The sequence below is a fragment of the Cognataquiflexum rubidum genome (genome assembly GCF_022538115.1).
GTDB classification, from domain to species: domain Bacteria; phylum Bacteroidota; class Bacteroidia; order Cytophagales; family Cyclobacteriaceae; genus Cognataquiflexum; species Cognataquiflexum rubidum.
In genome coordinates, this window is record NZ_JAKZAL010000007.1 from 115,343 (window position 1) to 230,685 (window position 115,343).

Below are 115,343 nucleotides of genomic sequence, written 5' to 3' on the forward strand. Positions count from 1 at the left end.
ATATAAATCCCGTTTTCGAGAACGCCCTCACGCATGACTCTTTGGGCCCTCTCTGAATACATGGCCCCAAGACCAAGCCCCACATAGAAATTAACAGGTTCACCGACTCCCGAAGTATTTGGGTTTAGGTATAATACCGGCATTACATCCAGAAAATAACTCATCCCTTTGAAATAATAAGCCTGTCCGTTGTCTCCCCACTTGATGATGATAGGATTGTTTAGTGGCCTAAATTCCCCGCTATTCAAAACCTGACCACCAACTGAAGCTTTAATATCGAACTTGTCTGAAATCTCCTTGCTGTACGCAACCGTAAATGCCGGTTCCATTTTGAACTCCATGAACTTATAGATTCCTGCGTTTTCGGCGTAAATCATTCCCCAACCAAATCCGCCTGAAATATGGTCTCTTGAGCCTTGGGCACTGAGAAGTCCTATAAAAGAAACGTTTAATAAAAGAGTAAAAAGAATTCTAAGCATAAATTACTTAAGGTTGATTGCGACCACGAATATACAAGATTTGGATTTCATAATCCAAAGGACTTGTCTAAGGGTAATTTTATGGCACGGTGTCCAAATTGGAATTACGGATTAACTTGCAAAAGAGTTTTTCTGAAATGCAAAAAAACACTTTTTTAAAATTTCAAAAAAAACACAGCAAAGCGTTCATATTGAGCGGATTTGGATGTTTTAGTCTGTTTTTTCAAGAGAAAATATCGCAAAGGGTGCCATCTTGGCTTTTTGGAATGAAAGCGTGCTGTCTGTCACGCTGTAATTGTCCACCTGTCTTAAAATCTCCAAAAACGCCATTTCCAGTTCCATATCAGGGCAGGCCATCATCGTAGAGGCGGTGTTACCAAAGGATATCCGACTTTCTTCCTTTAGCTCATATGGGCCAAAGATGTTGTTGCATGATCCATTGCCATGGAATGTCGCTGTTTCCATATCAAATTGAATAAATGCCTCTTTCAATCCATCTTTCTTCTCGACAGGTTTTCCTCGGAGTTCTTTTAAGACCCATTTTTTATCTTCCAGTCGTGGATCTGTCGGGTTTTTGGGAAGTGTATATTTTGCTGCCAAGCCACCTGTAATCCTGTTTCCTTCTTTGTCCAGATGAAACAATGCATTTTCTCCTACGAGGTACATCTGACTTTCTCCATGCTCACTGGATATGGTAATTTTGGATCCACTTTCATTCCACTGAAATGTCCCCTCGTCTGAGAAAAAACCATCTTCTTTACCAAGGTATTTTAAGGTTCTTGTGAACTTGCCGTCTGATTTTAGGTTAATGGTTGTTTCTATTCCTTCGCAATCAGCACAAGGTAAAACCCCTTTATAGACACCTTTCCAATCCAGGCTGTTTTGACTGTTGTCACCAATTGCAACAGAAGAAGATGAGATTTCAACTGAGTCTCCCTGTTCTAAGGATTTTTCTGAACTGCAGGAAATCGAAGTTGCCATAAAGATGGCGGCAGAAAACATAACCAAAAGCTTTTTCATAAAACATGATATTGTTTGAAGTGTATGTAAGCAATGATGCCAGTAGATAGGATATCCAATTTTAATTCTTGTCCAAGGACTTAATTGTCCGATACATCGGTCTTCCGACTTCGGTCTTCCGTCCCGAATGAAGAAGAATCGAGGGTTACTGGCAAAAAAGTGTATATCCATTTTATTTGCTTATAAATTTCCAAAAAACCAAGTTTAAAACAAACCGGTAATGTTGCCTTCTGCGTCAATATCAATACTTTCTGCGGCAGGTTTGGAAGGAAGTCCGGGCATTCTCATGATGGTTCCAGCAATTGGAATGATAAAACCAGCACCCGCCGCAATGTCAAATTCCCGTATTTTTATAGTAAACCCTGAAGGCCTGTTGGTAAGCTTGGGATCATCTGAAAGTGAATATTGTGTTTTGGCAATGCAAACCGGCAACTTGTCCAGGCCAATCTTTTTGAATAGCTTGATTTGCTGTTTGGCTTTGACACTGTATTCCACTTCTGCAGCTCCATAGATTTTTCTGGCAATAATCTCTATTTTTTGCTCGATACTCCATTCAAAACGGTAAAGCGGTGTGAAGTTGCTTTTTCCTGATTCAGCGGCTTCTTTGACAGCCATAGCAAGTTCGGTCGCACCTTCTCCTCCTTTTTCCCATGCTTCGCAAAGGGCGACTTTTACTCCTAATTTTTCACAGCGGTCAATAACTACCTGTATTTCTTCTTCAGAATCAGTTGCAAACTTATTGATTGCCACCACCGGCACCAGCATGAAATGACGCATGTTTTCGATGTGTTTTTCGAGGTTAGGCAGGCCAAAGGCGACAGCTTCTTTGTTTGGGATTTTCAAATCAGGAAATGGTATTCCCGAATGGCTCTTTAAAGCCCTGATTGTAGCCACTATGACCACAGCATCAGGTTTGAGGTTTCCGTATTGGCATTTGAGATCAAGAAACTTTTCCCCACCCAGATCGGAGGCAAATCCAGCTTCGGTAACGACATAGTCCGCAAGAGAAAGCCCCATTTTGGTGGCAATGATAGAATTCGATCCTTGTGCAATATTGGCAAATGGACCTCCATGGATGATGGCAGGATTGCCTTCAATAGTCTGGACAAGATTTGGCATAATGGCATGCTTCATCAAAGCCGTCATTGCGCCCTGTGCTTTGAGCTGATGTGCCCGGACAGGTTCATCGTCATACGTATATCCGATGATGATATTTCCCAGTTTTTCTTTTAGGTCCATCAGTCCATTGGAAAGACACATAGCAGCCATTACCTCTGAGGCGGCGGTAATATCAAAGCCTGATTCTCTTGGTATCCCCTGTGCCGACCCGCCAAGTCCGATCACAATGTCTCTTAGGGCACGTTCATTCATGTCCATAACCCTTTTCCAGATGATCTTTCGGGGATCAATGTTGAGCGAGTTTTTTTGATTGTGGATATGGTTATCTACCAAAGCAGACAATAGATTATGGGCTTTTTCTATGGCGGCAAAGTCTCCGGTGAAGTGTAGGTTGATGTATTCCATCGGCAAAACCTGGGCATAGCCCCCGCCAGCAGCCCCGCCTTTCATCCCAAATACAGGACCTAAAGATGGTTCTCTGAGAACCACCGCTGTTTTCACTCCGATCTTATTGAGACCTTCTGCCAATCCGATGCTTGCCGTAGTTTTGCCCTCGCCGGCCAGAGTAGGCGTTATGGCGGTTACAAGGATCAGTTTTTTTCCTTTAATCTTTGATTCATCGATCAGTCGGAGTGGGAGTTTTGCCACATATTTCCCATAGGGGCGAAGATCGTCTTCTTGGATGCCAAGCTTGGCGGCAATCTGGGAAATCGGACGCATCTTGGATGCGTGGGCAATTTCAAGGTCGGATTTGGTCATCATTATTCTCTTTTTGGAGTAATTTGGGTTTTAAGCAGATTCAAAATTCTAAGACTATTTTTATGTTTACTGATAGCTTGATTTTTTTCCGAACTTTTGAAAATTAAATTTTCTTAGTTAAGGCTAAAATAGTGATTTTCGGATAAGGAGCTTGAGAATGGGCTATAAAATCGATGAATAAAAAAAGTCTCTGAACAATTTTTTTTCAGAGACTTTTTTCTAAAATCGGATGGATATTTCAGAAAGCTATTTTTCAATAAAAGTTGCAAAATCATCCAAAATCAGATTTTCGATGCTTGCACTTTTGGCATATCTAAGGAGATTTTTTTCGTGTTTAGAAATGATGGAAGTGAATTTATTTTGGGACTCTTTCAGTTTTTCGTTCAGGATATTTTTGTTCTCCTCCTGAACAACGGATGGTCTGTCAAAGTTTGAGATCACCACACCATACAATTGGGATATTTTTTCCCTTAATTCAGGTTCTGCCGTATCTACATAATTGTCACCGGTGGTAATGACCAATCTTTCTTTGAGCTTATTAAGTTCATTGATAAATGCCGTCATTGATTTGTTTGATTTTGGATCTGAAGCTTTGATTTTTTCTGCATAATCCAAATACTTGTCTACCTGATATACCAAATAAGCCAGATCCTGTGTCATGCCAAACAATTCCTTCGCCATTTTTTCTTGGGCTTTTCTGCTTTCCACAGAAATCCCTGACCTTTCGTCATAAACGAGTTCTATGGTGGTTTCAAATTGTTCTTTCCCTTTTTTCATCACCACCTTGTAGGAACCTGCAGGGACTCTTGGAGCTCCAAATCCCCCAAAAGAAAAGGTTTTTCCTTTGGCTACCTTGGGGGCTTTTCCTGTAAAATTCCACCTGACGACGTTTATACCTTTTTGTTTACCGGGGTCCAGACTATTGACCTTATTATCGTTTTCATCAAAAATTTCAAGCGTCATGGCACCGAATGTATGCCGCTTCTTGAGATAATAAATGATTTTTCCGGACTTGTCAGGGTTTGGTCCCACAAAGGTGATTGCCTGACTTGATCCACCGAAATTACTTTCTTCCCACATGACAATTGGTGGGGATTTAAGAAAATAAACTTCCTCATTCAACATTTCGGGCTTGATCTGTCTTAGTGGGCTGATATCATCTATAATGATGATACCTCTTCCGTGTGTGGCAATGACCAAATCGTTGGTTTTTGGATGCATAGCCATGTAGTGCACTGATGCAGCAGGCATATTGTTGGTGAATTTCGACCAATTTTTTCCTCCATCGATACTTACAAATAGTCCCAATTCAGTTCCTAAGAAAAGGAGATTTTCATTTTCCAGATCTTCAAAGATATGTCTTGCAAACCCATGTACATCTTGACTGATGACAGAAGTCCAAGTTTGTCCAAAATCAGTAGTTTTATAGGCATATGGCTTAAAATCATTTTGGGTGTGTCCATCGAATACTGCGTAGGCAGTCCCTTTACCGAAATTTCCGGGCTGAATATGATAAGTCCATGTGTTTTTTGGCAAATCCGGAACATTGGCAACTACATTTGTCCAAGTCTTGCCACCATCTTGAGTAACCTGCACATTACCATCGTCTGTACCTACCCAAATGATATTTTCATCCAAAGGAGATTCCGCTATGGTAAAGATCGTTGTATGATTCTCTGCGCCTGAATTATCAGTAGATATGCCTCCTGAGGAGGTTTGATTTTGTTTTGCGGGATCATTGGTTGTCAGGTCAGGTGAGATTCTTTCCCAATTGTTGCCCATATCATTGGACCGCAACAAAAACTGACTGCCTACATAAATCCGATCCGGATGGTGGGGACTTATCTGTATTGGGGTATTCCAGTTGAAGCGGTACTTCTGTTCATCCTTACCGGGAAATGGACGTATGTTTTTGATGAAATTCTTTTCTACATCATAGCGCCAGATATTATCGGCACCCTGCATTTCTGAATAAACAATTTTCTTGGTTGGATGTCTGTACACCCTGAATCCATCTCCTGCACCGACTGATGTCCAATCTCCGGGTTCTATGCCTCCGGGACTTGATGATGGGCCAAACCAAGAACCATTGTCCTGAAGTCCTCCATAAATTCTGTAAGGTTCATCATTATCCACACTGACGTGGTAAAACTGTGAAACAGGTAAGCTTTCAACCATTTCCATGGTGGTCCCTCCATCCCAGGTTCTATATAATCCACCGTCGGTAGCTACATAAAATCTATCGGAATCGTTGATGTCAAACCAGATATCATGAATGTCAGCATGCATGGCACCGAGATTTCTGAAGGTTTTTCCTCCATCTCGACTGATACTTCCTGCCAATCCCGCTTTCACCAGCACATCAGGGTTTTTTGGGTCGACCACTATCCTTGAAAAATAGAATGGTCTTACTGTAAGTTCGAAATCCCCGTTCATAAAAGTCCAGGAATTGCCTGCGTCTTCTGAACGGTAAAGGCCTTTTTTATCTTTGGATTCAATCACAGAATATAGAATAGTGGGCTCAGAAGGTGCTACTGCAATAGCAATTCTTCCCAAATCCCCAGTTGGAAAACCATTATGGATCTTGTTCCAGTTTTTGCCTCCATCTGTTGTCTTGTACAAGGCACTGTGAGGTCCTCCTGAACTGAATGAATAAGCAGTCCTTCTAACCTGCCAGAAAGCTGCATATAAAGTGTTAGGGTCTTTTGGATCCATAAACAAGTCCGAACAACCGGTATCCTTCATTCCTGCAAGGACATTGGTCCAAGTCTGACCTCCATCGGTGGTTTTGTAGACACCGCGTTCATCACTATCGCCCCATAAAGCTCCCAAAACTCCTACATATACCTCATTTGAATTATTGGGATTGATGGCAATACCACTGATTCTATCTGAGTTTTCTAATCCGATTTTGTTCCAGGTATTTCCTCCGTCGACGGTCTTATAAAGACCATCACCAAAAGAAACACTGTTTCTTACCCATGTTTCACCTGTTCCAACCCATACCACATTATCCGGATTGGAAGGATCAACTTCGATGATACCAATAGATTGATTGTAATTATCGAAAATGGATTTGAAGGTGGTACCACCATTGGTTGATTTCCAGACACCGCCACCCGCTGTACCTGCATAGATGATTCTGTTATTGGTAGGGTGCCCGGCAATGTCACTGATACGTCCGCTCATCACAGCGGGTCCAATTTGCCTTGCTGACAACGATCCGAAGAGTTCGTTCCCTTTTAAAGTGATATTTTCCTGGGCAAAAGAACTGCCTGCGATCAGGAAAAAAAGTACCACTAAGAAACTGAAATTAAATTTCTTTGACATGATTAAATTATCCAGAAAGTTTTAGGAATCAATCCTTGTAAACAAATGCAGCAGGATCCAATGTTGGGTTCAATATCACCTCGGTTATGCTTATTGCTTGGCCCTGAGGAGCGCCTTTTGCTTTTTCCATGATGGCGAAAGGGAAATATAGCCCATTGACTTCCTGATAATCACTCATTAAAGTCTGACTGGTCATTCCTTTGGCAGGACCGACTTTCATTTCTTTTTCTACCATGATGGGAACGAAGTTTTCTGAGTCAAAAAAGTAAAAGGAAATATTCTCTTCTTCGGCGCCATCAACCAATAAAGGTTTTTTTGTCAATTTGACTTTGTAACATTCGGTTCCTTCTACAGTTTCTTTGCCAAGCAATTCAGCTTTATAGCCTTTGCTTTTCAAATTCAAAAATGGGTCAGGGAAATCACCCATCTCACGTTTCATGTTTTCGGTGGTTTCACCGTCACTTTTTTCGGCTTTCATAGTCATGAAATTAACCCCCCAGGCCTCAGTCCCATCAAAGGCCTGCTGAACAATTTCCTGGCCTTGGAGCTGAAATTTCATATACATTTTCCCCTCTTTGGTTTGGACAATCTCGATAGGAATTTCCATTCCCTGAACGCTTATGTTTCCTTCCATTTTGACGGAAGATAATTTCGCCCACTCTGCGGCTCCACCGGTGTTTTCCAAATACTGATCAATAATCTCTTCTACAGTTTGGGCATGAGAAACGATAGAAAAGCATAATAATGCAAGAATTAGTATTAACTTTTTCATATAGATGTGATATTTTAGAAATTTAAGTGAGTTTTTTTCTCAAAAATAAAGGTATAAAAATATAAAATTCAAGTGTTTTGTTTTTTTTGATCTTTTGATTTTACTGATGAATGAGGATTTTTATTGATGATTTTGATTTTGCTCCAAAAAGCCTTGAAAGATTGTTGTAAATGTGAATTCGAATCAGAATTCAAGCTGGGACAAAAGAAAATTGTAGCTGTATTTTTTTGAAATAATTAAGAATTTTTCTTTTTTATTCTATATTTGTAGAGTAACCTCTATACATATAGAATATGAACTTATCCAATGGTGAAGAACAATTGATGAATATAATTTGGCAGAAGGGAAAAGTATTTATGAAGGACCTTTTAGAAGGCTTCCCCGAGCCAAAACCTGCCGTAACTACCGTGGCCACTCTTCTCAAAAGACTGTCAGATAAAGGAGCAATTGGTTATATTGTTTATGGTAATTCAAGAGAATATTTCCCCCTGATTCAAAAGAAAACCTATTTTTCATCAAAAGTAAATGAGTTGGTGAAGAATTTTTTTAACGACTCACCTTCCCAGTTTGCATCCTTTTTTACAAAGGAGACTGATATGTCTCAAAAGGAGTTGGAGTCTTTGAAAAAAATCATTGAGGATCAAATTAAAACCAAATCGTTATGATTTCTTATCTTCTCAATTCCGGTATTTGCCTTTCTGTGATGTTTCTTTTTTACCATTTGGTATTGAGAAAGGAGAATATGTTTGCCTTCAACAGGTATTTTCTCTTGGTAAGTTTGGCTTTTTCTCTGCTTGTTCCATTTATTTCCTTGCCCTCTTTTTTTCCTCCTATCATTTCTTCAGGGCAAAATGCAACTGTTGAAATTCAACAAATCTTTTTTACAGATGATATTCAGTCCCCAAATGAGAAAATTTCTGTTGGGGACCCTCAAAATCCTTTGACCAAAGATGTCTTCAGTGCTATTGGCTGGTCTGAGGTTTTGGGTTTGGTTTATATGATAGGATTATTGTTTTTGTTGGTAAGGTTCATGTTTCAAATCCTTGGCTTGGCAAAATTGATCAAAAATGGTGTGGTCATCCAAAAGGAGAAGTATAAATTGGTTCTCCTTGATCAGGAAATCATGCCTTTCACTTTTCTGAATTATCTTTTTGTAAATCAAAAAACCTATTGTGGACCGGGACTTGAACTGGGGATTCTTCAACATGAATTAACCCATATTAAAGAAAAACACAGCATAGATATCCTTTTAATAGAGCTTTTGAAATCTGTCTTTTGGTTTAATCCGATATTCCTATTATATAAAAAGGCCATTCAGCTCAACCATGAGTTTTTGGCAGACCGAGAAGTTATTGCAGGTTCGAATGATATAATTCAATACCAGAAATTATTGATTTCGAAGGTCATAGGAGAGGAGTTTGTATTCAATCTCAGTAGCCCGATCAATTATTCGGTAACAAAAAACAGGCTGATTATGATGAAAAAAACAACTTCAAAACGTCGGTCCTTGTTGCTCAAAATGGGAATGATACCGGTAATGGTACTGATGGGAGCGGCATTTAGCCAATCCACAGCAAACCAAAGCAAGAAGTCAATTTTGCAGGATTTCTTGGTCAAGGATTTTGAAACATATATCAATGAAGCTTTAAGTGAGGAGTCTGATTTTATAATAGAATTGGAAAAATTGGACATCGGAGGTGCAAAGGCAGCCTATATGAAATTGACGGCCGATGAAAAGTCAAAATTTACGGAGTTTCCAATCTTGGAAGATGAGGCTTTGTCATACTTAGTGGAACTTCAAAAGGCAAAAGACAGAATCAAAGTCAGAATTAACTTTTCGAGCCCTCCAAAAAAAATGTCCATATCTGAAGACGTTTGGACTAATTGGCTGAAATCAAAAAATATTGAAGTCATTGTTGATGATAAGAAGGAAGATATATCCATTCTTAGCAATTATTCGCCCAAAGATTTTGCGCTGTATGAGGTAAGGGGAGTGGAAAAAAAGAAATTTCTAAAACCTGAACAATATAGACTGACATTGACAACCCATGATCATTTTTACGATAAATTCATCACTTCAAGGAAGAAAATACAGACAATCAGTGCAGCGTATCAAAACGGGGATATCGCCGAAATCCCGTATTTTATGAAGTATGTCTTAATGAATCCAAACGGGGAGTTGGAAGAATATTTTCCTGAAAATTATCTTCAGCGCGCACTTGAGGCGATTTTGACCCATGAATTTAAAGATTTCCCTAGCGCAAACGCAATCATGGATATCAGAAAAGGCTTTTGGATCAATGTCACCAGGAACGGACAAAAAGAAATGGTGGTGGTTTCTTACAATTGACGGCAGATAACCTGAAAATGCTAGAAAATCAGGGCGCTTTCAGGCTATCTGGATCAATCTTAATTTCATGATCAATAAGCAAAAGTCGTCAAGTGGGTGGCTGAAAATGTCTTGAAAACTTTGGCCATATATTCACATTGTTGCGCATATATGCCGGGATTGTTGCAGTCAAGACCTCCCAAAGTGGCAGTGAGAACGATAAATTCTGCAGGAATCGGAATCGTAGACACAGACATAAATGTTTTTTCACTTGACATTAACACAGTCATATATACATAGACCACATAGGTAAGACCATCCTGCCCGGTAATTCCCTCATTGGCAGCAGAAAGCACCCAGGCGATTTTCCGGTCAGGACCAAAATCCAAGGTATAGGAGTATTCTTCATCTATTGTGAATCCGCTTAGACCATACCTTTCCGCAAAATTGGTGTTGATTAGCTCTCCTACGGTTACAAGCAATTCATCAAAATCAGTTTCTGAAAAATCATTTTTAATTCCGATATGGTAGATATTCATGCCGTCATCTATATCAGAAACCACCTGAAAAGCTTCTTCTTCATTGCTGTAAATCAATTCCTGCTCAACAGGTACGGCCAATACCACTCCGTTGTTGATGTCTTCAAAAATATTGAACCGCATGCCTTCATAGTCGAGGGTTATTTTTATATCCCCTTCCAATTCATCAGCAAATTTCATCAGGTTTTCAGGGTCATCAGAGGTTTCAACCATTTCCATCAATGACCTGTTTTTGGTAGGATAAAATTCAAATTCATCTGTCTCCACAGGATCTGCATATGTTTGCTTTATCAGTTGCTCTTCTACATTTTCGGTGTTGTCAGCCGTTGTTTCAATCCTTACATCGGCAGAGAAGAGCTGTGACAAAGTCTCGAAATTTGCAGGTAGGGTAGTCACACTAGAACTTTCAAGTTCGGTAATATATTTTGCGGGAATGATCCAGCTCACATTGCTGGCACCTTTTTCCAGACCTCCATCCCCGACACCGATAAGCCTTCCCTGCGGGTCAAAAACCGGAGCTCCCGAAAAACCGGGTAACAAGCTCCCCTCAAGGTAAAGGATATTGAGATCCAAAGCAGGAAAACCAATCCTTTCTAAAGCCACTTTATCTTTGTTAGGAAGTAGACTGATCAAAGTTTCTGGTTTGACATCTCCTTTTCGAAGTATCCTTGAAGAACTTCCTGGTGCGCCACTGTTAAATCCGAATGCAAAGACATCAGACCCTAACTTTATTGGCCCAACATGAAAATTGTTGATTGGAGCAACCCCTATCGGAACAGGGTCTTGACCGGGAAGTACTTCGAGCAAAACCAAGTCAGCTTTTTGGAGCACTTTTTTAATTTTGACATTTCTCCAAGCTTGGTTCATAAATAATACTTTGATCGTCCCAGTCTTGCTCATTCCATGCAAAGAGGTTACAACTTGGTTAGGTGTTTTCCAGACAAATCCTGTCAATACCTTAGATTCTCTTGCATTAATAGTGACTACGACCCTTACGAGGGAATTTTTGATCTGATCAGGATCGAGTTGTTGGCCTTGTGAATAAAAGATGGCCGACAAAACAAATAGGAAAATAAGGACTGTTCTTTTCATCATTTAAAAACATTAATAATGGCTCCGTAGATTATTGCTCTTTCAGCTTCTGAAAACTGGCTTTGGGCATTCGAAACAAGACTTTTCCAGTTTTCGCCCGAAGCCGAAATCTGGTTTTCAATTTCCCCAATAGAACTGTTCGGGTCGATGGCTTTGATCTGTTCCGTGTTTGCAATTTTGTACGGCTCTGAGGAGGATGAATTACAGAAGCTGTCCCGTACCATCAAAAGAGACTTTCTTGTGAGTTCTTCCGGAAGGTCGCTTTGGAATGTGTCAGCAAATTTTCTCCAAATACCTTCTGTAGACTTGAAGGTATTGACCATTTCGGACACAGGGGTTTCGGCAGTCATGTAGTACAAAACATCACAATCTGATGAATTGACAACGGTGGAATACAACAAACTCGCCTCTCTTTGGGCCTTGGAAGTATCAGATTTGATAAAACCCATGATCAGATTTCTAGCTTCCTCATCTGAAAACCCAATGGATTTGTACTCTTCCATTTTGTCCTTGAGGGTAGGGGCAAAGGGGTTGTTGGCCCGCAGGTAAAGTCCGGCAATAATCCCAACTACCGTGAAAAGTCCAAAAGAACCAATCCTGAGACTTTTGACAGGGTCTAAATATTTCTCGTTTAATCCTATCAAAACAGCCAGCAGGGATGAAACGGTAGCGATAACCCCGCTGACTACCGGGGACAAGGTGGTAGACAATAATATCCCCAACAAAAGCCCGATCCCAAGCCCATTAAAAATCGCCGAAAAGGCGTTCATAAAAGTCATTTTTTTGGGCTCAGCACTTTCTCCGCCTGTGACGAGTTGTGTTCCTGACTGAAAGGTTTCGATGATTGAACCTAATTTTGAGTCATTTTCTTCCATAAATTTTTAATAGAAAAGTTTGGTGAAAAAAAACCGATTGAAGCTTTTTCGATGAAAGACTATATAGAATCTTTCATTTTTTTGAACTGATTGGAATTATTGCTTGAGTTCATAATTCTGAATAGTTGGCTATGCTATTCGAATCAGAGTTAAAGTTCCTTATTGTAAAGAGTTACTTTACTGAAAAAATCAGAATAAAATTTGATTATTCCTAGTATTTAAAAAGGTATTGTTTTGTTTAATCTTCAATAGATTATATAAAAAAGGGGATTAGCAAAATTTGTTTTGCCAATCCCCTTCTAAAAATTTGTACCTAATCTGGATTCCTCCAATAGGAGAATTGGTAACAGGCTATCAGCGAACTGACCTACTTTCTAGGATTTCCTTGATCACATCAGTTTTTTCATCATAATTTCTATCAAATGGTAATGGAAAGGCGGTTCTTCCTCTCATTGGCCAGTTGTTCAACCAACTTCCTCCATCATGGATTCCCCAAAAGGTAATCCTTGTGATTTTGTCTCTATGCTTGAAAAAAAGCGCAAACAATTCCCCATATCGTTTTGCTAATTTTTCTTGGATTTCAATAGGAAGACCTTCTTTGTAGGGATTGAATTTTTCATCCGACTCAAAGGTGGCATCTATGTCCGCTCCGTGTCTGTTGACAGGGTTTGGAAGTACATCGATGTCCAATTCGGTGAACATCACCTTAAAACCTGCTTCAGATATGGCTACAATGGAAGCTTCAATCTGTTCGATAGAAGGAGACACAAGTCCATAATGTCCCTGCATCCCAATACCGTCTATTCTGATTCCCTCGGCGCGGAGCTCTTTTGCCAATAATATAGCAGTGTTCCTTTTTTCAGGTTTCCACATGTTGTAGTCATTGTAATACAATTCTGCATCAGGATCCATTTGGTTGGCTTTAATAAAAGCCCTTTTGATAAAGTCCTTTCCCGCCGCATTGTACCATTTGGAAGTTCTCATTTTGCCATCATCAAAAATGGCCTCATTGACCACATCCCAACCATGCACTTTTCCTTTGTACCGACCCACCACCGCTTCAATATGGTCTTCCATTCTTTTTAGTAATGCATCTTTTCCTAGGAGGTTTTTATCGGCATCTTCAAAAACCCAATTAGGGGTTTGGTTGTGCCAAACCAAGGTGTGGCCCACTATGAAAGCGTCTAATTTTTCGCCTAATGCCACAAACTTGTCTACCGGGTCAAAATTATACTTATCGGGCTCGGGATGAATCGGTCCCCATTTCATCAGGTTTTCCCCTGTGATGCTGTTGAAATGCTTTTCTAAGACAGCAATGGCTTTAGGTTCCTGACCGTTGACTTGCCGGTTGTTCAAAGCAGCTCCGATTTTGAAGGAATCTTCAAAAGCATCTTTCATTCCCACTTGGGCTTGAGATGAAAGCGAGAGGAGAAATAGACAGATTGAAAATAGGAGTATAGGTTTCATGGGTATGTGTATTAAATGCCTGGAACAAAATTTCTTTTAAAGTTTACATAGTAATTCAAATCATATTTAGGTTTTTCAACCCCGACAGGAAGCGGCATTTTGGAAAATTGCTGAAAGTACAGCAGGCAGGAGTCCCGCCACCATTCGGCTTCAGCTACCTGGATTTTTAAAAAAGAGCTGATGTGTTCAAATCTCTCTCTGTCTATTTTTCCCTCCAGGCCGGACCATTGGGATTGCATCCATCTTGCTCCTTCAACCCCCTTTTGGTAGCGCAAAGCCATTTCTGTCCATAATGTATTTCCTGTATTCAGTTTTTTGTCCCATGGGACTCTATGAAACCAAAGCAAATGCTCCAATGGGATCTTGTCTGCATTTCCCCAAATCTTTTTCCATTCAGGATGGTATTGCGCCAAGGCATTACTTCCTTTATCTGTGCGGTCAAACCCAATGCCGTCTACCGATGCTTTGTGATAGTAAGTAGCTGTCCAATCTTCCCTACCGCCACCTGTCACCCAAGGCCCGGGTCCCCAATGATGGCTTCTAGCCATGATATGGTGCAATCCCAATGGGGTCATATAATTGACCAAAATTTCATGGGATTGGAGCATGATCTCTGAGGAGGTTTTCACGAATTCGGCATCGTTGGTATATGTCATTTTCAGCCAATCCTTGGCAATATCGTCAATATTGCTATCCGGATTCCAAGCTAATTTTCCAAACGCATACCAATCAGCTTGGGCTGTTGGATGGCCGGTCCAGTTTCTGTCTGTTCCAATATTGGCCACACCGGCTATACCCGTAAGGGGGTAGCCGTGAAGGCTTCCGTCTATAACTTTGCTGACAGTACTCCCTTTTCCTTTGGCATAGGTATCAGACTGTAGCACCTCTTTCCACATGGTGGCTAGATTTACCCAATGTGTTTCTTGGCCTAGATATTCCTTTGTAATCTGGAATTCCATCATCAAAGGGGTTTGTGGCATGGCGCCAAAAAGCGGATGAAATGGTTCCCTAGGCTGAAAGTCAAGCGGTCCGTTTTTGACCTGCACGATCACATTGTCCCTGAACTTCCCATCCAAAGGTTTGAATTCATCATAAGCCTGCTTGATTCTGTCGGTTGGTGTCTTTTCATTGTAGACAAATGCCCGCCACATCACAATCCCGCCAAAAGGCTTGACAGCATCCGCAAGCATATTCGCCCCGTCGGCTTGTGTTCGTCCATAATTGTGCGGACCGGGTTGTCCTTCGGAATCGGCCTTGACCAAAAAGCCTCCAAAATCGGGTATGTAGGAATATATCTCTTCGGTTTTCTTTTTCCACCAAGCCTGCACAGCCGGATCCAAGGGGTCGGCAGTCGGCAGACTGTCCAATATCATTGGGGCATTGAACCTTGCCGTGAGGTAAATTTTAATGCCATAAGGTCTGAATGCATCAGCGATGGCGGCTGATTTTTCCAGATATTCAGGAGTCAGGACCAAGGCATTGGCATTGACATTGGTGATCGAGGTTCCATTGATCCCGATCGAAGCATTGGCCCGGGCATAGTCGATGTATTGCTGATCGATATGCATCGGAAGCCGGTGCCAATTCCAAATACTGAAGCCGGCATATCCTCTTTCTACTGTCCTGTTGAGGTTATCCCAATGGTTGAGAAGCCTTTTTTGGATTTTGGGATTTTCCAGAAGGTCAAGGTTTTCCAGTTTTTCCCTTGTCTGTATGGCTTTCAAAAAAGCAAAAGTGCCATACAACAGGCCAATATCTGTTTTTGCGGTGATGATGATTTTTCCCTGAAAAGATTTCAGCCAATACCCTTCTTCTTTGATTTCATCTAGCTTCGGCCCCAGTTTGCCTTTGGTGTCAGCCGGTAAGTCATCGGTTTTGAGCACCCAGGTCAAATTTGATCCGGTAGTTTTTGAAAAAACAGGAGAAATGTATTGGCCGAAAAAACCTTCCGAGGCGATTTTAAATTCTTTTTGAATGACCTTTTGGGTAGCAGATGCTCCAGCTATGGTGATGTGTTCGAGATAGTCACGGTAATAATCGCCAACTGCCTTGTTTTCAAAGGGTAGATATTGGAGCCAAAGTTTATACCCGTCATTGGCAAAAGAGGCATTTACGCATGCCACAAGCAAAAGGAAAATTGCTGCTTTTTTGATTTTCATTGTGGATTATATAGGTCTGATTACTGATCAATGGTCAAGCTAAATAATTTCGAGTGAAAGAATCCTGCATTCTTGATAAGCGGAGTTCAAACGGTGCAGGAAGTTCAGAAAAATAGGTTTTGTTATCTCTAAGAGCCAGTTTCAAAAGCTTTTTCTTCCAATTTACAGATTTGTTGGATGGCATCTCTGCCCGAAAAGGCTGCCGGTGGCAATCCTCCTCCTGTGGCCACCCAATGACCTGCCATATAAAATCCCTTCAGTTGGTCAAAATGGCTTGAGATTTTGGTCTTGGTAGACCTCGGAGTGGGCAGCCAGCCTTTAAAGCTCCCGTTGTGATTTCCCGTCCAGTTTTCAAAGGTGATAGGCGTACTGATATCCATGAAATCAACCTGATCGGAAATTCCGGGAAATTCTCTCTCCAGATTTTTGAGCAATTCCTTTTTGATCCTTGATTTTTCTTCGAGATAAGCTCCATCTCCTTTTTGATAAAGTTTTTGCCAAAATTCAAAATCCGTGTCAATCATGGCTGTGACCAGGGTTTTTCCTTTTGGAGCAACGGTGGGATCAAAGTTGTAGATTTGAAAGGATACCCTGTCGTGAAGATATGCACCGACCCTCAGCTTTTTGTCCATGGGAATATTGAGCCCGATGATGGAAGAAGTGACTTTTTCAAATGTGCGGTTGAAACCGGCAGAAAAATACAGGAGAGAGGGAAAAGTTTTTAAAGTCCTGTAGGCATCCAGTGTACTTTCATCCACATAACCCGGTTCCAGTAACTTGAACAATACCGTATAACCATCACAGGCAGAAACCACATAATCAGAAAAGTGGGATACTGAATCTTCAGTTTGGATTCCAACTGCCTTATTGTTTTCAATGATGATTTTAGCGACTTTTTGACCCAACTCCAATTTGCCACCAAGGTCCGTATACCTTTTGGTCAGCATCTCGGTAAATTTCCCTGACCCTCCGATAGGATAACCTGCTATTTTATTTGCCGCATAACTCAATTGCAAAAGCATAAAACTCATGGACATGTCCGGTGACCATAAATTTTCAAAAGCCTTTTTCAGAATTTTCGACTGGAATTTTTTTGCAAATTCCTTGACAGTCATTTCGTTATATTTTCCCAAGGCAGCCACAGCGGGCATATTGTCCATGAAGATTTTGCTCCAATCCCAAGCCTGTAGCAAACCAAAAGCCCGGTCCATGGTAAAGTTTGCATCTGAAAGCACCCTGATATTATGGACCAATTCTTGAATCAGTCTTGCATCAACCGGAGATATTGTCAATAAATGTTGCTGAAGTTTGTTTGGGTCGCTATAAAAATGGACATCTTTTCCTTTGATATTTTTGCACTCCAAAAAACTGTCATGGTAATGGAAATCGAGGTTTTGTAAAACACCAAGATCAGACCACATCTTGTGAAAATCTATGCCCGATGCAGAACCGACCAGCCAATGTATGGAACCGTTGACATTGTAACCTGCTTTTTCCCAAGAAGTGCAGGCTCCACCTGTCCTCTTTCCCATTTCAAAAATAGTGACATCAAATCCGTTGAGCCTTCCGTAAATTCCTGCGGCAAGTCCGGCGACACCACCACCAATAATGTTGATTTTCTTTAATTCTCGCATGCTATTTTGGGTTTGATCGAATAAAAAGTTGTGGTAGAGGAGCTTATAAAGATAATCCGAATACGTATGAGTTAAAATTATTTTGGAATTATATCTTTTGACCTAATGCTAATTGAAAAAAGTCAGGCATGGTCAATCCGTCCATAGTCCACGGTGTACAATCCACTACACTGGATTTTCTATCCGGGTTTTTATGCTTTGTGTCAAGAATGCTTACGTCCAAAAGAATGAATATTGAGAATCTGCTTTATGGAAGAAAATCCTAAAAATCAGATATTTTATCCTGGAGAATAGTAATTCTGTCCGGGGATTTGTTGGGCTTTTTCGACTACATCTTTTATGATTTCATCCAACTCGTGGGCAGAATTGGTCAAATGCTTCAAAAAATCTTTGGTTTCATCCATTTCCATATCCTCTCTTTGAATCAGGTCAACGATTCCCATCAGTCTTGAAAGAGGTGCTCTGAGTATATGAGACTGTATCCAAGCGATGTCCCGGAGCTTCTCATTTTGTTCTTCAATGGCTTCAAGGTACTTCAGTTTGGCGGTGATGTCGTGGGCCAATACAAGTCGGCAGCTTCTTCCCTGAAATTCGATTGCATTAGAATGGGTTTCGACCCTTATCAAAGTCCCGTCCTTTTTGAGATGATTTACAATTACCCTGAGGTGTTTTGGATTTTCTTTGCGGACAGAATCCATAAGATTTTCCAAATATTCTAATTCCTCTTTTGGCCGGATATCCCTGATTGTCATGCGCATAAATTCCACTTGGCTGTATCCATAATGCCCGATCGCAGCTTGATTTACATTCAGAAATTCAAGAGTCTCCACATCAAAGACCCACATAGGTTGAGGGCTAAGCTGAAAGAGGTCTGCATATCTTTGTTCGGATTCCTGTAACCGTACAAAATTCTTATTCCTCTCAATATTGTAGATTATACTTTTGAAGAGAATAGTGGGACTCAAATCATCTTTGAGAAGGTAATCCGAAATTCCCATCGAGAGAGATTTGATGGCGAAGTTGGCATCCACATAACCGGTGAGAACGATTATTGGGACATTTTCTGCAATAGTTATCATTTCCCTGACTAATTCTAAACCGCTTTTGTCAGGTAGCGACAAGTCTAAAAGTATGACATCAAATTTTATTCTTTTTTTTTGTAAGAATTTCTTTGGCTTCCCTAAAATCTTCCATCCTGATGAGGACAGGTCCGGAAATCATATCTTCCAGATATTCTTCTATCAGAATGAAATCACCGTGATTATCCTCAATTACCAATATTTGATATGATTTTTTATAATTTACCATTTACTAAGTGAGGCTGAGGGTCAATAAAACAGTGAACTTTTGGTTCTTCTGATTAAACCAATAAAGTAAAACTAAGTATTTATCGCCATTTAAAACGGATTCATTTTTTTAATTTCAAATTTGGATTTTAAAAATCCGACCTGATAGTAAATGAATCCATTTTGATTTTTAAGCATACAGCGTGCCAATTTGATTTTGGGAGCATGCGAGAATTTTTCCTTTTTGGTCTTTGTGGTTTTTACATTTTTTACCAAAGCAAGTTTATCGTAACTCATTTCTTTTTCTGCTTTTTGACCCCTTTTGATTTAAATGTAAAAACAGTAGTCAGATTACCTGAAAACATTATATTTGAAAATAATTCGGTCAAAAAAAGAAATTATCTTTTGCAATCGATTCCGAATCGAAATCATTTACAATAAACCATAACCTATGTTATTAGAACCCTTAGACCTCGCCGTATTTATCGGGTATTGCTTACTGATTGTGGGCATGGGCCTTTTCGTTTCCCGGGAAAAGAAAGGCCATATCAAAGACTCCAAAGATTATTTTTTGGCTTCCAAAGCTTTGCCATGGTGGGCTGTAGGTGCATCGCTGATAGCATCAAATATCTCTGCCGAGCAATTTATCGGCATGTCGGGTTCAGGTTTTGCTATGGGATTGGCCATTTCCACCTACGAATGGATGGCAGCTGCCACACTTTTGGTGGTAGCCATATTTTTTCTGCCGGTGTATTTGAAGAAAGGCATCTACACCATGCCCGGATTCCTGTTGGACAGGTATGATACAAGGGTAAGGACCACAATGGCCATATTTTGGTTATTATTATACGTTTTCGTTAACCTGACTTCAGTCCTTTATCTAGGAGCATTGAGTTTGAATACAATTCTAAATGTCCCAATGACATACGGGATCATAGGCTTGGCACTATTTGCCATGGTCTACTCCATCTATGGGGGTCTTAAGGCAGTTGCTTGGACGGATGTGGTACAGGTAGTCTTCCTGATTGCAGGAGGTTTGGCCACGACTTACATCGCACTTCAGATTGTGGGAAGCGGGGATGCTTGGGATGGTTTGGGTCTTTTGAGAAAAGAAGTTCCCGGTCACTTTTCTATGATCCTTTCCAAAGGTGAAATGATGATTCCTGATGGTAAAGGCGGTACAAGGGATGCTTATTTGGACCTTCCCGGTATCAGTGTATTGGTAGGAGGGATGTGGATTACCAACCTGAGTTATTGGGGATTCAACCAATACATTACCCAAAGGGCACTTGCCGCCAAGAACCTTGATGAGGCCCAAAAGGGGATGATCTTCGCAGGATTTTTGAAATTGCTGATGCCTTTGATAGTCGTTATTCCGGGAATTGCCGCTTACGTGATTGTAAAGAATAACATTGATCCGAGTTTTATCGCATCGATGAATGATCCGATTACAGGATTGATCAAATCAGATAGGGCTTATCCGACATTGCTTCAGATTCTGCCGGTAGGACTAAAAGGACTGGCATTTGCAGCCTTGACTGCAGCGATTGTATCTTCCTTGGCATCTATGGCCAACAGTACTTCTACGATCTTTACGATGGATATCTATAAGCAGTACATCGACAAAAATGCATCTGAGACCAAACAGGTAAGAGTAGGTAGGTTGGCAGCTTTGGTGGCTTTTGTTGTCGCTGCGATTGTAGCTCCGGCATTGGGTTCTTTGGATCAGGCATTCCAGTTTATTCAGGAATACACCGGTTTTGTTTCTCCGGGTGTGTTTGCGATTTTCTTCTTTGGGGTATTCTGGAAAAAAACAACTTCCAATGCTGCTTTGACGGCAGCCATTTTGACAATTCCATTGTCCACTATTTTGAAATTCAGTTTGCCAAACCTGCCATTCCTTGATAGGATGGGTGTCGTGTTCTTGGTTATTTCTGCCTTGATTATTGCCATCAGTTTGTATGAAGGCAAAGGAAAAGACCATCCAAACGGCATTGATATCAACAGGGAACTCTTTAAAACAAGCACTACCTTCAAAATCGGAGCTATCCTTATTTCAGGTATTACAGCAGCACTTTACATTATATTCTGGTAGAATTTATCAAGCATGAGAAGATTATTGATTGGATATGATATCGGGAGTTCTTCGGTAAAAGCTACCCTTTTGGATGCTGATACCGGCAAAGTAGTGGCTTCTGAAGGCTTGCCAAAAGTGGAAATGACGATTTCTGCCCCGCAAAAAGACTGGGCGGAACAGGATCCTGATATGTGGTGGAAGTATATCATAGATACCACCCATGCAATTGTCAAAACAGGAAATATTCAAAAAGGCGAATTAAAAGCCATAGGGATTTCCTATCAGATGCACGGTTTGGTTTGTGTGGATAAAAGCGGCAAAGTTATCCGTCCTTCCATCATTTGGTGTGACAGCCGGGCTGTTGGGATAGGGAACAAAGCTTTTCAGGAATTGGGAGAAGAATATTGCCTTCCCCATTTGCTGAATTCTCCGGGAAACTTTACGGCATCCAAGCTAAAGTGGGTCAAGGAAAACGAGCCTGAGCTTTATGCGCGCATCCATAAAATTATGCTTCCCGGTGATTATATCGCCATGAAGCTTTCCGGTGAAATCAAAACTTCTGAGACAGGTCTTTCAGAGGGGATTTTCTGGGATTTTAAGTCAAATGGATTGTCCAAAAAGCTATTGGAATACTACGGGATCGATGAATCCCTGATCGCAGACATAGTGCCTTCTTTCTCCTTTCAGGGAAATGTGAACGCCGAAGCTTCAGAAATTTTGGGAATAGAAGCCGGTGTGCCGATTACCTACCGTGCCGGCGACCAACCCAACAATGCTTTTTCCCTCAATGTATTGGAAGAAGGTGAATTGGCAACGACTGCAGGTACAAGTGGGACAGTTTATGGAGTAAGTACACGAGCGGTATATGACCCGAAATCAAGAGTAAATACCTTTGTCCATGTCAACCACAAGCAGGAAGATCCAAAATATGGTGTTTTGCTTTGTGTCAACGGGACGGGGATTTTGAATTCCTGGCTCAAAAAACTCCTGGGAGGTGAAAGCATTTCCTATCCTGAAATGAATGACTTGGCAGCCCAGGTTCCGATAGGTTCTGAAGGGCTTAAGTTCATCCCATTTGGAAACGGTGTGGAAAGAATCATGGAAAATAAATCTGTGGATGCGCATCTTTCAGGCATCAATCTTCTTAAGCATGACAGGAGACATGTTCTCCGGGCAGGGCAGGAAGGGATAGTGGCTTCATTGACTTATGGATTTAGCATCATGAAAGACATGGGCCTAAATCTCAACACTGTCAAAGCAGGAAGAGCTAATATGTTTTTGAGTCCATTGTTCAGGGAGGCTTTTGTGAACATGAACGGTGTCACTCTTGAATTGTATGATACTGATGGCTCTCAGGGAGCAGCACGGGGAGCAGGGATCGGTGCCGGAATTTATGACTCTCCAAAAGAAGCATTTCAGGGGCTCGACAAGCTTGCTTCGATAGATCCAAATCCTTCTTTGGTCAGTGCCTATAAGGAAGTTTACGAAAGTTGGTTGGATGCATTGAAAAAAGTGCAGTGATCAGTTTTCAGTCTCAGTGGGCTGTTTCAGTCGTAGTTGTCAGCCACATCAAGGAGTTGAGAAATACGTTTCCAAAATCTCAAATCTCAAATCTCACGTCTCACGTCTCAAATCTCAAATCTAAAAATAACCTATAAATACCATGTCAAAAACCTATTTTCCAAACATCGACAAAATCAAGTTTGAAGGAAAAGGCTCCAAAAATCCATTTGCTTTCAAATATTATGATGAAAATAAAATTGTAGGAGGAAAGACCCTCAAAGAACACTTCAAGTTTTCAATTGCCTATTGGCATACCTTCTGTGCCACCGGTGCTGATCCATTTGGACCGGGAACCATGGAAAGACCTTGGGATGCCAATGCAGATGCAGTCCAAAGAGCCAAAGACAAGATGGATGCGGCTTTTGAATTTATCACCAAAATCGGTGCTCCGTATTATTGCTTCCATGACATTGACCTCATTGACGAAGGAAATTCTCTTTCCGAATACGAAAACAGGATGCAGATCATCACGGATTATGCCAAGCAAAAGCAGGCAGAAACCGGGGTGAAGTTGCTTTGGGGAACAGCCAATGTATTCTCCAATCCACGCTATATGAACGGTGCTTCTACTAATCCCGACTTCAATGTCGTGACTTGGGCAGGAACTCAGGTGAAGAATGCCATCGATGCCACCATCAAATTAGGCGGAGAAAATTATGTGTTCTGGGGAGGAAGAGAAGGTTACATGTCCCTGTTGAATACCGACATGAAACGCGAAACCGAACACCTCGGAAGGTTTTTGACCATGGCTAGGGATTATGCAAGAAAGAACGGATTCAAAGGAACATTCTTTATTGAGCCAAAGCCGATGGAACCTACCAAACACCAATATGATTATGATTCGGCGACAGTAATCGGTTTCTTGAGACATTTTGGATTGGATAAGGATTTCAAATTGAATATCGAAGTCAACCATGCGACATTGGCGGGCCATACTTTCCAACATGAACTTCAGGTAGCAGCTGATGCAGGGATGTTGGGGTCCATCGATGCCAACAGAGGAGATGCGCAAAACGGATGGGATACCGACCAATTTGCCATCAACCTTCAGGAACTGACTGAGGCCATGTTGGTGATCCTTCAAGGCGGAGGATTAAAAGGTGGAGGAGTGAATTTTGATGCCAAGGTGAGAAGGAATTCCACAGACCTTGAAGATTTGTTCTTGGCACATATTGGCTCCATGGATGCTTTCGCAAGAGGCATGTTGATCGCCAATGACATCTTGGAAAACTCAGCTTACCTTGATCTGAGAAAGCAGCGCTACGCTTCTTTTGATGCCGGAAAAGGAAAAGAATTCGAAGAAGGAAAGCTGACTTTGGAGGATTTGAGAAGCCTGGCAGTTGCCAACGGCGAACCAAAACAAACAAGCGGCAAGCAGGAATTGTACGAAAATATCCTAAATGAATTCATTTAGGATTTAACCCATCATACATGAAAAAACCGTCTGGTGTGAACTAGACGGTTTTTTTGTTTGGAGCTAGGCTTATCCCGCTTCGGGGCTGTTTGTCGAAGGAGCCAAAATCAGGAGATTTCACTTAAGATTTCGGTAATTGAGATTCTCCAACTTATGAGACCCGTGACCGAAATACCGAAAAAACCGCTATTCTATCCATGGGCTGCGGTGCATGGAGATTTGAGAAAATATAAAACTAGGTTTAGCACCTTACCCATGGCTACAAATATTTCGCCCCGATGGGGCTTTTGCCAAGCTGTTTGGGGATTTGAATTCAGGTAAGGTTTAGGAAACTGGAATTTCCTACTTAAAAGTAAACCTACTATGGAACAATAGCGAGAAGGAAGATCCGCCGCGGCGGACCGGGCCGGCGGTGGCACTGCGCAGGGGAGGATTAAAATTTCTTGAACTTTTTGGTTACTTTTTGTTTCAAGACAAAAAGTGACACGAGAAAAGATCGTCGAGATTTGGTCAAATATTTGAAAAAGAGAAAGGCGACCTTCCAAATGGATTAACTTCATAACCTTTCCTGTTTTTGGTGTCAAGACAATTCCTGACTTTCCCTTTTTGCTCCCAAAAACTAACGACATCCATTTTCTATAACCCCGAGCTGCGGTGCAAGGAAATTGGTTTGGATATAAAAATCAGAGAAGAACCTTGCACGGGCTAATATTATTCAGCCCGCTTCGGGGCTGTTGGTCGAAGGCGCCAAAATCGGAATATTTCCCTCCCATTTGACTGTAGAAAAGTGCAATCATAAATTAAAAACACCGTCAAGAATCACTTGAAGGTGTTTTTTTGTCTCAATTCTCAAATCTCACGTCTCAGATCTCCATTACTTCCTCAAAGGCTCAATAGTCTGTATCGTTCCATCTTCATTGTGGACCAATTCGGTCATTTTGATATTGCGGAGGTGGGTTTTGTTGGTCAATTCGGTATCGTGGTAGAAAATGTACCACTTGCCTTCAAACTCCACTATGGAATGGTGGTTGGTCCATCCCTGAACAGGATTCAGAACTACTCCCTGGTAGGTAAATGGTCCATAGGGATTGTCCCCGATGGCATACGCAATATTGTGGGTATCTCCGGTAGAATAAGAAAAGTAATATTTCCCATTGTACTTGTGCATCCAGGCCGCTTCAAAAAACCTTCTCACACTGTCTCCTGCCAAGATTGGATTGCCCAATGAATCCAGGATATTTACATCCTTTGGGGCTTCAGCCATTTGCAACATATCTGAACTCAATTTTGCCATTTTCGGCATCAAGGAAGGTTCGTTTTTTGCAGGGATTCCATCAGTAGGGCCTTTACCAACAGGCTTGTATTTGTTGTCTCTATATTGTTGCAACTGTCCTCCCCAAATTCCTCCAAAGTAAAGGTAATAACTGCCATCTTCATCTTTGAACACAGTAGGATCCATGCTGTAGCTTCCTTTGATAGCTTCGGGTTCGGCTTTAAATGGTCCGGCAGGATTATCCGCTACCGCAACCCCAATTCTGAAAATATCATCCTTATCCTTTGCGGGGAAATAGAGGTAGTATTTACCGTCCTTTTCAGCCGCATCAGGTGCCCACATTTGTCTTTTGGCCCAAGGCACATCTGCCACATCCAATGCTTTGCCGTGGTCAGTAATTTGGCCACCGGGCTTGTCCATGGAAAAAACATGGTAGTCCATCATATTAAAATGGGCACCCATATCATCTTCCACCACTTCGGATTCGACATCATGTGAAGGATAAATGTATATTTTCCCATCAAATACATGGGCTGAGGGATCTGCTGTAAATATTTCCGTTACCAAGGGAGCATTGAGATATTTGGATGGTTCTGGCGCCACGACGACTTTTTCCTCAGTTTTGGGTGAACAAGATAATCCCAAAAAGGATATTACAGTTGCTGTCGTAAATGTTTTTACAAAGTGTTTTTTCATAGGTTATAGGTTTTTTGTTCCTTAAAAATAGGGATAACCCTTGATATTTCTTGATGATTTCCAATTATTTCAGGTATCTTGATTGGAAGATCCCAAACCTGAATGACCATGAAATTTCCTTATTCACTGTGTTTGATATTTTTTTCTTCCTGGTTTTTTTTCAGTTCCTGTGAGAGTGAAGCAATCCCAAAAAAACCAAATGTTCTACTCATCATCACGGATGACCAAGGTTGGGGAGATTTGTCATTCCATGGAAATGAGCTGATCGAAACCCCCAATATTGATTCCTTGGCTTCCCGATCCATAGTTTTTGACAGGTTTTATGTTTCTCCGGTCTGTGCACCCACCCGGGCCAGCCTACTCACGGGGCGCTATCATCTTGCGACAGGCACCACTTGGGTGACGCATAGGATGGAAGTCATGCGGGAGGACGAAATGACGATTGCGGAGATACTCAAGCCTGCGGGTTATCGGACAGGATTGTTTGGAAAATGGCATCAGGGAAAACAGTTTCCCCATGATCCGGTGGGGCAGGGCTTTGAGGAGTTTTTGGGATTTACAGAAGGTCACCTTAACAATTACTTTGACAGCAAACTCACGCATAATTTTGAGGAAGTTACTTTTGAAGGTTATTTGCCTGATTTCCTGACTGACAAAACGATGGATTTTATGAAAGGAGAAGCTCCTTTTTTTGCGATGCTTTCCTTCAATACTCCCCATAGTCCTTTTCAGGTTCCTGACAGTTATTTTGACAAATACAAAGCCAAAGGGCTTAACGACAAGGACGCCTCGGTTTACGGCATGGTCCAAAACATTGATGACAATGTAGGAAGGCTGACGTCTTTTCTCAAACAAAGCGGGAAACTTGACAATACCATAGTCATCTTTATGACAGACAATGGTCCCAATGGAGTCCGGTTCAACGGCGGCATGAAAGGGACCAAAGCCCATTTGGATGAAGGAGGGGTGAGGGTTCCTTTTTTTATGCGGATTCCCGGTCAAGATACTCAAGTGATCAAACCTTGGGCGGCACATATAGATGTCCTTCCGACTTTGATGGATATTTTGGGAATTGAGATTCCTAAAGAAATTGAAGTCCATGGCAAAAGCCTTTTGCCTTTGATCAAGGGTAATCCGCAATGGGAAGACAGGTACTTTTTCACCCACCATGTCAACCGGAATTTTGATACGATTCCCGGAGCGATCCGAAATCAGAAGTATCTTTTGACCCTGCAAAACAATAACAAAGAGCTCTATGACCTGGAAAACGATTATTCCCAAACCCAAAATATTATCGCTGAAAATCCCCAATTGGTGGAAATGATGGAGCGGGAATATTTGGCTTGGTTTCAAAATGTGACTAAAAATGGCTTAGAGCCTCCATTGATCCAAGTGGGACATGCCCATGTTCCCCGAATAGAACTTCCGGCACCTGATGGGAAAATGACAGGAGGGGTCAGTTTCAAGGGAAAAATGGGATGGGCCAATGATTGGTTTGTGGGATTCACCTCCGAATCTGATCGGGTATATTGGGACTTGGAAGCAGTACAGAGCTGCGAGTTTGAGTTGTATGCCCAATTGTCCAATATCTCACCGCTTACAATTATGATTGATTTGAATGGTGAGGAATGGAATGCCACGATCTCAGAAGCCAATGTTGCTGAGCAAATTCCTAGTCCAGACAGAGTTCCAAGAGGGGAGGTTTATGAGAAAAAATGGCCTTTGGTATATTTGGGAAAGGGAAGGTTTCAACAGGGAAAAGTGAAACTTACCCTACGAGCCAAAGGCAAGAAAAATGGAGAACTCGAAATAAAATCAGTTATACTTAAGGTACTGAATTCTAGCTTACCCCATTCAATAAAATGAGCTGCAAAACGTTAAATTTTTGAACAAGAGATAAAATCATGAAAAATCCCATCCTCCATTTTTGCGTTTTGATACCCCTGTTTTTTTTTAATGTTTCCTGCATTCAGGAAAATGGCGATGTCGATCAGACAGAAAAGGGACCCATTGTGGTCAAAGTGGCCTATCCCAATTTGACTTTTGAAAGGCCCGTTGATTTTCAAAATGCCGGGGACAATTCAAATAGGACTTTTATCGTGGAGCAAAGGGGCGTGATTTCCGTTTTCCCAAATGATCCTACAGTCACTACCAAACAGGTGTTTTTGAATATCGAATCCAAAGTGAAAGACCAAGGAAATGAGGAGGGACTTTTGGGTTTGGCATTTCATCCCAATTATGAGACCAATGGCTTTTTCTATGTCAATTACACCGCCGCCAATCCCAACCGAACTGTTATTTCCAGGTTTCAGGTTTCTGCTTCCAATATCAACCAAGCCAATCCGGCAAGTGAATTGGTATTGATGGAAATTGCCCAACCTTTTTCCAACCATAATGGAGGTCAGGTTGCTTTTGGTCCTGATGGCTTTCTGTATATCGCTGTAGGTGATGGAGGGTCTGGCGGCGATCCCCAAAATCATGGGCAGAATCCTAAAACATTGTTAGGAACAATCCTCAGAATAGATGTAGACAGCCCATCGGGATCTCTAAATTATTCCATCCCATTAGATAATCCATTTGTTATTAATAATGCTTCAGGTATCCGAGCAGAGATCTATGCGTATGGTTTAAGGAATCCTTGGCGCTTCAGTTTTGATACACAAAACGGAAGGTTATGGGTAGGTGATGTAGGCCAAAACCGGGCGGAGGAAATAGACATTGTCACCAACGGAGGTAATTATGGATGGCGGACAATGGAAGGGTTTGAGTGCTACAATCCCGCAAATAATTGTAACCAAACCGGATTGCAAATGCCTATCGTAGAATATGGCCGTTCCAATGGGGATGTTTCTGTGACAGGAGGATTTGTCTATCGCGGAACTACCTTGGACGAACTAAAGGGATTATATATTTATGGGGATTTTGTTTCCGGCAGGATCTGGACTTTGAACCACGCCAATATCAATAATCCTATCAATACCGAATTGATGAAAGCCTCTTTTCCAATAGCTTCCTTCGGAGTGGACCAACAAAACGAGTTGTACATCTGTGGATTTGATGGGAAAATATATAAGTTCGGATATGAATAAATCTCATTCCTGATCCTTATGAGTGTAGGTTTTTATTTTTTGATCTTGAGAAGTCGGTTTGATTGATTTTTGAATGTCATTGGTGGATTTAATGAATCAGCCTAAGATCCTTCAAAATTAAATTTTTATATTTCTTCCAAAACCCAAAAAAAATGATCCGACTGATAAAAACCTTGGCTTGTTCCATTATGATTTTGATTGTTTCCTCATGTGGGAAAAGCCAAAATAATGTAAGTGAGTCTGAATCATGGCAGACCCTATTTGATGGCAAAAGCCTAGAGGGATGGATTCCTAAAATCCATAAGTATGAGGTAGGGGACAATTTTGGAAATACCTTCAGGGTGGTGGATGGTGCTATTCAGGTCAACTATGATCAATATGAAGTTTTTGAAGAAAAGTATGGTCATTTATTCTACAAAGAGCCATTTTCTTCTTTTCACCTTAAATGGGAATACCGGTTTACGGACCAATGGATGTCAGATGCCCCTGATTTTACTTTCCGAAACAGCGGTGTCATGTTTCATTCCCAAGACCCAAATACCATTCTCAAAGAACAAGATTGGCCAGTTTCGGTAGAGTATCAGATGTTGGCAGACGCGGGAGACGGAAATCCACGACCTACAGGCAACATGTGCTCTCCGGGAACTCAAGTGTATTTTGAAGGAGTTTCTGATCCCAGGCACTGTATCAATTCTACATCTAAAACTTATCCTTGGGAAGAGTGGGTCAAAGCAGAACTTATTGTGTATGGAGACTCTTTGGTCATGCATCTCGTCAATGGGGATACAGTTCTCAGCTATACCAAGCCACATCAAAAACTTTCCGGTGGTGTTGTCAATAGGTTTCCCAAGGACTTATTCGAGGAGGATAGGCCACTGAAATCCGGCTATATAGGACTACAGGCAGAAGGTCAAGGAGTTGAGTTTAAGGAAATCAAAATCAAAAAACTGGATTAAATATGATTTGTCAGGTTTAGGAATTTTGTTTTAGAATTCCTCTATTCTAAATTCTGCAAATGGACAAAGTCCCTTTAGGGACATAATCTGGGTAAAAAATTAATCAATCGAATGGCTTTTGTGCCTTTAGGTACAACCTATATTCCGTACCTAAAGGCACGGGAATGAGCTAAAATCAAGCTCGTCCTACCCATATATTGTCCCTAAAGGGACAGGAAATTTGACCATATGATATCTATTTTTTCTTTCTTTCAATCAGTAGGATTATTGAATCGAAACTTAAATTGATAACTTCTATCAAAATTTGACAAATTAGGTTAACCCATTATCCAATAACCAAATACTTGTACTTACCGCAGACGAAGTAACCATAACCAATAACCAATAACCATTAACCCAACCTCCAATGTCTAAATCCTTCAACTTCCTAATAGCCATTCTTCTTATTGCTTGCCTGGGCTGTAAACCAGAAAATAAATCCGATTTTGAAGCCGACATCATCATCTATGGCGGCACCTCGGCAGGAATTACCGCTGCTGTTCAGGCTAAAAAGATGGGCAAATCATTGATTGTCGTTTCCCCTGATATCCATTTGGGAGGACTGTCCTCGGGAGGATTGGGATTTACAGATACCGGAGACAAATCTGTGATCGGAGGCTTGGCAAGGGAATTTTACCACAGGGTGTATATGCACTACCAAAACGACTCCGCGTGGAAATGGCAGAAAAGGGAAGAATATGGAAACAAGGGTCAAGGAACTCCCGCGATAGACGGCGGTGCACGGACGATGTGGATTTTTGAACCTCATGTAGCTGAAATGATCTTCGAGGATTTTGTTAGGGAAAACGAGATACAGGTTCTGCGGGATGAGTGGCTTGACAGGGAATCAGGAGTTCAAAAAGAAAAAGGTAAAATCATTTCCCTCAAAACCCTTTCAGGAAAAACCTTCAAAGGAAAGGTATTCATTGACGCGACTTACGAAGGGGATTTGTTGGCTTCAGCAGGTGTCAGTTATCATGTTGGCAGAGAATCCAATGCCACTTACAATGAAACTTGGAATGGTGTCCAAGTAGGAGTTTTTCAGCACAGGCATTATTTCCTACAACCGGTGAGTCCCTATATTATTCCCGGAGATTCCACTAGCGGGCTGCTTCCGGAAATATCTGATTTGCCTCCCGGCAAAAATGGGGAAGGCGATCAGAGACTTCAGGCTTATAACTTCAGGATGGCACTCAGTCAGCATCCCGACAACAGGGTTCCGTTTCCAAAACCCGAAAATTACGATCCAAACAGGTATGAACTCCTTGCACGGGTTTTTGCGACAGGTTGGAATGAGACTTTTGACAAGTTTGACGATATCCCCAATCTCAAAACAGACACCAACAACCACGGACCTTTCAGCACAGATTATATAGGTAAGAATTATGCCTATCCTGAGGCTAGCTATGAAGAGAGGAAAACCATGATCCGAGAGCACGAGGATTACCAAAAAGGGCTGATGTATTTTTTGGCCAATGATCCAAGAGTCCCGGATTCCGTCCAAGCCGAAATGTCCAAATGGGGATTGGCAAAAGATGAATTTACCGACAACGGCAATTGGCCGCATCAGATATATGTCCGCGAGGCACGACGCATGATCGGGGATTACGTGATGACAGAACATGAGGTTTTGGGCAAAAGGGAAGTGCCACAATCCATTGGAATGGGCTCTTATTCTTTGGATTCGCACAATGTGCAGCGGTTTGTGACAGAAGAGGGATATGTCCAAAATGAAGGAGACATCGGCGTACATCCAGAAAATCCCTACAGCATATCTTATGGAACCATTGTACCCAAAAAGCAGGAATGCGAAAACCTCTTGGTTCCTGTCTGTGTTTCAAGCTCCCACACAGCCTTTGGATCGATCAGAATGGAACCTGTATTTATGATCTTGGGCCAATCTGCAGCCACAGCGGCTGTCATGGCGATTGACGAAAATATTGCAGTGCAGGAGGTGGAATATAGTAAGTTGAACAAAAAACTGAAAGCTGACGGACAGGTTATGGTGTTAGCGGAAAGATTAAGGTAAACTTGAATTTTTTAATACGTATGTTTAACATTAACTTTAAGTATTCTTTTAGAATATGACCCAAAATGCAAGAACTTCAAAATAGTAAAGATTTTGAAAATCATGTCCCTCTAGCCAAGGATATTGATTCGAGTGCTGATGATGCTGCAATTTGGCAACTGTTTAAATCCGGGAATGAATCCGCATTTATCAAAATATATGAGATCAATTTTGACCGGTTGTTTTCCTATGGACTCCGGATTACAAAGGACAGGGAATTGGTAAAGGATGCCATTCAGGATCTTTTTATTGAGTTGAGAAAAGGGAGAAATAATCTTGGAAACACCGATAACATCAAGTTTTACCTTTTCAAATGCCTCAAAAGAAAGATTATCAAGGAGTCCGGGAAATGGTATTCCAACTTGGAAGACATCAATGACGGGTATTTTTTCTCATTCAATATTTCCCATGAACATCACTTGATCAACAGGCAGATCGACGAGGAACAGATTTTGAGTCTGGACGCTGCTGTCAAAAAACTCAGTCCCAGAAAAAAGGAAGTCATCTATTACTTTTTTTATGAAGGATTGAGTTACCAACAGATTCAGGAAATCATGGGTTTGGAAAATATCAAATCGGCAAGAAACCTGATTTACAAGGCACTTGATTTTTTGAGAGAGGTTTTGAAATAAGCCACGTTACTTTATTTCGCTTGGTTTTGATTTCTGAATCTGCCAAATCTGTAAGAATTCCCTTTTTATGTATAACCCCTTGCCCGATTGGTTTCTGTATTTTTATACAGATGATCTTTTCTCCTGACAAAGCGTGCAATCCAACGAAGAAGATTTTTATCTAAAAATTCTTTAAAAAAAGAGGTGTCATTTCAGCCTTTTATTCCTTCTGATTAAAAGTAGAGATTATCTATATGAATAAAATTGAGTTTTTCTTGACCAATCCTGAGTTTGTCAGATGGGTCAAGGAATCTGACAAGGAACTGGATGAGTATTGGGAAAGATGGATGGAGGCCAATCCTGAGGCGTTTCCGGATATTTTGGCAGCCAAAGAAATCGTCAGTTCCATACAATTTGAGGAATTGAAACCTGAGGCCGGAGACAAGGAAGATGTTTTAGCCAGAATATTAAAGGACAATGAGATTGCAAACAAGGAACAGAAGACGCTAAAAAGTAAAGGAAGCGGGCAAAATAAAGGCATTTGGGACAAGCTTGGGCAACTGCCACGGATTGCAGCCATTTTATTTATCTCCCTTTCGATTCCTCTGTACTATTTGATCTCAAGTTCAGATAAGTCAAATGAAGCCCAAGTGGAAGTCATTCAGACCCTGAATAAAAATATTGCCAAAGGAGAGAAGTTAAGTTTTACACTTCCGGACGGCACCAGGGTTTGGCTCAATTCGGGCTCAACGATTTCTTACCCTGAAAAATTCGATTTTGACCAAAGAGTAATTAAAATGGAAGGAGAAGGATTTTTTGAAATCGAAAAGGATAGCCTAAGGCCATTTAAGGTGGTTTCAGGTGGGTTTGTAACCACGGCTTTGGGAACTTCTTTTAATGTCAAAACCAATAAAACTTCCGGTCTAAAGGTATCATTGGTCACGGGTATAGTAAAAGTCGAAGGGGAAAATTCGATAGAAGAGTATTTATTAGAACCCGGCTTGGAGTTTATTGACGACCTAAAGTCAGGAAAAAAGACGGTCAGAAAATTCAATCCTGATAAAGTCCTCGCATGGAAAGAAGGGAGAATCATCTTCGAAAATGCAAGTTTGCCTGAGGTGGTCATGACTTTGGAAGATTGGTATGGGGTAGAAATCAACTTGGTGAATGCTGAAAATGTAAAGTGGAAATTTTCGGGAGAATACCAAAACCAGATATTGGACAACGTGCTCAACAGTATGTCATTCATCGAAAAATTCAATTATAAAATAAATGGTAAAAATATAGAACTGACATTTTAAAAATCTATGGTGAAAAAAAACAGCTCATAAAAAAAGCCGACAGATTGGGAAATCTATCGGCCCGAATTGGTTTTTTGATGAAAAACATTGGGGAATGGAACCATCAAATCACCAAGCTTAGTGAATAGTTCAATTCAATAAACCTTTCAATTATATGAAAAATAATCTACAGAAGATAATATATATGTTATCCAAATTCTTCCTATACGGGTTTATTGTCCAGTTGCTGGTTTTTAATTTTTGTTTTGCAACCAGTGCCAATGGACAATATAAGAGCATAGATGAAGTAAGCATAAACCTCCAAAAGCAATCCTACAGTCTCGGTCAGTTTTTTAAACAAATTGAAAGTCAGACTTCATTTAAGTTTTCTTTTGACAAAAGGGATGTTGATGCTGCTACACCGATCGTCCTTTCACAAAAAGAGGGTACAGTGGAGGAGTTCTTAAAGCAGGCTGCTGTACAGACTTCTCTTTCATTTCGTCAGATCAACAACAACATCGATGTCAGAAAGGAGAAAACTCCCCAGCCATTGGTGACCGCCGCGAGGGAGGAGCTGACTATTACCGGGACTGTCTATGACGATCTTGGATTGCCATTGCCGGGAGTTACCATTCTATTGGAAGGAAAAGGGACCGGTGCGGTCACAGATATCGACGGCAAATATACCATCATCGCAGAGGAAGGCGATGTCTTGATTTTCTCTTTTCTGGGATTTGTCAAACAAACAGTAGTAGTCGGTAATGCCAACATCATCAATATCAACCTTGTCCAAGACACCGATTCTTTGGATGAGTTTGTGATCATAGGTTATGGTGCCCTCCGGGAAAAAGACCTTACCTCAGCCATCACGACCATCAAATCTGACGTGATCGTCAAGACGCCGGCAGCCAATGCGATGCAATCCCTTCAGGGACGTGTGGCCGGTGTGCAGATTGTAAGCAACGGTGCTCCGGGGGCAAGTCCCACCGTAAGGGTGCGGGGTGTAGGTTCATTTGAAGGAAATGCCGCACCGCTTTATGTGGTGGACGGGATGTTTTTTGAGAATATCGATTTCCTCAATCCAAATGACATTGAAACCATCTCTATATTGAAAGATGCTTCTGCATCGGCCATTTATGGGGTAAGGGCTTCCAACGGGGTAGTGTTGATTGAAACAAAATCCGGCGGATACAACCAAAAAACCGAAATCGTCTACGATGGCTACTATGGGATGCAGGTTCCTCAGAACGTATTGAAAATGGCCAATACCCAGCAGTTTGTCCAATATGTGAATGAAACCGGAGCACCTGCAGACATTGCATTCGTCAACAATGCCATGCAACGTTATGGCAGGAGCAGGCTCGATCCGAGTCTTCCGGATGTCAATACTGATTGGTATTCAGAGATTATGAGTCCAGCTGCGATCCAAAACCACAACCTTTCATTCAATGGAGGAAGTGAAAAAACCAGGTATTCGATAGGAGCAAGTTATTTTGACCAAAAAGGCCTACTGAATGAAACCAGAAATGAGTTTAAGAGAATCAACTTCAGGACTAAAATTGATTCGGATGTCAATGAATGGCTTTCTGTGGGCACCAATTTCAACTTCAGTGTAGCACAGCAGTTCAATGGAGACGACGGGGCATGGTTCCGATCTTATTTTGCGGTTCCGATTATTCCGGTATATGACCCGCTCAATGCCAACGCCTCTCCATTCCAGCTTTCAAATGCCCAACAAATAGGATATAGAGGCAATCAAAACCCTTACTATAGCTTGTTGTATTCAGACAATAGAAACCAAGTCGGAAAGGTTTTGGGAAATATTTATGGAAACATAGAGATCATCCCAAGCAAATTATCCTTCAAGTCTGCTTACAACTACAGCCTTGAAGTAATCAATACACGAAATGTCGGCTTTGATTTCAATGACGGTGTAACTGCTTTTCAATCTTCTCTAAGAAGACAGAATTTCTCGAGATTTGACCAGATTTGGGATAACTTCTTTACCTACACCGATAATTTTGACAAACACAGTATTACGGCTGTTTTAGGGCAATCATTCCGAAGTGAATACAGCGAAGTCCTCTTTGCGCGGGGGACAGGCATCACGCCGATTCCTGATAGGAGCAGAGAGCATTTTTGGTACCTTGACAATGCCACCAACATCGATATCAATGATGTGGGGGATGGCGGCGATAATACCATCAACTCACGGTTGTTCTTCATGTCCTATTTTGCCAGGTTGGCTTACAACTTTGATGACCGGTACTTGGTGTATGGTACTTTTAGAAGAGATGGAAACAATAAATTCCAAAACAAATGGGGAAATTTTGCCACCATCGGTGCAGGTTGGGTAGTATCGTCTGAAGAATTTTTTGATGTCAAAGGTATTGACTTCCTGAAGCTGAGGGCTTCTTGGGGACAGCTTGGTAATGACGGCATCAGGCCTTCTGTAGGTGCGCCCACTCTAGGTGAGACCAATACTGCAATCAATGATGTCTTGACAATCGGTAGAAACCTAAACCCGACTTTTGATTTGATCAATCAATGGGAAACTACCGTCGAACAGAATTTTGGATTGAGTTCAAGGTTCTTGGAAAACAGACTTTCCCTAGAAATGGATTACTTTATCCGTGATACCAGAAACCTTGCCGTCAGTATCATTCCGCCTGTTTTCAGAGCTACTGAAAGAAGGTCGGTGGGTGAAATCAGAAATCAAGGTATAGAAGTAACCCTTAATTGGGAAACAAGAGTAAACCAAAACTTCTCCTATTTCATAGGCGGTAATTTTGCCACTTTGAAAAATGAGGTTAGGGGACTTGGTGGTGCGGAGGGTCTCGACGCCGGTTCTGCCGAATTCCGTCAGAGATCGATCATAGGCCAACCCTTCAATGCTTTCTATGGCTATCAGGTCAATGGTGTCTTCCAAAATCAGGAGCAGATCAACAGCAGCGGCTACACGCCTGAGTTCATCGCTTCCACCAACTTGGTGCCCGGTGACTTCAACTTCAAGGATCAAAATGGAGACGGTATCATCAATGACCAAGATAGAGTCGTATTGGGTTCCTTTTTGCCAAAACTGACTTATGGTTTCAATATGGGTTTCAGCTTTAAAAACTTTGATTTTGCGGCGTTGATCCAGGGACAGTCAGGATATGACATTCTGAACAGGAAAAGGGGAGAACTCATCTTTACCAATGACACCAACCTAGATGCTGAATTGATCGAAAACCTGTGGAGAGGCGAAGGAACTTCAAATAAGTACCCGTCTGCAGCAGGCTTGAGAAAAGGATGGAACCAGAATATGAGTGATTACTTCGTAGAAGACGGTTCTTATTTCAGGATCCAAAACGTCAGGTTGTCCTATTCCATTTTGGAAAAAGAGCTTTTTGGTTTCTTGATGCCCAATACCAGGATCACATTTACTGCCGAAAGACCGCTGACGATTTTCAATTACAACGGGTTTAATCCAGAGGTGGCAAACGGAATCGACCGTCAGGTTTATCCAATTCCGGCGATTTATACTTTGGGTCTGAATATCAAACTCTAACCGAAAACATCATGAGAACTTTAAAACATATAAAATATATCCTGTCCTTGCTAATGGTGTCCATGTTCACCTTTTCATGTACAGACCTGTTGGATGAACCCCTCGAAAACCAGATCATTGCTGAGAACACGGATTACACCCGTTCTGAAAATATGATCCTGATGCTCTATGGCTCCTATGCAGAATTGAATTCACTTCAGTGGGAGTCTTTACCGATCATTGCCGTAAGGGGTGACGATGTCAACGCTGCGGGAGACCAGTTTCCATTGACGGAGACAGATGCCTTCAGATATGACAGGAATTTTTGGATGTATAATTCTACTTGGCTCAACCTCTATACCGACTTGCTTTATTGGCATGGGGCGATGGAGGAAATCAAAAAGTTTGAGGAGGCCGGTGCCAGTGCCACTACTTCCCAGCAATACATCGCCGAGATCAAGGTAATGCGCGCTTTTGAATTGTTGCAATTGTCCAGACTTTGGGGCAATATCCTCATTCCTAGATCCTCTCAGCCAAGTGACCTTTTCAATGTAGAGCTTTCTACCTTTCAGGAAGTGATGCAGCATATTTCTGATCAAATGGATGAGGCTATCCCGCTTTTGCCGGCAGTGCATCCCAATCAGCGTTCCGATGTGCGTGGTGGTGTCACCAGATTTACAGCCCTTGCTGTCAAAGCCATGGCCAACTTGGAGTTGAAAGAATTCCAAAAAGCGGCAGATGCTACCGGGCAGATCATCAGCAGCGGTTTATTTGCACTCGAGCCTGATTACTACCAGCTTTTCAAAATTCCCGGAAAGCTAAACAGGGAAAATGTGCTTGAGCTTCAGTATTCGGATTTTGGAACTCCGACAGGAACTTCTACCAGATACTTATGGGATTTCTTTGGACCGGCAAGCTGGACACCGTCAAGGTCAGGTGCAGGTGGCGGATGGGGTTTTTGGGAACCTAGTCAGAAATACATCAAGTTTATGTTGGATAGAGGCGAGCGTGAAAGACTTGAGACAACTGTGCTATTTACTCCTGCAGGAATCGCGGCTTTGAAGACCGATCCGGAGTATGCGACTTTGCCAAGCTGGGTTTCCAATGTGACACCTGACGGTGATGTGTTCAACAGTCACCCAAGGTACCTTTTCCTTAGTGGTAAGTTCTATCTGCCTTCCACTCAGCTGACACCGGGTAGATTCACTTATGGAGAAAACAAAAACCTTCCTGTAATCAGGTATTCAGAGATTTTGTTGATGCACGCAGAGGCCTTGGTCAGCGGAGCAAGCAGTTCTGCGCTGTCAGCGGACGCGGCGGTCAACCAAGTAAGGGCAAGGGTTGGATTGAATCCAATCTCAGGAGCAAACTTGGATGTGGTTTTGGATGAGAAATATGCCGAATTCGGTACAGAATGGGGTATCAGATTTTATGATTTGGTAAGACATGGACGAACTACAGAATTGAATTATGAAGGCAGAAACTTTCAGTTGAATATCCACAGATACTTGCCTTATCCTCTTGAACAGCAGGATATTTTGCCTCAGATCAAAGGAGCATCAAATCAGGGATAAAATTTTGTCAACCAAAAATCTCAAAAAATGAAGAATATAAAATTATTATTTATAGGAATGTTTTTGGTCAGCATGGGCTGCACCGAAAGTTACATCGATGAAATCGTAAGGGTCGAACCGGGCCCGGACGTGTCGGCACCTGAGGTGAATATCAGTTTCCCTCTCGAAGGCACTTTGATTAGGGTTGTGGAGGATGTCACACCTATCAACATCAATTTTGAAGTAATTGACGACATCGAAATCGAATCGATACAGGTAAGTTTGGATGGGACACAAATTGCTTCTTTTGATGAGTTCTTGGATTTCAGGAGGTTTGTCAAAACCCACACCTATCCCAATCTTGCCAATGGTACTCATGTCTTGACCATTACCGGGAAAGATACTTCCGGGAAATCAACCACCAAAACAGTCAATTTTGAGAAAGTAGAACCTTATACCCCGGTGTATGAGGGGGAGGTTTTTTACTTGCCTTTCGACGGGGATTATACAGAATTGGTGACAATCACCAATCCAACCGTAAACGGTATTCCGGGTTTTGCAGGTGGTGTAAAAGGCTTGGCCTATTTGGGAGCTAACAATGCCAATATTGCCTTTCCTACGACCAATTTGACCAACCCTGAATTCAGTGCGGTGTTTTGGTACAAAGTAAACGGAGCTCCTGACCGTGCAGGTATCATGGTCATGGGTCCGCCGGACACCAACAATCCCAATAATATGAACAACAGGTCTGGAGGCTTCAGGTTGTTCCGGGAAAATGCCGGAGGCAAGCAGAGGGTAAAACTGAATGTAGGCAACGGTTCAGGAGACAATTGGTTTGATGGAGGTCCTGCGGCCGATATCGATCCTGCAGCCGGGACATGGGCACATGTTGCATTTACCATTTCAGGCACTCAATGTGCGGTATATATCAATGGTCAGGTAGCGAGTCAGGGAAATTTTTCAGGTGTGAGTTGGGCAGGATGTAACATCCTTACCATTGCATCCGGAGCCCCGAGATTCACTGAATGGGGCCACCTGTCTGACGGCAGTTTGTTTGATGAGCTGCGCATATTCAACAAAGCGCTCACCCAATCTCAAATCCAAACGATTATCAATGCCGAAAAGCCATAGGCAGAATACCTTTCCTGTTCAAATAAATGAGGATTCCGGATTTTTGGGATCCTCATTTTTATATCCATTTCTATGAAAAAGCTCCTTCTTTTTGTTTCGGCATTATTTTTTATCAGTTGCAATGAAAATGAAACCGAGGTAACGGCATTAAATCTCGAAAAAGTAGAAATCGGTGATATCCCGATCAACCTGACAGGGGAGGTTTCAGAGAATTTGCCGGTGGACCGTCCCATCACTTTGGGTTTTTCAGGACCATTAGACCCTTCTTCTACCGCCAATTCGATTTCGCTTTATGAAAAAGACCAAGCGGTAGACATTACTACCAGCTTGAATTCGGGTAATAAAAACCTGGTGATTTTCCCTGTGGGGCTTTTGAAAACCAACACAGAATATACCGTTTCCATTACTGATGGACTCAAAGGAGCCAATCAAAGCATATTTTCAGGAAAGAACATCAAGTTCAAAACAACTGCAGGAGATTTAAAAATCATTTCGCTGACTTTTGAGAATTCTGAACAAACCAAAACAGGCAGGACAGTCAATGTTCCCCTGGATTTTTCTTTGACTATAGATTTTTCCGGCCCGGTCAGCCGACAATCTCTAATTTCAGCCACCAAAATTGCCGGGGTATCAGTACCCACTCTCCAATTCGCTTTTTCCGATAATGACCAAAAAGTCAAAGTTGTAGCATCATCACCATTAATAGATCTTACTAAATATTCGATTGAGATTTCCAATGCCTTGAAAGGGGTGGAAGGTCAAAGTTTTGCGGGAGTAAAAAAAGAATTCTTCACCACCTTTCGCTCAGACAATGCTTTTCCGGCGATTTCCGAGGAGGAACTGCTCACCAAAGTTCAGGAACAGACCTTCAGGTACTTTTGGGATTTTGGACATCCCAACAGCGGCATGGCAAGGGAAAGGAACACCTCAGGAAATCTTGTGACTTCCGGAGGAACAGGATTTGGTTTGATGGCCATTTTGGTAGGGATTGAAAGAGGATTCATCACCCGCCAACAGGGAATTGAAAGGTTTGTCAAAATCATAGATTTCCTCGGACAGGCAGACCGCTTTCATGGAGCGTGGGCGCATTGGATGGATGGGAATACCGGAAAAGTAATCCCTTTCAGTGCCAAAGACAACGGAGGGGATTTGGTGGAGACCGGATTGTTGGTACAGGGATTATTGACTGTCAAGGCCTATTTGAATCCAGGTAATCCTTCGGAAAATTCCTTGGCCGAAAAAATAGATGTCCTTTGGCGGGGTGTAGAGTGGGATTGGTATACCCGCGGCGGTCAGGATATTTTGTATTGGCATTGGTCACCGGAATTTGGTTGGGACATGAACCTACCCATCCGTGGATACAATGAATCACTCATTGTCTATGTTTTGGGAGCAGCTTCACCGACGCATCCCATTGATTTGGCAGTGTATGAAAAAGGCTGGGCAAACAACGGGGCCATGAGAAATGGAAAAATGTTTTATCAGATTCCTTTGCCATTGGGATATGATTTTGGTGGGCCTCTCTTTTTTGCCCATTATTCGTTTCTTGGATTGGATCCCAGAAACCTTTCTGACCAATATGCCAATTATTGGATCCAGAATGTAAACCATTCCCGAATCAACCAAGCCCATACCATCAGCAATCCGCTTGGTTTTGCAGGATACTCGGAGTCAAGTTGGGGATTGACGGCAAGTGATAACCATCTCGGATATAATGCCCATTCTCCGACCAATGACTTGGGGGTGATTTCGCCCACGGCAGCTTTGTCCTCTTTTCCTTACACCCCGGTCGAATCCATGAAGGCGCTTCAATTTTTCTATTTCAAAATGGGAGAAAAGCTTTGGGGACAATACGGATTTTATGATGCATTCAACATCACCGAACAGTGGTACGCCGATTCGTATTTGGCCATAGACCAAGGTCCGATTATCATCATGATAGAAAACCACCGATCTGGTTTATTATGGGATTTGTTTATGAAGGATCAGGAAGTTCGTGCTGGATTGGATAAGCTTGGGTTTACTTATTAATGGATCTTCAGCATTTCAAAAATTTGATAAAGGAAATGCCTCGATAAATCCCGATATTAGATTGGTATTCTATGTAGTAAGATATTGTTTAGCACACCTTAAAATAACCATCAAGATGAAAAGATTTCTTAAGCTTTTGATTTATCCGGCGGCATTCACTTTGGTACTGGCTTGTAATCCATCGAAAGACGACATGTCTTTGGAGGAAATGTATACCCATAAATCCGATTCCATCATTTCCATCATGACTTTGGAGGAAAAAATCGGACAGCTGAATCTTCCTGCCTCAGGTGATTTTACCACAGGTTTGGCTTCGAGCTCTAATATCGCAGAAAAGATCAAAGCAGGAAGTGTAGGTGGATTGTTCAATATCAAAACAGCAGAAAAAATAAGGGCTGTTCAGAAAATTGCGGTCGAAGAAAGCCGTCTGAAAATCCCATTAATATTTGGGATGGATGTCATCCACGGATACGAAACCCTTTTCCCGATTCCAATCGGAATGTCAAGTATTTGGGATATGGAATTGGTAGAGAAATCGGCACGTATCGCTGCCATCGAAGCTAGTGCAGATGGGATCAACTGGACTTTTTCGCCTATGACGGATATTTCCCGTGACCCAAGATGGGGAAGGGTGTCTGAGGGTAGTGGTGAGGATCCATACCTTGGCGCACAGATTGCCAAAGCCATGGTCAAAGGCTATCAGGGAGATGACCTCAGCCTGAACAATACGATTATGGCCTGTGTCAAGCACTTTGCCTTGTACGGTGCACCGGAAGCAGGAAGGGATTACAATACCGTGGATATGAGCCGCATCAGGATGTATAATGAATATTTTTTGCCTTATAAGGCTGCAGTGGATGCCGGAGTTGGATCGGTGATGACCTCTTTCAATGAAATCGAAGGCGTACCTGCCTCAGCCAATAAATGGCTTATGACGGATGTCTTGAGAGACCAATGGGGTTTCAATGGTTTTGTGGTGACTGACTACACTTCTATCAATGAAATGGTTGAACATGGAATAGGTGACCTGCAAAAAGTATCAGAACTTTCACTCAAGGCAGGTGTAGACATGGACATGGTGGGAGAAGGTTTTTTGACCACGCTAAAACAGTCTTTGGATGAGGGGAAAATCACAGAGAAACAGATTGAGGATGCCTGCCGGAGGATACTGATTGCCAAATACAAGCTTGGCTTATTCGATGATCCATATAGATACGCTGATCTTGAGCGGGCAAAGAAGGAAATTTTTAATACGGAACACCGTCAAGTTGCAAGAGAAATTGCCGCCCAATCTTTTGTTTTGCTCAAAAACCAAGACAATATTTTACCTATCCAAAAGAAAGGAACCATCGCCCTCATCGGACCGCTTGCCGACAACAAGGAGAATATGGCCGGAACCTGGAGTGTGGCAGGAAGATTTGACCAAGCTGTTTCTTTGTCTGAAGGATTGAGGAAAGCTGTCGGAGACAAAGCCAATGTCATTTATGCCAAAGGTGCCAATGTGGTGGCCGATTCTTTATTGGAATCCAGGGTCAGCATTTTTGGAAAACCAACTTACCGGGACAACCGCCCTGCCGAGGTGCTCATACAGGAAGCTTTGGCTGCTGCAAAAAATGCAGATGTCATCGTGGCGGCTTTGGGTGAATCAGCTGAGATGTCGGGCGAATCATCCAGCAGGACGGATATCCAACTTCCCGAAAATCAAAGGGATTTATTGAAGGCATTGCTCAAAACGGGCAAGCCAGTAGTCATGGTCTTGTTTACGGGAAGGCCTTTGGCTTTGACTTGGGAAGAAGAAAATGTGCCTGCGATCCTGAATGTATGGTTTGCGGGAAGTGAGGCGGGGGATGCTATCGCTGATGTGTTGTTTGGAGATGTCAATCCATCCGGTAAACTCAGTGCAACTTTTCCCCAAAATGTCGGTCAGATTCCAATTTATTACAACCATAAGAATACCGGCCGACCACTTGCTGAAGGTCAGTGGTTCTCAAAATTCCGGTCCAATTACCTTGATGTTTCCAATGAACCGCTTTATCCTTTTGGATTTGGGCTGAGCTACACCGATTTCAATTATGGTGAAATCAAATTAAGCGGAACTGCTCTCCAAGGTGACCAAACATTGACTTTAAGTGTGGAACTCACCAATTCCGGTAAGTATGATGGTAAGGAAGTAGTCCAATTGTACATCAGGGATATCGTGGGTTCAGTGACCAGACCTGTCAAGGAATTGAAAGGTTTTCAAAAAGTGCTGTTGAAATCCGGTGAAACCAAAACCATAACTTTCGAAATAACACCTGAAGACCTCAAGTTCTATAATTCTGACCTGAACTTTGTCTGGGAACCGGGTGAATTTGAAATCATGGTTGGAGGAAATTCACGGGATGTGAAGAAGGCTAAGGTGGATTGGAAGGAGTAGGTGGCAGTATTTAGTTTTCAGTGATCAGTTTGCAGTATTCAGTCGCAGTTTCAGTACACAGGTACAATTATGAAATCCACAATAATAGTATTGATATTATTTAGTATTGTTTCTTGTAAATCTGTTCAAGAGCCAATTTGTAAATCAAGTTTAGAATCAAAATACTTTTTTGACAATATAGCACTGAAACCAATTGAAATTCTACCTCATAAAAATGTACTAAGAGTGTGGATAGATAATAGTAGTTCTCTAACAGATGTATTAACAATTATATGGGACGATTCTGGTAACTATGCTGAGTTTGTTCGAATGGGGCTAGTATTTAGGAAAAGGATAATTGGAAAGGAGATGGTTGGAAAATATGAACAGATTGAAACTTGTCCATCACAAGGATGGGAAAACTTTTTCAACTCTCTTGACCTACTGAATCTTTCTAAGATGAAAAATCGAATCTTTAATGAAGAAGTCGATCCATCTCCCATGGCACACCCCCAAACTAATTACTTCATTGAAATAAAGATGAATGGGGTGCAGAAAAAATTCGAATTTTACACTTTTTACCCCCTTCAGAGTTTTGCTGATGATATGATGGATTATAACAACTTTGAAAAATTTATTTTAACTTCATTTCCACCATTATTTGAAAAACTTAAGGATGACCAACAGTTTTATAAATACAGGTTAGATCATGAATATTAAAAATGCTGCCAACATTTCCCTACCTTATGGGAGGCAGGTGTCTTCCGTCTTCCGTCCTGTCTGAATCAGGAAATAGGGTTATTGGCATCGAAGAAGGCAACAATAAATTCTAAGAAACCAAACCCAAAAAACCATGAAAGTCCGTCTTTTTTTATTAATCCTATTTTTCCTTTTTTCAATATCATCATTTTCCCAATCTTCCGATAAACCCAATATCCTTTGGATTTCGGTGGAGGATATCAGTCCGCTGTTGGATGTGTATGGTGACAACAGCATCAAGACACCCAATATAAGCCGATTGGCCAAGGAAGGGATTGTTTTTACCAATGCCTTTGCCACGGCGGGAGTCTGCGCGCCAAGCCGTAGCAGCATTATCACGGGAATGTATCCGGTCAGCATCGGTACACACAACATGCGGACTGGGCCACATTATGCTTACCGGGAACCTGAAGCGGAAGTTTACAAAACCTACTACAGCCAAAAAGACATCAATGGAAAGAACGTCCCTGAATACGCTGCTGTTCTCCCGCCATTTGTCAAAGTTTTTACAGAATACCTGCGAGCCGCAGGCTATTTTACCACCAATGCCGCCAAGACCGATTACCAATTCAACTCTCCGATGACTGCTTGGGATGAAATCGGAAGGGAGGCACATTACAAAAACCGGGCTCCCGGTCAGCCATTCTTCGCAGTTTTTAATCATGAAATCACCCACGAGTCGCGGGTTTTTGGAAAGAAAGCCGATCCCATGCTTTCCAATATCCAACAGGTAAAAATCCCTGCCTATTTCCCTGATTTGCCTGTAGTGAGACAGGACGTCGGGCGTGTTTATTCCAATATCATGGAACTTGATCAGCAGGTCGGGACATTGCTGAAGGAACTCGAGGATGCAGGATTATTGGAAAAGACCATCATCTTTTTTTGGTCGGATCATGGCGGTCCTTTGCTAAGGCAAAAGCGCGCAGTAGGGAATTCGGGACTGCGTGTCCCGTTGATTGTCCGCATGCCAAATGGGCAAATGGGCGGAACAAAAGTAGAAGACATCGTTTCACTGATGGACTTGGGACCCACGGTGATGTCATTGGCAGGAATTGAACCGCCGGAGTACATGCATGGGAAGGCTTTTTTGGGAAAATACAAAAGCAAAAACCCACACGAATATGCCTTCGGTTCAGCGGACCGATTTGATGAAGCGGTGGACATGAGCCGCTCGGTGATTGATGGCAGGTTTGTATATATCAGAAACTTCAGACCTGAATTGCCACTGATTTACCGGAATGCCTACCGAGAGCAGATTGACATGACCAAAGCTTTGATTGAAATGGATCAAGAAGGGACGTTGACAGGAGGTGCGGCTTATATTTTCATGAAGACCAAGCCACAGGAAGAATTGTATGATTTGGCCAAAGATCCCTACGAAATCCACAACCTTGCCCAATTGCCTGAATACAAGGAAAAGTTGATGGAAATGAGGACTGCCTTGAGCAAGTGGCAATTGGAGGTAAAGGATTTGGGATTTGTTCCCGAATCCGACTTGATCAATATGATGTGGCCGGGCATGGTGCAACCTGAGACAGCAAAGGTTGAATTTGAAAAGTCAGGAGGAAAAATTACCTTGACATCTACCACCGAAGGAGCAAGTATCGCCTATCAGATAGATAATGAAATAGGAGGGAAGCGGTGGAGGTTGTACCACGAGCCTATTCCTGAAGCCAAAAACATTGCCGCAAGGGCAGTTAGAATCGGATACAAAACCTCTGAAATCAGCCATTTTAAATAAGCCAACATGAAATCGAAAATCAGTTTTCTCCTTTTGCTTCTCTCTTTAACAGTGAACCTTATGGCACAGATCCCCGCTAATTATGACGAAAGCAAAGTCCCTGACCTGATCTTGCCTGATCCATTTGTCAGCCTTAAGGGAAATCCGATACTGACCGTCGAGGATTGGGAAAATATTCGTAGACCTGAGATTTTGGTTCTTTTTGAAGAAAATGTATATGGACAGATCCCAACCGATTTTGATGATATTTCATTTTCTGAGATGACAAAAAGCCAAAACCCATATCCAAATACAGCCATTCTCAAGGAGGTTGATATAAAAGTTTCTCGTGGAGGAAAAACCCACACCATGCGCTTGAATGTGTTTATCCCCAAAAATGGCAAAGGTCCTTTTCCTGTTTTTTTATTGATCAATTACCAAGCTCCATACGCGGATGGAAAATTGGTGGAGGAAGGTTTTTGGGCGGTTAAGGAATTGGTGGAAAAGGGATACGCGACCGCTTCCTTTCATGTGGAGACGGTGGCACCTGATGATAAAAATAGATTTTCTAAAGGGGTAATTGAAAGGCTGTATCCGGAACAATTGGGCCAAAAAGATGGCATGAGGGCATTGGGTGCTTGGGGTTGGGGAGCGATGCGGGCGATGGACTACTTCGAAAAAGAATCCTTGATCGATGCAAACCGCGCGGTTTTGGTTGGCCATTCAAGATCCGGAAAGGCAGCCCTTTGGGCAAGTGCCAATGATACCCGATGGGCGGTGACGATCCCCAACGAATCCGGATGCGGCGGAGCGGCTTTGTCCAAGAGAAAATTTGGGGAAACAGTCCAAGTCATCAATACGGCATTTCCCCATTGGTTCAATGATAATTTCAAGGCATTCAATGGTAAAGAAGAACTGTTGCCGCTCGACCAACACATGCTGGTTTCCTTGGTCGCGCCACGGGCGATTTATTTTTCCAGTGCAAGGGAAGACCGCTGGGCAGATCCCAAAGGAGAGTACCTTTCGATGAAATTGGGAAGTAGGGTATTTCCTTTTATTTATGGAAAAAAGGTAAGTTTTCCTTTGGACTTTGAGGAGTTGAAAGAGCCTGTTATTCAACCATTCGCAGGTTACCATATCCGTGAAGGCGAACATGATCTCACTCTGGAAGATTGGAAGAGTTACATGGATTTTGTGGAAATGAATTTGGGGAAAAATGATAAGTGAATAGACCATAGTCGATAGTCCATAGTTAGTCAGGGTCTTTGCGCTTTAGCGTGAGAATAAAATCCAGCTTCTGGAGAAGCAGGATAGCGGAAAAAAAAGAGAAGTTAATAGACCATAGTCGACAGTCCATAGTTCCTTAGGTTCTTTGGCTCTTTTCACGAGTCCAATAATCCAGCTTCTGGAGAAGCAGGATAGCGGGAAACCTTCCTTAGTAATTTTTCTTGTTTTTTCCTTTTGCGCCCTTGCGTCTTTGCGTGAGAATAAAATCCAGCTTCTGGAGAAGCAGGATAGCGGGAAACCTTCCTTAGTAATTTTTCTTGTTTTTTCCTTTTGCGTCTTAGCGTCTTTGCGTGAGATAATTTTTTTTTCTTTGTGCCTCTGTGTCTTTGTGGGCTTTTTGTCCTTTTGTGCCTTTGCGTCTTTGCGAGAGATATTTTTATTTTTTCTTTGTGCCTCCGTGTCTTTGTGGGGTTTATATACTTTCTTACTTTGCGTCACTGCGTCTTTGCGTGATCTTTAAAATATGAAAAATCAAAAACACCTTTTCCAGCTCCCTGAGGACATCCATTACCTAAATGGCGCTTACATGTCACCTTTGCTCAGATCAGTGGAAGAAATCGGCATTAAAGCCTTGATCCGAAAAAGAAACCCCACTTCCATCCAACCCAAGGACTTTTTTGAAAATGCCGAGATCCTCAAAAGCAATTTTGGGAAGTTGGTAAACTGTCCGGCAAAGCAAGTCGCCATCATCCCCGCTGCTTCCTATGGATTGAGTACAGCCGTCAACAACCTTCCAAAAGACAACGGAAATACCGCATTGGTGGTGTCTGAGGAATTTCCGAGTGGTTATTATGCGATTGAGAAATGGTGCAGAGACAACCATAAATCCCTCCAAACCATCAAAGCGCCGGAAACCTTAGAGAAAAGAGGGGAAAGATGGAATGCTGCAATCCTCGAAGCCATCAATAAAGAAACCGCTGTAGTTCTCATGTCGACGATCCATTGGACAGATGGGACACTTTTTGACCTTGCCGAAATAGGCCGGAAGTGCAAAGAAAACGACGCCTTCTTCATCCTGGACGGAACTCAGTCTGTTGGCGCTTTGCCGATCGATGTAGAAGCATGTCAAATTGATGCGCTGATCTGCGCGGGGTACAAATGGCTGATGGGGCCATATTCTATCGGTTTGGCGTATTATTCGGAGTATTTTAATAATGGGATTCCATTGGAGGAAACTTGGGTCAACCGAAGCAATGCCCAAAATTTTTCCGGCTTGACCAATTACGTGGATGATTATGCACCAGGTGCAGGGCGATACAATGTCGGCGAATACGGCAACTTTATCCTGCTGCCGATGATGAACGCGGCCATTGAGCAGATTTTGGAATGGAAAACAGACAATATCCAATCTTACTGCGACGTGCTCACCAAACCTTTGATCTCCTATTTGAAGGAAAATGGATTTTGGGTAGAAGAAGACGAATTCCGTGCAAAACACTTGTTTGGGTTTCTGCTGCCTCCAAATATCTCTCAGGAAATCCTGCTCCAAAAGCTGCAGGAAAACAAAATCTACGTCTCAGTCCGGGGCAAAGCCATTCGCTTTTCTGCCCATTTGTACAATACAGAAGAGGATATTGCCGTGCTGATAAGGACTTTGAGGGAGGTTTAGGTTTGGTTAAAATAAATTCCTTGTTTTGATTAAAGAGAAACTGTCTTTGTGACTTTTGTCCGCAAAGTAAAAATAGCTTTTGAAGTATCTTTGTTTCCCAAAACCCCAAGCACCATGAAATACTTTGCCATTTTCCTTTTCGCCCTTACTTTTTTGGGCAGCTGCAATTCAAAAACTTCTGAGAACTCCGAGGTTTCAGGTAAAGTGGAAGAAGTAGATGCGGTTACTTTCAAAAACCTCTTGGCTTCTGGAAATGGGATTGTTTTGGATGTGAGAACTCCTGAGGAAGTGGCACAGGGAATCATTCCTGATGCTTACGTGATCGATATCTACCAAAGTGGATTTGAAGAAAAACTCCAAAGCTTGCCCAAAGACAAGGAAGTATATGTCTATTGCGCAGTGGGAGGCAGAAGCCGTCAAGCAGCTGATGTCCTATTGAACAACGGCTTTACTAAAGTTTACAACCTCAGTGGCGGAATAGTAGATTGGAGAAGAAACGGGTTTGAGGTGGTGAAACCGAATTAAAGAAGCGAGATACGAGATACGAGAGACGAGAAGCAAGAGACGAGAAGCAAGAGATTAGAGCAAGAGATTAGAGCAAGAGCCTGGCAAGATCCTATGGTTGCTTGCCCGGGTTCCATTCAAAAACTCTAGATTAATCCCCTTATTTTTTTCTAACCAAATAACCTCTAACCCAATAACCAAATAACCAACCCCTCAATCCACCCTCTTACTCGTCTTCAGATACGCCATTAGGTCGACGATTTCTTTTTCGGTGAGGTTGGAAAATAAGCCCGGAGGCATCAAAGAAACAGGTGTCACATCTTTGGACTGGATACTGGATTTGTTGATGATGACAGGTTCCTGACCTACCACCCGCAGCGTCAATTGCCTTTGGGTTTCATTGATCACATTGCCGGAGTACGTCCTTCCATCACGGGTATTGATCACGACCATTTTGTAATCATCCTGGATCTCAGCACTTGGTTCCAAGACATTCAGCAGGATATATTCTGTGTCGGCGCGGTTTGAACCCGTCAAATCCGGTCCAATCACACTTCCTTCACCAAACATCTTGTGACAACTTCCACAGGTATTCTGGAAAATTTTCTTTCCGGCTTTCAAATCAGCCGAAGAAAGAGAGGATGGATTAATCATCGCCCTGTATTTTTTATAAGCTGCTTCATCACTTGCAACCTGCTCTATCGGACCCCAAACTTCAATAAAACCACTTCCCACTACACGGAGCAATTGCCTCGCCACACCTGCCGGAACTTCACTTTTGGCAATCCTTTTTTCCTTGATTTCTTTGGTCAACATGCCGCCATAACGTTGCCTGGAAGATAACGTCTGCATGGCCGCGAGTTTTTCCTCTGGATTGAATTTGGAGAAATTGTCGATCAATAATTTACCCAATGCTTCATTGTCAAAAGCAGCAATGGATTTGATTGCTTCAAGTTTCATCGCTGGTTCCTGCAATAGTTTTGGCAACTCGGCCTGAAGCTCTTTTTGTTGCTGGGCGGTCAGCGTTTGAAGGGCTTTTTTCCTTTGATCGATGGGAGCATTTTTGTTTTTGAGCAAAGCAAAAGCCCTTTGTGTGGCCTCCGTATCCCCAAATAGACCGGATATTTCCTGAGCTAGTATCTTCGATTTTCCACTGGATTGTTGGAGTTTGTCCGATACGGTTTTCCAGTTTTGTGGGATTTTCAAGTCTGTACGTCCTTCCATTCCTGCGAACATGCCTGTCAAAAGATGCTCTGTGTTTGACCCGCCTTTCCCTATCAGTGTTACCAATTTTTCCAATTCGTCCTCATCCACAGCCCTTCGGGCAATGTATTGGGTGACCAAGGGGATTATTGAGGAATTGGATAGCGCTAGAAATCTGTCAGGATTCTCCGCCATTAGGGGTTCAATGCTGTACCAAATGAGTTTGGGCAGGTTGTGGTCATTGGCGTCTTCCCCATGTAGGACAAGATTACCAGCGATTTCCCATTTATCCGCTGTTGACATCCTTTGGATAGCAGATGCGAGGTACAAACGGACAACAGGGGAGGGGTCTTCTTTAGCCATTACCCTAAATTTAGAAACCGCCGCTGCAGACGGCTTCATGTCCTCGCAGAGTAATTGGATGGCCCAAGCCCTGACATGTGGGTCTTTGTCTGAGAGCGCTTGGATCAGTTGCTGTTCGGTAAATCCCCCTGTCAGGTGCAGAGACCACATTGCCCGTAATCTCCAATCGGGGTTTTTGTCTTTTTCGAAAATGGCTTTCAATTCCGTAATGGTAGTGGCTTGGAGCTTTCCGTTTACTTTCCTTTTGTGAAGGATTCCCCTTGCACGCCTCGCATGCCAATCACTTGGATTGGTTTGGAGGCTGACCAATTGCTTATCGCTCATTTTATTCAAGTCAGAATACCTGCCTTCGAAGTCTTTCGCAAGAGATTTTTCTGGTGCAATCCTGAATATCCTGCCAGTCTCTTCATTCAAAACTTCCTTTCCACAAATGTCCGCATCATGCCAGTCCAAGGCATAAAGCGCTCCGTCCGGTCCGATTTCCATACTGAATCCAACCCATTGGGCATTGTTTGCAATCATAAACTCATCACCGTGCTTTCCCTGATAGCCTGAACCTTTTGGAACCAAAATGTCCGACAGTACCGCATGTTCATGGATATTGGCCATAAAAATCTTTCCCTGCTCTTCTTTTGGGAAGGCATCGGACTGATAGACCCGCGCTCCGCCATGTGCAGAACGATGGCTGTGGTCAGCGATGGTTTTGATGTCTTCATAGACATAAGGATTGAAATGCTGTCCTCCCTGTCGGTGGTAAATCCCTCCGGGAATCACATGCCACAGGTGAGGAATCACGCAGGCGGTCATTAAAAGCTGCCCTTTGGCATCGTAGTCTATGCCCCAAGGATTGCTAAATCCATGTGCCACGACCTCGAATCGGTCTTTGACAGGATGGTAACGCCACACACCACCGTTGATGTCAACGCCTTCTTTTTCCAATAAGCCTTCAGGAAAGGCATCATTGTGGTAGTAGAGTTTTGCATCACCGTTAGGTTTGCGGATTTTGGAAGGAGTGGCAAATCCCTGCAAACCATACAACCATCCATCCGGTCCCCAATGCAGGCTGTTGAGTGTTTCGTGTCTATCGAGTATTCCCCAACCTGTGAGCAGGATTTCAATTTTGTCCGTATCGGCTTTGTCATCTCCATTTTTGTCAGGGATAAATAGCAAGTTGGGCGGAGCACCTACATAAACGCCGTCAAATCCCACAGCAATGGCTGCAGGAAAGGCCAATCCTTCAATAAAAACCTTTTTGCTGTCCGCGACACCATCGCCATCTGTATCTTCCAAAATCAGAATGCGGCTGTCTCCTGAACTGGAAAAACCATATCCCCGGGATTCATAATCTTTGTTTTCTGCAATCCAAAGCCTACCCCGATCATCCCAGCAAAACGCCATTGGTTGGGTCATCATCGGTTCGGATGCCCATACATTCACCTTAAATCCAGCTTTGACAGTCATCGCTTCCACTGCCTCTTGCGGGCTGAGAAATTTTGCTTCTCTTCCTTCCCTTTGTGCCAAGGCCCAAAGCTCAGTGGTATTGTACATGCCTTCTTTTCCTGAGAATTGCCCCCAAGTTTCAGTCATTTTCACATCATTGAGTTCGCCGGTATAGACGACGAGCTGGTGCTTGAGCGTTTCAATTTTCCCCTTGGGAATCGTCCAATCTCCATCTCGAGTAAATGCAGGCCCCAATCCCAACTGACCATCTACCCGCCATTTGTTAGGGTATCCTCTGTTTTCAGGATGGTCAAAAATCGCAACATTGGCCATGTCCTCACGGCCTTCGACCTGCATGGCCACATTGACCCACATCGATGGTTGGCCTTCAGCACTTTCATTTTTCTGGCGTGCAGCATTCACTATTTCACCTTTGATGCCTTCTTTCCAAGGCATTCTCAAGAATAAACTTCCATAATCGTATTTACCGATCACGATATCTTTGATCGCTTCTCCTTTCCACTCCAGATCCAAAAAGTATTTTCCACCCTCTTCTCTCATACTCCAGTTTTGGGTTTCTTCCATAACTGTTTCTCCAGCTTCATCCAATAGGTGGTAAACGGTCTGCCATTTCACTTCGGTACCTTCCTTTTCGACAATGTTGGAAGCCACTTTTTTCCAATAATCTTCCTGCGGATTGTGGAAATAATCCCGGTCGTTGACTCTTGTAAATCCCCAATACAATCCAGTTTGATGTTTGTGGTGACCGGGACTGTATTCGGTAAGGAGACCTTTGCCGTCAGGTGCTACGATCGGATGGATAAATGGTCTGAAATCATCTTTCGCATTTTGAACCAAAATCGGTTCGTTTTCTTCCTGTCGGAAAATAGAAATGGTTCCTTTTTCAAGATCTTCCTCCAACCTCAATGTCGTTGGTTCGGTAGATTCTGATGGATTGGAAGTTTCAGTAGCATTTTTTTTGCAGCTGATAGAAAAAAGTAAAATAATGATTGCAAGTAAATTTTGGATGGATTGGGTTTTCATGTTGGGTAATCTTTATTGATTTCGAAGGAAAATCCTGCATTTGCAATAGGATGAATTTCAAGTCTTTAATATAAGGATTGTTACCGAAAAACCTTATCTGAAAATTGAAGAAGGGATGGCATGGGTGACAATCAGCATAATATTCAAACTCAAAGTTGTATTTCGATTTTCATTTTTTAGAATTAAATCAAAATCTATAAGGAAATTCCTGTTTCAGCCACTGAAATAAATTCCTGTCTTTGATTATCCTTATTTTTTGTAGCTTGAAATTCCATTTAAAACCATCCACCATGAATAGATTTTATCGCCTTGGGGTATTGCTTTTTTTTATAGCAATACTTCCCCTGAAGGCACAAAAAATCGATGAAGTTTACAACCAAAAAATCAGGGAATTTACTACAGATAAACGTTTTCTTCCCGAATTCCTTTTGGACGTAGTCGATCATCCTACGATTCCATCTCCACTCAAGCATTTTGGTCATATCATCGGTGCCGAAGGTCATGTTCACCGCTCGGCCGAGATCTACGGTTATTACCAAAAACTCGCTGATACCTCCCCGCTTGTGCATATGCAGGAGATGGGAAAAACCGAGGAAGGCAGGCCTTTTTACCTGATCGTCATCGGCAATGAGGATGCAATCAAGCGCCTTGACCATTACAAAATCCAGTTGGCAAAATTAGCGGATCCCCGAAAAACAAGCCCTGAACAGGCAGAGACCATCATTTTGGACAGCAAGCCTGTGTATTATGTCAGTGGCGGCATGCATGCCACCGAGATGGGTTCACCCGAAGCACTGATGGAACTCGCGTACAGATTGGCAACTTCCCAATCTTCCGATATCAAAGATATCCGTGACAACGTGATCACTGTCATCAACCCCATTTCTGAACCTGATGGCTTGGATAAGCAGGTCGATTGGTATTATCGCTATTCCAAAGGCAGAAAAGAATTTGATGATGGGTTCCCAAGATCTTCTCCTTATTGGGCCAAATATGTCTTCCATGACAATAACAGGGACGGTTTGCAGGTTTCACAGGAAATCACCAAATCCATCTTCAAGGGCTTTTTTGAGTTCCATCCTACAGTGATGCTTGACTTGCATGAGTCGGTTCCCTTGCTATACATTTCTACAGGAACAGGTCCTTACAACGATTTTGTGGATCCAATTACTGTCAGCGAGTGGCAGATCATGGCTAACCATGATGTGGCAAAAGTAGCCTCTGAAGGATTGCCTGGTGCGTTTACCTGGGCATTTTATGACGGTTGGTGGCCGGGTTATGGCATTTGGGTAGCGAACAACCACAATTCCAACGGCCGCTTTTATGAAACTTATGGCAATGCCGGGGCAGATACTTACCTGAGAGATTTGAGCAATGCGAGATTTGCCGGAGATCTTGTCACGTCCAAAGAATGGTACCGTCCTGATCCTGCCACAGGAAAGGTTTATTGGTCATTTAGAAATAATATCAACTATACCATGACCGGGGTCATCGCATCCCTGTCCTATGCCGCCAATAATGGTAAAATGCTGCTGCAGAATTTTTATAAAAAAGGATATAACAGTGTCGAAAAGGGGAAAACTGAAGGTGCAAAAGCTTTCACCATTGCCAAGGACCAACGTGATCCTGCCATGGTGGCTTACCTTGCGAAGCAGCTGATGCTTCAGGGTATCGAAGTCCATGAGTCAGATAGTAATTACGTGGTATTGTCAGAACAACCGTATAGAAATCTTGCAGTGTCTCTTTTGACCCCGCAGGCATATCCCAAAGACGCCAAATATCCTCCTTATGATGCGATCGCTTGGACTTTGCCTTACCTCTATGGCGTAAAGGTAGTATCCAAAGACAGCATTGATTTTGATATTTCTTCACTCAAGCTGCTTGCAGAAAATCCAAAATATATAGGTAAAGTCGATGGTCAGGGAAGTAGCTATTTATTGGAATACAAGGCACAAAATACCGTGCTTCCGGCCTTGTATGCCGTCAAAGCTGCCAATAAAAATGCTGAAATCAACATTCTGCCCAAGCAGACTGTTGTTAATGGAGATACCATTTCGGCAGGAGCCATTTTGATCAAAAAAATCAATGCAGACCTAGCCAAAAAATTAGCTTCGGATTTTGGATTGGACCTGAAAGCAGGAGGTGCCAATGTCTCTGCGGCGGATCAGCAGGCTGTCAAATTGCCGAAAGTGGCCATCTATCATACTTGGTACAATACCCAAGATGAAGGTTGGTCGAGGTACACTTTCGAAGAAAGAGGTATTCCTTACACTTCTATTGACAAAGACGATTTGAAAGCCGGCAATCTGAAAACCCGTTTTGACGTCATTTTGGTACCAAGGGTAAATGGAAATGCCAAACGTTTTATGCATGGAGTGGATAAGAAATTTGGACCGATGCCCTTTACCAAAACTGCAGAGTTTCCATCCCACGGCTTTCCTGATGCGACGACAGATATGACCGGCGGCCCCGGATTTTTGGGAGTAGACAATTTGAAAAAGTTTGCTGAAGAAGGTGGATTGCTTATCACTCTGGACAATACGAGCACCATCATGTCAGAGCTTGGTATCATTTCCGATTTGACTCCTGCCGATCAGGGTGCGTTATTCCATCCCGGTTCTATCGTCAATGCCAAAGCAAGGAATACAGGCCATCCGGTAATGTATGGGTATCCTGAAACATTCTCCATTTTTCGTGGAAATGGGCCTTTGCTACAAACTGATAAGTATAACCGTAACCTGATGCTCGTGCAATACGGAGGTAAACCATTGAAAGATGAACTGGAATTTGAAGGTCCGATTATGGGGATGCCTGATAAGCCCAAAGTGGAGAAACCTGCCAAGCCCGAAGGGAAAGATGCTCCTTATGTGGTTGCCGGTATGGTCAGAAATGAAGATAAAATCATCGGTCACGGTGCTGTCTTTAATGTTCCCGTCGGAAAAGGAAACGTACTTGCCTTTACTTTCGATCCGCTCCACCGGTACCTCAACCATGCCGATGCCCCGATGGTGTGGAATGCCATCATCAATTGGGACAGGATGAGATAGCTATAATACATCTTGAATTGAATCCCGCAGAAGTTTTAAACGATGGAGAATTTACTTTCTCATGGTTTTCTACTTTCTGCGGGATTTTTGTGTTCTGGGAATCTTTGGTCTAGCATTTGGATAAAGTTTGAAAGATGGGATTCCTTTTTCACTTCAAATCCAAAGAATGTGTAATGTTTTCCATTCTGAAATTCTTTAAATTGAACAATTCTAACTAACCAAAACATGAAAGCATTAGGAATAATTTTAGCAATTATCGGAGCAATTGGAACTCTTATGTTTGGAATACAGGCAATGCAGGATTCAGAGAGTTTCAAGTTGTTTGGGATGGATATCGCAGTAAGTACCGCCAATTGGACTCCTGTGATTATCAGCGTAGCCCTGTTGATTATTGGAGTGATCATGTCGAGAGGCAAGAATTAAAGTTTTTGGTAGAACCCCATGGTAATTATTTGGGGTTCTATTGTTTTGAGAACATTATAAAGACCCAGAAAGGGTCACATATTTATAGAAAATCATTGGATAAAATGTTGCCCGACCGGGAACCGGTCGAATGATTTTCGATACGAATATTTTTATTCGACCCCTTCAGGGTCGGGGGTTCCGACCGGTTTTTTTCCAATTATAAATATTTCATCCCTTTGGGATGGGAGAGACGCCCGTATACCCCGATAAAGCTTTTTTATGGGCTCCTATTTCGACCCGGAACGAATCACATATTTATAGAAAATCATTGAATCAAATGTTGCCCGACCTGGAACCGGTCGAATGATTTTGGTATGAATCATTTCTCCATCCCTTTTAGATGGGAATTTCAATTATTTAAACGTTTAATATCGTCTTCAAATTTTGAAATCATTTCCCTTTTGGAGAACTTAATCCTTCTGATCATTTTACTCAATAACCTTCACCATGCCGGGTACCTTTTCGCAATTATATATCCATGTTGTCTTTGCTGTTAGGGGGAGAAAAAGTCTTATTCTTTCAAACTGGGAGGATGAGTTATACAAATACGTTACAGGAATTATTCAGAACAAAGATCAAAAACTCTTGGCAATCAATGGAATGCCTGACCATATTCATATTTTAATAGGAATGAAGCCCAATTGTTGTCTTTCAGATTTGGTGAGAGAAGTGAAAAAATCCTCTAATAATTTCATTAAAGAAAGAAAATTTACCAGGCAGAAATTTGAATGGCAAGATGGATATGGCGCTTTTTCACATGGTCAACGGTCTTTGGACAATGTGATCCAATACATTATGAATCAAAAAGAACGTCACAAAACCCAGACGTTTCGGGATGAGTATGTTGCCTTTCTCAAGAAATTTCAAATTGAATATAAGGAGGAATATCTCTTTGAATGGATAATTTGATCATTGAGAGAATAATCGATTTTTTAACTTATCTACTTATTAATGGATATTATAATTTATCATCTTATTAGATGATATTTTGATTTATCGATTATTTAATCGATATTTAGACATGCTTGCAATAATTACTGGAGATATCATTGATTCAAGAAAGGTGGCTAATCAACAGGATTGGCTGCTTCCGTTGGAATCTTTGCTCAACTCATGGGGTCAAAAGAATGACACTTGGGAGATTTTTAGAGGGGACAGCTTTCAAGTTGAAGTTGCTGACCCTTTGGACGCCCTCCATAAATCGATCCTCATCAAAGCCACCTTGAAATCTATCAAATCCCCAGATCAGAAGAAAAGGAACGCTCCAATTGATGTAAGGATGTCCATCGGTATAGGTGAAAAGGAACAGGATTCTGACAGCATCGGAACAAGAATGGGTTCTGCCTATCTCAATTCAGGAGAGGCTTTTGAACTCTTGCGGAGCAAAAACCAAAACCTGATGGTAAAAAGCCCATGGTTGGACTTTGACAAGGAAATGAACCTGATGCTCAAACTGGCGCTGATCGTCATGGACAATTGGTCAGGAAATTCGGGTGAAATTATGAAAATTGCTTTGGAAAAGCCGCATTTGAAACAGGCTGAAATAGGGGAGATTCTGGGAATCGAACAGAACTCGGTAAGTGCACGATTCCAAAGAGCGTATTATTCCGAAATGCTGGAACTCAATGATTTATATAAAGAAAAGCTAGAAAGGTTGTTGCCATGATCATATTTATAAAAATACTGCTTGCGCATATCCTAGGTGATTTTTTGCTTCAGCCAAAATCATGGGTTACTGAAAAGGAAGCCAAAAAATGGGCCTCTCCAAAGCTGTATCTCCACGTTTTGATCCATGGGGTCCTTATACTTTTGTTGGTATGGGATTTCCAGTATTGGGCTTTGGCGCTGACAGTGACGGTTACCCATTTTCTGATTGACCTCGCCAAACTTTCCTTTCAAAATAAAAGCACCAAGACATCCTGGTTTATCGTAGACCAACTGCTCCATATTCTGGTTTTGGTTGGCGTATCCTTGGTTTGGTTTTATCCGGACACATCATGGTTTTGGATTTTTGAATCCGTCGGTTTTTGGACTATACTCGCAGCGGTTTGTTTTCTGAGTTTTGGTGTATCGGTGATTATGAATGTTTTGCTTGAACCTTGGTCATTAAAAATCTTTGATAAAGCAAATGACTCACTGTCCAATGCCGGAAAATACATCGGGATTTTGGAAAGACTTTTCGTGTTTGTTTTCATCCTAACAGACCATTGGGAGGGAGTCGGATTTTTGATCACCGCCAAATCCGTCTTCAGGTTTGGGGATCTTAAGGAATCCAAAGACCGAAAATTGACTGAATATATCCTGATAGGAACATTGATGAGCTTTGGTATGGCAATTTTGACAGCCTTGGCTACCTTGTACCTTATAAAAACCTTCTGACTATGAACCGACGGCCCTTTCTTAAAAAATTAACTTTGGTTACTTCAGGGGTAACGGCATTGCCTTTTATGACCTTTGGAAAAATGCATTTTCCTAAAAGTAGCAAACTCAAATTTATCATTGCATCCGACGGACATTATGGACAGCCCAAAACAGATTTTGAGGGATTCCATAAGCAATTGATCGAGGCGGTCAACAGCGAGAAAGAGGTGGATTTCGTGGTTTTCAATGGAGATTTGATACACGATGAACCTGCTTTGATGCCCAAAGTAAAAGCAGTCTATGACAAATTGAACGTTCCATATTTCCCAGTCAAAGGAAATCATGATCGGATTTCAGAGAAAGATTGGGAAGTGATTTGGGGAATTCCCGCTGATTTTGCATTTACAACCAAAGAGAATTTCGGGATTATTTTGGCCAATAGTTCCAATCAGGCAGGGGAATACCTTTGTGTGGATACAGAATTTTTGAAATCAAAACTGGAGGAATTCAAATCTCTTTCCCACGTATTTATCTTTATCCATATTTCCCAAAATGACTGGACTAGGCATGGTGTTTCCTGCGAGGAGGTTTTGGAATTGATAGGGGCTTATCCCAATGTCAAAGCCATCTTCCATGGACATGACCACGACGTGGACGGAATCATGCTGAACAGAAAGAAGCCCTATCTTTGGTCGGGACATTTTGGAGGAAGTTGGGGTTCACCATTTCCGGGTTATAGAGTATGTGAGGTCGGGGAAGACGGAAAAGTCGTCACTTACCTCAAAGCCATGGCAGACGGGATGATTCTGAGCGGACATACGCTTTGATTTACTTTCCAAAAATCCAAAATAGGGAACATTCACCTGTCGTTTTTTCAATATTTTATTGACTTGTCCCAATTATCGCCAATATCTAAGAGGGATTTTTTCATTTTTTCAAACCAATAATTTTCCTCCCTTAACAGTTACACAGACATTGGAAAAAGAAATGTTTAACTTCAATGGGGGTTGGGATACTTTCGTACCAACTCGCTCTATTCCCCCAAAATTCCATGAAGAAAGCCATCCTGATGGTCTTTATTTGCTTCGGTATCGCCTCTGTTTCTTTTTCCCAAAAAATCAATGATGCATACCGGCTGAATATCCACAAAACCGTCGATCCGATAGTGATTGACGGGAAATTGGATGAGCAATCATGGACAGATGCGGAAGTGGCAACAGATTTTTTTATGATTACACCTATGGACACAAGCTTCGCTGAAGTCCGGACGGATGTCAGGATGGCCTATGACGACAAGCATCTCTATTTGATTGTGGTGAATTACCATGCGCTCGAGGGCCCATACATGGTAGAATCCCTCAGAAGGGATTTCAGTTTTGGTAAAAATGACAACTTCCTGCTCTTTATGGATCCCTTTGATGATCAGATCAACGGGTTTTCTTTTGGTGCCAATGCCGCCGGGGCACAATGGGACGGCATCATGTACGATGGCGGTAAGGTCGACCTGAGTTGGGACAATAAGTGGGAGTCAAAAGTCACAAATTATGATGACAGATGGGTTTTTGAAGCTTCTATTCCTTTCAAATCCATCCGATACAAATCAGGAATCAAGGAATGGGGCATCAATTTCAGCCGTCTTGACCTGAAGACCACCGAAAAATCGGGTTGGGCACCAGTCCCACGTCAGTTTCCTTCAGCTTCTTTGGCCTACACGGGCATTCTTGTTTGGGACAATCCACCGCCTGCAGCCGGCCCTAATATTTCTGTGATTCCATATGGGTTGGGAGGTCTTTCCCAAAACCGAAAGGAAGGAGAGGATCCGGTTTATAGGAGTTCTTTTGGAATGGATGCCAAAATCGGTCTGGGTTCGGCCCTCAATCTTGACTTGACCGTCAATCCGGATTTTTCCCAAGTGGAGGTGGATAAGCAAGTGACCAATCTGGATAGATTCGAACTCTTTTTCCCGGAAAGGAGGCAGTTTTTTCTCGAAAATGGAGACCTTTTTGCCAACTTCGGATATGAGACCATCCGGCCTTTTTTCTCCAGAAGAATAGGTCTGAAAGCTCCTATCCAAGCAGGTGCAAGACTCAGCGGGAAATTAAACAAGGATTGGAGGATAGGCGCGATGACCATGCAGACAGGTCAAGTGGAGGAGGAAAACCTTGATGCTCAGAATTTTTCGGTCCTTACTTTACAGAGAAGAGTGCTTGCACGGTCCAACTTGAGCGCCATTGTGGTGACACGGCAAGCAGGTATGTTTACTCCTCCATTGCCGGAAGATTCTGTTTCAACGTCTGAATTCGACCGGAATGTAGGATTAGAATTCAATTATGCCTCTTCCAACAATTTATGGACGGGAAAGGCCTTCGTATTGAAATCATTCAACCCATTGAAACCTGGCAACGGACTCGTCTATGCAGCCAATCTCCGATACACCAGCGGAAACCTTTATTGGAATGTGCAGCATGAATATGTCTCTGAAAATTATACCGCTGAGGTGGGTTATGTTCCAAGAACAGGCTTCTACAAAATAAATCCACTGGTCGGATACCTGTTTTTTCCGGAAAGTAAAAAAATCCTCAGCCATGGTCCTGAATTCAGTACCAAATCATTTTTTGACACCAAAATGAACCAGACCGACAATGAAACCTATGTGTCCTACAAAGTGAGGTTCAGGACTCAAAGCGTCTTTACCACATGGTTTGCGCATGATTATATCAAGCTTCTGAAGCCTTTTGATCCGACAAACTCTTCCGGAGATACTTTGGCCGCGGGATCGGAGCACCGATGGTTTGCTTGGGGGACGGAATTCACTTCCAAGCCCCAAAGTATATTTACCTATGCCTTAGCCACGAGGGTAGGAGGGTACTATGCTGAGGGAAACAGGTACAATATCAGTGGAGAATTGGGATACAGGTTCCAGCCTTATTTCAGTCTGACGATGAATGCCAATTACAACGAAATCCATCTCATAGAACCATGGGGAATCACTTCTTTTTGGCTCGTGGGTCCGAGATTTGACCTGACGCTCACCAACAAGTTCTTCATCACGGCCTTTGTTCAATACAATGAACAGGTGGACAACATCAACCTGAACACAAGGGTCCAATGGAGATTCAAGCCAGCCTCGGATATATTTCTCGTATTTACCGATAATTACCTTCCTGCGCCGTTCTTCGCCAAAGACAGATCGGTTGTCCTGAAATTTACCTATTGGTGGAATATTTAATTAAATTTGCATCGCCAAATAAAAAAAGCTTTCCGAATGCTACAGAAGGTCTTCAAATCAGTAATCCTTTCATGGCTAATCCTAATGATTTTTTGTCTGTTTGGAGCAATTCCGGATCATGGTCCTGAGCATCAGATAATCTTACCTTTGGTCATGATTCCTTTTGCAGGTGGGCTTTCGGGTTTTGTCTCCCATCTTTTGGACAGGTCCAAATCAAATCTTAGTCTGCAGCCCAATTTTCTAAAAATCCTAAAAGTATTTGTTTTCGTGGTTTTGGTAGGGATTTCCTTTGTTTTGGGATTAAACCGTCCTTATTGAGTATTGGATTAATAGTTAAGTTTTAAGTACGTTATTTCCCACACATCCTTCGTCTGTCCTGCTAAGGGAACAATAGTCAGGCTCTTGTGAAAAGGCTGCTTAAATTTTTGTGGTAAAGTGGTAGAGGCTTATTATATTTAAAGCTAAACCTGACATATACCTTGCCCAAACTCGAACGACTTAAGTTTTTTTTGAGAAACTCCCGCCGGATACTTACGCCCGAGCGGTTTGCTTTGGCTTCTGTCTGGGTGCAGCTGATCGCTATTTTCCTTACAAGTGCCTTCATTATCATAGCCCTTTCTCCCTTTTTAGGAAGTCTTCAGTTGAGCTATAAAATTTTTGCAGACCCGGCTTATTTTTATGAAACCACAGGTCCTATACAAATGGTAGCAGGGCTGATCCAGGTATTGTTGGGAATGATTTTATTTTCATTCATCATTTCCGTTTTGTCAGCTGCCTTGATCAAATTGATTGATAATATCAAGAGTGGATCATTGCCCTATAAAGGTACCGGGCATACTATATTTATTAACTATAATATAAAATTACCACTGATCCTTGATCAGTTTAATCTGAGAGCCAAGGACAAAGGAACCATGGAGAATGTGGTGCTCCTCTTTTCTGATAGCGATGTGGTAAATTCTTTCCGGTCCCTTTTGGATAAAGAAAGATGGAACAACCTGGATATTTTTATTAGGCAGGGGGATGTATTGGCTTTCAAAACATATGATAGGCTGTCGATTTCAAATGCTACCGGAATTGTAATCCTTCTACCTGACAAGGAGGACGATCTCTTTGCTGCTGATAATTTCAACTTGAAAATACTCACTACCCTGACAAATAACCATGCGTTTTTTCAGCATTTGTCCGACAGGCAGGGTTCAAGACATCCTGTAAAGTGCTCTATTGAATTGTCCAACAATAAGGATAGTAGAGATATCGCATTAGAACTTACCTCTCTTGGCGCGGGAGCCCTGTTTGCGGTTATCACACCCGGCGACGTTATAGGCAGTATTCTGGCAAGGGCAAAAGTCGATGTGGTCTACTATAAAGCTTTCTTTGAAATTTTGTCTTTTGATGGGTCTACCATCCATTTTATCGACCCAAAAAGATTTTTGGATAAAGGTGACTTGGGTGGTGTTTTATTCGAGCAATTGCTGTTCAGTTTTGAAGGAGGGACTTTATTGGGCTTTTCCGGGATCAATAAGGACGGTGGTTTTGAGATGAATCTATGCCCTTTTGGGAAATCACTCAAATCTTCTGATTGGTTGCTTTTTCTTACCAAAAACATCAAAGATCTCCATTACAAGCCACTTTCCGCCCCTCTTAATTTGGTCAAAAATGAAGCGATCATCCCTCCAAAAGAAGCAGCAAGTAAAAAAATATGTGTGGTAGGCAATGAATGGCCTTTGGGTAATATTGATGATTTTATGGACGTGTCAAGTTTGGCCTCGTTAAAGGAGTCCCATTTTGTGTTTGAGGAAACTTCGGAATATTTTAATCCTACTTTTCTTAAAAGTCTCCATGAAGTGGACTATGATAATATCATTATTAACCTGGATGACGAACAGGGTTTTAGATTGACAATGTTGTTGGTTTCCAAAAATCGAAATGACAGTCTGTTCATGACCAAGATTGTCACCATTTTAGGAGATCCTGTTACCGAACAATTGCTCCACACAAATGTTTTAAAAAGTAACACAGTACTTTCCCATAAACTTGCAGCTAGGTATATTGCCCAGATTTCCTTCCAAAAAAACCTCGATAGGTTATTCACAGAGCTTGCCTTTGCAGAAGGAGTGGAGTTCAACCTCCTCGAAGTGGGCAATCACATTCCGGCTAATCTTCTCGGGGATTTGAATGTGCTCAAAATGATGTTGGCTGCCCATAAAATGGTCTACATCGGGACGGTTGACAAAGAGAAAAACGTGTATTTGGAGGCGACGACTTTTTCCGAAACCCAACAGATTTTGGTTTTAAGTTTTGGTGAAATCGGGAAATGACGGTGTTTCGATAAGATGAAGTAGCTTTTTCTGCAAACCTCACTTTGGACAGTTACAATACATTCAAACGCATATTGTTTTCCCAAATTTGCCTTCAAGCCAATAAACCATAACTTTGCTCTATGGAAAACGAAGACAGTCTCAATGCTCCCGATAAACAAATCAATAACCCACTTCATGGTGTTCGCCTTGCCGATATCCTGGATTATCTGGTAAAAAAACATGGTTGGGAATACCTTGGTGACAGGTTCAGTTTCAGGTGTTTTACCCATGACCCCTCTGTCAATTCAAGCCTTAAATTTTTGCGAAAGACAGATTGGGCAAGAAAAAAAGTAGAAGAATTTTACGTCAAATCCGTAGAAAGAGAAAGACGCGGATAGGCAGGAAGAATATTCTGGGTAACAAGTATTAGATAGTCAGGTGTAATCATTGGAGTTTTTAAAAAAAAATATAAAATATTTTTTTGGCTGGAGAGAGAAAAAATCAACCTGTATTTAGGCATAAAATGCATATTCCTCTGACTGATTTACAATAATAGGTTGACGTAAAAATCCCGAAGTCAGGGTGTCAATTTTTAGGCTATTTTTCAGGAAATCAGGTCACTGCAGGAGTTTGTATTTAGATTTTTTTGTCCCATATTAGATTCGAATTAGAGACTTGATCACCCAATGAACAATGGTTTCTTTTCGGTTTTGTAATTGAAATATTGTTTAATCCCCACCCAATTTGTTATGAAAAACAGAACAAAATTTATTAAAGCAAACATCTATGCATTGTTTGCTGTGTTGTCAATCCTGACATTCTATGATATGGTAGGAATAGAAATCGGAAATTCTGTTTCCTCCATTCTTCCCAACGCATTTTTGTTGTTTGCCCCCCAACTTGGTTTTGTTTGGTATTATTGGAGGTCTTACAGCGTGAAAAACAAGAAAGTGTCAGTCTAACTGTACTTTTTTGTAATTAAAAGAAATTGGATTTAGTAACAGTACAGATTTTTGGTTTTTTTGGTAATGACCCTTGGTGGTTCATTTGTTTTAAGTAAAGGTTAAATGTTCAGCATTCTGGTCTGGGGATTTTTGAAGGATTAAACTTCAGGAATCCCCGGTTTTTTTAGCCATGTCTTCTGAATCCTGTTATAAATTGCCCTCTGAATTTTGCCGAAGGTTTCGCTTTTGATACTAGATAAAAATGAATAAGGCAGGTCTATCAGGCCTGCCTTATTTGATGAATAGCTCTAACAAAATTTTATTTGATCAATGTCAACAACAAATAACCAATTACAATTTTGATCCAATTTCTTTATTTTATCTTTATCAGAAGCCCTTTTGTAACATATTGTAAATAATCTGTTTACAAATTTTTTCTTTTACCAATAAGCTTTGAAATTATCCTGTTTGCATTTGAAAGTGTGAAAGATCCTGATTTTAAATCCTAACCTCACTTTTCGTGGGATAAGGGAATCAGTTTTGGGCTGAGGTCAGGATCTGGCATCTCCCTGTCAAAAGGGAACATCGGCCTATTGATCCGCTTAAATTCCATCCTTTCCAAATCCTGGTCTACACCTCCCGGAGTAAGTGCCATGATCCAATCTCCCCTCATGTCATAAAGTTCGGGAACCAAATAGCCAATTTTCACCACCACCACATCAGTTTGCCTTGGGTCCAAACCAAGCCTGGTAAAGTCTGATTCCAAATGATAGGGCTTTCGCTTTTTGGTCACTATCACAGAGACACTCCCGACTTTGACGACCGCTTCAGAGATGGCATGCTGATCACCATGGACAATGGAAGTCACCTTGCCAGAAAGAAAAACCGGTGGGGAAAAACGGGCATCCACCTTGGCACCGGCATATCCTTCTACCTTGCCACCAACTCCGGCAGCTACTGCTTTGTCAATAAACTCCGGCCCGGGAATGGAGGCATAGATGAGAGAAGGTCCATCCTCGGATTTGAATTCAGGCCGCATCAAGATTTCATTCAAGGTCCAAGTGACATCACCGGCACCTCCTGCTGTGGGATTATCTCCCATATCGCTGATGATGTAGGGTCGCTTATCGCTGCTTACCGCTTTGTCAAGGCTTTCTTTCAAAGTAGCTGTCGGGGCAATAAAATCAAACTCATGCCGGACATCCCAAAAGCTCTTGGCAAGATCGCCTGCTGTTTGCTTTACCAATTCCCCATCATCACCGGTCACCATGACGTAAGCTTGATTCCTCGGTTCATCCGCCCAAGCATAGCCAATCCAAATTCCCGCATCTGTGACTCCTTCCTGATCTGCCGCAGGGGCTACTTTAGCATAAAGACTCTTGGCAGGGTCGATCCTCGTACTCGTTTTTTCACCAGGCAACAAAATCGGTACAGCCACCCAAGCCTTGTAGGTAGGTTTTCCCAATCCTTTTTCTAAGCGCTCCAGAAGATTATCCACAGTCCTTTTTTTTGATTCCATGGCATCCTCATGTGGTGCCAATCGGTAGCAGGTAATCAGATCTGTATGCTTTGCCAACCTTGATGAGACGCTTCCATGAAGGTCCATAGAAGTGGAAATCACCGTTTCGGTGCCAATTACTTCCCTGATCCTCATGATAAGATCGCCTTCAGGATCATCCAAACCCACCACACTCATGGCGCCGTGGATATCAAAAAATAGTCCGTCATAAGGAGCATTTTTCCGCAAGGAATCCAACATCTCGGTGACCAATGATTCATATGTTTCGCGTGTGACTGCTCCTCCCGGTAAAGCCCTCGCATAAAGTGCCGGTAGCCAAACAGCACGTTTGCGGTTGGCTGAATCAGGGGAGAAAAATGGGTACAAATTGAAAATTTCCTCGCCCCGACTGACCTTGAAAGCATCGATTTCGCTGACAGCCGGTGAAAATGTACTTGACTCAATGGCGATTCCGGCAATGCCGATCCGCGGCAAATCATCAGGATTGGGTTTTTGGCTGCATCCAATCACGAGGATAAGGAGGATTATGAAAATTGGGAGACTTGACTTTATTTGGTTCATGGTGGAAAAGGAAGGTTTGCGTTGTATAGAGTTACTATAATACTAAAAAATATCACAAGAGAAGGGACCGCTGCTACAAATTTGGGATCAGGAAAAATTCAATTGGATCAAACACCTTTTTATTTAGTAGAGTTTGTAATTCAAATTGCCGGGGATTATCTTTCGATTAGGGGGATTGGTTAGAAAGCCAATTGCATCCCGACAATTGTCGTGGATGGGAAAGATAAAAGGGTGGAATTACAAATTCACTCGGGCGAAGTATCCATCGCTAAACTACACCTAGTTGGTGTGGAATCACAAATTTGACCCAGTAGTAGGATTAGGCGTTTGACTACCCCAAGAAAGGGTTTTTAGAAGCAATATTAAAATGGTATTGAAGAATTAAAATGATACGGATGGACTGCATGATGACAAGGGATGAAATAAAGGATTTTTTTTTAAGTGTAGCTTTTGAACATGGGATGGCATTAACCAAAGGAGACTTCAAAAAGGCAAATAAGCTTCATAAAAAGATTCAGGCCTTATACATTAAAGCAAGGGAATGTAATCAGGTGGACTTATTTAGCGAGTTGTTAGGTGAATCCGATGAAAATGTTAGGCTTTGGGCAGCTACTTTTTCACTTAAAGTTTTTCCAGATACAGCGGAAAAAGCATTGAAGAATTTATCAAATTCAACCTCTATTACAGGGTTGTCAGCAAAAACTACATTGGATTTATGGAAACAAGGAAATTTAAATTTGCTGTGAGTTCTCAACCTTTCCTGTTTTTGGTGTAAACCCAATTCCTTACTTTGCCTTTATGCTCCCAAAAACCAAAAACTTCTTTTTTCCTTACCCCGAGCGGCGGTGCATGGAGATTTGTTTAAATAGAAAAATCATTGTAGCACCTTGCACGGGGCTATTATTATTTCGCCCGCTTCGGGGCTTTTGGTGGAATGCGACCCATGAATAGAATTTGCAATGGTTTTCTATTCAGAAATCTTATGCTTTAGGAAGATCTTCTATTGGAACATCTGTGGGGAGGAAGCGCAATTCCGGGCCGGCGGTGGCCTTGTGTGGGGAAGGATTATTGCGCTAGATTTTTTTGGTTACTTTTTGTATCATGACAAAAAGTGACAAGAGAAAAGATCATCAAAATGTGGCGAAGTAATTGAAAAAGAGAAAGAGGAAAATTCAAATTGAATTAACATTTCAACCTTCCCTGTTTTTGGTGTAAACCCAATTCCTTACTTTGCCTTTATGCTCCCAAAAACCAAAAACTTCTATTTTCCTTACCCAAAGCTGCGGTGCATGGAGTGAGGTGTGAGAATAAAATTCAGTGAAGCACCTTGCACGGGGCTAGTATAATTTCGCTCCGCCGCGGCGGACTGTTTGTCGAAGTTGGTTTGAGAAAGCCCGGGAATCAGGTTTTTTCTGACCCTTTTTTCATTCTTTATTGAAAGGCCCAACCCACAAATACCCCATAATTTGGTTTAAAATTCTTTTCGGGACCGTATTGGTCCAAATTGGCTCCCAAACCAAAATTGAGTGCATTCATTTTCAATCCGGCCCTTAGCTGGAGAAAACTCCTTGCATGGAGGTTGTCCCGCGTGCTGTGGATATACAGGAACTGAACCCTGGTATATAAATTGGTTTTGGGACTTAAGGAAGGCTTGTATTCATAGATTCCAAAAAGTTCTACGTTCCTTTTTGAATGAAGGAAAACCGAAGCAACCGTCACCGCCACCCATTCTTTATTGGCAAAGGAATGCTGAGCGCCCAATAGAGGAGCAAAACCGACAGCATTATTGATTGAAGTTCCTCCGACTAGTCCAAATCCTTTGTAAATATTATAGTTGATCAATACAGGCATTGCCAAGTCCAAGTCCTCTTTGTTATTGTCATAGCTTGCCGAAAATGAGGACACACTCAAAAAACCAAATTTACTCTCAGCTGAAAACTTTCTCTTGACCACCATTTGAAAAAACATCCTGTTGTTTCCAACCATAAATTCCACAGGGGTGGGAACTTTGGGAGGAAATTCCTGGGACATTGCAGAATGGGACATTCCTGCCCAAAGGAGAGCAATGAAAACACAGGATAAGTGGTAGCCGGGTCTATTTTTCAAACTTCGCATAATTTTCAATTAATTTTTATGCAAAGCTCCGCAAACAGAAACAGGAAAAAGTTGCTCTATGTCAACGTTTTGACTTTTAGAGATTGGCTTTCAGTCGGCTCAAAGTATATTGGGTAATTCCCAGGTAGCTTGCGATTACTTTATTGGATAGCCTATTGAAAATACGCGGCTGCTGTTTCAGTAGCCATTTCAAGCGTCCCAAGCTATCGCTTCCCTGCAAGTCATAAATTCTTTTTTGGGTCGTGATATAGGCCGATTCAAGGATATTTCGGTAGATTTTGTTGACAGCCGGTTCATTTTCTACCAAGTAGAAAAAGTCATCTTTGGTTATCGTAAGCACAACGGACTTTTCCAGGCTTTGGATGTATTCGATAGAGGGATCTCCGGTGATCAAACTTGTAAAGGAAGTGCCGAATTTTCCTTCAAAGGCAATATATCTTGTATTTTCCAGTCCTTCCTTGTTTACCGAAAATAAGCGCAGGCATCCCGAGAGGACAAAATAATTGAACCTGCAAACCTCTCCCTCGCGGAGTAAAAATTCATTTTTTTTGACTGTTTTCTCCTTAAAGTAAGGAGACAAAGCTTCGAGTTTTTCTTCGTCGATTTGAGTTAAGTCCCGAAAGTAAGATTTTAGAATAGGATGCATATTCCAAATTAATGGATTTAGTTTAAAATCAATAAGTTGATCGGAGTTTTGCTAAAAAAAAAAAATTTTGGGCAAAAAGGATTATAAAGAAGTTCAAATTGAATTGATCAGTCAACCTTCCCCAAAGTCTCAAACGCAAAAAGCCCGGCATCAGCCAGGCTTTTAAGTGCAGAGGAGGAGGGATTCGAACCCCCGGTACCTCACGGTACAACGGTTTTCAAGACCGCCGCGATCGACCACTCTGCCACTCCTCTATTATTTTCTTTAATTTGTGGTTTTTAAGACCGCCGTCCTGATAGCTATCGGGAAGCACTCTGCCACTCCTCTATTTGTGTGTAAAACGGATTGGTCGTTTACGGATTGCAAATGTATGCCTTAACTTTGAATTTGCAAACCCCACCATTCCAAAAAGCCTTTGTTAAATGCTAATCTCCTGATTTTCTGATTTATTATTTTCAGGTTTAAGCCACTTCTTTCTTTTGTACATCCATTAACACAATAACCAATAACCAATAACCATTATCCATTAACTCAATCTTAATTCCTCATCTCCTCAATACCTCAATGATTTTCTCCAAATCCTCGCTGATGGTAATGATCCCGATCACCGGTTCATCTCTTCGGCCCGATTCGGTAATGAGTAGCGCTTCTGCCGGATGGGGGTTGCCAAGGCTTTCAACAAAATATTCCCGGGCCGTTACAAAATCCGTATCCTTCTTGATGATTCTGTAATTTTTGAGTTTGAGGGTACGGGTGATGATGTCTTTGACGTATGAATCTTTGAATAGCTTCAGCGGTTCTGAAGTTTTGGTCAATTCAGCCATCCACCTTGCAATGGCTTCAAAGTTGATCAAACCTAAAATAAACCCGTCCTGAATGATAGGTGCCTGACAAAAATCTTTTTCTACAAGGGTCTGAAGGACGGTTACCAGACTGTCCTCAGGGGAAACAGAATAAACAGTTGTCAAAAAATGTTGGGATACCAAAGGGGGATTCATGAGGATGGCTGATATTTTTTCGATTTCCACGACTACATCTTCCCTCGGATCCGCTACAGGCTTTCCCTGCTTTCTTTCGGAATGAATAATGGCATTGCGGAGATTCCCAAACAACCTTAGCTGATCTCTATATTGCCTGATGATGAGGTTGGTCTCGCTCATGTCATCGATCAAGTTGAAGTAACTCACAAAGTTCCTCGCCTCTAAATTTCTCCTTAGAAAATTCTCGATGGCATTGAAGGCTTCCAAAAACCTGTCTGCATTGCTCATTTCCATAAAAATCTTATTTTGATATTACAATCACCATTCTCTTAATCAGGACATCATTACTTCCCAAAAACAATTTTCACTTAATCAGCTTCCACCTCTTACCTTTCACTTTTAACAATTCAAGTTCTCCACTTTCCACTACACCAAACATCCGTCATCCGACATCGGTCTTTACTTCCAACTTCCATACTTCCCACTTCCAAACTTACCTTTCACCTCTTACCTCTTACTTTTCACCAATAACCAACAACTCAATAACCATCAGCCACTCACCAATTCAAAAGTCTGCTTTCCTATCTCCAATTCCTCATTGGTGGGGACCACCAGAATTTTGACTTTGGATCCTGAAATGTTGATTTCCCGGATGTCTGAACTTCTCTTGGTATTTTTTTCCTGATCCAGATAGATTCCAAAAAACTCCATATCCTGACAGACTGCGGCGCGCATTTCTGCATCATTTTCTCCAATGCCTGCCGTAAAGACAATGGCATCCAAGCCATTCAGCGCAGCGGAAAAAGTGCCGATGTACTTTTGGATCCGGTAAGCATAAAGTTCATAGGCAAGCTTGGCGTCCTCGTTTCCATCCAATATGGCTTGTTTTACATCCCGCATGTCGCTGTATCCGCAAAGTCCCAACAACCCGCTTTTTTTATTCAGGATGTCATTGACTTCTTTGGAAGTATATCCTCGCTCATGGATCAGGTGGAAAATAATGGAAGGATCGATATCCCCGCAGCGTGTTCCCATCACAAGCCCGCCCATCGGACCAAGACCCATGGAATGGTCTATGGATTTGCCGTTCTTAATAGCGGTCATGCTGCTGCCGTTGCCGAGGTGGATGGTGATGATTTTTGGTTCGGAAATATTCAGGTATTCATTGGTTTTGCGGGATACATACTGATGGCTGCTACCATGGAATCCATAGGCACGGATACCTAATTTGGTGTACATTTCCTTTGGAATGGCAAAGCGATAAGCCCTGGGAGGCATGGTTTGGTGGAAAGCGGTATCAAACACAGCTACTTGTTTGGCTAAGGGAAATACCCTTTCGGCAACCGTGATTCCAAGAAGGTTCGGTGGATTGTGTAAAGGCGCCAAGGCAAACAATTCTTCAATAATTTTTTTGACTTCACCGGTAATCAAAGTGGTAGCGGCAAACTGCTCGCCGCCATGGACTACGCGGTGACCGATAGCCTTGACTTCCGACATGTCGGACAAAACCCCTTTTTCGGGGTCTATCAAAAGGGCAGTCACTGCCAAAAGGCCTGCCTCATGGTCTTTGATTTCTTGTTGGAATTTGAATACTTCCTCGGAGCCATGGATATATAATTTGTGGGTCAAAGTGGCATTTTCCAGCCCAATCCTGTCAACCAAGCCACTACATATCGGGGATTCATTAGGCATGTCAAAAAGCTGGTACTTTAGCGAACTGCTGCCTGAGTTCAAAACAAGAATTTTCATTTTCTATGTAACTTAATAACCAATTAACCTAATAACCAATTAACCAATAACCAAATACTTGTACTGAGCGGAGTCGTAATAACCAATAACCAATAACCGATTCTATATTTTCTTCACCTTCAAAGAAGTTCCTTCAGTACTGATCACTTTGATCTTTTCTCCCTGATCGATGAATTCTCCTCTGGAATAAGCATCATAGACTTCATCGTCGATGATGATTTTGCCGCTTGGCATCAACCGGGTGTTTGTAATCCCTTCTTTGCCCAAAAGACTGTTTTCATACACCGAAGAAGTGTAGCCCTCTGTCCGCTGTTGGGTCGTGGCTAAAGCAATGGTCCTGAATGCACCCCATTTATTTACCTTGGGTGCCAAAAAGAAAATCAACGTCAAAGCAGCGATAGCTGCCAGTATCACTGTCAGCAACGCCACAAACAAATCACCTGCCGGAACAAATGAAAAATCAAAAGCATCATTTGGAATCATACCAAGGGTCAGCCCGGTAAGGATGCCGAGTATCCCCAGGATTCCAAAAATGCCAAATCCGGGAATCACAAATATCTCTATCAACAGAAGAATAACTCCAACGATGAAAACAGCGATTTCCCAGTTTTCAGCCAATCCGCTGAGGTAATAAGGGATAAAGTAAAGAATGATGGCAGTAATAGAGGCTGCCAAAGGAAATCCAACTCCGGGGGTCTGCAATTCGAAATATATCCCCGCAAAGATAATGAGGATCAAAAATCCGCTTACGGCAGGATTTAAAAAGACAGAAATTATTGATTCGACTGTGGAAGTCGTTTGCTCGATGATCTCATAATCAGAAACGCCCTGCTTGGCGATGACCTCTTCGATAGAATCGACTTCACCTTCACAAAATCCGTTTTCAATTGCTTCAGAAACAGCAAATGTGATGACCGAGCCTTTTTCACTGATTCCTTCAATTTCGATTTCCTCATCTACCATTGCTTCGGCGATTTTGGGATCTCTTCCTTTTGCTTCGGCAGTACTTCGCATCATGGAGCGCATATAGGATTGGTATTTGTCCGGTGCAGCTTCACCGCCGCCGCCCATGACCACAGTAGCTGCCCCGATGCTTGCTCCGGGAGCCATATAAATGCTGTCGCAGGCGATGGAAATCAATGCCCCTGCTGACGCTGCATCTTTATTGATCCATACGTGAATAGGGATTTCTGACTCGAGAATCATGGTCCGGATATCATCAGCATCATTGACAGCACCTCCGTAGGTATCCATTTCAATGATTATCATAGCAGCGGATTGTTTTTTTGCCTCCTCAAGCGCAAGTTTTACCTTACGGTTCATCCTCGGATCAATATTGTCATCAATTTTAAAAACATATATTTTCTTTTTGTCAGAGGATGAATCGTCCTGGCTAAATACCTTAGATGATTGAAAAACGAAAATCAGGACCAACAAAATTGAAGTTAAAAGGGATTTCATATCATACGCTATTTGAGTTTTGAATATACCAAATATTCCCTTAACAGCCGCAAACACTAATTATATCATTGGTTTGTAAGGGAAATGTATTTTGACTTATTTTAGAACCAAAACAATTCAATTATGATTAATAAATTCAGTTTAGCAGTTTTAGTAATGGCTTTCTTGGGTGCTTTTGCTGCAGTTCAGGCCCAAACGGACCGGTGGCAGCAAAAAGTCAAATACATCATGGATGTCACTATGGATGTAGAGAAGAATATCTATAAGGGAACACAAAAATTACATTATACCAACAATTCGCCCGATACCCTGACAAGGGCATTTTACCATCTCTATTTCAACGCTTTTCAGCCAAACAGCATGATGGATGTCCGTTCACGTACCATTTCTGACCCGGATAGAAGGGTAATGGACAGAATCCAAAAGCTATCTCCTGCAGAAATCGGGATGCTAAAAGTAAATAGTCTAACTATGGATGGAAAAAAGGTGGACTTTGAGCATGTGGAGACCATATTGGAAGTGAATTTAACCAAACCAATCCTTCCGGGACAGACGGTTGTTTTTGATATGGAGTTTGAGGGGCAGGTTCCCCTACAGGTAAGAAGGGCAGGCAGGGACAATGCCGAGGGAATCCGCTATTCCATGTCCCAATGGTACCCCAAAATGGCGGCTTATGATAGGAGAGGATGGCATGCCAATCCCTATGTCGGAAGAGAATTCTATGGCAACTTTGGAGATTTTGATGTGAAAATCACCATTGACAAAACCTACATTCTAGGAGGTACCGGCTACCTTCAAAATGCCAATCAGATCGGTCACGGCTATGAAGACGAAGGAGTGACTGTTCCTGTTGCAAAAGGAAAAAACCTTACTTGGCATTTCACAGCACCCAATGTCCATGATTTTATGTGGGCGGCTGATCCGAATTATACCCACGAAAAAGTAAAAATGGATGATGGTCCAATGGTTCATTTTCTATATGTTAAAAATGATAAAACCAAAGAAAATTGGGCCAAACTCCAAGGATACACCATGGATGCCATCCAATATATGAGCGATAATTTTGGGAAGTATCCTTATGAGCAATTCTCGGTGGTGCAGGGAGGCGACGGAGGTATGGAATACCCGATGTCGACTTTGATCACCGGGCATAGAGGGCTTCAAAGTCTAGTTGGGGTAACAGTGCACGAGCTCATTCACAGCTGGTATTACGGTGTTCTTGGTTTTAATGAATCTTCAGAACCTTGGTTGGATGAAGGATTTACCACTTGGGGTACAAGTGTGGTGATGGATGCTGTTTTTAAAAAGGAAGATAAATTTGTTCAGAATGGGGCATATACTTCCTACTTCAGGTTAGCCAAAGCCGGATATGAAGAGCCCTTGACCACACATGGTGATCACTATAACCTCAATTCTGCTTATGGACCTGGTACTTATAATAAAGGAGCAGTTTTCGTGGAGCAGTTGGCATATGTTATCGGAAAGGAAAATTTTGATAAAGCCATGCTGCGGCTATGGAATGACTGGAAATATATGCACCCTAATGGCCATGACGTCATCAGGGTGATGGAAAAAACAAGCGGATTGGAGTTGGATTGGTATTATGATTACTTCATCGCTTCGACCAAGACCATTGATTATGGAGTCAAATCTGTGGAAGGAGTGGACAACCAAACCAAAATAACTTTGGAAAGGGTGGGTTTAATGCCAATGCCTTTGGACGTTGTCGTCACTTATACCGACGGATCGCAGGAAATGATTTATCTGCCTTTGGTGATCCAAAGAGGAAACAAACCTGAAGAAAAGGGAATGCCGGCAAGGGCAATGACCGTAAGATGGCCATGGACAAATTATTCCCAGGAGGTTCAGCTTGACAGACCGATTTCTTCTATCAAATCTGTGGAAATAGATCCAAGCCTGAGGTTGGCTGATGTCAACAGGGCGAATAATAAATTGGATGTCAGTACTTTAATAGAAAAGAAATAACAAAAAAGCCTTCAAAAGAATCAACTTTTGAAGGCTTTTTTATTGATAATAATCCATAAAAAAAGGTGCTGTTTGGCACCTTTTTTTATTTTTGAATTATTCTGCGTTTTTCTTCTCTTGAACTTCGGTACGGATTTCCTGTGCCAAGTTTTTAAGATCCTGCATACCCTTTCTTACACGGGTACCAGCAGCTTGATTGCCTTTGTCATAGAATTTTTCAAAATCTCCTTCAAGTCCAAGGACGAGATCTTTTAGTTCGCTAAATCTGCTCATATTAAAAGTCAGTTTTTAAGGTTGATGATAAGTTTATTTGTGCGGTCAATATAGCTAAATTGTTTATAAAACAACACAACAAAGCCCTTTTTTGCCTTTAATTATTCACCAAAAGACATCGCCATTTCAGTATTTCTGTAATAACCGCTTGTTAGTTTGTCTTTTACGGCTTCGAAGGCTGCAATTGTTTCATTTACGTCATCGATGGTATGTACAGCCGTAGGGATCAATCTGAGGATGATCATGCCTTTTGGAATTACAGGATAAATGACCACTGAGCAGAAAATGTTATAATTTTCTCTCAAGTCTCTTGTCAAAGTTGCCGCTTCACCGACGGTTCCGTTAAGGACTACCGGAGTAACAGGGGAGTTTGATTTTCCTGTGCTGAATCCTTTTTCTTTCAATCCGTTTCTCAAAGCATGGACGATTTTCCAAAGGTTTTCTTTCAATTCGGGTTTGGTTCTGATCAAATCCAATCTCTTCAAAGCTCCTTCTACCAAAAGCATCGGCAATGATTTTGCAAAAATCTGTGACCTCATATTGTATTTGAGGAATTGGATGACATGTTTTTCTCCCGCAATAAATGCTCCGATAGATGCCATTGACTTAGCAAAAGTGGAGAAATATAAATCTATCTGATCCTGTACTCCTTGCTCTTCACCGGCACCTGCGCCTGTTTTACCCAAAGTTCCGAATCCATGTGCATCGTCTACCAATAATCTGAATTCATATTTTTCCTTCAATGCCACGATATCAGCAAGTCTGCCCTGATCACCGGTCATGCCAAATACACCTTCTGTAATTACAAGTACCCCGCCTCCGGTTTCTTCAGCGAGCTTGGTAGCCCGCTGCAATTGTTTCTCGCAGCTTTCTATATCATTGTGTGGAAACACATATCTTTTACCTAAATGCATTCTCAACGCATCGATGATGCAGGCATGGCATTCGCTGTCATATACGACTACATCTTTTCTATCCAAAATAGAATCGATGACGGACATGATACCTTGGTATCCGTAATTGAGCAGGTAAGCGCTTTCTTTGCCAACAAAAGCCGCAAGTTCTCTTTCCAACAGCTCGTGAAGGTCTGTTTGTCCCGACATCATTCTAGCGCCCATAGGATAAGCTGCTCCCCACTTCGCAGCAGCATCTGCATCAGCTTTTCTCACTTCGGGATGGTTGGCGAGACCCAAGTAGTTGTTTAGACTCCAGGTCAAGACTTCTTTTCCCTTAAATCTCATCCTCGGGGCGATTTCTCCTTCTAATTTTGGAAATGCGAAATAGCCTTCTGCTAGCTCAGAGTGCTTGCCCAAAGGGCCAAGGTTGGTTTGTAATTTTGCGAATAAATCCAAGGCTAAATTCTTTTAGGTTTTACAAATTTGTGTATGGATATGACATCCATTAAATCGGGCAAAACTAACACAAATAGTCCATCCTTGCAAAAATCCAATTCCAAAACAAATATTCTTTTACTAACTCACATTAATTTACTTACTTCGCAGGACAAGTTTTTTAAAAGAAATAAACCCAATTATGCATAAAATCAAGAAGCTTTTGGTAGCTAACCGTGGAGAAATAAGCCTTCGGATCATGCGAACAGCCAAAGAAATGGGTATAAAAACGGTTGCTGTGTATAGCGAAGCTGACCGTAATTCTCCCCACGTCAAATTTGCAGATGAAGCAGTCTGCCTCGGACCTCCGCCGTCTAAACAATCGTATCTTTTGGGGGACAAAATCATCGAAGTGAGCAAAGAGATGGGAGTGGATGCAATCCATCCCGGCTATGGCTTTTTGTCTGAGAATGCGGCTTTTGCCAAAAAAGTGACAGATGCTAGGATCATTTTTGTCGGGCCATCCCCCGAATCGATAGAGGTGATGGGTAGCAAACTTGCAGCCAAAAATGCAGTTTTGAAATACGGAATACCAATGGTACCGGGTACTGACCATGCCATCAGTGACATTCCTGCGGCAAAACAAAAAGCCAAAGAAGTAGGCTACCCCATTTTGATCAAAGCAAGCGCGGGAGGTGGTGGCAAGGGCATGCGGATCGTAGAAGAGGAATCGGAATTTGAAGAACAGATGCTCCGCGCTATTTCTGAAGCCCAATCCTCTTTTGGGGATGGGGCTGTTTTTATAGAAAAGTATATTACCTCACCCCGACATATAGAAATACAGGTTTTGGGAGACCAACACGGCGATGTTGTTTATTTGTTTGAAAGAGAGTGTTCTATCCAAAGAAGACATCAAAAGGTAATCGAAGAAGCGCCATCGGCAGTTGTTTCTCCTGAGATGAGAAAGGCCATGGGAGAAGCGGCCGTCATGGTGGCCAAAGCATGTGATTATTATGGTGCGGGCACAGTAGAATTTATAGTAGACGAAAACCTCGATTTTTATTTCCTTGAAATGAATACGAGACTTCAGGTCGAGCATCCTGTGACAGAAATGATTACGGGGAAAGACCTGGTACAAGAACAAATCTGGGTGGCTGAGGGAAGACCCCTTTCTTTCAAACAGGAAGATTTGAAAATCAATGGTCACTCTCTTGAGATTAGGGTCTATGCTGAAGATCCAAGGAATAATTTTCTCCCGGATATCGGCAAACTTCAAACTTATATCAGGCCACAAGGCCCCGGCATACGTGTCGACGATGGATTCGAAGAAGGCATGGATATTCCTATTTATTATGACCCGATGATATCCAAACTGATTGTCCATGACGAGAGCAGGGAAAAAGCCATTCAGAGAATGATCAGGGCGATAGATGACTATCAGATTACGGGTATTGAGACTACTTTGGGATTTTGCCGGTTTGTATTGGAGCATCATGCTTTCAAATCAGGCGGTTTTGACACCAAGTTTGTTGAGAAATATTTTTCACCGGACAAGTTAGACATCCAATGGGATGATGAGGAACTGATTTTATTGGCAGGCTTGGCAATAGAAATTTTTGAAAAAAATAAGTCCAGCCTTAAAGATTCCCAAAGCAGCCAATTGGCAGGAAGCAAAACAAACTGGAAAAACAGGTTGATCTGATGGCTGAAATTCTACCGATTAAGGCCTGGCGTTACCAAGAAAGTTTCAAAGACAGGATGGAAGATTTGATCTCTCCATTGTTTGATGTTGTTTCCAAAAAGCAAAGGCAGGCTCTATATGAAAACCCTTTCAACAGTATTCACCTTTCTGTTCCTTTGGGTGACCATCCGGCCCTTTCGGCCAAAGTGATACTTGAAAAATGGAAACAGAAAGGAGTGATTTTCCAGGATCAGATACCCGGAATCTATGTTTATTACCAATATTTCAAGTTGCCCGGGGAAGAAAAAGAATCCTGTAGAAAAGGTTTTATCGCCCAGATCAAAGCGTACGACTGGCATGAAGGTGTGGTGCTGCGCCATGAAAACACCATTCCCAAATCTGTCAATGACCGGGTGGAAATGTTAAAATCCACGCAGTTTCAGCCCAGTCCTACCCATGGATTATATGAAGACCCGATGCATCTGCTCGAACCTTTCTTGGATGAAGCGATTCAAGATCCAATCTATGATGTGGAAGATTACCAAGGAGTAAGGGAGGTTTTGTCTGTGATTCATGACCTCCCCACCATCAGGGTTTTCTTAGAATTGATCGAGTCAAAATCCATTATTCTTGCAGATGGGCATCATAGGTATGAGGCGGCGATTAAATACAGAAATGATATGATTGCTTCAAATCCTGATCATCAAGGAGATGAAGCATACAATTACCATTTGATGTATTTTACCAATGCACATTCCAAGGACTTAAGAATCCTTCCTACTCACCGCCTATTCACAGGAAATTTATCCTCAGAAAATGAAATTCTCAAAAAAGCAGATGAGTGGTTTACTATTAAAAAAGTATTTGACTCGGATGAGATTTCTGAATTGATCCTGCATAAGCAGTGGGCATTTGGCTTGGTGTTCAAAGATAGCGCTTACAAAATCAGGCTTAAACCTGAAAAATTCGAGGAATTTGATTTGGACCTTCCCGAAGTGGTCAAGTCGGTAGATCTGATGGTGTTACATTACTTTTTCATTCAGAAAGTATTGGGGATAGATATGGAAACCCAAAGGTTTTCAGACAACATTGAGTATGAGCGCAACCTGCGAAGATGTGTAGGAAGGGTGGGAGAGGGTTCAGCGGATTTTGCAGTGATAACCAAAGAAGTCTCGATGACCCAAGTGTTGGAAGTTTGTAAAACAGGATTTATGATGCCCCAAAAATCTACCTATTTCTATCCAAAAACAGTATCGGGTTTATTGTTTGCTTCTGTTGATGAACAGGAATTCAAATTTCCATACCAAGCATTTCGGCCATGATAGACTTAGGTGCAAAAAAGCTCATTCTCGCTTCCCAATCCCCAAGAAGGAAAGAATTGCTTAAGGGATTGGGGATTGATTTTGAAGTCAGGACAAAAAATACCAACGAGGATTTTCCCGAGGACCTTGATCCTTCTGAAGTTGCGGGTTTCCTGTCTGAAAAAAAAGCAACAGCTTTTGCCCAAGAAATCGGACCTGAGGATCTTGTACTTACTTCGGACACGGTGGTGATTCTTGATGGTAAGATTTTGGGAAAACCTGTGGATAAGCAGGAAGCTTTTGAAATGCTCTCCCGATTATCAGGCAAAACACATTTGGTCACGACTGCGATCACATTTTTATCCACAGATAAAAAAATCACCCTTTCAGATACAGCAAAGGTTCATTTTAAAGAATTATCCGAACAAGAAATTGACTATTATATTTCCAATTTTAAGCCATTTGATAAAGCTGGGGCTTATGGTATTCAGGAATGGATAGGATTTGTCGGGGTTGAAAAAATGGAAGGCTCCTATTTTACTGTCATGGGATTACCTATACACCTCGTGTACAATGTGTTGAAAAAGTGGTAAAAAAAAACTCCCACAAATGATATCTGCGGGAGTTTGGTAGTTATGGAAAATGAAGTAATTATTTTTTAACAGGAGTCAAATCCGCCTTATCAACTTTTTTGATGGGATCATTGTCTTTGAGTTGTTTGGAAACAACAAAGTATGGACCTGAGATGATTTCCTGACCTTCTTTTAGTCCTTCCAAAACTTCAATATTGTCAAAGTCAGAGATACCGGTCTTGATTTCAGTCTGTTTTGCTCGGTTGTTTTCGATGATAAAGACCAACTCTTTAGCTTTTGTTCCTTCAGGATTTTTCGCAGTAGAATCTTCTCTTGTAGTCACCGCAGCCAAAGGGACAGCGAGTACATTGTCCTTCTTTTGGGTAATGATATCCACACTTGCTGTCATTCCGGGACGGAAAGGATATTTCATTTTCTCGGTGATCAGGTCAGCATATGATTCATTCAAGATTCTGATTTTGACCTCAAACTCCGTCACTGCATCTACACTTGCTTTGGTGTTTGCTGAGTTGGCAATGGAAGTTACCACGCCTTTGAATTTCTTTCCTGCAAAAGAATAAGAATCCACATCGATGATGGTGGTATCTCCTTTGCTGATCCTGACAATGTCATTTTCGTTGACATTGACACGGACTTCCATTTTGTTCAAATCTGCCAATCTCAACATTTCAGTTCCTGCCATTTGCGCAGTACCTACTACTCTTTCGCCTTTTTCAACCAAAAGCTGAGAAACAACACCGCTGAATGGAGAATAAACATTGGTCAACCTGAGGTTTTCAGAGGCCTCATTTACTGTAGCTTGAGAGCTTTTTACAATGTATTCCGCTGCGATTACTTGTTGTTTGGCGGCATCTAAATCATTTTGGGCAGTGAGGAAAGTGGATTGGATCTGTTCCCAATCAGAATCTGAAATCACCTTGTCTTTATGGAGCTTTTCATTTCTTTTGAACTCCAGATCGGCCCTTACATATTGTGCCTCTGATCTTTTGAGGTTTGCTTTGGATTGGGCAAGGTTGGCCATATTTTGGTTGAGATTTGCCTTGGACCTATCAAGTGCGGAGATAAAATTGTCTGGACGGATTTTGACCAAAAGATCCCCGATTTTAACAGAATCACCTTCCAAAACATTGAGTTCAATGATTTCCCCGGCTACATCAGGACTGAGTTTTACTTCCGTTTCAGGTTCGATTACGCCTGAGGCACTCACTTTTTCGATGATAGAAACTTTCTTAGCCGTTGATGTTTCTACACTCGTTTCCTTTTCGCCACCGATCCATCCTGCGGACCGTCCGATGATCGCGAATATGATGACTACTGCCAGAACTCCTAAAAGGATATAAATAAGCTTATTTGACTTTTTCTTTGCCATTTTGATTTTGGTATTTTATTAAAGTTTGAGTGGGTTTCCTAGGTAAAAATCCAAGACTTTTACTCTGAATATATACGTGTACTTGGCAGTAACCAAGTCTGCCTGTGCATTGAAGAAATTATTTTGTGCCAATTGGAAATCAGCAAAATTGATCGCACCTGCATCAAAGCGCTGCTGTGAAATCCTGAATGCTTCTTCCAAAGAAGATACTCTAATCAATGAGGCTTGGTATGATTGCCTGGCTGCATAGGCACTTGTATAAGCACTTTCTATGTCCTGTCTGAGTTGGTTCACTGTCTCCACTTCCTGGATTTGACTCAGTCTTTTTTGCAATTTTGCCCTTTGGACATTTGCCCTGTTTCTCAAATTGGAAAATATGGGAATGTTCAATTGCAAATTTCCGGAGTAGGAAAAATTGTTTCCTATTTGCGTAGCAAAACCATCTCTTACACCGAAAAAATTTGGTTGATCAATATAGTTCGAAAAGGCACTTCCCCCAATGCCAAGGGTAGGGAAAAACCCGCCCTGTGCTAGCCTAATTCCAACTTCAGCGCTTTCAACACCAAGTTCTGCAGCTTTGATTTCAGGCATCAATGCAAGTGCACTTTCAAAGACTTCATCTACTTCCTTGTCCGCCATAGAATATTCCTCTGCTTCCAGTTCAGGAATGACAATATCAAAATTATCATTGAAAGGAATCTGCATGGCCTGTGAAAGGTTCAGCTTTGCAATCCGCAGATTGTTGGTGGCATTGATTACTTCCAATTCATTGGTAGCATTTTGTGCCTGTATGTCCAACTTGTTGGCCAAAGGAAGCGATCCAGCATCTACCAATTTGGTGGTATTTGCAAGTTGTTCTTTAGTGCTTGCCAATTGATTTTGGGCGATTTTCAATTGTTCTGAATTGAAAACAACATTTATGAAGAAATTGACAACATTTAGTGTAATGGTGTTTTCAGTGGCCAAAACATTGTACTGTGCCGCTTCAATGTCGATTTTATTTTGCTGGATAGAGTTGGTGATTTGTTGACCGGCAAAAATAGTAAAATTGGAGCTTGAGAATAAGTTTATATTTCCTATTCGGTTGTTTTCAAACAAGTTGGTAACAGGGTTAATAGAACGACCCCATCTGTATCCGGAACTTGCGCCTGTATTCCAGGTAGGAATACGCTGTCCTTTATTTTCAATCAGGTTTGCTTCTGTAATTCCAAGATTTGTCTGGCTGCGCTGAAGGGCCAGGTTGTTTTCCAGTGCGATTTCAATACAGGTTTCCAGATCTAATCTACTGAAATCCACATCTTGGGCATAGGTGGAGGAAAATGTAAGCAGCAAAAAAGCAACTGCTGTTAGGTAATGTTTTTTCATCGTGGGTTAATCAATATCAGGTATGTAAATTAATTCTTTGATCCAGGTAAGGCTATTTAAGTAAGCTATGGTCGTTGGTCTGATTCCGCTGTCCATTTCAATCACATGGCAGGCAATGTCATTTTTTCCTTTTCTCGAAACAGACATCGTCGCAATATTGGTTTTTTCTTGGGCGATAACACTGGAAATGAAAGCGATTGCCCCCGACACGTCCTCTGCTTTGATGATCAAAGTATGGGATTGGGCTGAGAAATTGGCATTAAAACCATCAATTTCAGCAATATTGATCACTCCGCCTCCCAAACTTTCACCTATGACCTCCACTTTCCTATCTCCTTTGTTAAGGTTCAGTTTGATGGTATTGGGATGGTAGACAGAGGCATTGCCAATGGACTTAAAGCTAAATTCCAAACCTTTCTCTGCGGCTAGATCAAATGATACCTTGATATTGGCATCATCTGTTTTGAAATCCAAAAGCCCTCCTATGATGGCTTTGTCACTTCCGTGGCCCTCGTAAGTCCTCGCAAATGAATTGTAAAAAGTGATGGTTGCAAAATCCGGAATTCCCCCGAGTACTCTTATGGCTGCCCGTGCTATTCGGACTACTCCGGCAGTATGGGAAGAGGATGGACCTATCATTACCGGACCTATCATATCAAAAATACCACTTTTTGTTCCCATGGAAAAATCAAGTTTCAATTAGCATGCTAAAGTAAGAAGGATTTTAATTTGAAAAAGAAATTTTCAGGAAGTTTGCCTCTATTAAGGATTAAATCATCATTATTTAATTATTTTTAACGCTTCTTAATAATAACAAAAATCTATTTTGTTCAATAATGAACAGTCCTATGGTCGGATTTGATACAATTTCTCTTTATAAACACCCGGACGGAATTTGGGCTGATGGAGCGGATGAATTTCACAATCGGGGATTTTTATTTGGAGATGGACTTTTTGAGACAATGGTTTTTGTAAAAGGTAGAATCAGGTTTGCTAATCACCATAATGACAGGCTTGTTTCTGGTATGAGGACTTTGTATTTGGAGGAAAATGGGCTTTCGGAATTAAGTGAAATAGAAGTTCTCCTCAATGAAATATGGGGGGATAAAAAAAGCCTGCGTGTAAGATGGAATGTTTACAGGGCTGGTTTGGGAAAATACACACCTGAAACCAATACAGTCATCGAAAGTCTACAAATCCATTCTTTCCAACCTGCTCCAAAGCTAAAAGAAAAAGCCTGTTTCAGTCAAAATATCCATATCCAAAAAACTCCTTGGAGCCATTGTAAGACATTGAGTGCCTTGCCCTATGTCATGGCCAATCAGGAAAGGAAGTCCAAAGGATTAGACGAAGTCATATTGACTACACCTGATGGGTTTATCAGCGAAGCAGGAGCCTCTAATTTATTTTGGGTAAGGAGCGGCCATTATTTCACACCGTCTTTGGAGACGGGTTGTATTGCGGGTGTAGGTAGAAGTAAGATTCTTGATTACCTGGGAGAAAACAACATTCCTTTTTCAGAAGGTCTGTTTAAAATGGAAGATTTGTTAAAGGCCGATCAAATATTGACTAGCAACGTGACGGGTATCAGCTATCTCCAATCACTTGAAAACAAAAACCTTGATACCCATCGAGAAAAAGGTTTGGATTCAATCTTTGAACTTAATTAATCCGGATTTTTTTAACTACTCAAATGGCAACTGCCGCCTTGATATGTGGATGTGGATCGTAATTGAGCAATTCAAAATCCTCATATTCAAAGGCAAAAATATCCTTTACGAGAGGGTTTATCTTCATTATCGGGAGCGGTCGCAATTCTCTGCTAAGTTGCAAATGGGTTTGTTCTATATGGTTGCTGTAAAGGTGGGCATCTCCAAAAGTATGGACAAAATCACCTGGCTCGAGGTCACAAACCTGGGCTACCATCATGGTAAATAATGCATAAGAGGCAATATTGAAGGGTACTCCTAAAAACACATCAGCACTTCTTTGGTATAGTTGGCAGGAAAGCTTGCCGTCTGCCACGTAGAATTGGAACAAAGTATGGCAGGGAGGAAGTGCCATGTGGTCCACATCTGCCACGTTCCAAGCACTGACGATGTGCCTACGGCTGTCAGGCTTGGTTTTGATCTGATGGATCAGGTTTTTGATCTGATCGATTTCTCCGCCTTTTCCATCCGGCCAATGTCTCCACTGATATCCATAGACGGGCCCCAAGTCACCATTTTCATCCGCCCATTCATCCCATATACTGACTTTGTTTTCATTGAGGTATTTGATGTTGCTATCACCTTTGAGAAACCAAAGCAACTCGATGATAATGGATCGGAGGTGGAGCTTTTTGGTAGTCACCACAGGAAAACCATCTGCAAGATTGAAGCGCATCTGATACCCAAAAACGCTGATCGTTCCGGTACCGGTCCGGTCTGTTTTTTTTACACCATTGTCCAAAATGTGCTGCATCAAATCATGGTATTGCTTCATAACAAAAGGGGGATTTTTATTGTCGGCAAGATAGGAAGATAAGTAAAAATAGGAAAGGAGGATTTTGCTTTTAATTGTCGAATCTGAATTTTAATCCTGCGGACTCCATTTTTGCACTAAGCCGAGTTGGTACTTTTTGGCGAAGAGCCATTATCAAACCATTACTTTTTTATGAAGTTGTATTCAAAATCACGGGTATACTGTATCTTTCCCCGATATTATGTTTACAAAAAAGAATTCATTTTTGTTTTTGGGTTTGGCAATGTTGATGACCTTGATCATCGCGCTGTTTAGGCCAACTGTCCTTTTTGACTATGATTTTGAAAGTTTTTTTCCCCAAGAAGATCAAGAACTTGCCTTTTATCAGGATTTCAGAAGCAGGTTTGAAAATGACAATGATTACCTGCTGATAGCATTGGGCCGCAATCCGGATATCTTTGATTCTGCTTTTTTAGCTGCCGCAAATTCGTTTAATGAAAACCTCAAAAGGCTGGATAAGGTGGAAAAGACTGTTTCTCTTTTGGATTTGGAGGAACCTGTAGTAAACCCATTCGGCATCCGTTATCGGAAAATTTTGGATTGGGATAATCAGGAATCTTTAAATGTTTCAAAGGGGACAATCCTTGGCAGCTCAAGCCAATGGAAAGGTAATCTTGTAAATGAAAGGGGCAATCACCTTTTGATCATTCTGAAAAACCAACAGCGAATCAGTAAAGAGGACGGCGATTTGTTGTACTTAGAAATTAAAAAACTGGTAGGGAATTCAGGACTCAGTGAGTATCATATTGCCGGAAAAATCAGGGCTCAGGGAGAATTTGTCCAACTGATGCAGAAGGAGTTTGCTTTCTTTTTGGGAATATCAGTTTTGCTGATCGTTTTGTTACTGATCGCTATCTTCAGGACTTGGTGGGGAGTTTTGGTTCCTTTGGTGGTTTTGGTTTTTGGGATTGTTTGGACAATAGCACTGTCACTGTATTTCGGAAAACCGCTTGACGTGATGTCTGTAATGCAGCCCACAATTTTGGCGGTGGTTGGCTTGGCGGCTCTTATCCATTTTTTTAACCATTATTTGACACAAATCAGAAATGGACGCCAAAAAGATGAGGCGATCCAAAAATCATTTTCTGAGCTGAGTCTGGCTGTATTTCTAACAAGCTTCACCACGGCTTTGGGTTTCGTTTCGCTTTATTTTACCAATATTCCGAGTTTAAAGTCTTTCGGACTATTTACAGGAATCGGGGTAATGCTGATGTTTTTTGCGGTGATATTGATAGCCCCCGGGATGTTGTATTTGCTTACCCCGTTCAAAGTGACCGAAAATGATTCTTTTTCCATTATGTGGAGAAAAGGAATGGGAAAAGCTTTTCTTTGGACTATAGCTCATTCAAAATCAATTTTTTGGGTTTTTCTGTTCGTCACGATGGTGTCAGGCTTTGGGCTGTCCCAGCTCCAAGTAAATGGATATATTTTGGATGATTTGCCCGAAAATAATTCGCTGAAAGGGGAATTTGAATTTTTTGATAAGGAGTTTGGAGGATCCAAGCCATTGGAAATTTCTTTGGAAAAAGGGCCTGAAGCTTCTGATTTGATGCAATTTGAGGTGTTGAAAGAACAGGAAAAACTGGAGAATTTTGTAAAAGAGACTTTTGCCACTTCTACCATGGTCTCACCTTTGGCTTTGGCTAAAAGCTTGAACAAAGCCACCAACGGAGGTAATGAAAAGGCTTATACCATCCCCTCCAAAGGGCAGCTTAAGCGAATTTTGCCTTATCTCGAAAAGGCCATTGAAACCATACCGGTTCAGATTCTTTCTTCTGATCTTAAATCCGGCCGGATTTCAACCCGAACAGAAGACATGGGAAGTCTCGAATCAGGAAGGATGAAAACCAAACTTGCGCAGTTTTTGGAAACAGAAATCAACTCCGAACTCTTGAAGGTCAGGATCACAGGTACTTCTCATCTGATCGATATCAGCCACGAAAGCGTCACCTCGCAAATGGCAAAGGGGCTTGGATTTGCCTTTGTCATTGTGGCTTTGATAGTTGGGTTTTTGTTTAGGTCTTGGAAAATGGCCATTGTGGCGTTAGTACCCAATATTATTCCGCTAATTTGGGTTTGTGGAATCATGTACCTTTTTGGAATTGAACTCAAACTTACCACGGCAATCATTTTTACAGTTGCTTTTGGTATCGCGGTAGATGATACCATTCATTTTTTGACAAAGTTGAATGGGGAATTGAATAAAGGGAGATCTTGGCTTTATGCTATCAAAAGAACCTATTTGGAAACTGGCAAGGCAATCATACTCACTACCCTTGTTTTGGTTTTTGGATTCTCCATATTGACTCTGAGTGAGTTTGGAGTTACTTTTTATTCGGGGTTATTGATTAGCACAGCATTGGTTTTTGCTTTGCTTGCCGATTTGATTTTGCTTCCGGTTTTATTGGTTACATTAAAAAAGAAGATTCATTGAAATTTTTTATTCTTCGGTGGAGAGAGGTTTAATGTTCGGTTTATCCAACGAAAAAATAGCTGAAACCGGATAATGATCTGAATAGTCTACCTCTGAATGGGTTTTGAAATCTAAAATGCCCAAATCCTGATCATAAAAAATATTATCTATCCTTAGAAAGAAAAGTACCTTATTGTAAGTAAAACCAAATCCCTTTCCAGCTTTTTCAAAACCATTGTCCATGATATTACGAAGGGTAAAATAAGTGTAACTGTAAGGAACATCGTTGAAATCTCCAACCAGAATATTTGGATAGGGACTGTTTTCCATATGTTCCATCAAAATTTCCAATTGGGAAGCCCTTGCCACCTGACCTCTCTTTAATTTCCTTAAAGTTTGCCGGTAATTTTCTTTTATTCCTTCGAAATCACTAAGACCATCAGAAGGGATGTTCATTGACTCCAAATGGACATTGTAGATCCTGAAAGTGTCTTTTTCCACCTTGATATCAGCAAAAATTATCCCGTTGGTGCTCCTCGAATCCAAAACAACACCTTCATTAACAATCGGATACCTACTGAATATAGCCATTCCAAAAGTGCTTGATTTGGGATTTCCCTGAATCACCTGATAAAAGTGGTTGTATCCGGTTTCTTTTCCGAGCTGTTTGAGGGTGTTTCTGGAAGGTGTTGTCGGATCATGATAAAATTCCTGAAAACACTTGACGTCAGATGGATTTTCTTTGAGCCATTGGATCAGGTTTTTGGAGATGCTGCTTTTACCATCTCCGTTTTTGTTATAGCTAAACATGTGGACATTGTAGCTCAAAACGGATAGGCCTTTTTCAACTTCCGGTTCTGTCCTTAACTGGATAGTCACCCCGACAAACTTCCATCCAATTACCAGAGCCACCAAAGGCAACAGCGCCAGTTTTCTTTTTGCAAAAACCAAAGCAATAAACAAAACCCCGTTGATGACAAGTAAAAGAGGTATGGTGAGTGTCGCTAAACCTACGTAGGGAAAATATTCAGGAGAAATGTAAACACTAAAAAACAAAGCCAATGAAACCAAAAAAAAGAAGGAAGTAAGAAATCTTATCATTGGCTAGAATAATTTTTGGCGAAAATATAAGGAATTCGATCCTATTCCAAATAGATATTGGGGGTAACCAAAGTAACAGCCATGTAAGTAAACCGATTAATTTGATACCCCCAATCTTTTACTTTATCAGGATAAGTTCACTTTGTGGTTCCATCAAATACCTCGCCCCATCTTTGGTGACTACGGCGGTTTCTTCTACAGACATGGTTTTTGTTCCGGTTTCAGGCAATTTCCAGGCGTGGAAACCATCAAATGCGAAAAGCATGCCTTCTTTCAAGGGTTTCATAGCAGCAGGCCTGACAGAAGGGTCAGGAAGAAGTCCTCCTCCGAGATTTGGTCCGATGTCGTGTGCAACATAGCCCACGGGATGTCCGGTGCTCCACATGACCGGCTCTGAACCACGCTCCGCCATCCAGTCTCTTTGTGCTTTATCCACTTGATATCCCAAGACACCAGGCCTCATGGCTTCAAGTGCAATCCTATTTCCTCCGATTGAAGATTCAAAATAAAACTGAACAGAATCCGGTGCTTTTGTTTCCCCTTCCCTCAGTACATATGCAAACCGTTGGATGTCCGATACCCACATATCATATACTCTGATACCAAAATCCGTCTGAATGACATCACCCGGCATGATGACTTTGTCGGTAGAGTGGGAGTGGCCACGGTCTGGTCCTGAATTGACGTTTGGATTTTGGTCAGGTGACCAACCATCTTTGACACCATACTCTTCCATTTTTTTCTTCAAAAATCTCGCAATATCCGCATCAGTGCTTTTTCCGGGAATGACGCTGGCGTAGGCTTCATATTGCCATTTGGAAGTCAGTATGGCTGCTTTGGTCATTATTTCGACTTCTGCAGGGAGTTTGACAGAAAGCCATTCATAGATCAGGTCATCAGCGCTTACCAATTTTCCTGCTTCCGGACCCATAGCCTCTTCCAAAGTTTTTCTTTGGGTAAAACTCAATCCATCAGCCAATTCATTTTCAAAGGAACTGTTTATGGCTATTTTCTGAAATTGCCTTGCTTTGATATATTCTGAAGCATCGGCGATTGCCGAATTGCCTCTTTGGACCGGGATCACTTCGTCATGTATTTTGAGATCTGCCAGGGCAGTAGCTTCCCCTATGGGGCAAAAAACCACTGATTTGACATTTTCTCCATCGAGATAAAATAAAAATAAAGCCTGTCCTCCGGCATTTTCTCCCCCGATGTGATGGGCGATCGGGTCATTGTTATTTTCTCTGCAAAGAATAATCCAAGCATCAGTACCGGCGGTTTTCATTGCCTCGGGTAATAATTTTTGGATTCTTTCTTTCCGGATTTCAGGCCATGGGCTAGGTCCTGAAAATGGATTTTCAAAAGTTTCTGTCTTAGGTGATTCAGGTTGGCAAGAAATCAGAAAAAACAAAATGATGATTGCTAAATACGGGGAAATGAAATTTCTAATATTGTTTGACATGATTTTGAATTGGGATTTGGTAAAAGGTCTGGAAATTAGTCACACATGAAGAAAATAAAAAGCCTTTTTTAATTCTTTGGATTTTATTTATGGCAATCCGGTTTTTTTCAATGGTTTGGTCCTGATTGACAATATGAAAAGGGTCAGCTTAATTAGGATATAGGCTTTGATTTGGTTTTGTTGAAAAAAAAATAATTATCTTCGAACCGTAAAACTACAACTTTATGAAAAAATCAAACTTGTTCACCTTAGCTGTTTTCTCTGCAACAACCTTGTTTTTTGCAGGTTGCGGAGCAGAAAAAAGCGCAGAGACCACCGTAACAGAAGAAGTCGCCGCTGAAGAAAAAACTGCTTCTGAAGAAAGACCCAGTCCATTGAGAACTTTGGAGGGAAACGTTGGGGCTTCAAAATTAATGGTTCAATACGGTGCACCTTCCATTAAAGGCAGAGTCGTATGGGGCGATTTGGTACCCTACAATGAAGTATGGAGAACAGGAGCCAATGAGGCTACTTATGTGGATTTCAGCACGGATGTTACAGTAGAAGGACAACCTTTGAAAGCAGGAAGATATTCTTTGTTTACCATACCAAAGGCTTCCGGGGCATGGACAGTCATTTTCAATTCTGAATGGAATCTGGAGCATGGTCATTTTCAATATAAGGAAGAAAATGATGTGCTTCGCGTAGAATCTACGCCTGAATGGGTAGAGGAAAGCCAAGAACAACTTTCTTTAGCAATTGAATCTCCGGGAATAGTGGTGAGATGGGAAAAGCTAAAACTTCCTATAGCTATTCAGTAATTTTTGGTTTCCCTAAAAAGACCCTGTTGAATTTTTGACGGGGTCTTTTTTGTACATTTTTTTTTCAAATCGCACTCAATTGGTTAAACAAACAATGCCTTTTCAATTTTAATTGTATGAAATACTTTGGGTTTTCCCTTGTTTTCCTGATCACTCTTGGATTGGGTATTGCACTTTCAATCCAGTTTGGTTCTATTCCACCGATCGGGAAGTTGATGGATCCCAATCATGGATTCTGGCAAAATTCATACAGCGAGGACATGGATTTTGAGGAAGAGCTTGATCTCAAAAATCTTAGAAACAAGGTTAAGGTGATTTATGATGAGAATCTTATACCCCATATTTTTGCTGACAATGAGAAAGATTTGTATAGGGTTCAAGGTTACATCACGGCCAAACACAGACTCTGGCAAATGGAATTCCAAACGATGGCTGCTGCAGGAAGGATTTCAGAAATTATTGGTCCGATGGCCATAGAGTTGGACCGGATGACACGAAGAAAAGGATTGGCTTTTGCGGCTGAGACTTCCCTCCAATATATCCAAAAAGAACACCCTGATACTTATGAATTGGTCGAGGCCTATGCTGATGGGGTAAATCAATACATAGAAAGTTTGAATGCCGCTGAGTTACCCATTGAATATAAAATTCTTGATTACAAACCGGAAACATGGAGCGCTTACAAATCACTGTTATTGCTGAAATACATGGCTGACATGTTAGTAGGAGACAGGGATTTGGAATATACCAATCTCAGGAATCAGATTGGCCAGGAGATGTTGGATAAGCTATATCCTGATTTTCCTGAGGAAAATGATCCCGTTATTGAGGCCGAGAGAATTTGGGATTTTGTGCCTTTGGAAGTTTCAAAACCTGACAGTACCGGCTATCCTGATGCAGATATTTTTGTAAACACCATGCCACAACCTGTGGAAGGAATAGGGTCTAACAATTGGGCGGTATCAGGAACAAAAACAAAAAGTGGCAATCCCATCTTGGCCAATGATCCCCACTTGAGTTTGAACTTACCTTCGCTTTGGTATGTGATGCAACTTTCTACTTCGACCCATAGCGTCAAAGGGGCGACGTTACCCGGAGCCTTGGGAATTATATCCGGGTTCAATCAGGATATAGCTTGGGGAGTTACCAATGCCACGCGGGATACAAGAGATTGGTACGCCATTCAGTTTAAAGACGAAAGCAGGACAGAGTACCTGTATGATGATGTTTGGGTAAAAAGCACTTTTCGAATTGAAGAGATTAAAGTCAAAGGACAAAGCACCTATTTGGATACTGTAGTATATACGCATCATGGACCTGTAGTTTATGATAAAACCTTCAGGCCTGACCGCAAGGATGTTAATTTTTCTCTGAAATGGACAGCCCATTTGGAGTCAAACGAACAAAAAACCTTCCTTTTGCTCAATAAAGGAAAGAATCATGATGACTACATCAATGCATTGAACCATTATACTTCCCCTGCCCAAAACTTTGTATTTGCCTCAAAAGATGGTGATATCGCCATGAAAGTTCAGGGCAGATTTCCGCTGAAATGGGAAGGTCAAGGAAAGTTTTTGATGGATGGGAAAAACCCGGATTTTGAATGGAAGGGATTTATTCCAAATGAGCATAATCCATCGACGCTGAATCCGGTTCGTGAGTTTGTTTCCTCTGCCAACCAACATTCAGTCGATCCCTCTTATCCATACTATATGTTTGACCACAGTTTTGAGCATTATCGGAACAGGAGATTGAATGATCGACTTCAAGAAATGAATCAGATGACAGCCCAGGATATGATGGCGCTTCAGTTTGACAATTTTCACCTTCATGCTGCTGAGGCACTTCCTGTCATGCTTAGCTTGATGGACTCTACAGAAATCAATCAATTAGATGAAATGGGGATTAAGTACCTGAGTCAATTGAAGAAGTGGAATTTTTATGCATTTCCGAATCAAGAGGAGCCTACACTGTTTCATGTTTGGTGGGAAAAATTGCATGATGGAGTCTGGTCGAAGTGGAAAACCGAAGGCAAGCCAATTGTATTGCCCAACAAATATCAAACAACCAAATTATTGTTGAATGAGCCTGAAAGTGAGATTTTTGACAATCCTGCTACGAGTGAAAAAGAAACTGCTAAATCACTAATTAAGAACTCCTTCTCCGAAATGGTGGAAAAAATAGGAGAAATTGAAAAAACAGACAAAGATTACACATGGGCAAATTATAAGAAAACTTCCATTTTGCATCTTGTTCCCAATTTCAAATCATTCAGCCACATCAATGTTTATACAGGTGGAGGCGCGGGGATTTTGAATGCAACGAGCGAGCGAAATGGAGCAAGTTGGAGAATGATAGTAGAAATGGGAGAGGGAGGAGAAGCATTTGGTATTTATCCGGGTGGACAATCAGGGAATCCGGGGAGTAAATACTACGATAACCTGCTCAAAAAGTGGGCAAATGGAGAGTACGTTGATGTTTCTATTCAATCGGAGTCTGGAATTTCCAATCCCTTATTTACTACCATTTTTAACAATTGATTTATGAAAAAATTCTTGGGATTATTTATTCTGGTTTCTCTTCTAGTGGTTCTTGTGGGTCCTTATGTCCCATATTGGGTTTTGATGATAGGGGTTGCCTTGGCTTCTTTTTTAATCGGCTCAGGAAATTTCTCCTCCTTTCTTAGTTGTGGCCTATCTTTTGGATTGACTTGGCTGGTACTGAGTTTGTATATTTCGATTATAACAGATTCAGAACTTCCACAAAGAATGTCGAAATTGATGGGATTGGAAAATGAAAGTTTGATTTTGATTGGGACAGGAGTTTTAGGATTTATAGTGGGTTCTTTCAGCGGATTGACAGGGGCTATTTTCAGGAGCCTTTTCCAAAGAAAAAACTCCAAATCAGCATTATCGTAAAATTCTGATTCACTTTAAAAATAGAATATTTGTTTCTCAAATCGTGATATCTCTTTTTTATAAAATCGAGGTCAAAAAGAATGAAATAATTTTGCTTTTACTTTCAATACGAGTACTTTTGTTGCTCGTTTTGTGCAGGATACTTTTATGTTAGATTACCTTATTACGTCTAAGACTCGCCTAAAACTTTTGGTTAAGTTTTTCAGCAATGCCCAAAATCAGGGGCATTTGAGAGGTCTTGCAGATGAATTTGGAGAATCAACCAACTCAATAAGGAAAGAGCTAAATCATTTGTCAGAAGCAGGTTTTTTAGTGAAAGTTGCCGATAAAAACAGGATTGAATATCAAGCCAATACGCACCATCCTTTGTTTTCTAATCTGCAGGATATTATTAGGAATTACCTCGGGTTTGATCGCTTGTTGGAGGCAGTATTAGAAAGAATGGGGGAAGTAAATGAGGTTATTTTGACGGGTGATTATGCTCAGGGGATAGATTCGGGTACTATAGAAGTTTTGATTAATGGTGACTCATTGAATGAAAGTTACCTTGAGCACTTGACAGGAAGGATTGAGGAATTGATAGACAGAAAAGTAATATTCTGTCTCAATAAGGAAATCAACCCTAAAGACTCCCTGACGCTGTATAAGAGGTAGTTTTCACCTCGAAAGTAGCTCAAATGATACTTTTTGTTTCTAAGCACATTAAAAAATGTGACTGAAAGGGCGAAGCTGTGTCAACCAACATGAGTTTAAGTCAGGGTTTTACTAAAAATTTGAATAGTTTGAATTATTTTTCGGGCCGATTATACAACAATAAAAAATATTGAATTCACGAATAGAGATAACCAATCCTTTGTTTTTCCGAACATGGGCTAATATTTTCAAAATGAACAAAAAAAACAACAATCATATTTCAGTTTTAAGGCTCTTTTTTACCGGGTTATTTTTAGTCATTTTGGCAATATCTTCCTATGGCCAATCTGTCGCTGATATCCAAAATATTAAAGTGGATGAGTTGTCGGATGCCCAGCTGGAGCAGCTGATTAAGCGAGCTGAATCCTCAGGAATGACCGAACAACAGCTTGAGGCAATGGCAAGAGAAAGAGGGATGCCCGCAACGGAAGTTGCTAAACTGAGACAAAGAATCAATAAATTAAGGAGAACAGGAAAAGATACGCAGAGTAATACATCAACCTCAAAGGAAGTCGAAGGGAGGGAATGGATTCAATCCGAAGAAGAATTTGCGGAAGAAGAAATTGAGTTTACTGAGGAGGAAGAAAAAATATTTGGTTTTAAATTATTCAGAAACAAAAACCTGAATTTTACTCCAAACCTAAATATTCCAACTCCCCAAAATTATATTTTAGGTGCCGGTGATCAACTGTTGATTGATATATACGGAGCTTCCCAATTTGAATATGACTTGAATATCAATAGTGATGGGTTGGTTTTTATTCCTAATGTTGGCCCAGTGAATTTATCCGGACTGACAGTGGAGGCCGCAACTTCAAGACTTTCACGATCTTTGGGTTCGATATACTCCGGGTTGGGTGGTTCTTCTCCAAATACCTTTATGAAACTTAGAGTAGGGAATATCAGATCCATCCAAGTTTCTTTGGTGGGTGAGGTGTTCTCTCCCGGCAGTTACACGCTTTCTTCCTTTGCATCTGTCTTCAATGCCCTATATGCTGCAGGTGGTATCAAGCCGGATGGATCTTTTAGAAACATAAGGGTTTACAGAAATAGTAAGATGATTGCAGAGTTAGACATCTATGATTTTTTGGTAAATGGAAATCAGTCTTCAAACGTCAGACTTGAATACAATGATGTTATTTTGATTCCGCCTGTTGAAAAGAGGGTAGAAATCACAGGACCGGTGCGGAGAGAAGGATTTTTTGAAATGAAGAACGATGAAAATCTTAAAGACCTCATCAAATTTTCCGGAGGATTCTCCAGCAAAGCTTATTCTAATTCGGGAACTGTTTTTAGAACAACGGACAATGAATTTAAAGTTGAGAATATTGAAAGTCAAAATTTTGAGAACTTCGTTCCAAAAGATGGTGACAAGTTTATTTTTGGAGAGCTTTTAGATCGATTTGAAAACAGGGTACAGGTTTCTGGAGCATTGTTGAGGTCTGGAACTTACGCCTTGGAGGAAGGGATGGGGGTCAAAGATTTAATTCAAAAAGCAGGGGGATTGCGAGCTGACGCTTTTATGAATAGAGCCGCACTTTACCGGACAAGAGAAGATTTTTCCTTGGAAATGGTTACTGTAAATATCAGTGAAATTGTAATGGGAAATGAAGAAGATATTTCTCTAAAAAGAGAAGATGTCTTGTATATTCCTAGTATTTATGATCTTAGAGAAGAATTCTATGTAATAATAGGCGGTGAAATAAATAGACCGGGGTCATATGCTTTTGCCGAACAAATGAGTGTTTCTGATTTAGTGTTCAGAGCTGGAGGGTTAAAAGAATCTGCAACATCATCCCAGATTGAAATAGCAAGAAGGGTAAAAGATGACGTTTCTGGGAAGTTAGCTGAAATCATCCACATTGATATTGATAAAGACCTTAAGATTTTAGGCGAAGACAAAAATTTTGTTTTGATGCCATTCGATAATGTTATTGTCCGTAGAAGTTCAGGATTTCAAAGAAGTCGTTTTGTTAGTGTTGAAGGGGAAGTGCTTTTTCCAGGCGAATTTGCCATTGCGCATGCCAATGAGAGAATTTCTGACTTATTAAGAAGAGCAGGGGGATTAAACCAATTTGCTTACCCAAAAGGTGCCACATTGATTAGGAGAAATGAGTTTTTTGAAGGTCCGAGTGAAGAGGAAATCAAATCAACCAATTTGACAGAAGTAAAAAGAAACCTACAAAGGATAAAAAGGGATACAACAGAAGCTGAGAAAATTTTGTTGAACAGGATAGATCAAAAAATAGAAGAAAAGGGTGGAGGCATTTCAAACAAGTCCGGAGGCCTTTTGATAGATGATTTTAAAAAGGAAACAATTGAGGATTTGGTTTCCGATAATGACAGTTTGCCCCAGGAGGTGGTTAAAACCCAAGATATGATTGGGATTGACTTAGTTTCAATTATTAATAATCCAGGAAGTCCTTTTGATTTAATAATTCAGGAAGGTGACGTTTTGAGCATCCCTAAACTGCTGCAAACAGTCAGAATGAGAGGTGAAGTTCTCTTTCCAACGACGGCACGTTACGAAGAATCAAACGGTTTTAAATCCTATATTTCTAGAGCAGGAGGGTTTACAGATAAATCCAGAAAGAAGCGGTCATATGTAGTATATGCAAATGGTGATGTTAGAAGAACTTCTGGATTTCTTTTCTTTAAAGTATATCCTAAGATTGAGCCGGGTTCAGAAATAATTATTCCTTCTAAGAAAGACAAAGAACCATTGTCGATACAAGGGTGGCTAGCCATTACGACCACGTTGACTACCTTGGTGCTTGTGATAAACCAATTGAATCAATAGGGTTAAAATAGAACTACTATTTCCCAATAAATTAATGGAAAAAAGCAATCAAAATACTCCTTCCCTAAATGATGAAATTGACTTACTCGAATTGGTCAAAACTGTCTGGATTAAACGAAAATTAGTTTTTTATATAGTATTAGGTTCAATAATAGCCGGTGTTTTTGTAGCGCTTGTATTAAATAAAGAATTTACAGCTGGCTCTACTTTTGTTCCTCAGACTTCGGAACCTGGCAAAATGGGAGGGAGTCTTGGGGGCTTGGCTTCCCTAGCAGGAATAAACTTAGGAGGGATGGGGGCCAGAAGTGAAATTCCACCATCCCTGTATCCTAAAATAGTTGGCTCGGTAACTTTTCAAAAGGAATTGCTAAAGGCAAAAGTTAATCCAATTGGAACAGTTTTGCCTGTCACTTATCAATATTATTATGATAGTGTTTTTGATCCCGGATTATTATCAAAGGTGGGGAAATATACTATTGGATTGCCCGGGATCATCTTGAGTAAAATTAGAGGCAATTCCACCCCTGATTCTGGCCAAAATCAATTGGAATTGGTGAATGTTTCCCAATCAGAATTTGGACATTTTAAAAGGATAAATGCTCAGATTGCCATCCAGTATAATCAAAAAGAAGGTTTTGTATCATTGAGTTTTACTATGCCTGAACCTCTTATGGCGGCGCAAATGGCTAAGTATGCAGAGGAATTACTTCAAAAGGAAGTAATTGAATACAAAATTCAAAATGCTAGAGAGCAATTGAAATTTACTGAAGCAAGATTTGAGGAAAAGAAAATTGAATTTGAAAAAATTCAAAACAGGCTAGCCAATTTTAGAGACAGAAACCAGAATCTCTCTTCTGCTATGGTTTTAAATCAATTAGAAAAACTGGAAGCCGACTATAATTTTGCATTTAATGTATACAGTGAATTGGCAAAGCAGTTGGAACAATCAAAACTTCAGGTTAGTCAGGACACTCCCGTTTTTTCCGTTATTCAACCTGTTTCTATTCCAATTGAAAAGTCAGCCCCCAAAAGGCCGCTAGTTGTTTTGGTTTTTGCAATTTTGGGTATGATTGTTTCATTTGGCTATATTTTTGGAAAACAATATTTCGAATCTCTAAAAATAGATTGGGACTCTAAATGACGAAAGGATTTTAGAAACTCAATATTTAAAATATGATAAAAAATTTAATATTTTAAAATACAAAAAAAAATATTTGAATTACTTTTTTTTGTATTTATAATTTATTTTATTTGTATCGCATTAAAAAAATATTTGAATTGATTAAATGATTACAAACATCAAATTCTTTTTTTGAATAAATTATCAACAAATCTATCTCGGTAGAATTATCTGCCACTAAACCCAAAGGCTAAAAGAATAATTCAACAATTTATTAACCATAAAATTTTTAACAAATGAAAATTACAGTAGTAGGTACAGGATACGTCGGTTTGGTATCCGGGGCATGTTTTTCTGAAGTAGGCATTGAAGTCGTCTGCGTTGACATTGACCAAAAAAAGATTGAAAACCTCAAAAACGGCATCATGCCCATTTATGAGCCTGGTTTAGAGGAAATAGTGAAAAGAAATTTTGCAAGTGGAAGGCTCCAATTTTCCACTAACCTTGGTGAAGCCATTAAGGATTCCAAAGTCGCATTTATCGCAGTTGGAACACCTCCCGGGGAAGATGGTTCTGCGGATCTTAAATATGTATTGGCAGTGGCTGATGAAATTGGCCGTACCATGACAGATTATATCGTTGTAGCAACCAAAAGCACAGTGCCGGTCACTACAGGAGAAAAAGTAAGGGCGGCAATCAAAGCAGCTTTGGAAAAAAGAGGTTCTGATCTTCCTTTTGCAGTGGCATCTAATCCTGAGTTCCTCAAAGAAGGCGCCGCAGTTGATGATTTTATGAAACCAGACAGGATTGTCATCGGCGTAGATGACGAAAGGGCTGAGGAAATTATGAAAAGACTGTATAAGCCCTTTCAGCTCAATGGTGACAGAATCATTTATATGGACATCCCTTCTGCAGAGATGACCAAATATGCTGCCAATGCTATGCTTGCAACAAAAATTTCTTTTATGAATGATATTGCTAATCTCTGCGAACTCGTAGGGGCCAATGCAAATATGGTTAGAAAAGGAATTGGGTCTGATCCAAGAATTGGTACTAGGTTTATTTATCCGGGAGTAGGTTATGGTGGTTCTTGCTTTCCAAAAGATGTGAAAGCCATTATTAAAACCGGAAAAAAATATGGTTATGACCTAAGGGTTTTACAATCTGTAGAAGACGTTAACGATGATCAGAAGTATGTTTTGGTCAAAAAAATAAAGAAACATTTCGGTGATGACCTGAGTGGTAAAACTTTTGCCATGTGGGGCTTAAGTTTCAAACCTAATACAGATGATATGAGGGAATCTCCTTCTATTGTGATCATTGACGAATTGATTGCAGCAGGTGCAAAAGTGAAGGCGTACGATCCAATCGCAATGAAAGAAGCGCAGCATATTTATATCGGGGACAAAATTACTTACGCTAAAGATGCTTATGATGCTCTGGTGGATGCAGATGCTCTTCTTCTAGTCACAGAATGGTCTGAATTTAGGATTCCAAGCTGGTCTGCTGTGGGTAAACTGCTTCATAACAAAGTGGTCTTTGATGGAAGAAATATCTATGAAAAAGAATACCTATCCGAACTTGGATTTACACATTACGGCATTGGTATTTAAAGGTAATTGGGGTGCTTGAATTGTCCTAAAATCCTTGCACTCCATATTTTTTCAAAAAATTCAATATTTTATTCTTAATATTTTATTAGATACCTAATCATGTTAAAATCATTAAAAGATTCAAAAATTGCCGTTATAGGGCTTGGATATGTGGGCTTACCTTTGGCAGTTGCATTTGCTGAAAAATTTCAAGCCATTGGTTTTGATATCGATCCAAAAAGAGTTGATGAATTGCAAAAAGGATTCGATAGGACTTTAGAAGTTGAAGACAAGGACCTTCAGAAAGTCTTAGTAAAAAACCCTGTAGCGCTTGAGGAAAAAGGAAAAGGCTTGCTTGTAACAGATGCAGTAATGCCTATTTCATCATGTAATATATTCATTGTAACAGTTCCAACACCGACTGATAAACACAATAAACCTGTCCTGACTCCCATGCTTAAAGCTTCCGAGACAATTGGTAAGGTATTAAAAAAGGGCGATGTCGTTATTTATGAATCCACTGTTTATCCCGGAGTGACAGAGGACGAATGTGTACCAGTTCTTGAAAAATTTTCTGGATTAAAATTCAATGTGGATTTTTTTGCAGGCTATTCCCCTGAACGTATCAATCCTGGTGATAAAGAACACACAGTCACCAAGATACTTAAGGTAACATCAGGAAGCAATGAGGAGGTGGCCGAATATGTTGATCAGCTTTATCAAGCTGTCATTATCGCAGGAACCCATAAGGCGTCTTCCATTAAAGTAGCAGAAGCCGCAAAAGTAATCGAGAATTCCCAAAGGGATATCAATATTGCCTTTGTCAATGAGTTGTCCAAAATTTTCAATTTATTGGGGATAGATACCCATGAGGTATTGGCAGCTGCAGGTACGAAATGGAATTTTTTGCCATTCAAACCAGGATTGGTAGGTGGGCATTGTATCGGTGTAGATCCTTTTTATCTCGCCCAAAAGGCTCAGGAAGTTGGCTATCATCCTGAGATTATCCTTGCAGGTAGGAGATTAAACGATTCAATGGGAAAGCATGTAGCTACTGAAGTAATCAAATTGATGATGAGAAAAAATCTCAAAGTCATTGATTCTAAAGTTCTGATTCTAGGTTTCACTTTCAAGGAAGATTGTCCGGATGTAAGAAATACAAGGGTGATTGATATTTATAATGAGTTGAAGTCTTTTGATATGGATGTAGATGTCTATGATCCTTGGGCAGATGCCAAGGAAGTTCAACACGAATATGGAATCCATATTTCTTCAAAAGGAGATGAACCAAATCTTGAAAAATATTCAGCTATCATTCTGGCCGTAGCACATAAAGAATTCAGACCTTTATCCATCCAAAAGACAAAAAATCAAGTTGTTTTTGATGTAAAAGGAATATTGGATAAATCAAAAGTAGATTCAAGATTATAAAACCAAGGTTTATGTCAGAATCCAAAATAATTAGTGAAAAAAAGGTTCTTGTAACAGGTGGAGCCGGGTTTATAGGCTCCAACCTTATTGATGTTTTATTGGAACAAGGAAATGAAGTTGTATGCTTAGATAATTTTGCAACTGGAAAAAGAGAGAACCTTCAAATAGCTCTGCAAAATGAAAAATTCAAATTGATCGAAGGGGACATTAGGAATTTTGAGGATTGTACTACTGCCGTTCAAGGTTGTGATTATGTCTTACACCAAGCTGCATTGGGATCTGTTCCAAGATCAATTGCAGACCCAATGACCACCACAGATGTCAATATTGGTGGATTTGTCAAAATGCTTTTTGCAGCCAAGGAAGCTGGTGTCAAAAGATTTGTTTATGCCGCAAGTTCCTCCACTTATGGAGATCATGCCGCATTGCCTAAAGTAGAACACATCATCGGAAATGCCTTATCTCCCTATGCGATCACAAAATATGTTGATGAGCTGTTTGCAAAGAACTTTTCTGATATTTATGGGATAGAAACAGTGGGGCTCAGGTACTTTAACGTTTTTGGAAGAAGACAGGATCCAAATGGCGCCTATGCGGCCGTGATTCCAAAATTCGTTTCAGAATTAATGGCGCTTAATAGTCCTGTGATCAATGGGGATGGCAGCTACTCCAGAGATTTTACTTATATCGATAATGTGATTCAGGCTAATCAATTGGCAGCAATTACACCTACCGCTGATTTTAAAGAGAAGTTAAAAGATTATTCAGAAGGAATAGGAAAAACTTGTAACCACGAGAGTACGATTTCCGAAGTTTTCAATGTAGCATTTGGAGAAAGGACCACTTTAAAGGAATTGGTTGAGATATTGAAAGGGACCTTGTCAAAATTCGATCCCCGAATTTATGATGTCAAAATTTTATATGGTCCAAATAGGGGAGGGGATATCCCTCATTCCTTGGCCTCTGTTGAAAAGGCCAATGAAATTTTGGGTTACGAACCGAAATTTGATATCAACAGGGGATTGATTGAAGCGACTAATTGGTATTGGGGAAATTTATGATAGTCCTTTTTGATTTCTTTACCAATTTGAATTCAATTATCTTAAGATATTTTTTTTCCCTCATAATCATTATTTTTGGTAACCAATTGAACAAGGGTCTTTCCAAAGGTTTTATGTAAGAATTAATTTAGTCGGAATATCATTTGTGAATTGCCCTGAATAATTAAAATAATGAATATAATTTAAAGAAAATTCTTTTTTTTTTCAAACCAGTAAAAAAATAATCGGCTTAATTATTTTTGCTTTTAAAATTTTAAAACCTAATACATCAAGTTCTTGAAATATCATTTAAAGAAAAATAATTATTGTGAATTGTAAATTAATTGAATTACCAAAAATCATAGACCCAAGGGGGAATCTTACTTTTTTACAGAATTTCCATCAAGTCCCATTTAAAATCCAAAGAATATTTTGGACGTATGATGTTCCTGGTGGAGAAATGAGAGGAGGTCATGCTTATCACAATCAAGAAGAGATAATTATTGCTTTGAGTGGCAGTTTCGAAATAGTAATTACAGACATCGATGGATCACTGGAAAAATTTCAAATGAATAGATCCTACTTTGGCCTTTATTTACCCGCCTTAACTTGGAGACATATGGAAAACTTTTCTACTAATTCAGTTGGTTTACATCTATCAAGTTCTACTTTTCAAGAGCATGAGTATATCAGAGACTTTGAAATTTTCAAAAGTTTGTAAAATGAAAGCTTCAACTGTTTTTGATTGCTCCCTTTTAGAATTACCTAAAAATCATAATATAAAGGGTAACATTACAGCCGTAAACAATTTAAAAGAAGTTCCATTTGAGATAAATAGAGTTTATTTTTTGTATGATGTTCCCGGTGGAGAATCAAGAGGTGGGCATGCACATAAGGACCTTCAACAACTCATTATTGCTGCAAGTGGAAGTTTTGATTTAATCATAAACGATGGAAATGTAAAAAGAACATTTCATTTAAATCGTCCTTATCAAGGAGTATTATTGCCACCTGGATTATGGAGAGAGTTAGATAATTTTTCTTCAGGAGCTATTTGCCTGGTACTCGCTTCACAAATTTATACAGAAGTAGATTATATTAGGGATTACGAGCAATTTCGATTATATAAATATGATTCATCCGAAGGCAGAAGTGTATAGTAAGCAAATTGGTATTGGGACAAAAATTTGGCAATTCGCTATAGTTTTAGAAGGTGCCATTATTGGAAATGAATGTAACATCAACTGCCATACTTTAATTGAATCAAAAGCTGTTATTGGAAATAGGGTTACTATTAAACCTGGTGTTTTTGTTTGGGACGGTGTGAAATTAGATGATGGGGTAATGGTAGGCCCTAATGCAACTTTTACAAATGATAAATGGCCAAAATCAAAAAATTCAAAATTTCAATTGTTAGAAACTTATATTGGAAAGTATTCTAGTATAGGAGCTAATGCAACAATTCTTTGCGGAATCAAGATCGGAGAATACTCAATGATTGGAGCTGGGGCAGTAGTGACAAAAAATGTCCCTGACAGAGCTTTGGTGGTGGGTGCACCTGCCAAAATTGTAGGGTGGATGAACGAGGATGGTACTAAAATGAAAAAAATAGAAGAAAACTTTGTCGACAATCAAGGTCGTGAATGGATAGTTTTGCATAATCAACTTCAGAAAAAATGAATATTCCTTTTCTTAACTTTGAGCCTTTCCATGCACCTATTAAAAAGGAAATGGTGCAAGCTTTTTTATCGGTATATGATAGCAATTGGTATATAACCGGACAGCATCTTAAAAATTTTGAAAACGAGTACGCTCATTTCAATCAAATAAAATTTGCCATTGGCGTTAGCAACGGCCTTGATGCACTTTATATTTCGCTTAAGGCCATAGGGATAAGTGATGGAGATGAGGTTATCATGCCTTCAAATACTTTTATTGCAACAGTTTTAGCAGTTTCATATACAGGTGCTGTACCGATTTTTGTTGAACCAAATGAAAATACTTACCTGATTAATCCTGATTTGATAAAAAAAGTTATTACTTCAAAAACCAAAGCTATAATACCAGTCCACCTTTATGGTCAGGCCTGTGAAATGGATAAAATCATGAGAATAGCGGAAGAGTTTGGGTTAAAAGTGATTGAAGATAATGCACAAGCTCACGGTGCTGCCTTTAAAGGAAAATTGACTGGAACTTTCGGGCATATCAATGCGACAAGTTTTTACCCTGGGAAAAATTTGGGGGCTTTGGGTGATGCAGGAGGTATCACTACGGATGACGCTAAGTTGGCCGAGAAAGCTATGATGCTCAGGAACTATGGAAGCAAAGAAAAGTATAAGCATGAAATTATCGGTCACAACATGCGACTTGATGAGCTTCAGGCTTCTTTTTTAAGTGTCAAGTTGTTACACCTTGAAGATTGGACCAATATGAGACAAGAAATAGCATCATGGTACAATGAAGAATTAGCATATATACCTGAAATCATTCTCCCACATGTTCATGATGATGCAACACATGTTTATCACTTATATGTGATCAGAACAAAATATAGAGATGATCTTCAAAAATATTTGATTGGAAAAGGAATTGGGACATTGATACATTATCCTATACCACCACATCTTCAAAAAGCTTATGAACATTTAGGTTTCAGCAAAGGTGACTTTCCAATAGCAGAAGAAATTGCGGAAACATGTTTGAGTTTACCTATTTGGCCTGGAATTACATCGAATGAAATAACCTATATTGCATATTCGATCAAGGAATATTTTGGTCATGTCTGAAGAAAGGGCTTCTTATAGACAGATCATGAAAGCGACCTCAATATTTGGAGGTGTTCAGGTATTTAATATTATTATAGCTCTCATTCGTTCCAAGGCTATTGCTATTTTGCTTGGGCCAACAGGAATTGGTGTTGCGGGTCTTTTGACTTCTACCACGGGGATGATTTCTTCGCTCACCAATTTTGGTTTAGGAACTAGTGCTGTTAAGGATATAGCCTCAGCTCATAGCTCGGAAAATGATGCTCAATTAGCCAAAACAACGACTGTTTTTAAAAAATTAGTATGGCTAACAGGTATACTAGGCACTGTTTTGACGATTGTTTTTTCACCTTTATTGTCAGAATTGACTTTTGGAAACAAAAACTACACTTGGAGTTTTGTTCTTATAGCAATAACCGTTTTATTAGGACAACTCACTAATGGCCAAAATGTAATATTACAGGGGACGAGGAATTTAAAATTCCTCGCCACTGCTAATATGGTCGGGTCTTTATTGTCTTTGATAATCACCCTTCCATTATATTATTTCCTAGGCATGGATGGAATTGTTCCAGCTTTAGTTATAATGGGGTTTGTTACATTTTTAGTTGCGCAATATTTTGGCAATAAATTAAAAATCCGTAAAATCCTTTTGACTAAGTCCGAAGTTGTAAAAGAAGGCAACTCCATGCTTAAGCTCGGGTTTGTACTTAGTTTAAGTGGGATTATAACGTCAATTGTTGCATATGTCGTAAGGATTTACATAAGCAACACTGGAGGACTTGATGATGTGGGTTTCTATTCGGCCGGTTTTCAGATAATTGGAACATATGTAGGTTTGGTCTTCACTGCAATGGGAACTGATTTCTTCCCTAAACTGTCAGCAATTGCTCTAGATGAAAATAAAGTTAATTCTTTGGTAAATCAACAATCTGAAATTACTATTCTTGTTTTAGGACCTATTCTACTGTTCTTTATTTTACTGATAAATTGGGTTATAATTTTATTATACTCGGAGAATTTTCTTGAGATAGATGATATGATGAGATGGTCGGCTTTAGGTATGTTTTTTAAAGCAGCTAGTTGGCCTTTAGGGTTTATTTTTTTAGCTAAAGGAGCTACTGGAACTTTTTTTAAAAGTGAACTATTTTTCAATTTTTATTTTCTAGTGTTTAACATATTGGGTTATAAATTCTTCGGTTTGGCAGGTTTGGGTATTGCTTTTTTAATTTCTTATATATTAGTTTATATTCAAGTTTATTTAATTTCATATTTTAAGTATAAATTTATTCATGGTAAGATTTTTTTTAAATTGTTTTTAAGTCAGTTTTGCTTAGCAATGTTTGGCTTCATAATTATTCAACAACCTTTGGGTTTTATAAATACCTTAATAATGGTAATTATTGTTTTTACTTCTATTATAATTTCCGCTTTTGGTTTGTATAGAAGATATTCAACAATTAATTGACTCTAAGTTTAAGCTATGATCCAAAAAATTATAAATTTATCAGGATTGATAAAAAATCATTTTCTAAGAAAATTTTATTCGTGGAAATTAGCAAAATATGTTGATGATGGAGCTGGTAAGATATTGTTATATACTTTTTCGGTTCCTATAGTAATTAAAAAGAAAAAAAATTCAAAATTCATCTTAGATGGAAATTTGCGAATAGTTTCCTCTCTATATGGCGTAAGTCCAATAAGAATATTATTGGAAGAAAATTCAATTTTTCATTTAAAAGGTGATTTCACCATTGGAAATGGTGTATGCTTATCATTAAGCAAAGGTGCAACTTTATCAATTGGAGGTAAATTTGCTGAATCCGATTCTGGAATTACAGCAGACTCAACCATTATGGTATATAAAAATATAACTATAGGCAGAGATTTTGTTTGCGCTTGGGGTGTATTTATTTCTGATAGTAATTGGCATAGAATTGAACATCAGTATCATCAAAAAGATGTAGTTATAGGAGATCATGTTTGGATTGCCAATAATACTAATATTTTAAAAGGTTCTCTTATTGGAGATAACTGTATAGTAGCTAGCAATAGTAAAGTTATAAATAGTGTCTTCCTTCCACATTGCATGATTGCTGGAATACCAGCGAAAGTAGTTAAAACTGATATTAACTGGTTTAGAGATATTTGAATTACAATATTGAATTTAGTTTATAATAACTTTCTATTACTTAATGTTTGGGACAGCAAAGAAGATTTTTTTATTGAGATTAAATTATAATTTGGCAATCACTACGATCAAAGAATGTGAAATGCCAGAAAACACAGCACGCCATATCTTGATTGGTGAGTTAATAGAACTAATCAATTTGCAATTAAAGATGAGGTAGACTAAAATATTTAGTTTAAAGTGAAAAAGCAAAGTGTTTTAAATGTATTTAAGCAGTTGCTATATACCAATACTATCATATTCATTTCCAAAAATAAAGTAATGAACCCGATTTTGACGTCATTGATTACGATTTTGTTAATCAAAGTAACGAAAGTGACTATAAATATGATTGGCACCTATTTAGATAGACAATTTAAAGACAATAACAAACTTAGGATAACTTTGATTTCGCTTACTTAAAATTAAACTTAAATTGATTTTAAACTAGGTCAATATTCCTAAGTTATATTTTATTCAGTCTAAAATTAGTAATTTTCCTATTGATATGTCTTTGAGATTATTAAAGTCTATTATTAAAAGAAATTTAGGAGATGGAGGCACTAAATCTGTCAAAAATAAAATTAATTATTCATTGATTTTTTTTTATAAAACCTTGTTAAAATTTGATCGATATGAATTAGCAAATATAATTAGGTTTACTAGAAAAAGATTACATTTTCTCGATGAAGAAGAATCATTATTTGAATTTAAAAAAGGTTGTAAAAGTAAAATAAGTGAACCATACTACTACGGATACAATCCAAAGATCAAATCAATTTATTCTCCTGACATCAGTTTATTTGTTTTAAAAAACTCTATTTTTTCCATTGAATCTTCAAATTTTTTAACTGACGACAAATTGATCGTAGAAAGAATTCCTAGAATCAACATAGATATTGCTAATTATGCGACAGGTCTTATAAAATATCACAATCATGTCAATGGGTTAGTTAAATTACCAAAATCAATCAAAGATTTAGAAATTAATGAGGCCTATTTTTTAGGAGGTAACGGCAGTTTTAATTACTATCATTGGATGACTGAAATCCTACCCAAAATGGAATTTATTGCAACAAATAAAGGAATTGAATTTTCAAAAAATATTATTGTTTCTGAAGGTGTTAAAAAAGTAGATTCTTTTCAAATCTCACTTGAACTTTCATGCAAACATTATAATTTTAATATTATTTATATCAATCCAAAACTTTATTTTAGAATAAAAAATTTGTTAATTATTAATAAACCTTCAGATATACTTTTTAATTCAAAAAACATATTGTCTGATTTATCATTTTGTTTTTACAATAAGCAAAGTTTATCGTATGTGAAATCATTGCTTCAAAATTTGAAGAATGATAAAATAAACTTGGATTCAATTGATAAAGTATTTTTGGGACGAATTGAAGGATCTGCGAGATCTTACAATCAAAGTGAAGTTAAAAAAATGTTAGAAACTGAATTTAATTTTAAAACTATTTATTTGGAAAATTATTTGCTTAAAGAGCAAATTTTTATTTTTAATAATGCTAAAATAATTGTTGGGCCATCAGGTGCTTCTTGGACTAATCTGATATTTTGCAATTCAAATTGTAATTTAATTAGTTGGCTACCATCTAATATAAGAAGTTTCTCAGCTTTTTCATCAATTGCCTCTAATTTCGATTTAAATATGGAATTTATTGAGGCTATTCCTGATAAAATAAATAATCTTCATACATCTTATAAAATTAAACTTGATGATTTAAGGGATTTACTTCAAAGACTTTAATTTTTTAATAAATAAATAAATAGTCCTTAGTAAATCAACTAAATATAAAGAAATACTACTTAAGTGTAATATTACTGTGCCAAAATTGTGGAAAGTATCATAAAGAATGACTGTAAAAAATATTGGAAGAAGCAGAAGATATAATACATATTGGAAAAGATTTTCAAAAATCTATGGAAGAGGTAGAAAACAACCATATGGAAGTAACATTAAATCATGAACCTAAAGTTTCTATTATTGTACCATCATACAATCATGATAAGTATATAACTCAATGTATTGAAAGTATAGTAGGTCAATCTTACAAAAACTGGGAATTGATTGTAATAGATGATGGATCTAGTGATTCAAGCAAAGAAATCATAGAAGCCTTACAAAAAAAATATGGTTTTATAAGTTGTTTCAAAAAAAACCAAGGTATATCTGCAACCTTGAATTTGGGTATTGTTAAGTATTCAAAAGGAAAATATATTACTTTTTGTGCTTCCGATGATTTTTGGACTACTGATAAATTAGAAAAACAAGTTGCATTTCTAGAGCAGAATCAGTTTTATCCTATGTGTTATGGTAAAAATTATTTTATAGATAAAAATTCGAACATAATAGATTACCAAGAACCAATTGAAAAAATATTTAAAAAAGGGGATTTGTTTAGTGAAATCTTTTTATTTAAAATTCATCTTCCTGTAACCTATATGTTTAGAGCTGATATTTTTAAAGAAATTGGAGTTTATAACGAGTCACTGGCAGCAGAAGATTATGAAATGAATTTAAGGATTTCACATAAATACAGTATTGGCTATATTGACGAGTTTCTTGGTTATTATCGATATGATGATTCCGTAATTAAATTGAAAAGATTTGATAAAATCTCAGACTCTCATTTGAAGTCAATTGAATCGTTTAAGGAACATAGGCATTACACAAAAGCAAAAGCAATGGTATTTTTGCGGAGATTCGATACTTTTTCAGGGTACAAAAAATTAAAAATCAAAGCACTCAAAAATATATATTTTGCATTACCATTATGGTACAAAAGAAGATTTGTTTTTGCTCTCATAAAATTATTCATTTTTTGGAAAGTTTAGTCTTTTTTAAAAAGAAAACACCAACACCTTAGAATAAAATGCATTTCTTTAAATACATAATATTAATTCTTTTTATTTATATTTATTTGTATAATCCAATTTTTCAATTTCTAGGATTTGGGCTTATTAAGGTTTTATTGATAATTTCCGTGTTCTACATCATTTTTTCTGGATTTTTACCTCGATTTTTAAAGTTATTTGAAATAGAAGTTTTAATGACTCTATTGTTAGTGAGTTATTCCATTGCAATAGTCCTTATCGGTGAGAATTCCTTTTCTATTCCCTATGTTCATATTATTTGGTATTTAGAATGTTTTTTAATTCCTACCTTTTTCCTGTTTTTATTTAGGAGTACATTTAGTTGGCTTTCATGGGAAACAATTATAGTTCATGTTGGATTATTAGCTGCACTCATAACAATTTTTTTGATCTTGAATCCTGTAACAAACCTATTTGTTAGAAATTCAATAATTATTGATTCTTTAGATTCTATATCTAGTGACAATTGGGATTTTAGAGGTTTTACAATAGCGGAAAGTTCATCTTATGGATATGGAATTATTCAAGGTTTAATCTTAGCAATTTGCATTTTATCCATCAAAAAGAATTTAATGTTTTTAATCCCAATCCTTTTTTTATTTATTTCCATTATATTCAATGCAAGAGTAGGAATTGCACCTGTCGCAATATCAATCATGCTTCTCATATTGAGCGGGCAGTTAAGTTTAAAAAGTATTTTTTTAGTATCAATAATTATTTTAATTGGCTATAATATTTTTTTATTTTCTTCATTTTCAGAGCAAAATGAAACTTCATTAATTTGGGGACTTAGTATTTTTAATGATGCCAATGATTTTATTCAAGGAAAAGAAAGCAATGCTGGATATAATATTTTATTTACTGAAATGTTATTTTTACCTACTAATTTTTCTGGACTATTTTTTGGAAATGGCCAAAAAGTTTTCGCATCCAGTATTAGACAGTCTGATGTAGGGTATGTAATTCAAATTTTCAGAGGAGGATTAGTTTATTTATCAATAATGATGTTTTTCTTATTTTTCTTATTTAGAAGATGTCTTAAAATTAACCCAAACAAGCTCTTACCAATTTTATTTTTTCTCACAATAATTGTAGCAAATATAAAAGGGGACGCTTTATTTAATCCTTCAGGTTTTTTTAGACTTTTTGCATTTTATTATGTGTATTCTGTGTTTGCGAGTAAAAATTTAATAGTGAATAATTTTCTTCTGAAAAATTGATCTCAATTTAATAATACCTATGATATAATGACAAAAAACAATAATCTTTTAATTACTGGCGGAACAGGTTCTTTTGGAAATGCTGTGCTCAATAGATTTGTAGAAACAGATAAGTTTTCTGAAATCAGGATTTTCAGTAGGGATGAAAAAAAACAGGATGACCTTCGTAAAAGGATAAATAATCCAAAAGTCAAATTTTATATCGGAGATGTAAGAGATATAAGGAGTATAGAAGCTGCTGTGAATGGAGTGGATTACATTTTCCATGCAGCAGCTTTGAAGCAAGTCCCTTCCTGTGAGTTTTTTCCACTAGAAGCTGTAAAAACAAATATTCTTGGTACTGACAATGTGCTGTCTGCGGCAGAGAAATTTGAGGTGAATCGGGTTGTGGTACTAAGTACAGACAAAGCAGCTTATCCAATCAATGCTATGGGAATGTCCAAAGCTATGATGGAAAAGGTGATGGTAGCAAAATCAAGGAACCTTGATGATTCGAAGTCAATATTTTGTGGAACGAGGTATGGAAATGTAATGGCTTCAAGGGGATCAGTTATACCGTTATTTATCGAACAGATCAAGTCCGGAAAGCCATTAACTATCACAGATCCCAATATGACAAGGTTT

At 40.4% G+C, this 115,343-nt stretch carries 85 protein-coding genes and 1 tRNA gene (2 of these 86 running past the window's edge); 58 read left to right on the plus strand and 28 right to left on the minus strand.

Features of this window, described 5'->3' with window-relative positions:
• From MMU05_RS09765 to MMU05_RS09785, 5 genes are all read right to left on the minus strand, one after another.
• On the minus strand, positions 1–479 hold the 5' portion of the coding sequence (locus MMU05_RS09765) for a hypothetical protein (RefSeq protein WP_241141491.1). The gene continues 226 nt to the left of window position 1, outside the view; 479 of the gene's 705 nt are visible here — the first part of the coding sequence; the start codon lies at positions 477–479; the stop codon falls past the left edge of the window.
• Positions 480–689: 210 nt separating this feature from the next.
• Complete coding sequence (locus MMU05_RS09770) at positions 690–1,499, minus strand: copper resistance protein NlpE N-terminal domain-containing protein (protein ID WP_241141492.1); 810 nt, start codon at positions 1,497–1,499, stop codon at positions 690–692.
• A gap of 204 nt (positions 1,500–1,703) precedes the next feature.
• Positions 1,704–3,380 (minus strand): formate--tetrahydrofolate ligase, encoded by a 1,677-nt coding sequence (locus MMU05_RS09775; protein WP_336246899.1) that lies wholly within the window; start codon positions 3,378–3,380, stop codon positions 1,704–1,706.
• Between the two features lie 243 nt (positions 3,381–3,623).
• The gene (locus MMU05_RS09780; RefSeq protein ID WP_241141493.1) at positions 3,624–6,707 is read right to left on the minus strand and encodes a VPS10 domain-containing protein; all 3,084 of its coding nucleotides are present in this window, start codon (positions 6,705–6,707) and stop codon (positions 3,624–3,626) included.
• Positions 6,708–6,735: 28 nt separating this feature from the next.
• Positions 6,736–7,479 carry a DUF3108 domain-containing protein gene (locus MMU05_RS09785; RefSeq protein WP_241141494.1) on the minus strand — a complete coding sequence of 248 codons (744 nt, stop codon included), beginning with the start codon at positions 7,477–7,479 and terminating at the stop codon, positions 6,736–6,738.
• Between the two features lie 293 nt (positions 7,480–7,772).
• Here MMU05_RS09785 and MMU05_RS09790 point away from each other — a divergent pair, with 293 nt between their 5' ends.
• Together MMU05_RS09790 and MMU05_RS09795 are read left to right on the plus strand one after the other, a co-directional pair.
• Complete coding sequence (locus tag MMU05_RS09790; RefSeq protein WP_241141495.1) at positions 7,773–8,144, plus strand: BlaI/MecI/CopY family transcriptional regulator; 372 nt, start codon at positions 7,773–7,775, stop codon at positions 8,142–8,144.
• Positions 8,141–9,829, plus strand: coding sequence for a M56 family metallopeptidase (locus MMU05_RS09795; protein WP_241141496.1), 1,689 nt, complete (start codon positions 8,141–8,143; stop codon positions 9,827–9,829). The genes MMU05_RS09790 and MMU05_RS09795 overlap by 4 nt, the downstream gene beginning before the upstream one ends.
• 71 nt (positions 9,830–9,900) lie before the next feature.
• Here MMU05_RS09795 and MMU05_RS09800 read toward each other — a convergent pair whose 3' ends face one another.
• The 6 genes from MMU05_RS09800 to MMU05_RS09825 all read right to left on the minus strand — a co-directional run bounded on the left by MMU05_RS09800 (position 9,901) and on the right by MMU05_RS09825 (position 18,695).
• On the minus strand, positions 9,901–11,442 hold the full coding sequence (locus tag MMU05_RS09800) for a S1 family peptidase (RefSeq protein WP_241141497.1): 1,542 nt from the start codon (positions 11,440–11,442) through the stop codon (positions 9,901–9,903).
• On the minus strand, positions 11,439–12,314 hold the full coding sequence (locus tag MMU05_RS09805; protein WP_241141498.1) for a hypothetical protein: 876 nt from the start codon (positions 12,312–12,314) through the stop codon (positions 11,439–11,441). The genes MMU05_RS09800 and MMU05_RS09805 overlap by 4 nt, the downstream gene beginning before the upstream one ends.
• A 354-nt stretch (positions 12,315–12,668) precedes the next feature.
• Positions 12,669–13,781: an endo-1,4-beta-xylanase gene (locus MMU05_RS09810; protein ID WP_241141499.1), complete on the minus strand. Its 1,113-nt coding sequence runs from the start codon at positions 13,779–13,781 to the stop codon at positions 12,669–12,671.
• Positions 13,782–13,792: 11 nt separating this feature from the next.
• Positions 13,793–15,940 (minus strand): alpha-glucuronidase family glycosyl hydrolase, encoded by a 2,148-nt coding sequence (locus tag MMU05_RS09815; RefSeq protein ID WP_241141500.1) that lies wholly within the window; start codon positions 15,938–15,940, stop codon positions 13,793–13,795.
• Positions 15,941–16,068: 128 nt separating this feature from the next.
• A complete protein-coding gene (locus tag MMU05_RS09820) occupies positions 16,069–17,574 on the minus strand; it encodes a phytoene desaturase family protein (RefSeq protein ID WP_241141501.1) in 1,506 nt (501 codons plus the stop codon).
• Between the two features lie 278 nt (positions 17,575–17,852).
• On the minus strand, positions 17,853–18,695 hold the full coding sequence (locus tag MMU05_RS09825; protein ID WP_241141502.1) for a response regulator: 843 nt from the start codon (positions 18,693–18,695) through the stop codon (positions 17,853–17,855).
• 616 nt (positions 18,696–19,311) lie between these two features.
• Between MMU05_RS09825 and MMU05_RS09830 the strand changes: the two genes are divergently transcribed.
• The 3 genes from MMU05_RS09830 (at position 19,312) to xylA (ending at position 23,914) form a co-directional block, all read left to right on the plus strand.
• Entirely contained in the window at positions 19,312–20,955 is a 1,644-nt protein-coding gene (locus tag MMU05_RS09830) for a sodium/sugar symporter (RefSeq protein WP_241141503.1), read from the plus strand.
• A gap of 12 nt (positions 20,956–20,967) precedes the next feature.
• Positions 20,968–22,458 (plus strand): xylulokinase, encoded by a 1,491-nt coding sequence (locus MMU05_RS09835; RefSeq protein ID WP_241141504.1) that lies wholly within the window; start codon positions 20,968–20,970, stop codon positions 22,456–22,458.
• Positions 22,459–22,600: 142 nt separating this feature from the next.
• Positions 22,601–23,914, plus strand: coding sequence for a xylose isomerase (gene xylA, locus MMU05_RS09840; protein ID WP_241141505.1), 1,314 nt, complete (start codon positions 22,601–22,603; stop codon positions 23,912–23,914).
• 874 nt (positions 23,915–24,788) lie between these two features.
• On the opposite strand, the gene MMU05_RS09845 is transcribed toward xylA, so the two are convergent.
• Positions 24,789–25,883 (minus strand): glycoside hydrolase family 43 protein, encoded by a 1,095-nt coding sequence (locus tag MMU05_RS09845; protein WP_241141506.1) that lies wholly within the window; start codon positions 25,881–25,883, stop codon positions 24,789–24,791.
• A 108-nt stretch (positions 25,884–25,991) separates the two neighbouring features.
• Here MMU05_RS09845 and MMU05_RS09850 point away from each other — a divergent pair, with 108 nt between their 5' ends.
• The 16 genes from MMU05_RS09850 (at position 25,992) to MMU05_RS09925 (ending at position 50,465) form a co-directional block, all read left to right on the plus strand.
• Positions 25,992–27,749: an arylsulfatase gene (locus tag MMU05_RS09850; RefSeq protein WP_241141507.1), complete on the plus strand. Its 1,758-nt coding sequence runs from the start codon at positions 25,992–25,994 to the stop codon at positions 27,747–27,749.
• Positions 27,750–27,787: 38 nt separating this feature from the next.
• Positions 27,788–28,972, plus strand: coding sequence for a PQQ-dependent sugar dehydrogenase (locus tag MMU05_RS09855; RefSeq protein WP_241141508.1), 1,185 nt, complete (start codon positions 27,788–27,790; stop codon positions 28,970–28,972).
• A gap of 152 nt (positions 28,973–29,124) precedes the next feature.
• Positions 29,125–29,928 (plus strand): 3-keto-disaccharide hydrolase, encoded by an 804-nt coding sequence (locus MMU05_RS09860; protein WP_241141509.1) that lies wholly within the window; start codon positions 29,125–29,127, stop codon positions 29,926–29,928.
• A 406-nt stretch (positions 29,929–30,334) separates the two neighbouring features.
• Complete coding sequence (locus MMU05_RS09865) at positions 30,335–31,996, plus strand: FAD-dependent oxidoreductase (protein ID WP_241141510.1); 1,662 nt, start codon at positions 30,335–30,337, stop codon at positions 31,994–31,996.
• 65 nt (positions 31,997–32,061) lie between these two features.
• Entirely contained in the window at positions 32,062–32,667 is a 606-nt protein-coding gene (locus MMU05_RS09870; protein WP_241141511.1) for an RNA polymerase sigma factor, read from the plus strand.
• A gap of 233 nt (positions 32,668–32,900) precedes the next feature.
• Complete coding sequence (locus MMU05_RS09875) at positions 32,901–33,947, plus strand: FecR family protein (protein ID WP_241141512.1); 1,047 nt, start codon at positions 32,901–32,903, stop codon at positions 33,945–33,947.
• A 154-nt stretch (positions 33,948–34,101) separates the two neighbouring features.
• On the plus strand, positions 34,102–37,476 hold the full coding sequence (locus tag MMU05_RS09880; RefSeq protein WP_241141513.1) for a SusC/RagA family TonB-linked outer membrane protein: 3,375 nt from the start codon (positions 34,102–34,104) through the stop codon (positions 37,474–37,476).
• Between the two features lie 11 nt (positions 37,477–37,487).
• Positions 37,488–39,029, plus strand: a complete 1,542-nt coding sequence (locus tag MMU05_RS09885) for a RagB/SusD family nutrient uptake outer membrane protein (RefSeq protein WP_241141514.1) — start codon at positions 37,488–37,490, stop codon at positions 39,027–39,029.
• Between the two features lie 27 nt (positions 39,030–39,056).
• Complete coding sequence (locus tag MMU05_RS09890; protein WP_241141515.1) at positions 39,057–40,139, plus strand: LamG-like jellyroll fold domain-containing protein; 1,083 nt, start codon at positions 39,057–39,059, stop codon at positions 40,137–40,139.
• A gap of 72 nt (positions 40,140–40,211) precedes the next feature.
• Complete coding sequence (locus MMU05_RS09895) at positions 40,212–42,170, plus strand: glucoamylase family protein (RefSeq protein WP_241141516.1); 1,959 nt, start codon at positions 40,212–40,214, stop codon at positions 42,168–42,170.
• A gap of 115 nt (positions 42,171–42,285) precedes the next feature.
• Positions 42,286–44,586 carry a beta-glucosidase BglX gene (bglX, locus tag MMU05_RS09900; RefSeq protein ID WP_262917657.1) on the plus strand — a complete coding sequence of 767 codons (2,301 nt, stop codon included), beginning with the start codon at positions 42,286–42,288 and terminating at the stop codon, positions 44,584–44,586.
• A 69-nt stretch (positions 44,587–44,655) separates the two neighbouring features.
• The gene (locus MMU05_RS09905) at positions 44,656–45,285 is read left to right on the plus strand and encodes a hypothetical protein (RefSeq protein WP_241141517.1); all 630 of its coding nucleotides are present in this window, start codon (positions 44,656–44,658) and stop codon (positions 45,283–45,285) included.
• A 133-nt stretch (positions 45,286–45,418) separates the two neighbouring features.
• Positions 45,419–47,065 (plus strand): sulfatase family protein, encoded by a 1,647-nt coding sequence (locus MMU05_RS09910; protein ID WP_241141518.1) that lies wholly within the window; start codon positions 45,419–45,421, stop codon positions 47,063–47,065.
• Positions 47,066–47,071: 6 nt separating this feature from the next.
• On the plus strand, positions 47,072–48,271 hold the full coding sequence (locus tag MMU05_RS09915; protein WP_241141519.1) for an alpha/beta hydrolase family protein: 1,200 nt from the start codon (positions 47,072–47,074) through the stop codon (positions 48,269–48,271).
• Between the two features lie 523 nt (positions 48,272–48,794).
• Positions 48,795–49,940 carry an aminotransferase class V-fold PLP-dependent enzyme gene (locus MMU05_RS09920; protein ID WP_241141520.1) on the plus strand — a complete coding sequence of 382 codons (1,146 nt, stop codon included), beginning with the start codon at positions 48,795–48,797 and terminating at the stop codon, positions 49,938–49,940.
• Positions 49,941–50,054: 114 nt separating this feature from the next.
• Positions 50,055–50,465, plus strand: coding sequence for a rhodanese-like domain-containing protein (locus MMU05_RS09925; RefSeq protein WP_241141521.1), 411 nt, complete (start codon positions 50,055–50,057; stop codon positions 50,463–50,465).
• A gap of 192 nt (positions 50,466–50,657) precedes the next feature.
• Here the strand turns inward: MMU05_RS09925 and MMU05_RS09930 are convergent, their stop codons facing one another.
• Positions 50,658–54,494 (minus strand): PVC-type heme-binding CxxCH protein, encoded by a 3,837-nt coding sequence (locus MMU05_RS09930; protein ID WP_241141522.1) that lies wholly within the window; start codon positions 54,492–54,494, stop codon positions 50,658–50,660.
• A gap of 290 nt (positions 54,495–54,784) precedes the next feature.
• Here MMU05_RS09930 and MMU05_RS09935 point away from each other — a divergent pair, with 290 nt between their 5' ends.
• The 11 genes from MMU05_RS09935 (at position 54,785) to MMU05_RS09985 (ending at position 66,861) form a co-directional block, all read left to right on the plus strand.
• Positions 54,785–57,541 (plus strand): M14 family zinc carboxypeptidase, encoded by a 2,757-nt coding sequence (locus MMU05_RS09935; RefSeq protein ID WP_241141523.1) that lies wholly within the window; start codon positions 54,785–54,787, stop codon positions 57,539–57,541.
• A 225-nt stretch (positions 57,542–57,766) separates the two neighbouring features.
• The gene (locus MMU05_RS09940) at positions 57,767–57,964 is read left to right on the plus strand and encodes a hypothetical protein (RefSeq protein ID WP_241141524.1); all 198 of its coding nucleotides are present in this window, start codon (positions 57,767–57,769) and stop codon (positions 57,962–57,964) included.
• 489 nt (positions 57,965–58,453) lie between these two features.
• Positions 58,454–58,915: an IS200/IS605 family transposase gene (gene tnpA, locus MMU05_RS09945; RefSeq protein WP_241141525.1), complete on the plus strand. Its 462-nt coding sequence runs from the start codon at positions 58,454–58,456 to the stop codon at positions 58,913–58,915.
• A 112-nt stretch (positions 58,916–59,027) separates the two neighbouring features.
• Entirely contained in the window at positions 59,028–59,672 is a 645-nt protein-coding gene (locus MMU05_RS09950; RefSeq protein WP_241141526.1) for a SatD family protein, read from the plus strand.
• Positions 59,669–60,385, plus strand: coding sequence for a DUF3307 domain-containing protein (locus MMU05_RS09955; RefSeq protein WP_241141527.1), 717 nt, complete (start codon positions 59,669–59,671; stop codon positions 60,383–60,385). Before MMU05_RS09950 ends, MMU05_RS09955 begins: the two co-directional genes overlap by 4 nt.
• Before the next feature lie 2 nt (positions 60,386–60,387).
• Positions 60,388–61,194, plus strand: coding sequence for a metallophosphoesterase family protein (locus tag MMU05_RS09960; protein WP_241141528.1), 807 nt, complete (start codon positions 60,388–60,390; stop codon positions 61,192–61,194).
• 224 nt (positions 61,195–61,418) lie between these two features.
• Positions 61,419–63,596: a DUF5916 domain-containing protein gene (locus MMU05_RS09965; protein ID WP_241141529.1), complete on the plus strand. Its 2,178-nt coding sequence runs from the start codon at positions 61,419–61,421 to the stop codon at positions 63,594–63,596.
• A gap of 36 nt (positions 63,597–63,632) precedes the next feature.
• Positions 63,633–63,914 carry a hypothetical protein gene (locus MMU05_RS09970; protein ID WP_241141530.1) on the plus strand — a complete coding sequence of 94 codons (282 nt, stop codon included), beginning with the start codon at positions 63,633–63,635 and terminating at the stop codon, positions 63,912–63,914.
• Between the two features lie 161 nt (positions 63,915–64,075).
• Entirely contained in the window at positions 64,076–65,917 is a 1,842-nt protein-coding gene (locus tag MMU05_RS09975; protein WP_241141531.1) for a hypothetical protein, read from the plus strand.
• Between the two features lie 122 nt (positions 65,918–66,039).
• Complete coding sequence (locus tag MMU05_RS09980) at positions 66,040–66,297, plus strand: VF530 family protein (protein WP_241141532.1); 258 nt, start codon at positions 66,040–66,042, stop codon at positions 66,295–66,297.
• A 351-nt stretch (positions 66,298–66,648) separates the two neighbouring features.
• A complete protein-coding gene (locus tag MMU05_RS09985; RefSeq protein ID WP_241141533.1) occupies positions 66,649–66,861 on the plus strand; it encodes a hypothetical protein in 213 nt (70 codons plus the stop codon).
• Between the two features lie 493 nt (positions 66,862–67,354).
• On the opposite strand, the gene MMU05_RS09990 is transcribed toward MMU05_RS09985, so the two are convergent.
• Positions 67,355–68,923, minus strand: a complete 1,569-nt coding sequence (locus MMU05_RS09990; RefSeq protein WP_241141534.1) for a M81 family metallopeptidase — start codon at positions 68,921–68,923, stop codon at positions 67,355–67,357.
• Between the two features lie 395 nt (positions 68,924–69,318).
• Here MMU05_RS09990 and MMU05_RS09995 point away from each other — a divergent pair, with 395 nt between their 5' ends.
• Positions 69,319–69,669, plus strand: coding sequence for a DUF2019 domain-containing protein (locus MMU05_RS09995; protein ID WP_241141535.1), 351 nt, complete (start codon positions 69,319–69,321; stop codon positions 69,667–69,669).
• A 685-nt stretch (positions 69,670–70,354) separates the two neighbouring features.
• Here the strand turns inward: MMU05_RS09995 and MMU05_RS10000 are convergent.
• The 6 genes from MMU05_RS10000 to MMU05_RS10025 form a co-directional block, all read right to left on the minus strand.
• Positions 70,355–71,029, minus strand: a complete 675-nt coding sequence (locus tag MMU05_RS10000; RefSeq protein WP_418884466.1) for a hypothetical protein — start codon at positions 71,027–71,029, stop codon at positions 70,355–70,357.
• 85 nt (positions 71,030–71,114) lie between these two features.
• A complete protein-coding gene (locus MMU05_RS10005; protein ID WP_241141537.1) occupies positions 71,115–71,684 on the minus strand; it encodes a Crp/Fnr family transcriptional regulator in 570 nt (189 codons plus the stop codon).
• A 169-nt stretch (positions 71,685–71,853) separates the two neighbouring features.
• A tRNA-Ser gene (locus tag MMU05_RS10010) sits at positions 71,854–71,938 on the minus strand.
• 291 nt (positions 71,939–72,229) lie between these two features.
• Positions 72,230–72,958, minus strand: a complete 729-nt coding sequence (locus MMU05_RS10015) for a CBS domain-containing protein (RefSeq protein WP_241141538.1) — start codon at positions 72,956–72,958, stop codon at positions 72,230–72,232.
• A 255-nt stretch (positions 72,959–73,213) separates the two neighbouring features.
• On the minus strand, positions 73,214–74,413 hold the full coding sequence (locus MMU05_RS10020) for an acetate/propionate family kinase (protein ID WP_241141539.1): 1,200 nt from the start codon (positions 74,411–74,413) through the stop codon (positions 73,214–73,216).
• Between the two features lie 102 nt (positions 74,414–74,515).
• On the minus strand, positions 74,516–75,874 hold the full coding sequence (locus MMU05_RS10025; protein ID WP_241141540.1) for an NfeD family protein: 1,359 nt from the start codon (positions 75,872–75,874) through the stop codon (positions 74,516–74,518).
• 123 nt (positions 75,875–75,997) lie between these two features.
• Between MMU05_RS10025 and MMU05_RS10030 the strand changes: the two genes are divergently transcribed.
• On the plus strand, positions 75,998–77,860 hold the full coding sequence (locus MMU05_RS10030) for a M1 family metallopeptidase (RefSeq protein WP_241141541.1): 1,863 nt from the start codon (positions 75,998–76,000) through the stop codon (positions 77,858–77,860).
• A 96-nt stretch (positions 77,861–77,956) separates the two neighbouring features.
• Here the strand turns inward: MMU05_RS10030 and MMU05_RS10035 are convergent, their stop codons facing one another.
• The gene (locus tag MMU05_RS10035; protein ID WP_241141542.1) at positions 77,957–78,133 is read right to left on the minus strand and encodes a histone H1; all 177 of its coding nucleotides are present in this window, start codon (positions 78,131–78,133) and stop codon (positions 77,957–77,959) included.
• 101 nt (positions 78,134–78,234) lie between these two features.
• Positions 78,235–79,485, minus strand: a complete 1,251-nt coding sequence (locus MMU05_RS10040; protein ID WP_241141543.1) for an aminotransferase class I/II-fold pyridoxal phosphate-dependent enzyme — start codon at positions 79,483–79,485, stop codon at positions 78,235–78,237.
• 181 nt (positions 79,486–79,666) lie between these two features.
• Here MMU05_RS10040 and accC point away from each other — a divergent pair, with 181 nt between their 5' ends.
• Genes accC through MMU05_RS10055 form a run of 3 tightly spaced genes read left to right on the plus strand, consistent with a single transcriptional unit; the run spans position 79,667 to position 83,039 of the window.
• Complete coding sequence (gene accC / locus MMU05_RS10045) at positions 79,667–81,166, plus strand: acetyl-CoA carboxylase biotin carboxylase subunit (protein WP_241141544.1); 1,500 nt, start codon at positions 79,667–79,669, stop codon at positions 81,164–81,166.
• Positions 81,166–82,467, plus strand: coding sequence for a DUF1015 domain-containing protein (locus tag MMU05_RS10050; protein ID WP_241141545.1), 1,302 nt, complete (start codon positions 81,166–81,168; stop codon positions 82,465–82,467). Before accC ends, MMU05_RS10050 begins: the two co-directional genes overlap by 1 nt.
• Entirely contained in the window at positions 82,464–83,039 is a 576-nt protein-coding gene (locus tag MMU05_RS10055) for a Maf-like protein (RefSeq protein ID WP_241141546.1), read from the plus strand. Before MMU05_RS10050 ends, MMU05_RS10055 begins: the two co-directional genes overlap by 4 nt.
• Positions 83,040–83,097: 58 nt before the next feature.
• Here MMU05_RS10055 and MMU05_RS10060 read toward each other — a convergent pair whose 3' ends face one another.
• The 3 genes from MMU05_RS10060 to sdaAB are packed head-to-tail and all read right to left on the minus strand — an operon-like array spanning position 83,098 to position 86,454.
• Positions 83,098–84,408, minus strand: coding sequence for an efflux RND transporter periplasmic adaptor subunit (locus MMU05_RS10060; protein WP_241141547.1), 1,311 nt, complete (start codon positions 84,406–84,408; stop codon positions 83,098–83,100).
• 18 nt (positions 84,409–84,426) lie between these two features.
• A complete protein-coding gene (locus MMU05_RS10065) occupies positions 84,427–85,773 on the minus strand; it encodes a TolC family protein (RefSeq protein ID WP_241141548.1) in 1,347 nt (448 codons plus the stop codon).
• A gap of 6 nt (positions 85,774–85,779) precedes the next feature.
• Complete coding sequence (sdaAB, locus tag MMU05_RS10070; RefSeq protein WP_241141549.1) at positions 85,780–86,454, minus strand: L-serine ammonia-lyase, iron-sulfur-dependent subunit beta; 675 nt, start codon at positions 86,452–86,454, stop codon at positions 85,780–85,782.
• Between the two features lie 155 nt (positions 86,455–86,609).
• On the opposite strand from sdaAB, the gene MMU05_RS10075 reads away from it, so the two are divergent.
• Positions 86,610–87,443 (plus strand): aminotransferase class IV, encoded by an 834-nt coding sequence (locus MMU05_RS10075; protein ID WP_241141550.1) that lies wholly within the window; start codon positions 86,610–86,612, stop codon positions 87,441–87,443.
• Between the two features lie 19 nt (positions 87,444–87,462).
• Here MMU05_RS10075 and MMU05_RS10080 read toward each other — a convergent pair whose 3' ends face one another.
• The gene (locus tag MMU05_RS10080; RefSeq protein ID WP_241141551.1) at positions 87,463–88,257 is read right to left on the minus strand and encodes a thymidylate synthase; all 795 of its coding nucleotides are present in this window, start codon (positions 88,255–88,257) and stop codon (positions 87,463–87,465) included.
• Positions 88,258–88,477: 220 nt separating this feature from the next.
• Here MMU05_RS10080 and MMU05_RS10085 point away from each other — a divergent pair, with 220 nt between their 5' ends.
• The gene (locus MMU05_RS10085) at positions 88,478–90,730 is read left to right on the plus strand and encodes an efflux RND transporter permease subunit (protein WP_241141552.1); all 2,253 of its coding nucleotides are present in this window, start codon (positions 88,478–88,480) and stop codon (positions 90,728–90,730) included.
• A gap of 6 nt (positions 90,731–90,736) precedes the next feature.
• On the opposite strand, the gene MMU05_RS10090 is transcribed toward MMU05_RS10085, so the two are convergent.
• On the minus strand, positions 90,737–91,810 hold the full coding sequence (locus MMU05_RS10090) for an endonuclease/exonuclease/phosphatase family protein (protein WP_241141553.1): 1,074 nt from the start codon (positions 91,808–91,810) through the stop codon (positions 90,737–90,739).
• 118 nt (positions 91,811–91,928) lie between these two features.
• Complete coding sequence (locus tag MMU05_RS10095; protein ID WP_241141554.1) at positions 91,929–93,272, minus strand: M24 family metallopeptidase; 1,344 nt, start codon at positions 93,270–93,272, stop codon at positions 91,929–91,931.
• Between the two features lie 224 nt (positions 93,273–93,496).
• Here MMU05_RS10095 and MMU05_RS10100 point away from each other — a divergent pair, with 224 nt between their 5' ends.
• The 19 genes from MMU05_RS10100 to MMU05_RS10190 form a co-directional block, all read left to right on the plus strand.
• Positions 93,497–94,072: a DUF2911 domain-containing protein gene (locus MMU05_RS10100; protein WP_241141555.1), complete on the plus strand. Its 576-nt coding sequence runs from the start codon at positions 93,497–93,499 to the stop codon at positions 94,070–94,072.
• A 116-nt stretch (positions 94,073–94,188) separates the two neighbouring features.
• Positions 94,189–96,612: a penicillin acylase family protein gene (locus tag MMU05_RS10105; RefSeq protein ID WP_241141556.1), complete on the plus strand. Its 2,424-nt coding sequence runs from the start codon at positions 94,189–94,191 to the stop codon at positions 96,610–96,612.
• Positions 96,613–96,615: 3 nt separating this feature from the next.
• Positions 96,616–96,990, plus strand: coding sequence for a hypothetical protein (locus MMU05_RS10110; RefSeq protein WP_241141557.1), 375 nt, complete (start codon positions 96,616–96,618; stop codon positions 96,988–96,990).
• Positions 96,991–97,179: 189 nt separating this feature from the next.
• Positions 97,180–97,644: an ArsR family transcriptional regulator gene (locus MMU05_RS10115; RefSeq protein WP_336246901.1), complete on the plus strand. Its 465-nt coding sequence runs from the start codon at positions 97,180–97,182 to the stop codon at positions 97,642–97,644.
• A 232-nt stretch (positions 97,645–97,876) separates the two neighbouring features.
• Complete coding sequence (locus tag MMU05_RS10120; RefSeq protein ID WP_241141559.1) at positions 97,877–100,483, plus strand: SLBB domain-containing protein; 2,607 nt, start codon at positions 97,877–97,879, stop codon at positions 100,481–100,483.
• Positions 100,484–100,517: 34 nt separating this feature from the next.
• A complete protein-coding gene (locus tag MMU05_RS10125) occupies positions 100,518–101,624 on the plus strand; it encodes a Wzz/FepE/Etk N-terminal domain-containing protein (RefSeq protein ID WP_241141560.1) in 1,107 nt (368 codons plus the stop codon).
• Positions 101,625–101,899: 275 nt separating this feature from the next.
• Entirely contained in the window at positions 101,900–103,216 is a 1,317-nt protein-coding gene (locus MMU05_RS10130; protein WP_241141561.1) for a UDP-glucose dehydrogenase family protein, read from the plus strand.
• Between the two features lie 99 nt (positions 103,217–103,315).
• Positions 103,316–104,626, plus strand: a complete 1,311-nt coding sequence (locus MMU05_RS10135; protein WP_241141562.1) for a nucleotide sugar dehydrogenase — start codon at positions 103,316–103,318, stop codon at positions 104,624–104,626.
• An 11-nt stretch (positions 104,627–104,637) separates the two neighbouring features.
• A complete protein-coding gene (locus MMU05_RS10140; protein WP_241141563.1) occupies positions 104,638–105,687 on the plus strand; it encodes an SDR family oxidoreductase in 1,050 nt (349 codons plus the stop codon).
• Positions 105,688–105,994: 307 nt separating this feature from the next.
• Positions 105,995–106,387 carry a sugar 3,4-ketoisomerase gene (locus MMU05_RS10145; protein WP_241141564.1) on the plus strand — a complete coding sequence of 131 codons (393 nt, stop codon included), beginning with the start codon at positions 105,995–105,997 and terminating at the stop codon, positions 106,385–106,387.
• A 1-nt stretch (position 106,388) separates the two neighbouring features.
• The gene (locus MMU05_RS10150) at positions 106,389–106,826 is read left to right on the plus strand and encodes a sugar 3,4-ketoisomerase (protein ID WP_241141565.1); all 438 of its coding nucleotides are present in this window, start codon (positions 106,389–106,391) and stop codon (positions 106,824–106,826) included.
• Positions 106,798–107,346: an acyltransferase gene (locus MMU05_RS10155; protein WP_241141566.1), complete on the plus strand. Its 549-nt coding sequence runs from the start codon at positions 106,798–106,800 to the stop codon at positions 107,344–107,346. Before MMU05_RS10150 ends, MMU05_RS10155 begins: the two co-directional genes overlap by 29 nt.
• Entirely contained in the window at positions 107,343–108,452 is a 1,110-nt protein-coding gene (locus tag MMU05_RS10160) for a DegT/DnrJ/EryC1/StrS family aminotransferase (protein WP_241141567.1), read from the plus strand. Before MMU05_RS10155 ends, MMU05_RS10160 begins: the two co-directional genes overlap by 4 nt.
• Positions 108,445–109,899 (plus strand): O-antigen translocase, encoded by a 1,455-nt coding sequence (locus tag MMU05_RS10165; protein WP_241141568.1) that lies wholly within the window; start codon positions 108,445–108,447, stop codon positions 109,897–109,899. Before MMU05_RS10160 ends, MMU05_RS10165 begins: the two co-directional genes overlap by 8 nt.
• 15 nt (positions 109,900–109,914) lie before the next feature.
• Positions 109,915–110,583: an acyltransferase gene (locus tag MMU05_RS10170; protein WP_241141569.1), complete on the plus strand. Its 669-nt coding sequence runs from the start codon at positions 109,915–109,917 to the stop codon at positions 110,581–110,583.
• A 526-nt stretch (positions 110,584–111,109) separates the two neighbouring features.
• Positions 111,110–112,372, plus strand: coding sequence for a glycosyltransferase family 61 protein (locus tag MMU05_RS10175; protein ID WP_241141570.1), 1,263 nt, complete (start codon positions 111,110–111,112; stop codon positions 112,370–112,372).
• A 122-nt stretch (positions 112,373–112,494) separates the two neighbouring features.
• Positions 112,495–113,460 carry a glycosyltransferase family 2 protein gene (locus MMU05_RS10180; protein ID WP_241141571.1) on the plus strand — a complete coding sequence of 322 codons (966 nt, stop codon included), beginning with the start codon at positions 112,495–112,497 and terminating at the stop codon, positions 113,458–113,460.
• Positions 113,461–113,609: 149 nt separating this feature from the next.
• On the plus strand, positions 113,610–114,719 hold the full coding sequence (locus MMU05_RS10185; protein WP_241141572.1) for a hypothetical protein: 1,110 nt from the start codon (positions 113,610–113,612) through the stop codon (positions 114,717–114,719).
• Positions 114,720–114,746: 27 nt separating this feature from the next.
• A protein-coding gene (locus MMU05_RS10190) for a polysaccharide biosynthesis protein (protein WP_241141573.1) crosses the window boundary here: on the plus strand, positions 114,747–115,343 show its 5' portion. Its footprint extends 444 nt past the window's final position; only the first 597 of its 1,041 coding nucleotides appear in the window; its start codon is at positions 114,747–114,749; its stop codon lies off the right edge, out of view.

Bases quoted from the DNA above. Each gene is read 5' to 3' on its own strand.
- MMU05_RS09935 (WP_241141523.1), top strand. From the start codon at position 54,785: ATGAATAGATTTTATCGCCTTGGGGTATTGCTTTTTTTTATAGCAATA.
- MMU05_RS09995 (WP_241141535.1), top strand. From the start codon at position 69,319: ATGGACTGCATGATGACAAGGGATGAAATAAAGGATTTTTTTTTAAGT.
- MMU05_RS09845 (WP_241141506.1), bottom strand. From the start codon at position 25,883: ATGAAAAAACACTTTGTAAAAACATTTACGACAGCAACTGTAATATCC.
- MMU05_RS09925 (WP_241141521.1), top strand. From the start codon at position 50,055: ATGAAATACTTTGCCATTTTCCTTTTCGCCCTTACTTTTTTGGGCAGC.
- MMU05_RS09985 (WP_241141533.1), top strand. From the start codon at position 66,649: ATGAAAAACAGAACAAAATTTATTAAAGCAAACATCTATGCATTGTTT.
- MMU05_RS09875 (WP_241141512.1), top strand. From the start codon at position 32,901: ATGAATAAAATTGAGTTTTTCTTGACCAATCCTGAGTTTGTCAGATGG.
- MMU05_RS09905 (WP_241141517.1), top strand. From the start codon at position 44,656: ATGAAATCCACAATAATAGTATTGATATTATTTAGTATTGTTTCTTGT.
- MMU05_RS09835 (WP_241141504.1), top strand. From the start codon at position 20,968: ATGAGAAGATTATTGATTGGATATGATATCGGGAGTTCTTCGGTAAAA.
- MMU05_RS10080 (WP_241141551.1), bottom strand. From the start codon at position 88,257: ATGAAGCAATACCATGATTTGATGCAGCACATTTTGGACAATGGTGTA.
- bglX (WP_262917657.1), top strand. From the start codon at position 42,286: ATGAAAAGATTTCTTAAGCTTTTGATTTATCCGGCGGCATTCACTTTG.
- MMU05_RS10020 (WP_241141539.1), bottom strand. From the start codon at position 74,413: ATGAAAATTCTTGTTTTGAACTCAGGCAGCAGTTCGCTAAAGTACCAG.
- MMU05_RS09930 (WP_241141522.1), bottom strand. From the start codon at position 54,494: ATGAAAACCCAATCCATCCAAAATTTACTTGCAATCATTATTTTACTT.
- MMU05_RS09780 (WP_241141493.1), bottom strand. From the start codon at position 6,707: ATGTCAAAGAAATTTAATTTCAGTTTCTTAGTGGTACTTTTTTTCCTG.
- MMU05_RS09860 (WP_241141509.1), top strand. From the start codon at position 29,125: ATGATCCGACTGATAAAAACCTTGGCTTGTTCCATTATGATTTTGATT.
- MMU05_RS10135 (WP_241141562.1), top strand. From the start codon at position 103,316: ATGTTAAAATCATTAAAAGATTCAAAAATTGCCGTTATAGGGCTTGGA.
- MMU05_RS09960 (WP_241141528.1), top strand. From the start codon at position 60,388: ATGAACCGACGGCCCTTTCTTAAAAAATTAACTTTGGTTACTTCAGGG.
- MMU05_RS09895 (WP_241141516.1), top strand. From the start codon at position 40,212: ATGAAAAAGCTCCTTCTTTTTGTTTCGGCATTATTTTTTATCAGTTGC.
- MMU05_RS09855 (WP_241141508.1), top strand. From the start codon at position 27,788: ATGAAAAATCCCATCCTCCATTTTTGCGTTTTGATACCCCTGTTTTTT.
- accC (WP_241141544.1), top strand. From the start codon at position 79,667: ATGCATAAAATCAAGAAGCTTTTGGTAGCTAACCGTGGAGAAATAAGC.
- MMU05_RS10025 (WP_241141540.1), bottom strand. From the start codon at position 75,874: ATGAAATCCCTTTTAACTTCAATTTTGTTGGTCCTGATTTTCGTTTTT.
- MMU05_RS09910 (WP_241141518.1), top strand. From the start codon at position 45,419: ATGAAAGTCCGTCTTTTTTTATTAATCCTATTTTTCCTTTTTTCAATA.
- MMU05_RS09770 (WP_241141492.1), bottom strand. From the start codon at position 1,499: ATGAAAAAGCTTTTGGTTATGTTTTCTGCCGCCATCTTTATGGCAACT.
- MMU05_RS09810 (WP_241141499.1), bottom strand. From the start codon at position 13,781: ATGAAACCTATACTCCTATTTTCAATCTGTCTATTTCTCCTCTCGCTT.
- MMU05_RS10175 (WP_241141570.1), top strand. From the start codon at position 111,110: ATGTCTTTGAGATTATTAAAGTCTATTATTAAAAGAAATTTAGGAGAT.
- MMU05_RS09800 (WP_241141497.1), bottom strand. From the start codon at position 11,442: ATGATGAAAAGAACAGTCCTTATTTTCCTATTTGTTTTGTCGGCCATC.
- MMU05_RS10130 (WP_241141561.1), top strand. From the start codon at position 101,900: ATGAAAATTACAGTAGTAGGTACAGGATACGTCGGTTTGGTATCCGGG.
- MMU05_RS10085 (WP_241141552.1), top strand. From the start codon at position 88,478: ATGTTTACAAAAAAGAATTCATTTTTGTTTTTGGGTTTGGCAATGTTG.
- MMU05_RS10105 (WP_241141556.1), top strand. From the start codon at position 94,189: ATGAAATACTTTGGGTTTTCCCTTGTTTTCCTGATCACTCTTGGATTG.
- MMU05_RS09795 (WP_241141496.1), top strand. From the start codon at position 8,141: ATGATTTCTTATCTTCTCAATTCCGGTATTTGCCTTTCTGTGATGTTT.
- MMU05_RS09870 (WP_241141511.1), top strand. From the start codon at position 32,062: ATGCAAGAACTTCAAAATAGTAAAGATTTTGAAAATCATGTCCCTCTA.
- MMU05_RS10165 (WP_241141568.1), top strand. From the start codon at position 108,445: ATGTCTGAAGAAAGGGCTTCTTATAGACAGATCATGAAAGCGACCTCA.
- MMU05_RS10060 (WP_241141547.1), bottom strand. From the start codon at position 84,408: ATGGCAAAGAAAAAGTCAAATAAGCTTATTTATATCCTTTTAGGAGTT.
- MMU05_RS09775 (WP_336246899.1), bottom strand. From the start codon at position 3,380: ATGATGACCAAATCCGACCTTGAAATTGCCCACGCATCCAAGATGCGT.
- MMU05_RS09980 (WP_241141532.1), top strand. From the start codon at position 66,040: ATGGAAAACGAAGACAGTCTCAATGCTCCCGATAAACAAATCAATAAC.
- MMU05_RS10110 (WP_241141557.1), top strand. From the start codon at position 96,616: ATGAAAAAATTCTTGGGATTATTTATTCTGGTTTCTCTTCTAGTGGTT.
- MMU05_RS09965 (WP_241141529.1), top strand. From the start codon at position 61,419: ATGAAGAAAGCCATCCTGATGGTCTTTATTTGCTTCGGTATCGCCTCT.
- MMU05_RS10120 (WP_241141559.1), top strand. From the start codon at position 97,877: ATGAACAAAAAAAACAACAATCATATTTCAGTTTTAAGGCTCTTTTTT.
- MMU05_RS09790 (WP_241141495.1), top strand. From the start codon at position 7,773: ATGAACTTATCCAATGGTGAAGAACAATTGATGAATATAATTTGGCAG.
- MMU05_RS09890 (WP_241141515.1), top strand. From the start codon at position 39,057: ATGAAGAATATAAAATTATTATTTATAGGAATGTTTTTGGTCAGCATG.
- MMU05_RS09815 (WP_241141500.1), bottom strand. From the start codon at position 15,940: ATGAAAATCAAAAAAGCAGCAATTTTCCTTTTGCTTGTGGCATGCGTA.
- MMU05_RS10055 (WP_241141546.1), top strand. From the start codon at position 82,464: ATGATAGACTTAGGTGCAAAAAAGCTCATTCTCGCTTCCCAATCCCCA.
- MMU05_RS10065 (WP_241141548.1), bottom strand. From the start codon at position 85,773: ATGAAAAAACATTACCTAACAGCAGTTGCTTTTTTGCTGCTTACATTT.
- MMU05_RS09820 (WP_241141501.1), bottom strand. From the start codon at position 17,574: ATGCGAGAATTAAAGAAAATCAACATTATTGGTGGTGGTGTCGCCGGA.
- MMU05_RS09950 (WP_241141526.1), top strand. From the start codon at position 59,028: ATGCTTGCAATAATTACTGGAGATATCATTGATTCAAGAAAGGTGGCT.
- MMU05_RS10170 (WP_241141569.1), top strand. From the start codon at position 109,915: ATGATCCAAAAAATTATAAATTTATCAGGATTGATAAAAAATCATTTT.
- MMU05_RS10030 (WP_241141541.1), top strand. From the start codon at position 75,998: ATGATTAATAAATTCAGTTTAGCAGTTTTAGTAATGGCTTTCTTGGGT.
- MMU05_RS09850 (WP_241141507.1), top strand. From the start codon at position 25,992: ATGAAATTTCCTTATTCACTGTGTTTGATATTTTTTTCTTCCTGGTTT.
- MMU05_RS10075 (WP_241141550.1), top strand. From the start codon at position 86,610: ATGAACAGTCCTATGGTCGGATTTGATACAATTTCTCTTTATAAACAC.
- MMU05_RS10090 (WP_241141553.1), bottom strand. From the start codon at position 91,810: ATGATAAGATTTCTTACTTCCTTCTTTTTTTTGGTTTCATTGGCTTTG.
- MMU05_RS09785 (WP_241141494.1), bottom strand. From the start codon at position 7,479: ATGAAAAAGTTAATACTAATTCTTGCATTATTATGCTTTTCTATCGTT.
- MMU05_RS09885 (WP_241141514.1), top strand. From the start codon at position 37,488: ATGAGAACTTTAAAACATATAAAATATATCCTGTCCTTGCTAATGGTG.
- MMU05_RS09880 (WP_241141513.1), top strand. From the start codon at position 34,102: ATGAAAAATAATCTACAGAAGATAATATATATGTTATCCAAATTCTTC.
- MMU05_RS09920 (WP_241141520.1), top strand. From the start codon at position 48,795: ATGAAAAATCAAAAACACCTTTTCCAGCTCCCTGAGGACATCCATTAC.
- MMU05_RS10005 (WP_241141537.1), bottom strand. From the start codon at position 71,684: ATGCATCCTATTCTAAAATCTTACTTTCGGGACTTAACTCAAATCGAC.
- tnpA (WP_241141525.1), top strand. From the start codon at position 58,454: ATGCCGGGTACCTTTTCGCAATTATATATCCATGTTGTCTTTGCTGTT.
- MMU05_RS10050 (WP_241141545.1), top strand. From the start codon at position 81,166: ATGGCTGAAATTCTACCGATTAAGGCCTGGCGTTACCAAGAAAGTTTC.
- MMU05_RS10150 (WP_241141565.1), top strand. From the start codon at position 106,389: ATGAAAGCTTCAACTGTTTTTGATTGCTCCCTTTTAGAATTACCTAAA.
- MMU05_RS09805 (WP_241141498.1), bottom strand. From the start codon at position 12,314: ATGGAAGAAAATGACTCAAAATTAGGTTCAATCATCGAAACCTTTCAG.
- xylA (WP_241141505.1), top strand. From the start codon at position 22,601: ATGTCAAAAACCTATTTTCCAAACATCGACAAAATCAAGTTTGAAGGA.
- MMU05_RS10125 (WP_241141560.1), top strand. From the start codon at position 100,518: ATGGAAAAAAGCAATCAAAATACTCCTTCCCTAAATGATGAAATTGAC.
- MMU05_RS10155 (WP_241141566.1), top strand. From the start codon at position 106,798: ATGATTCATCCGAAGGCAGAAGTGTATAGTAAGCAAATTGGTATTGGG.
- MMU05_RS09990 (WP_241141534.1), bottom strand. From the start codon at position 68,923: ATGAACCAAATAAAGTCAAGTCTCCCAATTTTCATAATCCTCCTTATC.
- MMU05_RS09955 (WP_241141527.1), top strand. From the start codon at position 59,669: ATGATCATATTTATAAAAATACTGCTTGCGCATATCCTAGGTGATTTT.
- MMU05_RS09915 (WP_241141519.1), top strand. From the start codon at position 47,072: ATGAAATCGAAAATCAGTTTTCTCCTTTTGCTTCTCTCTTTAACAGTG.
- MMU05_RS09940 (WP_241141524.1), top strand. From the start codon at position 57,767: ATGAAAGCATTAGGAATAATTTTAGCAATTATCGGAGCAATTGGAACT.
- MMU05_RS10100 (WP_241141555.1), top strand. From the start codon at position 93,497: ATGAAAAAATCAAACTTGTTCACCTTAGCTGTTTTCTCTGCAACAACC.
- MMU05_RS10095 (WP_241141554.1), bottom strand. From the start codon at position 93,272: ATGTCAAACAATATTAGAAATTTCATTTCCCCGTATTTAGCAATCATC.
- MMU05_RS10140 (WP_241141563.1), top strand. From the start codon at position 104,638: ATGTCAGAATCCAAAATAATTAGTGAAAAAAAGGTTCTTGTAACAGGT.
- MMU05_RS09865 (WP_241141510.1), top strand. From the start codon at position 30,335: ATGTCTAAATCCTTCAACTTCCTAATAGCCATTCTTCTTATTGCTTGC.
- MMU05_RS10035 (WP_241141542.1), bottom strand. From the start codon at position 78,133: ATGAGCAGATTTAGCGAACTAAAAGATCTCGTCCTTGGACTTGAAGGA.
- sdaAB (WP_241141549.1), bottom strand. From the start codon at position 86,454: ATGGGAACAAAAAGTGGTATTTTTGATATGATAGGTCCGGTAATGATA.
- MMU05_RS10160 (WP_241141567.1), top strand. From the start codon at position 107,343: ATGAATATTCCTTTTCTTAACTTTGAGCCTTTCCATGCACCTATTAAA.
- MMU05_RS09830 (WP_241141503.1), top strand. From the start codon at position 19,312: ATGTTATTAGAACCCTTAGACCTCGCCGTATTTATCGGGTATTGCTTA.
- MMU05_RS10015 (WP_241141538.1), bottom strand. From the start codon at position 72,958: ATGGAAATGAGCAATGCAGACAGGTTTTTGGAAGCCTTCAATGCCATC.
- MMU05_RS09970 (WP_241141530.1), top strand. From the start codon at position 63,633: ATGCTACAGAAGGTCTTCAAATCAGTAATCCTTTCATGGCTAATCCTA.